106 protein-coding genes (2 of these 106 running past the window's edge) are annotated in these 115343 nt (G+C 45.6%); 41 read left to right on the top strand and 65 right to left on the bottom strand.

Features of this window, described 5'->3' with window-relative positions; all coding sequences use genetic code 11:
• Both DBX26_RS10630 and DBX26_RS10635 read right to left on the bottom strand, forming a co-directional pair.
• A protein-coding gene (locus DBX26_RS10630) for an AI-2E family transporter (protein WP_014232723.1) crosses the window boundary here: on the bottom strand, positions 1–560 show its 5' portion. Its footprint begins 514 nt before the window's first position; only the first 560 of its 1074 coding nucleotides appear in the window; its start codon is at positions 558–560; its stop codon lies off the left edge, out of view.
• A complete protein-coding gene (locus DBX26_RS10635; protein ID WP_014232724.1) occupies positions 561–797 on the bottom strand; it encodes a sulfurtransferase TusA family protein in 237 nt (78 codons plus the stop codon).
• 315 nt (positions 798–1112) lie between these two features.
• On the opposite strand from DBX26_RS10635, the gene DBX26_RS10640 reads away from it, so the two are divergent.
• The 4 genes from DBX26_RS10640 to DBX26_RS10655 are packed head-to-tail and all read left to right on the top strand — an operon-like array spanning position 1113 to position 3964.
• Positions 1113–2564: a M48 family metallopeptidase gene (locus tag DBX26_RS10640; RefSeq protein WP_118119084.1), complete on the top strand. Its 1452-nt coding sequence runs from the start codon at positions 1113–1115 to the stop codon at positions 2562–2564.
• Positions 2565–2580: 16 nt separating this feature from the next.
• Positions 2581–2931, top strand: coding sequence for an arsenate reductase (glutaredoxin) (gene arsC, locus DBX26_RS10645; RefSeq protein WP_014232726.1), 351 nt, complete (start codon positions 2581–2583; stop codon positions 2929–2931).
• Positions 2932–3501 (top strand): NAD(P)H:quinone oxidoreductase, encoded by a 570-nt coding sequence (gene wrbA / locus DBX26_RS10650; protein WP_118119086.1) that lies wholly within the window; start codon positions 2932–2934, stop codon positions 3499–3501.
• A gap of 22 nt (positions 3502–3523) precedes the next feature.
• Positions 3524–3964, top strand: a complete 441-nt coding sequence (locus DBX26_RS10655; protein ID WP_014232728.1) for a DUF2069 domain-containing protein — start codon at positions 3524–3526, stop codon at positions 3962–3964.
• Between the two features lie 69 nt (positions 3965–4033).
• Here DBX26_RS10655 and DBX26_RS10660 read toward each other — a convergent pair whose 3' ends face one another.
• Complete coding sequence (locus tag DBX26_RS10660; RefSeq protein ID WP_118119088.1) at positions 4034–5233, bottom strand: DUF2066 domain-containing protein; 1200 nt, start codon at positions 5231–5233, stop codon at positions 4034–4036.
• Positions 5234–5687: 454 nt separating this feature from the next.
• On the opposite strand from DBX26_RS10660, the gene DBX26_RS10665 reads away from it, so the two are divergent.
• Positions 5688–6941: a uracil-xanthine permease family protein gene (locus tag DBX26_RS10665; protein ID WP_014232730.1), complete on the top strand. Its 1254-nt coding sequence runs from the start codon at positions 5688–5690 to the stop codon at positions 6939–6941.
• Between the two features lie 94 nt (positions 6942–7035).
• Here DBX26_RS10665 and upp read toward each other — a convergent pair whose 3' ends face one another.
• Positions 7036–7662, bottom strand: a complete 627-nt coding sequence (gene upp, locus DBX26_RS10670; protein ID WP_014232731.1) for a uracil phosphoribosyltransferase — start codon at positions 7660–7662, stop codon at positions 7036–7038.
• Positions 7663–7842: 180 nt separating this feature from the next.
• Here upp and purM point away from each other — a divergent pair, with 180 nt between their 5' ends.
• Together purM and purN are read left to right on the top strand one after the other, a co-directional pair.
• Entirely contained in the window at positions 7843–8883 is a 1041-nt protein-coding gene (gene purM / locus DBX26_RS10675) for a phosphoribosylformylglycinamidine cyclo-ligase (protein WP_014232732.1), read from the top strand.
• Between the two features lie 175 nt (positions 8884–9058).
• The gene (purN, locus tag DBX26_RS10680; protein ID WP_118119090.1) at positions 9059–9706 is read left to right on the top strand and encodes a phosphoribosylglycinamide formyltransferase; all 648 of its coding nucleotides are present in this window, start codon (positions 9059–9061) and stop codon (positions 9704–9706) included.
• 78 nt (positions 9707–9784) lie between these two features.
• Here the strand turns inward: purN and DBX26_RS10685 are convergent, their stop codons facing one another.
• Together DBX26_RS10685 and lpcA are read right to left on the bottom strand one after the other, a co-directional pair.
• The gene (locus tag DBX26_RS10685) at positions 9785–10630 is read right to left on the bottom strand and encodes a class II glutamine amidotransferase (RefSeq protein ID WP_014232734.1); all 846 of its coding nucleotides are present in this window, start codon (positions 10628–10630) and stop codon (positions 9785–9787) included.
• 56 nt (positions 10631–10686) lie between these two features.
• Positions 10687–11262 carry a D-sedoheptulose 7-phosphate isomerase gene (gene lpcA / locus DBX26_RS10690; RefSeq protein WP_014232735.1) on the bottom strand — a complete coding sequence of 192 codons (576 nt, stop codon included), beginning with the start codon at positions 11260–11262 and terminating at the stop codon, positions 10687–10689.
• Positions 11263–11618: 356 nt separating this feature from the next.
• Between lpcA and fadE the strand changes: the two genes are divergently transcribed.
• Complete coding sequence (fadE, locus tag DBX26_RS10695) at positions 11619–14063, top strand: acyl-CoA dehydrogenase FadE (protein WP_118119092.1); 2445 nt, start codon at positions 11619–11621, stop codon at positions 14061–14063.
• 185 nt (positions 14064–14248) lie between these two features.
• Positions 14249–16012 (top strand): SulP family inorganic anion transporter, encoded by a 1764-nt coding sequence (locus DBX26_RS10700; RefSeq protein WP_020335126.1) that lies wholly within the window; start codon positions 14249–14251, stop codon positions 16010–16012.
• A 91-nt stretch (positions 16013–16103) separates the two neighbouring features.
• Here the strand turns inward: DBX26_RS10700 and DBX26_RS10705 are convergent, their stop codons facing one another.
• Together DBX26_RS10705 and dnaQ are read right to left on the bottom strand one after the other, a co-directional pair.
• Positions 16104–17354 (bottom strand): TIGR03503 family protein, encoded by a 1251-nt coding sequence (locus DBX26_RS10705; protein WP_118119094.1) that lies wholly within the window; start codon positions 17352–17354, stop codon positions 16104–16106.
• A gap of 8 nt (positions 17355–17362) precedes the next feature.
• Positions 17363–18085, bottom strand: coding sequence for a DNA polymerase III subunit epsilon (gene dnaQ, locus DBX26_RS10710; protein WP_014232739.1), 723 nt, complete (start codon positions 18083–18085; stop codon positions 17363–17365).
• A 59-nt stretch (positions 18086–18144) separates the two neighbouring features.
• Between dnaQ and rnhA the strand changes: the two genes are divergently transcribed.
• A complete protein-coding gene (rnhA, locus tag DBX26_RS10715) occupies positions 18145–18609 on the top strand; it encodes a ribonuclease HI (protein WP_020335128.1) in 465 nt (154 codons plus the stop codon).
• Here the strand turns inward: rnhA and DBX26_RS10720 are convergent.
• The gene (locus tag DBX26_RS10720; protein WP_065300063.1) at positions 18606–19361 is read right to left on the bottom strand and encodes a class I SAM-dependent methyltransferase; all 756 of its coding nucleotides are present in this window, start codon (positions 19359–19361) and stop codon (positions 18606–18608) included. The genes rnhA and DBX26_RS10720 overlap by 4 nt on opposite strands.
• A 37-nt stretch (positions 19362–19398) precedes the next feature.
• Here DBX26_RS10720 and gloB point away from each other — a divergent pair, with 37 nt between their 5' ends.
• From gloB to DBX26_RS10735, 3 genes are all read left to right on the top strand, one after another.
• Complete coding sequence (gene gloB, locus DBX26_RS10725; protein ID WP_014232742.1) at positions 19399–20157, top strand: hydroxyacylglutathione hydrolase; 759 nt, start codon at positions 19399–19401, stop codon at positions 20155–20157.
• A 252-nt stretch (positions 20158–20409) separates the two neighbouring features.
• Positions 20410–21990: a LysM peptidoglycan-binding domain-containing protein gene (locus DBX26_RS10730; protein ID WP_118119096.1), complete on the top strand. Its 1581-nt coding sequence runs from the start codon at positions 20410–20412 to the stop codon at positions 21988–21990.
• Positions 21987–22673 carry a YIP1 family protein gene (locus DBX26_RS10735; protein ID WP_118119098.1) on the top strand — a complete coding sequence of 229 codons (687 nt, stop codon included), beginning with the start codon at positions 21987–21989 and terminating at the stop codon, positions 22671–22673. The genes DBX26_RS10730 and DBX26_RS10735 overlap by 4 nt, the downstream gene beginning before the upstream one ends.
• On the opposite strand, the gene DBX26_RS10740 is transcribed toward DBX26_RS10735, so the two are convergent.
• The 21 genes from DBX26_RS10740 to rpsB form a co-directional block, all read right to left on the bottom strand.
• The gene (locus DBX26_RS10740) at positions 22670–23515 is read right to left on the bottom strand and encodes an endonuclease/exonuclease/phosphatase family protein (protein ID WP_118119100.1); all 846 of its coding nucleotides are present in this window, start codon (positions 23513–23515) and stop codon (positions 22670–22672) included. The genes DBX26_RS10735 and DBX26_RS10740 overlap by 4 nt on opposite strands.
• Before the next feature lie 106 nt (positions 23516–23621).
• Positions 23622–23960 (bottom strand): nitrogen regulatory protein P-II, encoded by a 339-nt coding sequence (gene glnB, locus DBX26_RS10745; RefSeq protein ID WP_014232746.1) that lies wholly within the window; start codon positions 23958–23960, stop codon positions 23622–23624.
• 175 nt (positions 23961–24135) lie between these two features.
• A complete protein-coding gene (locus tag DBX26_RS10750) occupies positions 24136–24447 on the bottom strand; it encodes a cytochrome c (protein WP_014232747.1) in 312 nt (103 codons plus the stop codon).
• A 59-nt stretch (positions 24448–24506) separates the two neighbouring features.
• On the bottom strand, positions 24507–25823 hold the full coding sequence (gene tilS / locus DBX26_RS10755) for a tRNA lysidine(34) synthetase TilS (RefSeq protein ID WP_118119102.1): 1317 nt from the start codon (positions 25821–25823) through the stop codon (positions 24507–24509).
• A gap of 76 nt (positions 25824–25899) precedes the next feature.
• A complete protein-coding gene (accA, locus tag DBX26_RS10760; RefSeq protein WP_020335136.1) occupies positions 25900–26859 on the bottom strand; it encodes an acetyl-CoA carboxylase carboxyl transferase subunit alpha in 960 nt (319 codons plus the stop codon).
• Between the two features lie 47 nt (positions 26860–26906).
• The gene (gene dnaE, locus DBX26_RS10765) at positions 26907–30386 is read right to left on the bottom strand and encodes a DNA polymerase III subunit alpha (RefSeq protein ID WP_014232750.1); all 3480 of its coding nucleotides are present in this window, start codon (positions 30384–30386) and stop codon (positions 26907–26909) included.
• A 79-nt stretch (positions 30387–30465) separates the two neighbouring features.
• On the bottom strand, positions 30466–31119 hold the full coding sequence (gene rnhB, locus DBX26_RS10770; protein WP_020335137.1) for a ribonuclease HII: 654 nt from the start codon (positions 31117–31119) through the stop codon (positions 30466–30468).
• Positions 31120–31127: 8 nt separating this feature from the next.
• Positions 31128–32267 carry a lipid-A-disaccharide synthase gene (gene lpxB / locus DBX26_RS10775; protein WP_118119104.1) on the bottom strand — a complete coding sequence of 380 codons (1140 nt, stop codon included), beginning with the start codon at positions 32265–32267 and terminating at the stop codon, positions 31128–31130.
• Between the two features lie 112 nt (positions 32268–32379).
• Entirely contained in the window at positions 32380–33168 is a 789-nt protein-coding gene (gene lpxA, locus DBX26_RS10780) for an acyl-ACP--UDP-N-acetylglucosamine O-acyltransferase (protein ID WP_020335139.1), read from the bottom strand.
• Position 33169: 1 nt separating this feature from the next.
• A complete protein-coding gene (gene fabZ, locus DBX26_RS10785) occupies positions 33170–33622 on the bottom strand; it encodes a 3-hydroxyacyl-ACP dehydratase FabZ (protein WP_014232754.1) in 453 nt (150 codons plus the stop codon).
• 253 nt (positions 33623–33875) lie between these two features.
• A complete protein-coding gene (gene lpxD / locus DBX26_RS10790; RefSeq protein ID WP_065300071.1) occupies positions 33876–34907 on the bottom strand; it encodes a UDP-3-O-(3-hydroxymyristoyl)glucosamine N-acyltransferase in 1032 nt (343 codons plus the stop codon).
• Between the two features lie 6 nt (positions 34908–34913).
• Entirely contained in the window at positions 34914–35423 is a 510-nt protein-coding gene (locus DBX26_RS10795; protein WP_014232756.1) for an OmpH family outer membrane protein, read from the bottom strand.
• Positions 35424–35436: 13 nt separating this feature from the next.
• Positions 35437–37851: an outer membrane protein assembly factor BamA gene (gene bamA, locus DBX26_RS10800; protein WP_065302771.1), complete on the bottom strand. Its 2415-nt coding sequence runs from the start codon at positions 37849–37851 to the stop codon at positions 35437–35439.
• A 43-nt stretch (positions 37852–37894) separates the two neighbouring features.
• Positions 37895–39253, bottom strand: a complete 1359-nt coding sequence (rseP, locus tag DBX26_RS10805) for a sigma E protease regulator RseP (protein WP_118119106.1) — start codon at positions 39251–39253, stop codon at positions 37895–37897.
• Complete coding sequence (gene ispC, locus DBX26_RS10810; RefSeq protein WP_118119108.1) at positions 39253–40458, bottom strand: 1-deoxy-D-xylulose-5-phosphate reductoisomerase; 1206 nt, start codon at positions 40456–40458, stop codon at positions 39253–39255. The genes rseP and ispC overlap by 1 nt, the downstream gene beginning before the upstream one ends.
• A 50-nt stretch (positions 40459–40508) precedes the next feature.
• Positions 40509–41351: a phosphatidate cytidylyltransferase gene (locus DBX26_RS10815; RefSeq protein ID WP_041170259.1), complete on the bottom strand. Its 843-nt coding sequence runs from the start codon at positions 41349–41351 to the stop codon at positions 40509–40511.
• A 12-nt stretch (positions 41352–41363) separates the two neighbouring features.
• Positions 41364–42119, bottom strand: a complete 756-nt coding sequence (locus tag DBX26_RS10820) for an isoprenyl transferase (protein WP_014232761.1) — start codon at positions 42117–42119, stop codon at positions 41364–41366.
• A gap of 96 nt (positions 42120–42215) precedes the next feature.
• Entirely contained in the window at positions 42216–42773 is a 558-nt protein-coding gene (gene frr, locus DBX26_RS10825) for a ribosome recycling factor (RefSeq protein WP_014232762.1), read from the bottom strand.
• Positions 42774–42868: 95 nt separating this feature from the next.
• Positions 42869–43600 carry a UMP kinase gene (gene pyrH, locus DBX26_RS10830; protein WP_005494271.1) on the bottom strand — a complete coding sequence of 244 codons (732 nt, stop codon included), beginning with the start codon at positions 43598–43600 and terminating at the stop codon, positions 42869–42871.
• Between the two features lie 147 nt (positions 43601–43747).
• The gene (tsf, locus tag DBX26_RS10835) at positions 43748–44593 is read right to left on the bottom strand and encodes a translation elongation factor Ts (RefSeq protein WP_014232763.1); all 846 of its coding nucleotides are present in this window, start codon (positions 44591–44593) and stop codon (positions 43748–43750) included.
• A gap of 131 nt (positions 44594–44724) precedes the next feature.
• Positions 44725–45453 carry a 30S ribosomal protein S2 gene (gene rpsB, locus DBX26_RS10840; protein ID WP_014232764.1) on the bottom strand — a complete coding sequence of 243 codons (729 nt, stop codon included), beginning with the start codon at positions 45451–45453 and terminating at the stop codon, positions 44725–44727.
• Positions 45454–45848: 395 nt separating this feature from the next.
• On the opposite strand from rpsB, the gene map reads away from it, so the two are divergent.
• From map to DBX26_RS10855, 3 genes are all read left to right on the top strand, one after another.
• A complete protein-coding gene (map, locus tag DBX26_RS10845) occupies positions 45849–46727 on the top strand; it encodes a type I methionyl aminopeptidase (protein WP_014232765.1) in 879 nt (292 codons plus the stop codon).
• A gap of 99 nt (positions 46728–46826) precedes the next feature.
• Positions 46827–49451 carry a bifunctional uridylyltransferase/uridylyl-removing protein GlnD gene (gene glnD / locus DBX26_RS10850; RefSeq protein WP_118119111.1) on the top strand — a complete coding sequence of 875 codons (2625 nt, stop codon included), beginning with the start codon at positions 46827–46829 and terminating at the stop codon, positions 49449–49451.
• 141 nt (positions 49452–49592) lie between these two features.
• Positions 49593–49976, top strand: coding sequence for a DUF3461 family protein (locus DBX26_RS10855; protein WP_014232767.1), 384 nt, complete (start codon positions 49593–49595; stop codon positions 49974–49976).
• An 84-nt stretch (positions 49977–50060) separates the two neighbouring features.
• Here DBX26_RS10855 and truC read toward each other — a convergent pair whose 3' ends face one another.
• Together truC and DBX26_RS10865 are read right to left on the bottom strand one after the other, a co-directional pair.
• Positions 50061–50837: a tRNA pseudouridine(65) synthase TruC gene (gene truC / locus DBX26_RS10860; RefSeq protein ID WP_118119113.1), complete on the bottom strand. Its 777-nt coding sequence runs from the start codon at positions 50835–50837 to the stop codon at positions 50061–50063.
• A gap of 5 nt (positions 50838–50842) precedes the next feature.
• The gene (locus DBX26_RS10865; protein WP_020335152.1) at positions 50843–51157 is read right to left on the bottom strand and encodes a YqcC family protein; all 315 of its coding nucleotides are present in this window, start codon (positions 51155–51157) and stop codon (positions 50843–50845) included.
• A 79-nt stretch (positions 51158–51236) separates the two neighbouring features.
• Here DBX26_RS10865 and DBX26_RS10870 point away from each other — a divergent pair, with 79 nt between their 5' ends.
• A complete protein-coding gene (locus DBX26_RS10870) occupies positions 51237–52274 on the top strand; it encodes a DUF3549 family protein (protein ID WP_118119115.1) in 1038 nt (345 codons plus the stop codon).
• A 13-nt stretch (positions 52275–52287) separates the two neighbouring features.
• Positions 52288–52587: a DUF3301 domain-containing protein gene (locus DBX26_RS10875; protein WP_081281023.1), complete on the top strand. Its 300-nt coding sequence runs from the start codon at positions 52288–52290 to the stop codon at positions 52585–52587.
• On the opposite strand, the gene DBX26_RS10880 is transcribed toward DBX26_RS10875, so the two are convergent.
• The gene (locus DBX26_RS10880; RefSeq protein WP_162889723.1) at positions 52547–53032 is read right to left on the bottom strand and encodes a GNAT family N-acetyltransferase; all 486 of its coding nucleotides are present in this window, start codon (positions 53030–53032) and stop codon (positions 52547–52549) included. The two genes, DBX26_RS10875 and DBX26_RS10880, sit on opposite strands and share 41 nt — an antisense overlap.
• Before the next feature lie 1045 nt (positions 53033–54077).
• Between DBX26_RS10880 and DBX26_RS10885 the strand changes: the two genes are divergently transcribed.
• Positions 54078–54371 (top strand): hypothetical protein, encoded by a 294-nt coding sequence (locus DBX26_RS10885; RefSeq protein WP_118119119.1) that lies wholly within the window; start codon positions 54078–54080, stop codon positions 54369–54371.
• Positions 54368–54811 carry a YaiI/YqxD family protein gene (locus DBX26_RS10890; RefSeq protein ID WP_014232775.1) on the top strand — a complete coding sequence of 148 codons (444 nt, stop codon included), beginning with the start codon at positions 54368–54370 and terminating at the stop codon, positions 54809–54811. Before DBX26_RS10885 ends, DBX26_RS10890 begins: the two co-directional genes overlap by 4 nt.
• 71 nt (positions 54812–54882) lie before the next feature.
• Here the strand turns inward: DBX26_RS10890 and DBX26_RS10895 are convergent, their stop codons facing one another.
• The 3 genes from DBX26_RS10895 to DBX26_RS10905 form a co-directional block, all read right to left on the bottom strand.
• On the bottom strand, positions 54883–56469 hold the full coding sequence (locus tag DBX26_RS10895; protein ID WP_014232776.1) for an AbgT family transporter: 1587 nt from the start codon (positions 56467–56469) through the stop codon (positions 54883–54885).
• Between the two features lie 230 nt (positions 56470–56699).
• Positions 56700–56825, bottom strand: a complete 126-nt coding sequence (gene ykgO / locus DBX26_RS10900; protein ID WP_005380299.1) for a type B 50S ribosomal protein L36 — start codon at positions 56823–56825, stop codon at positions 56700–56702.
• A gap of 10 nt (positions 56826–56835) precedes the next feature.
• Entirely contained in the window at positions 56836–57090 is a 255-nt protein-coding gene (locus DBX26_RS10905; RefSeq protein WP_020335158.1) for a type B 50S ribosomal protein L31, read from the bottom strand.
• A gap of 136 nt (positions 57091–57226) precedes the next feature.
• Here DBX26_RS10905 and tsaA point away from each other — a divergent pair, with 136 nt between their 5' ends.
• The 4 genes from tsaA (at position 57227) to DBX26_RS10925 (ending at position 60358) form a co-directional block, all read left to right on the top strand.
• On the top strand, positions 57227–57937 hold the full coding sequence (tsaA, locus tag DBX26_RS10910) for a tRNA (N6-threonylcarbamoyladenosine(37)-N6)-methyltransferase TrmO (protein WP_118119121.1): 711 nt from the start codon (positions 57227–57229) through the stop codon (positions 57935–57937).
• Positions 57938–58048: 111 nt separating this feature from the next.
• Positions 58049–59764 carry a proline--tRNA ligase gene (locus DBX26_RS10915; RefSeq protein WP_014232779.1) on the top strand — a complete coding sequence of 572 codons (1716 nt, stop codon included), beginning with the start codon at positions 58049–58051 and terminating at the stop codon, positions 59762–59764.
• A 196-nt stretch (positions 59765–59960) separates the two neighbouring features.
• Positions 59961–60167 (top strand): YaeP family protein, encoded by a 207-nt coding sequence (locus DBX26_RS10920; RefSeq protein WP_118119123.1) that lies wholly within the window; start codon positions 59961–59963, stop codon positions 60165–60167.
• Positions 60167–60358, top strand: a complete 192-nt coding sequence (locus DBX26_RS10925) for a DUF4250 domain-containing protein (protein ID WP_118119125.1) — start codon at positions 60167–60169, stop codon at positions 60356–60358. Before DBX26_RS10920 ends, DBX26_RS10925 begins: the two co-directional genes overlap by 1 nt.
• An 80-nt stretch (positions 60359–60438) precedes the next feature.
• Here the strand turns inward: DBX26_RS10925 and DBX26_RS10930 are convergent, their stop codons facing one another.
• The 3 genes from DBX26_RS10930 to DBX26_RS10940 all read right to left on the bottom strand — a co-directional run bounded on the left by DBX26_RS10930 (position 60439) and on the right by DBX26_RS10940 (position 63369).
• A complete protein-coding gene (locus DBX26_RS10930; protein ID WP_014232781.1) occupies positions 60439–61803 on the bottom strand; it encodes a sodium-dependent transporter in 1365 nt (454 codons plus the stop codon).
• Between the two features lie 281 nt (positions 61804–62084).
• On the bottom strand, positions 62085–62828 hold the full coding sequence (locus DBX26_RS10935) for a YggN family protein (RefSeq protein ID WP_118119127.1): 744 nt from the start codon (positions 62826–62828) through the stop codon (positions 62085–62087).
• A 61-nt stretch (positions 62829–62889) separates the two neighbouring features.
• Entirely contained in the window at positions 62890–63369 is a 480-nt protein-coding gene (locus DBX26_RS10940) for a GreA/GreB family elongation factor (RefSeq protein WP_162889692.1), read from the bottom strand.
• 76 nt (positions 63370–63445) lie between these two features.
• On the opposite strand from DBX26_RS10940, the gene DBX26_RS10945 reads away from it, so the two are divergent.
• Positions 63446–65371, top strand: a complete 1926-nt coding sequence (locus DBX26_RS10945; RefSeq protein WP_162889693.1) for an ATP-dependent DNA helicase RecQ — start codon at positions 63446–63448, stop codon at positions 65369–65371.
• Between the two features lie 28 nt (positions 65372–65399).
• On the opposite strand, the gene dinB is transcribed toward DBX26_RS10945, so the two are convergent.
• The 11 genes from dinB to bolA all read right to left on the bottom strand — a co-directional run bounded on the left by dinB (position 65400) and on the right by bolA (position 74974).
• A complete protein-coding gene (gene dinB / locus DBX26_RS10950; RefSeq protein WP_014232785.1) occupies positions 65400–66464 on the bottom strand; it encodes a DNA polymerase IV in 1065 nt (354 codons plus the stop codon).
• A gap of 132 nt (positions 66465–66596) precedes the next feature.
• The gene (locus DBX26_RS10955) at positions 66597–66830 is read right to left on the bottom strand and encodes a DUF2789 domain-containing protein (protein WP_014232786.1); all 234 of its coding nucleotides are present in this window, start codon (positions 66828–66830) and stop codon (positions 66597–66599) included.
• Between the two features lie 116 nt (positions 66831–66946).
• Positions 66947–67180, bottom strand: a complete 234-nt coding sequence (gene nqrM / locus DBX26_RS10960; protein ID WP_014232787.1) for a (Na+)-NQR maturation NqrM — start codon at positions 67178–67180, stop codon at positions 66947–66949.
• A gap of 22 nt (positions 67181–67202) precedes the next feature.
• Positions 67203–68207 carry an FAD:protein FMN transferase gene (locus DBX26_RS10965; RefSeq protein WP_118119131.1) on the bottom strand — a complete coding sequence of 335 codons (1005 nt, stop codon included), beginning with the start codon at positions 68205–68207 and terminating at the stop codon, positions 67203–67205.
• A gap of 143 nt (positions 68208–68350) precedes the next feature.
• Positions 68351–69574, bottom strand: coding sequence for an NADH:ubiquinone reductase (Na(+)-transporting) subunit F (gene nqrF, locus DBX26_RS10970; RefSeq protein ID WP_014232789.1), 1224 nt, complete (start codon positions 69572–69574; stop codon positions 68351–68353).
• A gap of 33 nt (positions 69575–69607) precedes the next feature.
• Positions 69608–70204 carry an NADH:ubiquinone reductase (Na(+)-transporting) subunit E gene (nqrE, locus tag DBX26_RS10975; protein ID WP_014232790.1) on the bottom strand — a complete coding sequence of 199 codons (597 nt, stop codon included), beginning with the start codon at positions 70202–70204 and terminating at the stop codon, positions 69608–69610.
• A gap of 7 nt (positions 70205–70211) precedes the next feature.
• A complete protein-coding gene (locus DBX26_RS10980) occupies positions 70212–70844 on the bottom strand; it encodes an NADH:ubiquinone reductase (Na(+)-transporting) subunit D (protein ID WP_014232791.1) in 633 nt (210 codons plus the stop codon).
• Complete coding sequence (locus DBX26_RS10985; protein ID WP_014232792.1) at positions 70844–71614, bottom strand: Na(+)-translocating NADH-quinone reductase subunit C; 771 nt, start codon at positions 71612–71614, stop codon at positions 70844–70846. The genes DBX26_RS10980 and DBX26_RS10985 overlap by 1 nt, the downstream gene beginning before the upstream one ends.
• On the bottom strand, positions 71604–72848 hold the full coding sequence (locus tag DBX26_RS10990) for an NADH:ubiquinone reductase (Na(+)-transporting) subunit B (RefSeq protein ID WP_014232793.1): 1245 nt from the start codon (positions 72846–72848) through the stop codon (positions 71604–71606). Before DBX26_RS10990 ends, DBX26_RS10985 begins: the two co-directional genes overlap by 11 nt.
• A gap of 5 nt (positions 72849–72853) precedes the next feature.
• Entirely contained in the window at positions 72854–74194 is a 1341-nt protein-coding gene (locus tag DBX26_RS10995; protein WP_014232794.1) for a Na(+)-translocating NADH-quinone reductase subunit A, read from the bottom strand.
• A 471-nt stretch (positions 74195–74665) separates the two neighbouring features.
• Positions 74666–74974, bottom strand: coding sequence for a transcriptional regulator BolA (gene bolA, locus DBX26_RS11000; RefSeq protein WP_118119133.1), 309 nt, complete (start codon positions 74972–74974; stop codon positions 74666–74668).
• 267 nt (positions 74975–75241) lie between these two features.
• Here bolA and DBX26_RS11005 point away from each other — a divergent pair, with 267 nt between their 5' ends.
• The 4 genes from DBX26_RS11005 (at position 75242) to DBX26_RS11020 (ending at position 78974) form a co-directional block, all read left to right on the top strand.
• Entirely contained in the window at positions 75242–76396 is a 1155-nt protein-coding gene (locus DBX26_RS11005; RefSeq protein ID WP_118119135.1) for a methyltransferase, read from the top strand.
• A gap of 42 nt (positions 76397–76438) precedes the next feature.
• Positions 76439–77008, top strand: coding sequence for a YajG family lipoprotein (locus DBX26_RS11010; protein ID WP_014232797.1), 570 nt, complete (start codon positions 76439–76441; stop codon positions 77006–77008).
• Positions 77008–77553: a peptidylprolyl isomerase gene (locus DBX26_RS11015; RefSeq protein ID WP_014232798.1), complete on the top strand. Its 546-nt coding sequence runs from the start codon at positions 77008–77010 to the stop codon at positions 77551–77553. Before DBX26_RS11010 ends, DBX26_RS11015 begins: the two co-directional genes overlap by 1 nt.
• A gap of 68 nt (positions 77554–77621) precedes the next feature.
• Positions 77622–78974, top strand: a complete 1353-nt coding sequence (locus DBX26_RS11020; protein WP_014232799.1) for an MFS transporter — start codon at positions 77622–77624, stop codon at positions 78972–78974.
• A 73-nt stretch (positions 78975–79047) separates the two neighbouring features.
• Here DBX26_RS11020 and DBX26_RS11025 read toward each other — a convergent pair whose 3' ends face one another.
• Genes DBX26_RS11025 through DBX26_RS11040 form a run of 4 tightly spaced genes read right to left on the bottom strand, consistent with a single transcriptional unit; the run spans position 79048 to position 82283 of the window.
• Entirely contained in the window at positions 79048–79707 is a 660-nt protein-coding gene (locus tag DBX26_RS11025) for a ChrR family anti-sigma-E factor (protein ID WP_118119137.1), read from the bottom strand.
• Positions 79704–80288: an RNA polymerase sigma factor gene (locus DBX26_RS11030; RefSeq protein WP_118119139.1), complete on the bottom strand. Its 585-nt coding sequence runs from the start codon at positions 80286–80288 to the stop codon at positions 79704–79706. Before DBX26_RS11030 ends, DBX26_RS11025 begins: the two co-directional genes overlap by 4 nt.
• 43 nt (positions 80289–80331) lie before the next feature.
• Positions 80332–81690 carry a DUF4397 domain-containing protein gene (locus DBX26_RS11035; protein WP_118119141.1) on the bottom strand — a complete coding sequence of 453 codons (1359 nt, stop codon included), beginning with the start codon at positions 81688–81690 and terminating at the stop codon, positions 80332–80334.
• Positions 81687–82283, bottom strand: coding sequence for an LON peptidase substrate-binding domain-containing protein (locus DBX26_RS11040; RefSeq protein WP_020334301.1), 597 nt, complete (start codon positions 82281–82283; stop codon positions 81687–81689). Before DBX26_RS11040 ends, DBX26_RS11035 begins: the two co-directional genes overlap by 4 nt.
• Before the next feature lie 323 nt (positions 82284–82606).
• On the opposite strand from DBX26_RS11040, the gene DBX26_RS11045 reads away from it, so the two are divergent.
• The 4 genes from DBX26_RS11045 to csdA all read left to right on the top strand — a co-directional run bounded on the left by DBX26_RS11045 (position 82607) and on the right by csdA (position 86205).
• Positions 82607–83398 (top strand): outer membrane protein OmpK, encoded by a 792-nt coding sequence (locus DBX26_RS11045; RefSeq protein WP_118119143.1) that lies wholly within the window; start codon positions 82607–82609, stop codon positions 83396–83398.
• A gap of 109 nt (positions 83399–83507) precedes the next feature.
• Positions 83508–84398: a 2-dehydropantoate 2-reductase gene (gene panE, locus DBX26_RS11050; RefSeq protein WP_118119145.1), complete on the top strand. Its 891-nt coding sequence runs from the start codon at positions 83508–83510 to the stop codon at positions 84396–84398.
• Entirely contained in the window at positions 84395–84994 is a 600-nt protein-coding gene (locus tag DBX26_RS11055) for a DJ-1 family glyoxalase III (RefSeq protein WP_014232806.1), read from the top strand. Before panE ends, DBX26_RS11055 begins: the two co-directional genes overlap by 4 nt.
• The gene (csdA, locus tag DBX26_RS11060; RefSeq protein ID WP_118119147.1) at positions 84994–86205 is read left to right on the top strand and encodes a cysteine desulfurase CsdA; all 1212 of its coding nucleotides are present in this window, start codon (positions 84994–84996) and stop codon (positions 86203–86205) included. Before DBX26_RS11055 ends, csdA begins: the two co-directional genes overlap by 1 nt.
• Positions 86206–86239: 34 nt before the next feature.
• Here the strand turns inward: csdA and DBX26_RS11065 are convergent, their stop codons facing one another.
• The 5 genes from DBX26_RS11065 to DBX26_RS11090 all read right to left on the bottom strand — a co-directional run bounded on the left by DBX26_RS11065 (position 86240) and on the right by DBX26_RS11090 (position 90516).
• Positions 86240–87157 (bottom strand): sensor domain-containing diguanylate cyclase, encoded by a 918-nt coding sequence (locus DBX26_RS11065; RefSeq protein ID WP_065297285.1) that lies wholly within the window; start codon positions 87155–87157, stop codon positions 86240–86242.
• A 299-nt stretch (positions 87158–87456) separates the two neighbouring features.
• Positions 87457–87885 carry a cysteine desulfurase sulfur acceptor subunit CsdE gene (csdE, locus tag DBX26_RS11070; protein ID WP_020334306.1) on the bottom strand — a complete coding sequence of 143 codons (429 nt, stop codon included), beginning with the start codon at positions 87883–87885 and terminating at the stop codon, positions 87457–87459.
• Between the two features lie 21 nt (positions 87886–87906).
• Positions 87907–88716, bottom strand: coding sequence for a tRNA cyclic N6-threonylcarbamoyladenosine(37) synthase TcdA (gene tcdA / locus DBX26_RS11075; protein WP_014232810.1), 810 nt, complete (start codon positions 88714–88716; stop codon positions 87907–87909).
• A 102-nt stretch (positions 88717–88818) separates the two neighbouring features.
• On the bottom strand, positions 88819–89922 hold the full coding sequence (gene mltA, locus DBX26_RS11080) for a murein transglycosylase A (protein WP_118119149.1): 1104 nt from the start codon (positions 89920–89922) through the stop codon (positions 88819–88821).
• Between the two features lie 237 nt (positions 89923–90159).
• Entirely contained in the window at positions 90160–90516 is a 357-nt protein-coding gene (locus tag DBX26_RS11090) for a DUF2850 domain-containing protein (RefSeq protein WP_118119151.1), read from the bottom strand.
• Between the two features lie 264 nt (positions 90517–90780).
• Here DBX26_RS11090 and argA point away from each other — a divergent pair, with 264 nt between their 5' ends.
• Positions 90781–92118: an amino-acid N-acetyltransferase gene (gene argA / locus DBX26_RS11095; protein ID WP_014232813.1), complete on the top strand. Its 1338-nt coding sequence runs from the start codon at positions 90781–90783 to the stop codon at positions 92116–92118.
• 39 nt (positions 92119–92157) lie between these two features.
• Here the strand turns inward: argA and recD are convergent, their stop codons facing one another.
• From recD to recC, 3 genes are all read right to left on the bottom strand, one after another.
• Positions 92158–94317, bottom strand: coding sequence for an exodeoxyribonuclease V subunit alpha (gene recD, locus DBX26_RS11100; RefSeq protein ID WP_118119153.1), 2160 nt, complete (start codon positions 94315–94317; stop codon positions 92158–92160).
• Positions 94317–97919, bottom strand: coding sequence for an exodeoxyribonuclease V subunit beta (recB, locus tag DBX26_RS11105; RefSeq protein ID WP_162889725.1), 3603 nt, complete (start codon positions 97917–97919; stop codon positions 94317–94319). The genes recD and recB overlap by 1 nt, the downstream gene beginning before the upstream one ends.
• A gap of 387 nt (positions 97920–98306) precedes the next feature.
• Positions 98307–101798 carry an exodeoxyribonuclease V subunit gamma gene (gene recC, locus DBX26_RS11115; protein WP_118119157.1) on the bottom strand — a complete coding sequence of 1164 codons (3492 nt, stop codon included), beginning with the start codon at positions 101796–101798 and terminating at the stop codon, positions 98307–98309.
• A 250-nt stretch (positions 101799–102048) separates the two neighbouring features.
• Here recC and DBX26_RS11120 point away from each other — a divergent pair, with 250 nt between their 5' ends.
• Entirely contained in the window at positions 102049–103872 is a 1824-nt protein-coding gene (locus DBX26_RS11120; protein WP_118119159.1) for a DUF3413 domain-containing protein, read from the top strand.
• A 76-nt stretch (positions 103873–103948) separates the two neighbouring features.
• On the opposite strand, the gene DBX26_RS11125 is transcribed toward DBX26_RS11120, so the two are convergent.
• Entirely contained in the window at positions 103949–104923 is a 975-nt protein-coding gene (locus tag DBX26_RS11125; RefSeq protein WP_118119161.1) for a TDT family transporter, read from the bottom strand.
• 109 nt (positions 104924–105032) lie between these two features.
• Between DBX26_RS11125 and DBX26_RS11130 the strand changes: the two genes are divergently transcribed.
• From DBX26_RS11130 to dapD, 4 genes are all read left to right on the top strand, one after another.
• On the top strand, positions 105033–105938 hold the full coding sequence (locus DBX26_RS11130) for a LysR substrate-binding domain-containing protein (protein WP_118119163.1): 906 nt from the start codon (positions 105033–105035) through the stop codon (positions 105936–105938).
• A gap of 128 nt (positions 105939–106066) precedes the next feature.
• Positions 106067–106363, top strand: a complete 297-nt coding sequence (locus tag DBX26_RS11135; RefSeq protein WP_014232820.1) for a YebG family protein — start codon at positions 106067–106069, stop codon at positions 106361–106363.
• Between the two features lie 326 nt (positions 106364–106689).
• Positions 106690–108444, top strand: coding sequence for a PKD domain-containing protein (locus DBX26_RS11140; protein ID WP_118119165.1), 1755 nt, complete (start codon positions 106690–106692; stop codon positions 108442–108444).
• 301 nt (positions 108445–108745) lie between these two features.
• Positions 108746–109777, top strand: coding sequence for a 2,3,4,5-tetrahydropyridine-2,6-dicarboxylate N-succinyltransferase (gene dapD, locus DBX26_RS11145; RefSeq protein ID WP_118119167.1), 1032 nt, complete (start codon positions 108746–108748; stop codon positions 109775–109777).
• A gap of 78 nt (positions 109778–109855) precedes the next feature.
• Here dapD and glpQ read toward each other — a convergent pair whose 3' ends face one another.
• Together glpQ and glpT are read right to left on the bottom strand one after the other, a co-directional pair.
• Positions 109856–110911 (bottom strand): glycerophosphodiester phosphodiesterase, encoded by a 1056-nt coding sequence (gene glpQ, locus DBX26_RS11150; protein ID WP_118119169.1) that lies wholly within the window; start codon positions 110909–110911, stop codon positions 109856–109858.
• Positions 110912–110967: 56 nt separating this feature from the next.
• Positions 110968–112332, bottom strand: coding sequence for a glycerol-3-phosphate transporter (gene glpT / locus DBX26_RS11155; protein WP_020334317.1), 1365 nt, complete (start codon positions 112330–112332; stop codon positions 110968–110970).
• Between the two features lie 749 nt (positions 112333–113081).
• On the opposite strand from glpT, the gene DBX26_RS11160 reads away from it, so the two are divergent.
• Together DBX26_RS11160 and glpK are read left to right on the top strand one after the other, a co-directional pair.
• On the top strand, positions 113082–113933 hold the full coding sequence (locus DBX26_RS11160; RefSeq protein WP_065297295.1) for an MIP/aquaporin family protein: 852 nt from the start codon (positions 113082–113084) through the stop codon (positions 113931–113933).
• 59 nt (positions 113934–113992) lie between these two features.
• Positions 113993–115343: the 5' portion of a glycerol kinase GlpK gene (gene glpK / locus DBX26_RS11165; RefSeq protein ID WP_014232826.1), read on the top strand. Its footprint extends 167 nt past the window's final position; only the first 1351 of its 1518 coding nucleotides appear in the window; it begins with the start codon at positions 113993–113995; its stop codon lies off the right edge, out of view.

The raw sequence follows: 115343 nt of genomic DNA on the forward strand, positions 1-115343 counted from the left end.
GCCATACCAAGCATTTCCTCTTTGTCTTTGAGCAAAAAGAAAATCAGCAAAGGCACCAGAATTAAATACACCGCTAACGTCGCGAGGCTGACTAGAGAAGCCAAAGACCCTTTGACGACGCTCTCTCCAAGCCCTAAAGCCTGGTTTTTCGCATTGGTTACGATAGTTTCTACAATTTCTAGGTTCGCCAGTTCAGGATGACGCTCTGGAAGCGTAACAATGAACTTCTGTAATCCATTGTACATATTAGGGATATCGTTGATTAAGTTACCAACCTGAGTCCAGATAGTCGGCACTAAACCAAACAACGCAATCAACATTAAACTGATGAAGATAAGCAATACAATGATGACAGCGAGTGTACGCGGCACCCCCATACGGCACATTTGCACTACCGGCCACTCCAGCAGGTAAGCGAGTACAATCGCCACCAATAGTGGAGCAATGAGATGACCGAAGAAGTAAATAGTGATAAAACCAAACAGCAAAATCGCTACCAGGCTCACTGCATGTGGATCAGAAAATCGACGTTGATACCAACGACTTACCATTTCGAACATCTAAGCGGATTCCTTATTGAAAACAGTCAATGTGTAGTGATCTGATGTTGGTTGGCAATCAACCACGTACCCTTGAGCATTTAGGTATTTCACAATATCTTGTTTAGAGCTGTTATCCGTAACTTGAATGACAAGCTTTTGATATTGCGGATTTTCTCCTTCAAATGCCTCAACAGTGTGACGCTTTGCAAGTAACAGCGCTAAGGGGCAGCGTTGCTTGCGCAAATCAAGTAGCATGGATTCCATTGTATTGCTCTGCACTTATGATAGGGTTGTATTGTAACGGCTTTTTAAGTTGGTGCTAGCACTTCTGACATGATTTAACCAGATCCTGAAATCACTCAGATATAAACAATTTACGAAACCAATTCGTTTATTCTCAGTCTTATTGCTAGCATATACCCAAATGACTTCAAGGTGCATGATACCGCGAGTTTCTCGAGGTTATTTGGGCATACTAATAACAGGATGACCGTACAGTATAGTGGTGACGTTGTGAGGTTCGCGACCTCCTACCACATGCTCAGGTATTTGGGAGAACCTTTAAAACGTATGTTAAAACGCACTCGATCGCTAGTTTGCTTATGTATTGCTGCAGCAATTAGTTCGCCAACAACCTACGCCAATAGTATCGACTTACCCGATATTGGGACAGCCGCAGGTAGCACTCTATCGATAGACCAAGAGTTGATTTATGGTGATGCCTACATGCGCATGCTCAGAGCGAGCAAGCCGCTTGTTAACGATCCTGTGATTAATGAGTATATTGATTCTCTTGGCCACCGTTTAGTGGCCAATGCAAATGACGTAAAGACACCGTTCCATTTTTTCATGATTCGTGACCGCAACATCAACGCTTTTGCGTTTTTTGGCGGTTATGTCGCTCTGCACTCCGGTCTGTTTCTGCACGCTCGCAGTGAAAGTGAACTCGCCTCAGTGGTTGCGCACGAAATCGCGCACGTTACGCAGCGACACCTTGCTCGTAGTATGGAAGAGCAAGCAAGACGTTCACCAGCCTCATTGGCGGCGTTAGCGGGAGCTCTGCTACTTTCAATTGCGGCACCAGAAGCGGGGATTGCCGCTATTACCGCGGCAACGGCGGGTAACATGCAGAGCCAAATAAACTACACGCGCGCAAACGAGAAAGAAGCCGACCGTTTTGGCATCTCTACACTGGCGAAAGCAGGATTTGACGTTCAGGCCATGCCTCGCTTCTTCGGACGCTTAGCCGACGAATATCGCTATGCGAGTAAGCCGCCTCCGATGTTGCTTACTCACCCGCTTCCAGAAGACCGAATCACAGACAGTCGACAACGCGCGCAGGCTTATCCTCCGCTGCGTATACTTCCGTCGATTGACTATCACCTCGCTCGTGCGCGTATCGTAGCCCGTTATGCAAGCATTGATTCACAAGCCGCTCTAGGCTGGTTTGAGCGTACGCAGAAGAAAGCCACAGCCGATATCATGCCGGCATTTGATTATGGGCGTGCGCTGGTTCATTTGGACAGCAAACAGTTATCGAAAGCCGAACCAATATTGAAGAAACTGTTGGCGCAAGATCCGGGAAATCCCTTTTATCTTGATGCGATGAGTGATCTGTATATCGAGAAAAAACAACCCGAAAAGGCGGCCGATATGTTGAGTAAAGCACTCGCACGTAATCCGCAAAATAAAGTTTTGACGATTAACTACGCGAATGCGCTGCTCGAAGACAATAAAGATGAGCAAGCGGTGCGTATTCTTCAACGATACACCCATGACAACCCTGAAGATACCAATGGTTGGCAACTGTTGTCGAAGGCCTACAACGAGTTAGGGCGTAACGATGAAGAGTTGGCTGCACGCGCCGAGATTTTGGCGTTGCGAGCGAATTGGAATAAAGCGATTCAATATTACAGTGAAGCAAGTAAAATGGCCAAGTTGGGCAGTTTAGAGCAAGCACGATACGATGCTCGAATTGACCAGCTCATGATCCAAAGAGATCGATTCATGGCATTACAATAACGAAATGGAGAAAACCATGTCAGTCGTGATTTATCACAACCCTCGTTGCTCAAAGAGCCGTCAAACTCTTGAGCTGCTGGAACAAAATGGTGTTACACCTGAAGTCGTAAAATATTTGGATAACCCACTTACCGTGGAAGAACTAAAAGCACTCTACGCTCAACTAGGGTTCTCAGCTGTTCGTGACATGATGCGTACAAAAGAAGCCGAGTACAAAGAATTAGGCTTGGGTGAGGCGTCTGTCAGTGATGAACAACTGTTCGAAGCAATGGCACAAAATCCAAAACTATTCGAGCGCCCTGTTGTTGTCGCAAACGGCAAAGCGAAAATCGGTCGCCCACCAGAGCAAGTGTTGGATATTCTATAAATGGATTGCCAGATCCTTATTTTGTACTTCAGCCGTCACGGCGCAACAAAACAACTGGCAAGACAGATAGCAAGAGGGGTCGAATCGACTCCTCACTGCGAAGCAATTTTGCGTACAGTTGAAGAATTGTCACCTCACTCACATACCCCTTCCGATCCAATTGTTACTCTAGAAGAACTGAAAAAATGCGATGGTCTTGCATTTGGTAGTCCCGTCTGGTTTGGCAACATGGCAGCGCCGTTAAAGCACTTCTGGGATCAAACCACACCTTTGTGGGTAAGCGGAGACTTAATCGATAAGCCAGCGTGTGTATTTACCTCATCCTCTTCGATGCATGGTGGTCAGGAAACCACACTACAAAGCATGATGACTCCATTGTTGCATCACGGGATGATGGTATTGGGAATTCCTTATGCAGAACCAGAGCTGCACTTAACTCAGTCAGGTGGTACACCGTATGGCGCGAGCAGTGTCGGCAAAGAGCCAACGCTAACCAATGATGAGGCTCGTCTGGCACAGAAGTTAGGTAAACGACTAGCAACAGCAGCACTAAAGCTGAAGAGAAGCTAGTAAATTCAAGGATAGTAAATCGATGTCTGAATCTTTTGACCAACCTGCACTAAGTGCACAAACGAAAAGCTATCGTTACTTGGCTTTGTTTGGCAACTTGGCTTTACTGGCTTGGGTAGCGATATGGCAACTCGCGCTGTCTCCTCACCCTCACTTGAGTAGTACAACGCTAGCGATTGCATGGTGTATTCCATTATTGCTTCCGTTGCCGGGCATATTGGCGGGCAAACCCTATACTCACGCTTGGGCAAACTTTGTGTTAATGCTGTATTTCCTTCATGCATTAACCATCTTATATGTTGATGGCGGAGAACGTTGGCTTGCAGCAGTCGAGCTTCTGCTAACGACGCTAGGCTTTTTTGGCAATATTCTATTTGCGAGAGCAAGAGGCAAAGAGTTGGGCCTCAAACTCAAACGCTTATCCCAAGTAGAGAAAGAAGAAAAAGCAAAGTTCAACAAGTAAGGCTAACGATGAAACAAAAAAGAGTCGCGACTTGCGACTCTTTTTTGTTATTTTCAGAACGTTAGCATTCTATGAACGTTGACTAGAAGTCCATTCATAAATAACGTCATACTGCTCTTGCACCGGCTGGATTACAACAGGCTCAGATTCTTTCACTTCTTCAACTGCGACGTCAGCGGTCACAACATCTGAAGCCAATGGTGCCTCTTCCGTTGCCAATTCAGATTGAGTTGGCTCTTGAACAGGTTGTAAAGGCGCGGCTTCTTCCACTGGCGTTACTGGCTCTTGGTAGTCACCCAGTTGCGAAATCGATGACGCTTCCTTTTCAAACGCCTCTTTAGAAGCCAATAGATGAAGTTTAAGTGTCAGTTCATTCCCCTGAACTCGCTTAACCTCAGTGCCAGCAACGGAGTTAAGTTTCTTTAACGCGCTTTCTAAGTGGAAAAAATCTTTCGCTGAATGGATGTTAACCACTTTCATCGTGATCCCATCAGAAGACTCGCCCGACACAACCACGGCACTCTTGCCTGCGTAATAGTCAGAAATAGCATCGACCACTTCTGCCATCGCATTCACCCCTGCTGCCGACCCACTACGAGGAGAACGCTGCGACACAAGGATCGCCGATGGTGATTGGTCGTATAACGTCCAGCGAATTTGATCGCCCTGAGCTTTAAGTACCATCACCGCATCAACGGGGTAACGTTGACTCGCCTTCGCGATGGGTTCTACAAATCCGCCCCATAGATCAGAGACATCAACGCCAGTCACATCATCAAAGTCACCCACTGGGACAGTAATCGGCAGGCCTCGTGTTTCCGCTGCAACGCGCAATGCAGAAACCTGCGCTGAGTCTGAATTCTCCCAAGCAATGGTGCGTTCATAAGCTTGCTCTTCAATCGCCCAGACAAGAATATTAGCGCGATGAGGCGACCACGATGGCAACTGTGCTTGAGTCAAAAGAGAATGAATCTGACCACTGTTAAAGCGCATATCCAGACTTGGTTTGCCGTCAACTTGACCGTAACCAAGTTGAGAAATGTAACGTGAGCTTGAGCTCAGCGCTTTTTGAATAACGGTATTACTTAAAGAAGATTGAGAACCAGTTGCTCGAACAATCACCTCTTTCATACCTTGTTCACGAGCCAAAGACTCACCGTTATCTTGCTCACTGTCGATAACCACTTCAGCACGATAGATATCTACCTGCGTTAATGCGTAAACGGGCAGAGACAACCAACCTATCAGTAAAAGAGCTAAATAGCGCATAGTTTTCATTTTCCTCTAAATAAGAGAAAGCATAATAAGCAACTATCAAACCTTGAGCAAGGCGAGCCACAAGAAAATAGCCTAAAATTTGAGCAACTTACGTCAATTGCGGCGCAGTATTCAGTGTCAATTAATGAGTCATCCTTATTATTATCAATCTATATGCGTATACAAAAACTGAGTTCCCCGAGCGGAATAGATAGAAGAAAACCCCATCACCAACATTAAGCCAGACCTTGTGAGTAGCAGACGATTACATCTTTTTCTTTGCAATTCATCTAACAAAATATGAACTTTAGCTCGTAAAACAGGCACTTTTGTAAGAAAACCGCTCTAAAAGCATATTTTAACCACTTAAAATCATCGAAAAGTTTGATCTGATCATTGTCGCAAACGTTTGCCGAATGGTACTATTCGCCGGATTTGTCTGCGTATCTTTAAATAGGAAATGATTATGAAAAATGCGTTACAAGGCGCTCAGATGCTCTTTGTCGCTTTTGGTGCTTTGGTACTCGTGCCACTTCTAACTGGCCTCGATCCAAACGTAGCACTCTTCGGCGCTGGTGTTGGTACCCTACTCTTCCAATTAATCACTAAACGTTCTGTCCCAATTTTCCTTGCTTCTTCTTTTGCGTTTATTGCTCCTATTATGTTCGGTATCCAAACTTGGGGTATCGGTGCAACTATGGGCGGCTTAATGGCAGCAGGTATGGTTTATATTGCCCTCGGTGCAGCGATTAAAGTTCGTGGCGTAGGCTTTATTCATAAGATTCTGCCACCTGTGGTTGTTGGTCCAGTGATCATGGTTATCGGCCTGGGCTTGGCTCCAACAGCCGTTAACATGGCGATTGGTAAAACTGGTGACGGCGCAGCTCAACTAGTCAATGGTGATGCAGCGATCATGATCTCTGCCGTTTCACTATTAACAACTATTGCACTGAGCGTGTTTGCGAAAGGCTTCTTAAAGCTAGTACCAATTGTTGGTGGTATCTTGGCAGGCTACTCCGTGTCTCTTGCCTATGGCGTTGTTGATTTTACCCCTGTCGCTCAAGCAGCTTGGCTTTCATTGCCAAACTTCACCACACCAGAATTCAATATCAACGCGATTCTGTTCATGATTCCGGTTGCGATTGCTCCTGCTGTAGAACACGTAGGTGATATGCTGGCTATTTCTAACGTGACAGGCAAAGATTACCTTAAAAAGCCAGGTCTACACCGTACTATCGCCGGTGACGGGGTAGCGACGATGGCAGCGGCAATGGTTGGCGCGCCACCAAATACGACTTACAGCGAAGTAACTGGCGCGGTAATGCTGACGAAAGCATTCAATCCGAAGATCATGACATGGGCAGCAGTGACCGCTATTGTACTGGCTTTGGTTGGCAAGCTAGGCGCTATCCTTCAGACCATTCCTGTTCCTGTAATGGGTGGCATCATGATTCTACTGTTTGGTTCTATCGCTACAGTAGGCCTGAACACGCTGATCAAAAACCACGTTGATCTACACAAGTCTCGTAACCTGGTTATCGTTGCTGTTACGCTAGTATTTGGTATTGGTGGCATGGCTTTCGGCATTGGTGAATTCAGCCTACAAGGCGTTAGCTTGTGCGGTATCGTGGCAATCATTCTGAACCTGGTTCTTCCACACGACCTAGGCGAAAACCACGTTGTAGATAACGCTCAGATCGAAGAAGACAAAGCGAACTAATTCGTAGGTTCAATTCGACACATACAAAAAAGGCTTGGTAATAACCAAGCCTTTGTTTTTTTGTTCAGAACTGAATCTGCGTTATGTTAGACGCTTATTTAGTACCGAAAATCTTATCACCCGCATCACCTAGACCAGGAACGATGTAACCTTTGTCGTTTAGTTTCTCGTCGATTGCCGCTGTGTATAGCTCAACATCTGGGTGTGCTTTTTCTAGCGCTTCGATACCTTCCGGTGCCGCTACCAAAACAAGAACTTTAATTTGGTTACAACCTTTCTCTTTCAGAAGATCGATCGTCGCGATCATAGAACCGCCAGTTGCCAACATTGGGTCAACAACCAGTGCGATACGCTCATCAATGTTAGAAGCAAGCTTGTTAAAGTATGGAACTGGCTCAAGCGTTTCTTCATCACGGTAGATACCTACCACACTGATACGTGCACTTGGCATATGCTCAAGAACACCATCCATCATACCTAGACCAGCACGTAGGATTGGCACAACCGTTACTTTCTTACCTTTAATCTGGTCAACTTCTACCGGACCGTTCCAACCTTCGATAGTAACTTTCTCTGTCTCAAAGTCTGCTGTCGCTTCGTAAGTAAGTAGGCTACCGACTTCGGTCGCTAACTCACGAAAACGTTTTGTGCTGATGTCACCTTCTCTCATTAGACCAATTTTATGTTTTACTAGAGGGTGTTTTACTTCAACAACTTTCATGTCCATCTCCGGCTATAATAGGCAATATTTAAACAAACCTTCAGATTATACACGATTTCTGCTAGGAAATCAGGATATATCACTGAAGAAAAAAACCTGCGCAAACGTTTGCTATCTGTATTTAAGCACTGGTAGAATAGCGCCGTTTTCATATCCAACTTAAATACCGAGGACTTCCCTGTGAGTGGTAATAACTCTTCTCTTAGCTATAAAGACGCTGGTGTTGATATTGATGCAGGCAACGCGCTTGTAGATCGTATTAAAGGTGCGGTAAAACGTACTCGTCGCCCTGAAGTGATGGGTGGTATCGGTGGTTTTGGCGCTTTATGCGAATTGCCGACGAAATACAAACAACCTGTATTGGTTTCTGGTACTGACGGTGTAGGTACAAAACTTCGCCTCGCACTGGATATGAACAAGCACGACACTATCGGTATCGACTTAGTTGCGATGTGTGTAAACGATCTTATCGTGCAAGGCGCAGAGCCATTGTTCTTCCTAGATTACTACGCGACAGGCAAGCTGGATGTCGATACAGCGGCTGACGTTGTATCTGGTATCGCAGACGGCTGTGTGCAAGCAGGTTGTGCCCTAATCGGTGGCGAAACTGCTGAAATGCCAGGCATGTACGAAGGTGAAGACTACGACGTTGCTGGTTTCTGTGTAGGTGTGGTAGAAAAAGAAGAAGTCATCGACGGTACGAAAGTAGCGGCAGGTGATGCTCTTATCGCAGTAGGTTCAAGCGGCCCTCACTCAAACGGTTACTCTTTGGTTCGCAAGATCCTTGAAGTATCTGGCGCAGACAAAAACGAAATGCTAGAAGGTCGCACTATCGGTGAGCATCTTCTAGAACCAACTAAGATTTACATCAAATCAGCACTTAAAATGATTGAGAAGCACGACATTCATGCAATTTCTCACATCACAGGTGGTGGTTTCTGGGAAAATATCCCACGCGTTCTACCAGAAGGCACTAAAGCAGTGATCGACGGTAACAGCTGGGAATGGCCAGTGATTTTCCAATGGCTACAAGAGAAAGGTAACGTTGAAACACACGAAATGTACCGTACATTTAACTGTGGTGTTGGTCTAATCGTTGCTCTTCCTAAAGATCAAGCAGAAGCAGCGGTTGCACTTCTGCAAGAAGAAGGCGAAAACGCATGGGTGATTGGTGAAATCGCTCAAGCGGAAGCAAATGAAGAACAAGTTGAAATCAAATAACTTGCGATTCTTGCTCAAAAAGTAAAAAGAATGAGGACGCTATGTCCTCATTTTGCTATCTGGAACTCGAAAACCATTTCAATAGTAGGTGATATCAATTCCGTAATGAGATAATCATTCTTGCTAGCATTGATATAATTTAAAAAACCTACAGTAGTAAGGCAGTCTCAACATCATGAAAAATATAGTGGTCCTAATTTCTGGTAGTGGCAGTAACCTACAAGCGATATTGGAAGCGTGTGAAGCAAATATGCCTAACGCGAAAGTCGCTGCCGTTTTCTCAAATAAAGCGGACGCTTACGGATTGGAGCGCGCGAAACAATTTAATGTTGAAGGCCATTTTGTCGACCCAAAAGCATTTGAGTCTCGTGAAGCATTTGATTCAGAATTGATGAAGCAAATCGACCAGTATCAACCAGATGTCATCGTATTGGCTGGTTACATGCGCATTCTCAGCAGCGAATTTGTGCAACACTACATGGGTAAGATGATCAATATTCACCCTTCACTGCTGCCAAAATACCCTGGGCTGCACACTCACCAACGTGCGATTGACGCGAAAGATAAAGAGCACGGCACCAGTGTTCACTTCGTGACGGAAGAGCTCGACGGTGGTCCGGTTGTTCTGCAGGCAAAAGTACCTGTATTTGAAGATGATGATGCAGCTACCCTTGCAGCTCGAGTTCAAACTCAAGAGCACACTATCTATCCAATCGTCACCAAATGGCTGGTTGAAGACAGATTAAAAATGCAAGACGGCAAAGCGTGGTTAGATGGCAAAGAGCTTGGTGCTCACGGCTATGCAGCCGCTGAAGAAGAGTAACGCTCTTAGACAAACTCAACCAAATCAAAAAAGGCAGTCGTAATGACTGCCTTTTTATTCATAGCTGGAAAGCATTGATTATTCTAACGGTTCCGTCGGAGCCTGGCTGGCTACTTTCTTTGGCGCGAATGCGACGTCTTTCAGCGCTGCTGCATTACCATCAACCAACTCACCTAAATGAAACAGACCATATTCGCCTGGCTTCATTCGCTGCCATGCTTCATTACCGGTCAGTGGCTGAGTCGCGATAACAGAAACAACGTCATTTGGTGTTGTTTCTTCCTGGAAGTTGATTTCAACATCTTCATCCAGTAATGCCGCTTTACCAAAAGGAGCTCGTCGCGTAATCCAATACAGGTGATTGGTGCAATACGTCATGACAAACTCACCGTCACTCAGCAGCATGTTAAATACGCCCTTCTCTTTCAGTTGATCACAGCACTTCGCAACATAGACAAAAACCGACGCCATATCCTCTGGAGGCTCTGGGTATCGATCTTCCATCTGCTTTAACAGCCAACAAAACGCCAGTTCACTGTCAGTTTGACCTACCGGACGGTGCCGACCTGTATGTAAGTCCTGATAATCTGACAACTGACCATTGTGAGCAAATGTCCAATACTTACCCCACAACTCACGCGTAAATGGATGCGTATTTTCCAGGTTGACTCCGCCACGATTAGCCTGTCGAATATGACTGACTACAGCGCGGCTTTTGATTGGGTAGTTCTGAACCAGTTCCGCAATTTTTGAATCGCAGCTTGGCTTCGGATCTTTAAACGTCCGAAATCCTTTACCTTCATAGAAAGTGATTCCCCACCCATCACGGTGCGGGCCAGTTCGGCCTCCACGCTGCATCAGCCCAGTAAAACTGAAACAAATATCCGTTGGAACGTTGGCGCTCATGCCGAGCAATTCACACATGGTTTAAAGAACTCCTTACCTAAAATACCAACCTTAAACAGGAACTGCCGTCCTAATTATTCCATCTCTTTTTCAATTAACTGAATGACGATGTGAATAATTTTAATATGTACTTCCTGAATGCGATCAGCGTAACCAAAATGAGGCACACGGATTTCAACGTCTGCCAAACCTGCCATTTTACCACCGTCTTTACCTGTCAGTGCAATGGTCTTCATGCCTTTTGCTTTCGCGGCTTCAATGGCTTTAAGAATATTGCCTGAGTTACCAGATGTCGATAAACCAAACAGTACATCGCCTTTACGACCGACTGCTTCAACATAGCGAGAAAAGACAAAGTCGTAACCAAAATCGTTACTTACACAAGAAAGGTGGCTTGGGTCAGAAATCGCAATACCAGCATAACCCGGACGGTTATCACGGTAACGACCTGTCAACTCTTCAGCGAAATGCATTGCATCACAGTGTGAACCACCATTACCACATGACAGCACCTTGCCTTCTTGTTTAAAAGAATCAGCAATCAATTTCGCAGCGGCTTCAATTTGAGCAATGTTATGGTCATCGCTTAAAAATTTGTTGAGCACTTCAGCAGCTTCGTTTAACTCACTTTTAATCAGATCTTGGTACATAAGACGTTCTCTTTATTATTTCGGCCCTTGGTATGCAATCACATTACCTTGGCAAATGGTTCTGTTGCCAATCTGACACCAGACATTTCGTTACAGAGAGTTTACCCACAAACGAGAATTAGTGTCGATAGCGAACCAACAGATTTGGATTGGTAGAAGTAATAAACTTAGTAACTTGCTCAAGAAAACAGCACCAAAATCGCACTTTTAGAATTTTTACTCTACTTAGATCACTTTTTACCCAAAACCAAGTTTTACATTTTGTTAATATTCTGATTACAATTACAAGAACTGGTTAGACCTCTTATCAGAATACAGACGCACAACACTTATAACGTCTGAAAAGGAAAACATATATGGACATCTTGCTTTCAATCGTTGCGATGACAATCGTCTTAGGCATTACGCTCTATCACCGAATGTCACTCGTAAAATCCGTCAGCCTTCTAACTGCTGCCATGTTAGTGCTGACCATCGCTGGTTCCGCAGGCTTTATTGGCTGGGCTATTTACATCCTTGCCATCGCCGTATTTGCTGTATCAGGTATTCGTCAATCTCTTATCAGTCGTAAGGCTTTAGCTGTTTTCAAAAAAGTCCTTCCGGCGATGTCTCAAACCGAGAAAGAAGCCTTAGATGCAGGTACGGTCTGGTGGGAAGCAGAATTATTTAAGGGTAAACCTGAATGGAAAAATCTGCATGCGATTCAGACTCCTAAGCTGAGTGCGGAAGAGCAAGCTTTCCTTGATGGTCCTGTTAATGAAGTCTGTGCCATGGTCAACGACTTTCAGGTAACGCATGAGCTTGCAGATTTGCCACCAGAAGTCTGGCAATACCTAAAAGACCACAAATTCTTTGCCATGATCATCAAGAAAAAATACGGCGGTCTGGAATTTTCTGCTTACGCACAGTCGTTAGTACTACAAAAATTGACCGGTGTTTCCGGCGTGCTTTCTTCTACCGTTGGCGTACCTAACTCTTTGGGTCCGGGCGAGCTACTGCAACATTACGGTACAGAAGTGCAAAAAGATTACTACTTACCTCGACTGGCAGAAGGTAAAGAGATCCCATGCTTTGCTTTAACCAGCCCAGAAGCAGGTTCCGATGCGGGCTCTATCCCAGACTATGGTGTGGTGTGTAAAGGTCAATGGGAAGGCAAAGAAGTACTCGGCATGCGCCTGACCTGGAATAAGCGTTACATCACGCTTGCTCCTGTGGCAACTGTGCTAGGTCTTGCATTTAAACTGCGCGATCCACAAGGTCTGCTAGGTGATAAAGAAGACTTGGGTATCACATGTGCACTCATTCCAACCAATGTTAAAGGCGTTGAAATCGGAAATCGTCACTTCCCTCTTAACGTCCCTTTCCAGAATGGCCCAACACGCGGCAAAGATATCTTCGTTCCTATCGATTTCATTATCGGTGGTGAGAAGATGGCAGGCCAAGGATGGCGAATGCTAGTTGAGTGTCTGTCGGTTGGTCGTGGTATCACACTTCCTTCAAACTCAACGGGTGGCATTAAAACAGCTGCACTGGCAACCGGCGCTTACTCGCGTATTCGTCGTCAGTTCAAACAGCCTATCGGCCACATGGAAGGCATCGAAGAGCCTTTGGCACGTATTGGTGGTAACGCCTACGTAATGGATGCTGCGAGCAACTTAACAGTTGCGGGTATCGACCTTGGCGAGAAACCGTCTGTTATTTCTGCCATCGTGAAGTACCACTGTACCCACCGTGGTCAACAGAGCATCATTGATGCCATGGACATTGTCGGTGGTAAAGGCATCTGTATTGGCCCGTCAAACTTCCTCGCTCGTGGCTACCAAGGCTCACCAATTGCCGTGACTGTAGAAGGCGCAAATATTCTGACTCGTTCAATGATCATCTTCGGTCAGGGTGCCATTCGTTGTCACCCATACGTTCTCGAAGAGATGAACGCGGCCTACTCTGATGCAAGTGATGCCGTCGAAAAGTTTGATAAGGCACTGGCAGGTCACGTGAGCTTCACCATGAGTAACCTTGTACGCAGCATTTGGTTTGGTTTGAGCGATGGTTTGGGTTCATCCGCGCCAACCAAAGACGCGACCAAACGTTACTACCAACAACTTAACCGTTACAGCGCTAACTTAGCACTTCTGTCTGATATTTCGATGGCAGTGCTTGGCGGCTCATTGAAACGTAAAGAGCGTCTATCAGCTCGTCTTGGTGACATCCTTAGCCAACTTTACTTAAGTTCAGCAGCGCTAAAACGCTTTGAACAAGATGGCCGTCCGGTTGAAGATTTGCCTTTGGTTCACTGGGCTCTGCAAGACAGCTTGAAGCAAGCAGAAACCGCCGTTGATGAGTTTTTGGCTAACTTTCCGAACAAAGCCATTGCTCGCACGCTGCGCGTATTAATCATGCCGTTTGGTCGTGTACGCAAAGCGCCAAGCGACAAACTCGACAGCAAAGTCGCACGTATTTTGCAAACACCTAGCGCAACGCGTTCGCGCATTGGTCGTGGTCAGTATCTGGCACCAACAGAACATAACCCGGCAGGTAAGATTGAATTAGCATTGTCTGTGATTCTTCAAGCCGAGCCAGTATTCGACAAAGTGTGTAAAGCACAAGGCAAACGTCGCCCGTTCTTACGTCTGGATATGATTGCGGAAGAAGGGCTAGCGCAAGGCATTATTAGTCAGGAAGAAGCGGAACTTCTCAGAGAAGCAGAGCAGCACCGTTTGGATACCATCAATGTCGATGACTTTGAGCCAGAGCAATTGGCGGCAAAGCCGAATTATCCTCACATGGACAGCGTCGCCTAAGACAATAACGCCAAAGTAATAAGCAAACCGAGAGCTAAATGGCTCTCGGTTTTTTGTTTTTTCTGGCCCTAGATTGATAGCGATATGCGGCTTGTGCGCTGATGAGTGATAAATAGCTCACGGACGCAATAACAGAACGATGTATACTTTACTGTAAATAAACCATTTTTTTAGGGGGTGCATCTGTGGCCAAAAAATTATTCTCGCAGTGGTTCCCTGGCCTCGTTCAGCTTAAGCATTATCAACGTGAATGGTTCACTAATGACTTTCGAGCCGCTTTTTCTGTCGTTGCCGTCGCCTTACCTGTCGCCATCGCTTATGCACAACTAACGGGTGTTTCTGCTGTTGTCGGCCTCTATTCATGTGTGTTGCCGATGTTGGTTTATGCCTTGATGGGGACTTCTCGACAACTCATTGTTGGCCCTGATGCCGCTACCTGTGCGGTGATTGCTGCTGTTGTCACTCCGCTTGCAGCTGGCGACCCAACCAAACACTGGCAGTTAGTGATGACCATGACAGCCATGACGGGCATTTGGTGTGTCGTGGCGAGCCGATTTAAATTAGGGATTTTTGCGGATTTTCTCTCCCGCCCTATTCTGCTTGGATTACTTAACGGTGTTGCACTGACCATCATTGTCAGCCAATTCGCTAAAGTTGTCGGCTGGAGATACGAACAGCGCTACCTATTGGAACGTTTATGGGAAGCGCCTCAACGCTTAACCGAAGTTCACTGGCCTACCGTCTCGTTAAGTATTGCCACTGTCGTCGTTTATCTGGTCACCAAACGTTTTCGCCCCGCTTGGCCAGCAGCGATGCTCGCGATATTGGTTACAACTGGCTCGGTTTGGCTACTCCATTTACAAGACATGGGTGTGTCGGTGGTGGGCATTACTCAGGGTGGGTTCCCTCAATTTCAAGCACCAAAGTTTGAACTCGGTGAAGTTCGTGAACTGGTGGTCCCTGCATTGAACCTTGCTATTGTCAGCTTTGTAAGCATGATGCTCACCGCACGTAGCTTCGCAGCGAAAAATGGCTATGATATTGATGCAAATAAAGAATTCAGAGCATTAGGATTTGCCAATATCGCTTCGGCATTTTCGCAAGGTTTTGCTATCAGTGGTGCAGACTCTCGGACGGCAGTCAACGATGCCAATGGCGGCAAATCACAGTTGGTCTCTATTATTGCTGCACTGACTATCGCGGTCATCGCGATCTTTATTTATGAGCCTTTACAGTTTATCCCTATCGCTTCACTTGGCGTAGTATTGATCATCGCTTCATTATCGTTACTCGACCTCAAAGCGATATGGACATTACGCCAGCGCGACAAAGATGCCTTCAACCTAGCAGGCATCACCTTCGTATCCGTATTGGTTATTGGGGTGATTCCGGGGATTACACTAGCGGTGCTTTTGGGGCTATTTCAATTTTTGCGGATTGTCATGCGCCCGAGCGATCAAATCCTTGGTTTGGATGAGAAAGGCACAATACGAACTGTCGATGGCACAGGTAAAGCCACTCCGATACCAGGGATGGTGATTTACCGGTTTAACTCGCCACTGACGTATTTTAACGCCCCTTATTTTAAACGCCGGGTATTGGAACAAGCAGAACATACAAAAGACGTCAGTTGCGTGGTGGTAGACGCCGTATCCAGCTTTACTCACCTTGATTTAAGCGTGATGGCAACCCTGTCAGATCTTCATGAAATGCTGAAAAAACGCGGCATACGATTGATTCTTGCTGGTCGAAAACGCCGCTTACGCCAATGGTGTGATCTAACGGGCATCAGCACCAGCGATGGCGGGATCTTACTGCGTGCCGATATGTATCTCGCCATTAAACTCAGCGGATGCTACATCAGTGCTGTTGGCGAAGGGCAAGTTCCAGCTGTGCAAAAAGAACCCGATTTGGAACAAACTCCGAAGCCGATTCCCGAAGTGGCTTAGTACTGGCGTGATTAATTCAACCCAATTAGCTTGATATCGTCAATGCTGACCATGACCAAACCAAAAGCGGAACCAATCGGTTCCGCTTATTCTAATTCTTTGGCATTTGCAGCTGCATTTCAGGAATGGCTTCTCTTTTAGCTTTTAGCTTGCGCCATATCAGCCAAACTAGGATACCGATAATTAACATCACGACGTTACCTACCGCGATCATTAGTAGACTGCGCTTACGTTCTGCTTCTCGTTCAGCAAGGATGCGCTTTTCTGTCTCGATTCGGTGCTGCTCGGCAAGTTCGGCTTCTTTGGCTTTACGCGCGGCCTCCAAATCAACGTCATCAACGACACTGAATGTCTGCTCCTGAATTGGGAAAATCAGAGGACGTTGAGTGGCAAAATCCGTCGCAAAGATAACGCCTTGCCAAGAGTATTTACCTAGCTCAGGGTCATTATCCAAATTCAATGTCGCTTTCAGACCGTCTTGAGAAACTTGACCTTGGCCATAACTCTTAAAACCATCGGGCGCACTTTTTTCCACACTTACCAGGAGTGAACCAGGCGCAATCATGCCTTGCTCGCCACTGACCACCAGCTGATGAGGTTGGTTTTGTTCACGAGATTGAATAAAGGTACGCGAAATAGGATTAGGATATACGAGTACTACCTGCTCTTCAGCACGCAAGAAGACTCCATTCCCAGAGACAATACGTGCACGATATTTTCCCGGTTGAACTTCAATTGGCAGCTGAACGGTGAATACACCGTCACCAGCTTGCTCATCCAAATCTCGGCCGTCATCCTGGAAATCACCAATCACTAATGGAACTGGTCGCTCCTCGTTAATCAGCTCATCTTCGTTTTCAACAAACTTGGTAAAGGTGACCTGTAAATTAACTCGGTCGAGAAAATCTCTTAACACCAGAGGCTTGTCGTCTGAAGTCAGTCGTGAGGTAAATTTGAGTGCTTCACCGTGATAGAGATGATTCGGAAAAGCGTCAGTGCTTAACTTCAAATGAGAAATTAAACGAATGTTGTTCTTAGGCGTGACTTTACCCACCGCTTGCCATGGACCCGGCATCGGCTGATCGATCGAGACAATATCCAGTGCAGGCTCCTGATACCAACGAATATTATCGTAGGAGCCCCAAGCATAGTATTTTTTACCGTCAGGACGAACTAAGACAACGGGTTGAGAACTTTGCTCACGATGGACCAGAAATGTGATTTGCTCGATACTAGGATCGACACGAAAGCGATTATCTAACAGAGACATCGTAGATTCACTCGCAGCACTCGCAAGACAACTCCAGATTGCCATGATAGCAACCGACAAAGCCCTGAGCATAGTTTCTCCTATTGAAGCCAAATACTGTCGTTCACCAGCTCTAACCTTTTCTGGTGCGCATCTATTTCATCGGCACTTGCTCGCAAAACCTTTAGCGCTTTTCTTCCCTCGACCCGACGAACGCTTTCTACGCCTCCTTCTTGCTTGTTGGCGTTAAACTCAAGGCTTGTTTGTCCACCAGTCATCAAGAGGTAAACGTCAGCCAGAATCTCCGCATCGAGCAAAGCCCCGTGGAGTGTACGGTGCGAGTTATCAATGCCGTAACGTTCACATAAGATATCGAGGTTATTTCGCTTGCCCGGGAAGATCTTCTTCGCCATGGCAAGGGTATCGGTTACCTTACAGAAATCATCTGTTTTACCGATATTCGGATCGAGCATTTCAAACTCGTAGTCCATAAAGCCGGTATCGAAGGGCGCATTATGGGCAACCAGCTCGGCACCTTTGATGAAGTCGATAAACTCTTGGTGCACACTGGCGTACTCAGGCTTATCAACTAAGAATTCATCGGTAATACCGTGAACCCCAACCGCTTCTGCCTGAATTTCACGATCAGGCTTTAGATAAACGTGAAAGTGACGCCCGGTCAACTTGCGGTTAATGATCTCCACGGCTCCGATCTCAATAATACGGTGCCCCATGTAGTGAGGACCGCCTTCTTGGTTCATACCCGTGGTTTCGGTATCGAGAACCACAATGCGATTATATTCAGAATTGCTGCTGGTATTCATAAGCTTATATGTGTCAGACTATGCTTTAATAAATGTTTCGGCTAATAGTACCAAAAAATATGACCAAACACGTTGAGATTTTCACTGACGGATCTTGTTTAGGTAACCCTGGACCGGGTGGTTACGGCGTCGTTCTGCGCTACAAAGACGTGGAAAAAACACTATCTAAAGGCTACACCCTAACGACCAACAACCGTATGGAAATGCTCGCTGCAGTTGTTGCGCTGCAAACGCTAAAAGAACCTTGCAAAGTCTCATTAACAACCGACAGCCAATATGTCCGTCAAGGCATTACTCAGTGGATTCATAACTGGAAAAAACGTGGTTGGAAAACAGCGGATAAAAAGCCAGTGAAGAACGCAGATTTATGGCAGGCGCTCGATAAAGAAACCGCCCGCCATGAAGTTGAATGGCATTGGGTAAAAGGTCATGCGGGCCACAGAGAAAACGAAATCTGTGATGAATTAGCCCGAACAGCAGCGGAAAACCCGACTGAAGAAGACACTGGCTATCAAGCTTCCTAACGCTTATCGCTCGACATCTTTTTCACTCCAGCACCCTCTCGATTCATAACCCCAAGTGGTGTGAGCTTTTTCTTTAAACGCCAGTGCGGCTTGATTGGCTTGAGAGGGTATGTTCGTTTACGGGCAACGATATAATACAGACTGCCCGCTGGCGATGCCCATTCCCCTAAACTGTTTTCAAACCAAGTACACATTGTGCGGTAGCGTGTCATAGGGAAAAGTGCATAGCGATCACGATGAATCACCTGATAGTTAAGCAGCCCCAGCCAGTCCTGAACACGATTCGATGAGAACATTCGGCCACTCCAAGGCAAATTGTTTTTACGCCACGGGAAAAGACTCGCCAAGCCAGTAAAGCTAAATGGATTAAAACCAGTAATGATCAGGTAGCCATCATCCATCATCACTCTGTCCACTTCTCTTAATAGACGGTGAGGATCACGTGCGTAGTCTAGCTGATGAGCCAGAATTGCCACATCAAAGCTTTTTTCCAAAAAGGGTAATTCGTAACCATCCGCAACGACATTATGCAACGGATTCTGGATATCTACGTTGACTTGGTGTTGAATGTTACAATTACTGCTGGTTAGCTCACAGCTCAACCCGCCCAGTTTGAGCATGTGGTAACCGAAAAGTTTCGGACACCACTCATCAAACCGAGTTTGGATTGACTCAAGCACCCAAGGTCCATTATTCAGATCGGACCAAGTCGACGGGTGTGGTATAGTTTTGTTGCTGAGTGCTGGTTTCATTAACCACCTAACTATAATGGGTGACGGAGAACGAATCGTGTTAGAGATCAAAAGCATACCCGCATTTAATGATAATTACATCTGGCTAATACAAAATAGCGATAAACGTTGTGCCGTTGTTGATCCGGGTGATGCAAAGCCTGTATTGGAATACTTACAAGCTAACGAGTTAACTTTAGAAGCGATTATGATTACGCACCACCACAATGATCACATTGGTGGTGTTCCAGATTTAGTCCGTGCATTTCCTGATGTTACCGTTGTTGGCCCTAAAGCAGAGCCTATCCCAACGCTAACCGCGCCAATGGAAGAAGGTGACAAACTAGAGCTGTTCGGCGAAATCTTTATGGTGATGGGTTTACCAGGTCACACGCTAGGTCATATAGGCTATGTTGGTGATGGCAAATTGTTTTGCGGTGATGTGCTATTTTCTGCAGGGTGCGGTCGTATTTTTGAAGGCACAGCAGAACAAATGTTTGATTCACTGAGCAAAATCGCTGCGCTTCCTGATGAAACCCAAGTCTATTGCGCGCATGAGTACACTGCCAGCAACGTCGCGTTCGCGCTTGCTGTCGAGCCAGACAATGAGAAGCTTCGCCAGTACCGCGATGATGTAAATCGACTACGTGCACTGAACATCCCTACCCTTCCAACCACGTTACGTCAAGAGAAATGGATCAATCCATTTTTGCGCACTAATAACCCAGAAGTCATTAAGTCTGTGACGAATCGCATAAAAAATGACGATCCATGCTCTGTTTTTACGGCATTAAGAGTGTGGAAGAACGAATTTTAACCAATTTTTACTTGTAAGTTTACAAGACCCCAGTATTATCATGGATTGATTTTTCAGAGAGGCGCTTTCGGCGCTTCTCTGCGTTTTGGGTAGAATATAAATCTAATTTTATGTCGACCCATTGCATATTCAGAGGTTTTAACCTCATTTATTAGTGTTTAAAGAAATATGTCTATTATCTTGCGATTGCCACGTAGCGCTTGCTACGCGACAGGCTGGAGAAGATAAAAAGGCCCTAAATAGGCTGAATCCATGCGTTTGAAGTACAGTTTGGCTTTGGCGTTATTGCTTTCTGGTTGTCAGATGACCTCTCCAGATTCAACAACGTCAACACCAGAGACCAACAAATCAGAGCTAGCGGCTAAACAAAAAGCAGCTAAGGAACAAGCAAAAAGTAAGCAATCTTTGACAGATGCTGTCAAAGAGACGCCAAAGGTGCTTTCTCCTCAGGAACAAGAAGATGTATGGCAACGTATTGCTATGCAGCTTGAAATGGACATCCCACACAATAAAAAGGTGGATTACTACCGTACCTGGTATCTAAAACACCCAAATCATCTTAAAACAGTGTCACAACGTGCAGAACCATTTCTGTACATGATCGCTGAACAGATTGAAAAACGAGATTTACCAATGGAACTGGCTTTGTTGCCAGTGGTTGAAAGCTCGTTCGATGCCTTTGCCTACTCACATGGTAGTGCAGCAGGCCTTTGGCAATTTGTTCCGGGTACCGGAAAAATGATGGGCCTTGAACAAAATTACTGGTATGACGGACGTCGCGATGTAGCGGCCTCGACAGAAGCAGCATTAGACTACTTAGTTCAACTGAACAAGCAATTTGATGGAAGCTGGGAACACGCTATCGCAGCCTACAACAGCGGTGGTGGTCGAGTATCCAGAGCTATTCGCAAAAACAAGAGCCTTGGTAAGCCGATTGACTTTTTCTCTTTGGATTTACCTAAAGAGACCAGCAGCTACTTGCCTAAACTCTTAGCGCTTGCTGATGTGGTCGCAAATCAGGATAAGTATGGTCTTAATATTCCTGCTATCCCTAACAAGCCGGTATTAGCACTCGTAGATCCTAAAGAGCAACTCGATCTCGCGATTGCAGCTGATTACGCAGGCATCGGTGTCAAAGAGCTGCAAAGCTACAACCCAGCTTACAACCAGTGGTCTACGTCACCAAACGGTCCACAAAAACTGCTGATCCCGATCGAAAAGAAGGATGCGTTCCTTGCTCAGGTAGCAGAGAACCGTGGCAAAGGCGTTAAAGTTGCTCGCTACAAGGTAAAATCGGGGGACTCGCTGGGCGTATTAGCACGTAAGTATGGCACAACGACGAAAGTAATTCGCCGAGCTAATGGCTTGTCGAATGATAATATCCGTATTGGCCAACACCTGCTGATCCCAACATCGACGAAAGATGACTCGAAATACGCGTTATCGGCGAGCAACCGTTTGAGCAAAACGCAATCTACAGCGCGCGGCCAGCTTAAACTGACGCACGTAGTACAGTCTGGTGAAAGCTTGTGGTCAATTGCTCGTGACAATAACGTGTCGTACAAATCTCTTGCTAAATGGAATGGCATGGGACCAAAAGACACATTAAGAAAAGGCCAAAAGATCGTCATTTGGAAGAAAGCGGCCGATGACTCAGTCATTCGTACGGTATTCTACAATGTTCGTTCTGGCGACACGATCAGTGGTATCGCAAGCAAATTTAAAGTGAAGAGTACTGACATTGTGAAATGGAATTCTCTCCAACAGAAAAAATACCTACAACCAGGTCAAAAACTTAAGCTGTACGTTGACGTCACTAAGGTAAGTGTATGAAACCATCAAGCAATCCGCTTGTGATGTTGTTGGATGTATTTCGTTCACCTACTTCATGCTTTTTGGCGTTATACCAACGTGGTGGTTGGGGTTGGCAACTCTTTATTATTTTGATGATCAGCCCGTTTCTGTTCTGGGGAGCGTACTTCTCTAACGTAGACTTTACTTGGTTGAGTGAGCAGCTCACCCCACAGCTGCAACAAATCAATCCTCAACAGATCGACTTGTTGGAGCCAAACACGCTAATGGCGAGCGCGATCATCAATGATGTGGTTAACCGATTTGCTACCCTGCTTCTGCTCGCATTTTGGTTCTTCCTTGCGACGAAAGCCAGCAAACAGCAATACGGTTATTGGAAGTGGTTCGCTGCCGCTTGTGCAATATTATTCCCAGCGGTACTTGGTGATGTTGCAAGCTACGCGAGCTTAATACTCAACCATGGCGAAGTGATGACTTACGCTGCAGATCTCAACAGCCTCAACGGCTTGTTGAAACTGCCGCTAACCAATGAGTGGTCTCACTTCGCAAGTTCACTGCCACTGCTGTTACCTTGGTACATCGTTTTAGGTTACGGTGTTGTTCTAACATGGACAGAATTTGAGCGCGGACAAGCTTTGGTTATCGCTAGCCTGCCTTGGGTGATGTTTTACGTCATTTGGGCGCTTTATATCGTCGTGAGTTAGTCGTCCAAAGTGAACGAGACCAGTAATGGATTATGATCGGAAGCGTCGCTCTGCGGCGCTTTCGCGTTTTTGAGCACAAGCCCTCGATAAAACACATGATCGAGACGCTGACCAGTAATAAACTGGGTTCGATGATCCGGTGAAAACGACACTTCTTGTAAGTTTGCCTTCTGTAACGCCTGCTTCATGGCTTCGAGACGATATTCATTCCAACTGTTAAAATCACCAGCAAACAGAATTGGTCCGGAGTGTTGCGTTAGTAATGCCTCCAAAGCCGCTATTTGAGAGTGGTATTCTTCCGTTCCAACAGTGAAATTAATCGCGTGTATATTTACGACCGCAAGCGTACTACCATTACTCAAACGATACTGACTGTAGAGTGCGGATTTTGGTAAACGAAGCCAAGGTTCTGTGGAAGTATACGCACAGGCTTTCTGAGGCAACCTTTGCGCAATATTAATCACACCAGCACCACTGCCCAAAGCTTTAAACGCACTTACTTGATTGCTCATCCAGTTTCCGTCCACCAGCCACTGTTTGAACGGCTCAGTCATGCTGGCTTCTTGAAGTAATAACAATTGCTTGTCCGTTGAAAGCGCATTAAGTGCACTTTGCCAATTGTCTTTGCTTTGCTTGTAAATATTCCAAATCAATACGTTGAGTTCCCCCTGTTCATCTAACACTTGCGAATCATTGAACTCGATGCATTGAATATCTTCAGTAATTTCATCACCGGTTTGGGTGATGATTTGTGGATGGTCAGGAACCGTGAAAATGACTTGAAAGCCAAGTACAACTGCCATGAAAAAAAAGACTACTGCAAGGACGAAACGCTTAAGCATAAAGGCGTACCTGAATGTGTTTAACCTGACTGACGGTTACAGAATAAAAAAGGAGCCGTATCAGGCTCCCTTTTAGCTTAATCAAAAATAAATTTAGAGTGAAATGTTAAATCGCGTCTTCGTCTTCTTCACCAGTACGAATGCGGATTACACGCTCAACATCAGTGACGAAAATTTTACCATCGCCAATTTTACCGGTTTGAGCGGTTTCGATGATGGTCTCAACGCATTTGTCTGCGACATCTTCAGTAACTACGATTTCAAGTTTCACTTTAGGTAGAAAGTCCACCATGTATTCTGCACCACGGTATAATTCCGTGTGACCCTTCTGACGACCAAAACCTTTGACTTCAGAAACGGTCATCCCTGTGATGCCAACTTCAGCTAACGCTTCTCGAACATCATCCAGTTTAAATGGCTTGATAATCGCTTCAATCTTCTTCATGTTCATCCCTTAAGCTTTAATCGTATGCGGATATTATCGTTTACCGTCTTACAACATTCAATCTTTGTCTCGTTTTGGTATCGTAAAATCTTGAGTTTGATGAAATTTATTAGAGCGAAAATTATAAAACCAGAACATTGCTCTGGTTTTGTTTTTAGTGAGAGCTAGGTAGCGACTATAAGCTAGAGTAGTATGCCGCTAAGTTGGCAATATCATCATCAGACAGCAGTGACGCTTGTGCCTGCATTACTGGAGCAAGCCCACCCGTGCGCTCTTTGTTTTTATAAGCTTTGATGGAGCTCATGATGTATTGAGCATTCTGCCCTTTCAGGTTTGGGTATCCGGGAATGGTTGCCATACCATCCGCGCCATGACAGGCAGCACACACTGCCGATTTTGCCTGCCCAGCCGCGACATCGCCCGCTGCGAATGCTTGCCCTGATAACATAGTTAACGCCATTACTGCGCCTATTACTGTTTTCTTCATTGCTTCACCTAATCGTTTTTATTTATAAGTACAATTTGTGTTCGATATTGTGTCACGAATTACAAAGGCTTACGCCAAATCAGCTCACAATCCTGACCACTAAATGCCTTATCAACAAACAAGTCGGCTACCGCAACCACCTGATCTTGATACATAAGAATCGGTATCTGGCGACGTAGCCAGCTCGGCACATGGTACTCTTGAAACAGTTTTTTCAATTTACGACTGTGATTACGCGTCACTGGATGCGCAGTTAACCCTTCAGGATTAAACGTGACGCTCAACAACTCCGGATGCGGCGGCAAAGCAATGGTCGCTTGTTCTGTAGTCGTACTTAACATGAGCTCGCCCAAACCTTCAGGAAGCATAAGCGCACAATCAACTTGAATGTGAACCTGCCAACCGGAAACCTCTGCTTTATCGCACACCCAGTAGAGCTTATTCTGGAATCGACGAACTTCGCCTTGTTTTAACTTAAGCTTTGGGTTGGCATCTTGTTGGGCCAACGCAACTTCTTCCCAAATCAGGCTAAGCTGTACTTGAGTTGGCATTTGAGCGTTCTGCTTAGCTAACCACATACGGATTAATCGAGCGCGGGCAAGTTCACTGTGAGAGGCTAATTCCGCAATATCCAGACTGAGATCTGCTTGCAACGCACGATAAAAAACGTCGTGAAGTAGTTCGTCTAATAACGTTTCTTGCTGAGCACAGAGAGACGCACTGCGTTGTACGGCCTGGTGAATACTCGGCCAGCGTTGAGACAATTCAGGCACCACGTGGTGACGCAGAAAGTTTCGGTCGTAGCGCGTATCCTGATTACTTTCATCTTCAACCCATTCCAGATTTAACGAGTGTGCAATTTGCTCAATCTGTTCACGTCGAGTCGTCAGTAATGGTCGAATTAAAGTGCCAGCAGAAAAAGGCGCGCTTTCTGCCATGCACGACAACCCTTTAGGGCCACTGCCACGTTTAAGTGCTAGGAGAAAGGTTTCAAGCTGGTCATCGGCGTGCTGCCCAGTGAGAAGAAGGTCGCCGCTCTCAATGTATTTTGCTAACGCTTGGTAACGCGCTTGGCGGGCAAGTAATTCAATACTTTCGCCACTGTTAATATCTAGGTGTACATACTCTGTTGAATGCGATACTCCCGCTTGCTTCGCCCACGCTTTACATTTTTTAGCCCAGTCATCCGCATTACTGCTTAATCCATGGTGAACGTATACCGTTTGGCATGGTATTGCGTGATCGCGCTGATAGCGACTCAGTAGCGCCAACAATAAACGTGAGTCCACACCTCCGCTAAACGCTAAGACAACTTTCGTCTGAGGCTGGTAATTGGCAGTCAGTAATTGTGTAAAGTGCTGATAAAGCGATTCCATAAGCAATCCGATCGATACAAAAAAGGGCTGGACTCACATCCAACCCTTTCTATTTTATCCGTTATCTAATCAGATATCAGCAGTAACCGTAGCTCATCAGACGCTGGTAACGACGCTCACGTAGCGACTCTTCGTCAAGCTGTTCTAGATCTTCCAACTGACGAAGCAGTGTTGCTTTCATGTTTGCAGCCATTTCAACGTGGTTACGGTGCGCGCCGCCTAGCGGCTCTTCGATGATCTCATCGATAAGCTCAAGCTCTTTAAGACGCGGAGCTGTCAGACCCATTGCTTCTGCTGCCTGAGGAGCTTTATCTGAATCACGCCACAGGATAGAAGCACAACCTTCAGGAGAGATAACTGAGTAAGTTGAGTACTGAAGCATGTTCACGTAGTCACCCACACCAATCGCAAGTGCACCACCTGAACCGCCTTCACCGACAACGTTACAGATTACTGGTACTTTCAGACCAGACATCACTTTCAGGTTTTTCGCGATCGCTTCAGATTGACCACGTTCTTCTGCACCAACACCTGGGTATGCGCCAGCGGTATCGATGAATGTGATGATTGGCATGTTAAAACGCTCTGCCATTTCCATTAAGCGTAATGCTTTACGGTAACCCTCAGGCTTTGGCATACCAAAGTTACGTTTCACTTTTTCTTTGGTCTCACGGCCTTTTTGGTGACCGATGATCATCACTGGTCGACCTTCCAGACGAGCAATGCCACCAACAATCGCTTTGTCATCCGCAAAAGCACGGTCACCCGCTAGTTCATCAAACTCTTCAAATGCATGCTGAATGTAGTCCAAAGTGTATGGACGTAATGGGTGACGAGCCAGTTGAGCTGTTTCCCAAGCGCCTAAGTTGCTGAATGTTTTTTTCTTCAGTTCCAGGCTTTTCTTCTCAAGCTGTTCGATTTCTTTATCCAGGTCAACCGCAGCATCACCACCGTGGCGAGATACATCGCGCAGGGCTTCAATTTTTGCTTCAAGTTCTGCAATTGGCTTTTCAAATTCAAGAAAGTTTAGGCTCATCTATGAATCCTTGTTTACTCAGCGTCTAAAATAATACGCTGAATTTTTTAGTTAAATTCAAGTTCTACCTGGTTTGTTCCAAGTAACTGTTTTAAATCGTCTATTAATGTATCACTTGGCGTTACTCGCCACTCGGTGCCCAATGTTAACCGCGCTCTGGCGTCGGCACGCTGGTAGTATACATTGACGGGTACGGTTCCGGCTTTGTGCGGTTCTAAAATACGACTGAACTGCTCAAAGAATTGATCATTGATCTGATTTGCATCAATCGATACCGACAGACCACGAGCGTATTTTTCACGCGCGCTGCCGAGATCCATAACTTCACGCGCCGACATTTTAAGGCCACCATTGAAGTCATCAAAGCTGACCTGTCCTGAAACGACCAAAATTCTGTCTTTTTCGAGAAGTTCAGCATATCGATCAAGCGCATCGGAGAATAGCATTACCTCCATTCGACCACTTCGGTCATCCAATGTCATGATACCAATACGTGTTCCACGCTTGGTTGTCATCACACGAGCGGCTATGACTAAACCAGCTACCGTCACTGATTGATCACGACGTGTTGGTGTCGCGTCTTTTAGTCGACAACTGGTGTATTTATTTAGTTCCTTCAAATACGCGTTAATCGGGTGCCCAGTCAAATATAAACCAAGAGTTTCGCGTTCACCTTCTAGCCAAACTTTTTCCGGCCAAGGCGGAACCTGGGTATATTTGTGCTCCACTTCTTCAGGTGCATCAGTCAGTACACCAAACATATCCGCCTGACCAAATGCCTCTGCCTGATGGTGTTGGCTTGCGGCTTTAACAGCATCATTGAGTGATGCCATCATCGCAGCACGATGTGGACCAAGTCTGTCTAAGGCACCTGCATAAATCAATTTTTCAATGACACGTTTGTTCACACGTTTCAGATCGATTCGAGCACAGAAATCAAACAGGTCTTTAAAGTGACCACCTTTGTTTCTCGCTTCCAAAATCGCATCAATTGGACCTTCACCCACGCCTTTTATCGCACCGATACCGTAAACAATAGCGCCGTTTTCATCAACATTAAAGCGATACAGCCCTGAGTTAATGTCCGGTGGCAGTACGGTAAGCTTCATACGGAAACATTCGTCGACCAGACCAACCACTTTCTCAGTGTTGTCCATATCGGCTGTCATTACCGCAGCCATAAATTCTGCTGGATAATGCATTTTTAGCCACAACGTTTGGTAAGAAACCAATGCGTATGCGGCAGAGTGCGATTTGTTAAAGCCGTAGCCAGCGAACTTTTCTACCAAGTCGAAGATTTTCATCGCCAACTCGCCGTCGACGCCATTCTTTACCGCGCCTTCCTCGAAGGTAGCACGCTGCTTGGCCATCTCTTCCGGCTTCTTCTTACCCATCGCACGACGAAGCATGTCCGCGCCACCAAGCGTGTAGCCAGACAGTACCTGCGCGATCTGCATTACCTGTTCCTGATACAGGATAATGCCGTAAGTCGGATCGAGAATCTCTTTTAATGACTCGTGTTGCCACTTTTCATCAGGGTAAGAGATCGCTTCCCGACCGTGTTTACGGTCAATAAAGTTATCTACCATGCCTGATTGCAATGGACCCGGACGGAAAAGTGCCACCAGTGCGATAATGTCTTCAAAACAGTCTGGCTGAAGTCGCTTGATAAGCTCTTTCATCCCACGCGATTCCAACTGGAATACGGCGGTGGTTTCTGAGTTTTGTAACAAGCGGAACGATGCCTGATCGTCGAGCGGGATAGATTCTATACGAACCGGCGCTTTACCTTCACGTTCTAAACGCGGGTTAATCAACCCAAGCGCCCAGTCAATAATGGTCAGTGTACGAAGACCAAGGAAGTCAAACTTAACCAAACCCGCAGTTTCAACGTCGTTCTTATCAAACTGTGTTACCGGGAAATGACCTTCTGAATCCGCATAAATTGGCGCGAAGTCCGTAATCGTGGTTGGTGAAATAACAACACCACCCGCGTGCTTACCTGCGTTTCGCGTACAACCTTCCAAGATGTGGCACATGTCGATGAGTTCTTTAACTTCTTCATCTGCCTCATAGAGCTCAGGAAGTGCTGGCTCAGCTTTGAATGCTTTATCCAGCGTCATACCCGGATCTGGCGGGATAAGCTTCGAGATTCGGTCGACAAAACCAAACGGATGACCTAGGACACGGCCCACATCACGAATTACCGCTTTGGCAGCCATCGTACCAAAGGTAATGATCTGAGATACCGCATCGCGACCGTACATTTCTGCTACGTGATCAATCACCTGGTCTCGTTTATCCATACAGAAGTCGACATCGAAATCGGGCATGGATACACGTTCTGGGTTCAAGAAACGTTCGAAGAGAAGATCATATTCTAGTGGGTCAAGGTCTGTGATTTTCAGTGCGTATGCCACCAGAGAGCCCGCACCCGAACCACGCCCTGGACCTACAGGAATATCATTGTCTTTCGACCACTGGATGAACTCCATTACGATCAGGAAGTATCCCGGGAAGCCCATCTGGTTGATAACATCCAGCTCGATTTGCAAACGTTCATCGTATTCAGGACGACGCTTTTTGCGTTCTTCTTCATCCGGAAACAGGAACTCCAGACGCTCTTCCAGACCTTCGCGAGACTTCATTACCAAGAATTCAGTCTCTTTCATTCCCTCAGTTGGGAACGCAGGCAGGAAGTACTCACCCAAACGAACGGTGACGTTACAACGCTTGGCTATCTCAACACTGTTTTCCAGTGCTTCAGGAATATCCGCAAACAGCTCACACATTTCCTCCTCACTGCGGAGGTATTGCTGTGGGCTGTAGTTTTTTGGTCTGCGAGGATCTTCTAATGTGTAGCCATCATGGATCGCTACGCGAATCTCATGGGCATCAAACAAATCAGAACTAAGGAAGACCACTTCGTTTGTTGCAACAACAGGCAGATCCACTTGCTCTGCCAGTTCAACGGCGAAGTGCAAGTAGGTTTCTTCATCCGGACGGCCAGTGCGGAGTAATTCTAGGTAATAACGATCTGGAAAGTGCTGTTTGTAAAATTCTACACAGCTCTGGACTAAGTTGCGGTTACCTTTTAGTAACGCTTTGCCGATATCACCATTTTTACCGCCAGAAAGAACGATTAACCCTTCTGACATCTCGGCTAACCAAGACTTATCAATCACTGGCTGATGCTGGATATGACCACGTAAATACGCTTTGGAGATAAGCAGCGTCAGGTTTTTGTAACCGACATTATCGGCTGCCAGTACTGTTAGCTGTGTCAGCTCCTCGCCGAACTCGTCAGATTGCATTTTGAAATCTGCACCGATGATCGGTTTTACACCGCAGCCATGTGCTGTGCCGTAAAACTTCACCAAACCACACAGGTTAGTGAAATCGGTCAATGCCATTGCAGGCATGCCAAGCTCGGCGACTTTCTTAACTATCGGTGGAACTTTGCTGATACCATCCACCATCGAAAAATCACTGTGAACTCGAAGGTGAATGAACTTGGGATCTGACATTAACAGGTACCGTGTAACTCTATTTTGTTTGGGATTCTAACCTAAAGGGAGTCGGGTTTATAACACCCATCCAATTAATTTAGCATTCTATGCCGAGTGCTCTCTTTACCGGCTTGAAGCTCTTGCGATGTTCATCAATCACACCATGTTGCTCTATTGCATCAAAGTGCGCTTTTGTTGGATACCCTTTGTGCTTTGCAAAGCCAAATTGAGGGTATTGTTTGTCGAGCTCTTCCATTTCTGTATCACGTACGACTTTAGCAATGATAGACGCAGCGCTAATCTCAGCGACTCGCAGGTCACCTTTGACCACCGCTTGTGCATCCATTGGCAACTCAGGACAACGGTTGCCATCAATAAGCACAAGATCTGGCTGAACATTTAAGCCAGCAATCGCACGTTGCATTGCCACCATGGTCGCTTGAAGAATATTTAACTCATCAATTTCTTGTGGCGAACAACGACCCACCGCCCAAGCGAGCGCTTTTTCTTTGATTTCTGGAAGCAAAGCTAAGCGCTTTTTCTCGCTAAGCTTTTTGGAGTCATTTAACCCTTCGATCGGGTTACTCGGATCTAAAATAACCGCGGCGGTCACGACATCCCCGACTAAAGGGCCACGCCCTACTTCGTCGACACCAGCGATAAGCTGATAGCCTTGTGGTGTTTCAAACGGTGGTAATTCGACCTTTGTTTTTGTCGTCTTGGTTTTGGTAGACTTAGCTTTCGCAACCATGTGGTTCTCTATTTCTTAATCAGTTCTAATACCGCGCTTGCGGCTTGTTGATCAGCATCTTTGCGGATCCAGTGATGCATTTCAGTAAACTTGTCGATCATTTCTCTATTATCGCTTTCCAATAGACGAGAGACTTCTTTGAACAGGTTCTCTGGCGTGCATTCATCCTGTAAATATTCTTTTACCAGTTCGTCATCAGCAAGGATGTTAGGTAATGACACATACTTGGTCTTCAGCAGACGTTTAGCTAAAAACGCTGTTAACGCATTAACACGATAACCAACCACCATAGGACGTTTTAGAAGCATGCACTCCAATGCAACGGTGCCTGATGCCAACATAACCGCATCTGAAGCGGTTATCACGTTACGCGCAGTATCATCCACCAGCGTAAAATTCAGCTCAGGCGCATGCTCTTTCCAAGCTTGCTCAAACTGCTCACGACGTTTTTGGTTGACCAGAGCCACCACAAACCCTAAATCCGGGTATTTCTGATGCAGTAATTTACAGGTTTCAATAAACGGCTGTGATAGCATTTTTAATTCACTACCACGGCTACCTGGCAATACGGCCAACCATTTTTTATCTTGATCTAAACCAAGTAACTCTCTTGCCGGTGCTTGCTCTGAGCGCAGCGGAATGGCGTCGGCCAGCGTGTGACCAATGAATTCACATGGCACATTAAACTTATCGTAAAACGCTTTTTCGAACGGAAGAAAGGCCAAAACCAGATTCGTCGCGGCTTCAATCTTAAAAATACGCTTTTGACGCCAGGCCCAAACAGAAGGGCTGACATAATGAACCGTTTTAATGCCCGCTTGTTTCAGATCCAACTCAAGTCGTAAGTTGAAATCCGGTGCATCAATACCGATAAAGACGTCTGGTGGATTTTCAGTGAAGTACTTCACTAATTCTGCTTTCACTTTTAGTAAGCGAGGCAAGCGACCTAAGACTTCAACCAAACCCATTACAGCCAACTCTTCCATATCGAAGAGGGATTCACAGCCTTGGGCAATCATTTTAGGACCACCAATACCGACAAACTCGGCGTTTGGATACTGCGCTTTCACAGCTTTAATAAAGCCTTCGCCCAGAGTGTCACCAGAAAGTTCTCCGGCAATGATGCCAATACGTAATGGTTTTTCCATATCGTTCCCGCTCTATGTACTATGGATAAGGTAATTCCCTATCCATAAAACACAAAAAGATCGCAGCCCAATTAGGGGCGCGATCTTTTCAATTTATTTGAACATCCGTGAATTAACGAATGATACCACGTTCCGTGGTTTCCAGAATGTCAGAGAATCGCTTCACTGCAGGAAACTCTTGCGCCATTTCAGCCAAAACTGGCTTCACTTCTTCCAGCGTTTTACCTGAACGGTAAATTTCTTTGTACGCCTTTTGAAGAGCACGAATTTCTGGCTTCTCGAAACCGTTACGCTTTAGCCCAACTAAGTTCAAGCCAAATGGCGTAGCGTGGTTACCTTGCGCAAGCACATACGCTGGAACGTCCTGAACAACCGCAGAACAACCACCAACATAAGCATACGCGCCGACTGTACAGAATGGGTGAATCGCAGAAAGCGCCATTACGCCAGCGTAATCATCTACCGTCACGTGGCCACCCAGAATCGAGTTGTTACCGATGTGAGTGTGATTTCCTACAACAACGTCGTGCGCAATATGAGCATTCACACACAGAAGGTTATCGTCTCCGATCACTGTGGTTGCTTTATCTTGAACAGTACCACGATGAACCTGAACCGCTTCGCGAATCACATTTCGGTCACCGATAACCACTGTTGTCTCTTCGCCGCCGTATTTCTTGTCCTGGTTTTCTTCACCAATGACAGCGTGCGGGAAAATACGGTTATCTTTACCAATTTTGGTATGACCTTTGATTACAACGTGAGACATGACTTCTGTGCCATCACCAATTTCTACCGTTGAGGTAATGTAGGTGAATGGCCCGACGGTCACATTAGCGCCAATTTTGGCACCTTCTTCTACCACCGCTGCCGGGTGGATTTTAGCGGTTTCATGAATCATATTAAAACTCTCGACGAGCACACTTCAGCTCAGCTGAACATACTACTTCGCCGTCTACTTTCGCTACACCACGAAATGCAGCAATACCACGGCGCTCTTTCAGAAATTCAACTTCAATCACCAACTGGTCACCTGGAACGACTGGTTTGCGGAATTTCGCGCCATCTACACTAGCAAAGTAGTACAGTTCATTCTCTGTTGGTGCACCAAATGATTTAAATGCCAATAGACCCGTAGCCTGAGCCATCGCTTCAAGAATCAAAACACCTGGGAATACGGGTAGTTGAGGAAAGTGACCTGTGAACTGAGGTTCGTTAACCGACACATTTTTAAGCGCGTGAAGGTATTTCTCTTCTTGGAAGTCAGTCACACGGTCGATCAATAAGAATGGGTAGCGATGAGGTAAAAGCTCTTGAATCTCAGAGATGTTCATCGTTTTCTTTTCAGTAGTCAAAGTCGTATTCCTATATAAATTCTCTATAACCAAGATGGCACGGCAGCGGCAATAGCCGCAAAAAATTAAAATGCCTGCAAAGTGTATACCAGCTTGATGTTATATCAATCGTAGTAAACAGCTGTTCATTCTAGCTTGTTAATACGCTATTTCTGACCACTTACTTACTGTGATTGATATTCAATATACTAATAGCGCGTCATTATAGAAGAAAAAGACTCGCATTTCGCGAGTCTTTGCTCAGAATATGGAACTAAGATTCTTCTTTTGGCTCTAGCAGTTTCTCAACGGCTTTCAAGCGTTTATTCATTTCATCAATACGGTGAACTCGAGTTGCGGTTTTACGCCATTCTTTGTTCGTCTGTAGTGGAATACCCGATGAATAAAGGCCTTTTTCTTCGATACTGCGCATGACCATGCTCATACCGGTGATAGCGACACCATCTGCAATGGTGATGTGGCCATTAAGAACCGACGCGCCGCCGATCTGACAGTACTTACCAATTGTAGTACTGCCCGCCACAATAGTACCACCAGGCATCACGGTACCATATCCGATGTGAACGTTGTGCGCGATTTGAAGCTGGTTATCAAGAATCACGTTGTCTTCAATAACCGTATCTTCTAATGCACCACGGTCAATTGTCGTACATGCGCCGATCTCAACACGGTTTCCGATACGCACAGATCCAAGTTGAGGGATTTTAATCCACTCGCCTTTGTCATTCGCATAACCAAAACCGTCAGAGCCGATCACTGTGCCTGATTGAACCAAACAATCATCGCCCAGAGAAACTTCATGATAGATAGTCACATTAGCCCAAAGCTTGGTGTTATTACCCAGCTTGGCATTTTTACCGATAAAGCAACCTGCACCAACAATCACGTTGTCGCCAAGTTCTACACCCGTTTCAATGACAGCGTTTGCCCCAATTGCAACGTTATCACCCATCTTGACGTCAGATGCAATCACGGCACTTGGTGCAATATCTTGTGCAGGTTGTGGGGTTGTGTCCATTGCCTGAACAACGTGCGCAAAAGCAACGTAAGGATCCGCAACAACAAGTGCATTACCTGAACATTTGTCTTTATGCTCTGCTTTTACCATCACAACCGTTGCTTGGCACTCAGATAAGTGCTTTGCATACTTTGGGTTAGACAAAAAGGTTACATCACCTTCTTGTGCTTTATCCATTGGAGCGACACGGCTAACAACAAGCGTGTCATCACCAAATAATTCGCCACCAGTAATTGTTGCCAACTCGGCTAATGTTAATGTCTTCATAACTTCTTATTTTAGAGCTTTAATTACGTCTTCAGAGATGTTGTATTCTGGCTTACCGTATTGAAGTGCAGAGATATCAATAACGAGATCGTAACCTTTGTTCTTCGCAACTTTTGTCACGGCATCTTGAATCGTTTTAAACAGCTTCGCTTTTTCTTCCGCTTCACGACGAGCACTTGCTTTATCTAGTGCTTGCGCTTTTACTTTGTACTCACTGTCTAGTTTTGCGATATCGATACGTAGCTTTTCAATTTCGTCCTGACCTAGAAGCTCGCCATCGCGCTGTAGTTTCTCAATCTTCGTTTTTGCTTGAGATTGAATTTTCTTAAGTTCGTCGGCTTTACCTTTAAAGTCTTTCTGCATTTTTTGCAAAACAACTTCACGCTGAGGAAGTGCTTGAAAAACTTGAGCGGTATTCACGTATGCAATTTTTTGTGCCGCTTCTGCCGCGTTTGCAAACATTGATGAGCTAAGTACAAGAAGGCCAATCCCAGCCGCTTTGATCATTTTATTCAAAATATTTTCCTCTTTAGAAGGTTCGACCGATAGTGAAGGTGAAGAATTCTTCATCATCGCCATCATATTTCTTAATTGGTTTCGCTAGTGAGAATACTAGAGGCCCCATTGGAGACATCCATTGCAACGCCGCACCATAAGATGAGCGGTAATTGGTTGGATCTGAGTAGTCGTAATAGTATTTATCACCATACTCCGCACCAGAGTCGCGGTAGTCAAATTCCGTATCCCAGACACTTGCCATATCGAAGAAGATACTGGTACGAATTTGATTACGAACTTCATCCGATGCGAACGGCGTTGGAACGATAAGTTCCAGGCTTGCCAATGCGACGGCGTTACCACCTACAGCATCGTCTGTTGCCGTATCAGCACCATTGTTTGAGCCCGAGTAATCACGGTATACCGCTTTAGGACCAACCGAGTTGGAGCCGAAACCACGTAGCGATGTAAAGCCACCTGCGTAGTAGTTTTCGTAGAATGGGAACAAGTTATCGTTACCATTCGTTTCACCGTAGCCATTACCATAACCTAGGCGACCACGGAACAAGAGCGTGAACTCGTGTTTTTCGGTCAAAGGCATGTATTGACGAACATCGTACTGCATTTTGAAGTACTGAACGTCAGAGCCAGGTACCGTCATTTTGTAAAACGCGCGTTGGTGATTACCTGCCGTCGGGAAGTAACCACGGTTCAGGTTATTGCGTGTCCAGGAGATATTGATGTCAAAATCGTTAGTGTTCAATGAACCATCTGAATCAATATTGTCCGCTTGCGCACGTAAGAACTGCTCTACCTGTAAGTAAGGTGATAAGTTACCGATCTTGTTGTGCGTGTAGCCAACACCAAACTCAAAGCGGTTTAGCTCATCGAATGGGAAACCCCATGTCAGGCTACCACCGTAACTTTGGTTGGTGTAGTCAACAATACCCGCTTCAGAGGCTTCAAACTCATCGTAGAAGATCTTACCGCCCAAACTTACCCCATCGAGGTTCCAGTATGGGTCGCGGTAATCTAAGCTGATGTTCTTTTGGTAATCGTTCATCATGGCATTAACACCAACGCGATTACCACTGCCTAAGAAGTTGTCCTGCTGTAGACCAACCTGGAAGCTGACACCAGATTCAGTACCGTAGCCAACACCAAAGTTGACACTACCTGAGTTCGCTTCTTTCACTGAGTAAACAAGATCTACCTGATCATCACTTCCTGGAACACGAACGGTTTGTACTTCAACGTTTTCAAAGTAGCCAAGACGGTTAAGACGAGTTTTACCCGTTTCAATCGATTTAGAATTCAACCAGCTGCCTTCCATCTGACGCATCTCACGACGAAGCACTTCATCTTTTGTCGCGTTGTTACCCGTAAAGCGGATATCACGAACGTAAATTCGGTTACCCGGGTCAACGTTTACGACCAATGAAACTTCTTTGTTTTCATCATCAAATTCAGGAATGGTATTTACCTGCGGATACGCATAACCAGACTCACCTAGAACGCGCTTAACGCCTTCTTCCATCGAAGTGACAAGCGAACCATTGTAAGTTTCGTTGCTTTCAAATGGCACCATGCTTTCGAATGCATCTTGTTCGCCTACAAGGTCACCGCGGAATTTTACGTCCTTAACGGTGTATACCTCTCCCTCTTCCAAGCCAAGAGTAATGTATACCCCTTTCTTGTCAGGAGAGATTGCTACCTGTGTTGAATCAACGTTAAATTTCAGGTAACCACGATCAAGATAGAAAGACTTCAGCGCTTCGATATCACCAGCAAGTACCTGCTTTTGGTATTTTTCATCAGCTAGGAAGTTCCACCAAGGCACGTCAACATTCAAGTTGAAACGGGACAATAGTTCTTCGTCAGAAAAGACTTCATTACCAATAAAGTTGATTTGCTGAATTTTTGCCGATACACCTTCGGTGAAGACAAACTTCAGATCGGAACGGTTACGTGGCAATGGAGTAACGACCGCTTTTACTGTCGCGTTATATTTACCCACACTGTAGTAAAAGTCTTCCAAGCCTTTTTCGATATTGCTTAGCGTTGTACGGTCAAGCGCTTCGCCTTCACGAATACCTGATGCGTTCAGGTTTTCTTGTAGCTGCTCGTCCTTGATTGCTTTGTTGCCTGAAAATGAGATGCTAGCAATGGTCGGACGCTCTTTTACTTGAACAACAAGCACCTCACCATCACGCAGTACTCTCACATCTTCAAAGTTACCAGATGCGTACAGTGCGCGGATAATTTCTGCAACATCGCCTTGGCCAATGGTATCACCGACGCGGACAGGCATTTTCAGCAACGCAGCACCTAGTGCAACACGCTGCAATCCATCGATTTCAATATCTTGAACTACGAAGTTCTCTGCTCCATTTGCAGACACACTGGTCGCCAGTAAACTTGCAAATAGAATTCGCTTAATCGCCATACTTGTTCTAATTATTCCTTGCTACTGCTTTGTCTCTGAACTCTCACAGACGAGTAAAATCATTAAATAGCGCTAACGCCATGAGCGAGAAGATGATCGCACCACCAATTCGGTATCCCATTTCCTGTATTCTTTCTGGAACTGGGCGTCGAATAACCGCTTCAATTGCAAAAAACAACAAATGACCGCCATCCAACATTGGTAAAGGTACGAGGTTAATAATACCTAGGTTAACACTAATTAGAGCGAGAAAACCTAAAAAATAGACCAGACCATAGTCTGCCGTCGCCCCTGCCCCCTTCGCAATCGAAATAGGGCCACTCAGATTATTCAGGCCAACGTCGCCGACAATCAGTTTTTTAAGCATACTGACTGTCAGCCCGACAACTTGACCCGTTTTATCAATCGCTTTGCCAATTGATTCGAATACACCAAACTGTAAATCGAAGCGATAACTTTCGGGCCATTCTGCGACTTCAGGGGCAATGCCCGCGAAGCCAATGACGTCTTTGTTAGCCAGCTCACGACTGCCCGGGGTCAACGTTAATGTCTGATGATAACCGTCACGTAGAACGGTCAACTCGATTGGTGTGTTTGGGTTAGAGCGAACTGCTTCTACCACATCATCCCAAACGGCCACCGTCTTACCAGCAATCGAAACAATTTCGTCTCCTGGCATTACTCCGGCTAGCTCCGCAGCACCACCTTCTGTAACTTGCTGGATCGTCGTATAAATCTCCGGAGTATACGGTTCAAAACCTAGTGAGTGCATCGCAGACTCTGTTTCCGGATCAAATTTCCAATCACGAAGGTCGAGCGTCTTTGTCACCTCAGAGCCGATTTCATCATTTGCTTCCACGGTAACTGTCATCAAATCATCACCAATATGAGAAATCAATCCCATATTTACTGATTCCCAGTCCGGAGTTTTGATACCAGAGATTGCTTTTAGTTCCATCCCAGATTCAATTCCTGCCTCAGCAACAATCGAATTGGGCGTAACATCACCCACTACAGGCTTAACTGCGGGTACACCAATGAGGAAAACCAGCCAATAAGCAAAGATAGCAAATAAGAAGTTAAAGATGGGGCCAGCAGCCACAATCGAGGTGCGCTTCCAAAGCGGCTTTTGATCAAAAGCTAAGTGCTTTTCATGTTGAGGAACGTCATCAACACGGCTATCCACCATTTTGACATAGCCGCCAAGAGGGATCATAGAGATGCTGTATTCGGTTCCGTCTTTGCCCATCTTTTTCCAGATTGACTTACCAAAACCGATTGAAAACTTTTCAACTTTAACGCCGCAACGACGCGCAACCCAAAAGTGACCAAACTCGTGCACAGCCACAAGAATGCCAAGTGCAACGATAAAAGAAACGAGATTCCACAAAATACCAGTCATTAGCCACGCTCGCGTATCAATTCAAGGGCGATAGTTCTAGCCATTCTATCTAGCTCTAACAAGCTTTCCAAGCTATTCACATTCTCAGCTTTGCAGCTTGCACTGATTTTATTCAACACAGCCCCATTGATGCGAGCTATGTCAGTAAAACCAAGGCGATTATTTAGAAATGCATCAACAGCTACTTCATTCGCTGCATTAAGTGCCGTCGTCGCATGTTGACCTTCGTAACACGCATCAATCGCCAGTTTCAAACATGGGTATCGCGCAAAGTCAGGCTGCAAAAATGTCAGCTCACCCACCTGAGTGAAATCCAGCGGTTTAACCCCTGCATGAACGCGAGACGGGTAAGACATGGTCAGTGCAATTGGCGTTGCCATATCTGGCTCACCCATTTGAGCCAAAACAGAACCATCGCGATACTGCACCATAGAATGAATCACTGACTGCGGATGAATAATTACTTTTAACTGCTCGCGTGATGCGTTAAATAGCCATTTCGCTTCGATGTACTCTAAGCCTTTGTTCATCATTGTCGCAGAGTCAACCGAGATTTTTGGCCCCATTGACCAATTAGGGTGTGCAATAGCCTGTGCTGGCGTGACTTTTTCTAACTCAGCAATGTCAGTATAACGGAATGGCCCACCAGAGCCTGTCAGTAAAATATGAGAAATTCCATGCTCATCTAGATGACATCGACCTAAACTGGTTTGAACTTGCTCTGGAAGACACTGGAAAATAGCATTGTGCTCGCTATCGACAGGCAACAACTCTGCGCCATACTGCTCAACCGCATCAATGAATAGCTGCCCTGACATGACCAATGCTTCTTTGTTCGCCAGTAGCACTCGTTTACCTGCTTTTACCGCGGCCATCGTAGGCAATAAACCAGCAGCTCCAACAATCGCCGCCATTACGCTATCGACTTCATCTAATGAAGCAACATGACAAAGAGCGTCAACACCACCAAGCACCTCTGTACCCGGAGCTAAAGAATCGATTTCAGACTTAAGCGCAGTGGCCGCAGACTTATCCGCCATAACAGCGTATTTAGGCTGCCATTTACGACAAAGTGCCACCATCTTTTCAACGTTAGTACCGGCTGCAAGTGCTACGACAGAAAATAGCTCTGGATTCTGTTCGACCACTTTAAGTGTGCTTGCACCTATTGAACCTGTTGCACCAAGAATCGTTAACTTTTGCATGTTGTAAGACCGTTATAAAAACTCAGGAGCGTAAAGCCGCTCCCGATAAATTAGAATACGTAGTAAAGAAGAGCAAAGACGGGAAATGCAGCGGTTAGGCTATCGATGCGATCAAGCACGCCGCCGTGTCCTGGAATTATATTACTGCTGTCTTTAATGCCTGAGACGCGTTTGAACATACTTTCAACCAAGTCGCCAAGCACGGAAATGACAACCGTGATAAGCGTGATGATCACCATATGAACTGAACTCGTGAAATGAATATCAAACCAGTCAGCGAATAACCAACCAACGAGCAGAGCAGCAATGATGCCTCCAATTAAGCCCTCGATGGTCTTATTCGGGCTAACATTTGGCGCCATTTTGCGCTTACCCATACTTTTACCAGCAAAGTAAGCTCCGCTGTCTGCAGCCCATACCAAGAAACAAACGAAAAGAACCAGCTTTGCGCCGTGGTATGGATCTACCGTGATATCGGAAGCTCTCAGGATAATGACGCTCCAAAGAAAAGGAATTAACGTCAGGAAGCCAAAAATGTGCCTTAGAACAAGGCTACTCTGCCAAGTTTTAGTGGTTTTTGGGTAGGTGATCGCCATTAAGCTGGCAATAATCCACCATACGAAACCAAGTCCAAGCATCACATAGTGCGGCGTTGATAAGTGATTGAGACTATTTGCCTCAGGTGAGATGTAAAAAAAACTGAGTCCGGTAACAATTGCTGCCGGAATAAGCGCTGCAATTCTAGAACGACTGCCTGTAAACTGGGTCCACTCCCAAAATCCTAACAAGGTTATCGCTGTCAATGCGATGATAAAACCCATCAGGGGTAACTTAAAAATGCCTAAAATAACCAGGGGAGCTAAAATTAGTGCCGTTATTATTCTCTGTTTCAAACTAATTAGTCCTTATTGAGCTGCCATCAATGCCTTTACTTGTTCACCAGTGCAGCCAAAACGGCGCTCTCGGTTAATAAACCAGGTTACTGCTTCGACCAGACTGTCTTCATCGAATTCTGGCCAGTATTCTGGTGTAAAGTACATCTCAGCATATGCCATTTGCCACAACATGAAGTTGCTAATGCGGCACTCACCACTGGTGCGGATAAGAAGATCCACCTCAGGTAAGTCTGCCATGGTCAAATGCTCGGTGATTAATTGCTCATTTATATCCTCTACACGTATTTCACCATTACGTGCTTTTTGTGCTAACGCTTTGGTTGCCTGTGTGATATCCCATTTGCCGCCATAATTGGCTGCAATGTTGATCACCATACCAGTGTTTTCTGCCGTTAGCTTTTCTGCTTCGATAATCTTCTTTTGCAGGCGCTCGCTAAACCGGCTGGTATCACCGATCACTCGCAACTGTAAGTTGTTTTTATGTAATTTTTTTACTTCACTGGACAGAACTGAGATAAACAGCTCCATCAATAGGCCAACTTCTTCCTCGGGACGACGCCAGTTTTCGCTGCTGAAAGCAAATAACGTCATGGATTTTATACCAAGCCGAGAAGCCGCTGCGACCGTCTTACGAACCGCACTTACGCCTTTTTTGTGGCCGAATACACGAGGTTTTCCTTTGGACTTAGCCCAACGACCATTACCGTCCATTATGATGGCAATATGTTTAGGAAGGGAGTCAGAGAAGGCTTGAGAATTTTGCATAAGGAGTTAATTGAGTTCCATCAGTTGGACAGACTAACATAAAAAAACGCTGAGCTGTGAGCACAGCGTTTTCCAACAGTGATGTAGGTGGGAGTATTAAACTTCCATCAACTCTTTTTCTTTTGCAGCAAGAACTTCGTCGATCTTCTTAACTGCTACGTCAGTCAGTTTTTGGATCTCGTCTTGTGCTTTACGATCTTCGTCTTCAGAGATTTCTTTGTCTTTTAGAAGCGCTTTAAGATCGTTGTTTGCGTCACGACGGATGTTACGTACTGCAACACGACCACCTTCAGCTTCACCACGAACGATCTTAACAAGGTCTTTACGACGCTCTTCTGTTAGCGGTGGAAGTGGAACGCGAATGATAGTACCAGCAGACATTGGGTTTAGACCAAGGTCAGACATCATGATCGCTTTTTCAACTTTTTGAGTTAGCTCTTTGTCGAAAACTGTGATTGCTAGAGTACGTGCGTCTTCAGCTACAACGTTCGCAATTTGGTTAAGAGGAGTAGCAGCACCGTAGTACTCAACAGAGATACCAGATAGTAGGCTTGGGTGTGCACGACCAGTACGAACTTTAGAAAGGTTGTTCTTTAGCGCTTCAACGCTTTTGTCCATGCGCTCTTGAGCGTCTTTTTTGATTTCGTTAATCACGGTTTCACCTTAAAAATGTCATCTTTCCTGAAGAAAGCTTAAAAGGGTTGAGCAAAGCGATACGCCATCCAACACTTCTTGGATGGCGTCTAGAATTATGCGTCAGAGTTGATCAGCGTGCCTTCTTCTTCACCCATCACCACGCGACGTAGTGCGCCTGGCTTGTTCATGTTAAATACGCGGATAGGCATTTTGTGGTCACGAGCAAGTGTGAACGCAGCCAAATCCATTACTTTAAGCTCTTTATCCAGAACTTCTGCGTAAGATAGCTTATCATACAGCTCTGCGTCTGGGTTTGCTACTGGGTCAGCAGTAAATACACCATCAACTTTTGTCGCTTTTAGAACTACGTCTGCTTCGATTTCGATACCACGTAAACACGCTGCTGAATCCGTTGTAAAGAATGGGTTACCTGTACCTGCAGAGAAGATAACAACACGGCCTTGACGAAGTTCACGAATCGCATCAGCCCAATTATAGTCGTCACATACGCCTTTAAGAGGAATTGCAGACATTACACGCGCGTTTACGTATGCACGGTGCAGAGCGTCACGCATTGCAAGGCCGTTCATTACTGTAGCAAGCATACCCATGTGGTCGCCCACTACACGGTTCATGCCAGCTTCTGCAAGACCAGCACCACGGAACAGGTTACCGCCACCGATAACTACACCAACCTGAACACCTAGTTCAACAAGTTCTTTAACTTCTTGCGCCATACGATCAAGGATCGCTGGATCAATACCAAAACCGTCTTCACCTTGAAGAGCTTCACCACTCAGTTTTAATAGAATACGTTGATACGCTGGTTTAGGGTTCGTAGTCATGGAGTTTACCTTCCAAAGAGAGTTGTTGATTAACATTCATGGATAGCCACAAGCTTGCTTATAGCTATTCATCACGGCAAATCGTCTACTGCTCATAAAAAGACCGCAGCCAAGGCTACGGTCTAATTTTTATGCAGTCTCTAAGGATTAACCTTTTTGAGCCGCAGCAACTTCTTCAGCAAAGCTCATTTCTGCTGCTTTCTCGATACCTTCACCTACTTCTAGGCGAACGAATGTAGCAACTGAAGCGCCTTTTTCTTTCAGAATTTCACCTACAGTTTTCTTAGGTTCCATAATGAATGCTTGACCAGTTAGAGAGATTTCGCCAGTGAATTTCTTCATGCGGCCAACAACCATCTTCTCTGCGATCTCAGCAGGCTTGCCTTCGTTCATAGCGATTTCAACTTGAACTTCTTTCTCTTTAGCTACTACGTCAGCTGGTACGTCTTCTGGGTTAACGTACTCTGGCTTAGAAGCTGCAACGTGCATTGCAACGTGCTTAAGAGTTTCTGCGTCGCCTTCACCAGCAACAACAACACCGATTTTCTCACCGTGACGGTAAGAAGCGATTGCAGCACCTTCAACGTACTGTACGCGACGGATGTTGATGTTCTCACCGATTTTAGCTACTAGAGCTACGCGAGTTTCTTCGAATTGAGCTTGTAGTTCTTCAACTGTAGCTTTTGAAGCTAGAGCTGCAGCTGCAACTTCGTCTGCGAATGCAGTGAAGTTACCGTCTTTAGCAACGAAGTCAGTTTGGCAGTTAACTTCAAGAAGAACAGCAACGCCGTTTTCTTCTTTGATGATGATTGCGCCTTCAGCAGCAACGTTACCAGCTTTCTTAGCTGCTTTCGCTGCGCCTGATTTACGCATGTTTTCAATTGCTAGTTCGATGTCTGCGTTTGCTTCTACAAGCGCTTTCTTACATTCCATCATGCCAGCGCCTGTGCGCTCGCGAAGTTCTTTAACTAGAGCAGCAGTTACAGTTGCCATTCTGTATTCCTCGTTTGATTCGAAATAAGGTAAAAAACAGGGGCCTAACATTGTTGGCCCCCATTACTAACTATAACTTAGTTTATGCTACACAAAGGTTTCACATAGACCAAGTGTGACTAGAGCCGCTATTATTCAGCTTCTACGAAACCGTCTTTTTCAGCAACTACAGCAACGTCTTTGTTACGACCTTCAGTTACTGCTGAAGCAGCAGCGTTTAGGTATAGCTGTACTGCGCGGATCGCGTCGTCGTTACCTGGGATAACGTAGTCAACGCCGTCTGGGTTAGAGTTAGTATCTACCACAGCGTATACTGGAATACCTAGGTTGTTAGCTTCTTTAATTGCAATGTGCTCGTGATCAGCGTCGATTACGAATAGAGCGTCTGGTAGGCCGCCCATATCTTTGATACCACCAAGAGATTTCTCTAGCTTCTCCATTTCACGAGTGCGCATTAGAGCTTCTTTCTTAGTTAGCTTGTCGAAAGTACCGTCTTGAGACTGAGTCTCTAGGTCTTTTAGACGCTTGATAGACTGACGAACAGTTTTGTAGTTAGTTAGCATACCGCCCAACCAACGGTTGTTCACGTAGTACTGGTTGCTTGCGATAGCAGCTTCTTTAACAGCTTCAGATGCAGCGCGCTTAGTACCTACGAAAAGAACTTTACCTTTTTTCTCGCCAACTTTAGCGATTTCAGCTAGAGCGTCGTTGAACATTGGTACAGTTTTTTCTAGGTTGATGATGTGAACGCGGTTACGAGCGCCAAAGATGAATGGCTTCATTTTTGGGTTCCAGTAACGAGTTTGGTGACCGAAGTGAACACCAGCTTTCAGCATATCGCGCATTGATACAGTTGCCATTTTAAAATCCTCTATGGGGTTAGGCCTCCACATCCCCCATAACTCCGACCAAGCTTCTGCTCAGCACCCCGGAATATGTGACGGAATGTGTGTGATTTAAAGATAAAAGTTTGTCGGATGAAACCAGCTTCGTTGCTTTAGCTTTGACTAAGCAAAGAGAACAGACCTCTATTCCGGCGCGCTTTATATCATATTTTAGCTCAAGATGGCTAGTAAAAATTGTTTCTTATACTTTTCATTTTAGGCACGATACCTCCCTACTCAGCCTTAATTCTCTTACTACACTTCAAGTAAGAATGACTCATATTCTTAACTGGCTTGGGTTCACCGCCCGATGTCTGTTAGAATGCGGCCATTCGCACGTTTACGTGCTTACGAATAAGTAGAGAAAGCCAATGTCAATCAAGATTAAAACTGCTGAAGAAATCGAACGCATGCGCATTGCGGGCAAGCTTGCCGCTGACGTTCTAGAGATGATCGAACCGCACATTAAGGTCGGCGTGACGACAGAAGAACTCAACAAAATTTGTCATGAATACGCACTAGAAAAAGGCGCGTACTCGGCACCACTTGATTACCATGGATTCCCTAAATCGATTTGTACGTCTATCAACCACATCGTCTGTCACGGCATTCCAGCCGAGCAAGATGAGGTTGGCAGCAACGGGCAACTTAAACCTGCAGTACTAAAAGATGGCGACATTATTAACGTCGACATTACGGTTATCGTTCCTAACGATGAAAACGCAGACCTGAGCGTTCGCCCTCAAGGGTACCACGGTGACACGTCGAAGATGTTCCTGGTTGGTGAAGTATCGCCTGCTAATAAACGTCTGTGCATGGTAACGCAAGAAGCGCTTTACGTGGGCATGCGTCAGGTTAAGCCAGGTGCTACGGTTGGTGATATCGGTACGGCCATCGAAAAGTACATTAAAGAAAACAATAAGAACAACCCTCGCAACAAGTTCTCTATTGTGAAGGATTTCTGTGGTCACGGCATTGGTGATGAGTTCCATGAAGAGCCACAAGTGGTTCACTACAAGAACAAAGATCGTCGTGTGCTGAAAGAAGGTATGTGTTTCACTATCGAGCCGATGATTAACGCCGGTAAGTTTGGTTGCAGTGTCGATGCACAAGACGACTGGACGGTATACACAGGTGATGGCAAAAACTCAGCGCAATACGAGCACACGATTGTGGTAACGAAAGAAGGTTGTGAAGTCCTGACACTTCGCAGCGACGATACCATTCCTCGCCTGATGAAAAACGCGTAATAATTTCACTCAATCATATCCCCGCCCTCGCGGGGATATTTTTTATCTGCATCAAATTTGTTAGATTGCTAATAGTTTTAGCTTGCACGGATAGCAAATATGTCACTTCAGTCCCCTCTTACGTTTACCGATGAACAAATCAATATCGGGGAACTAAAACAAGAGCTAGAGAGATTTGGCTCAGAACAAAAACAAGAATTTCTTAATCACCATCCTGTTACGAGCTTGGTTCTCGCCCGAGCGGAATACATGGATTTGCTTCTAAAGCGTTTGTGGCAACACTTTGGCTTCAACGATATTTACAATATCTCTTTGGTTGCCGTAGGTGGTTATGGTCGCGGAGAGCTTCATCCATTATCTGACATTGATATCCTGATTCTTTCGAATAAAAAACTACCGACTTCACTAGAAGCAAAAATCAGCGAGTTCATTACGCTTTTATGGGACCTCAAGCTGGAAGTTGGTCATTCTGTTCGAACTGTTAATGAGTGTGCGGAAATTGGTCGCCATGACCTTACTGTCGCCACCAACCTTCAGGAAGCTCGGCTGCTGTGCGGCAGCGAAGACACCTTCCAGGCGCTAAAAAAAGTTGTGTTATCCGACTCGTTTTGGCCAAGTGAAACCTTTTATCGTGCCAAAATACAAGAACAGAGAGAGCGTCACGCTCGTTATCACGACACCACTTACAACCTAGAGCCTGATATCAAGTCAACACCTGGTGGCCTGCGCGATATTCATACGCTTAGCTGGGTTGCTCGCCGACACTTTGGTGCTACCTCTTTGCTCGAGATGAGTCGTTACGGCTTTTTAACCGATGCTGAGTACCGCGAGCTGGTCGAGTGTCAGGATTTCTTGTGGCGTGTTCGTTTCGCTTTGCACTTAGAATTACGCCGCTACGACAACCGTCTGACTTTCGCTCATCAAGCTCAAGTTGCAGAGAGCCTTGGCTACGTTGGCGAGGGCAATCGTGGAGTCGAAATGATGATGAAGGAGTTTTACCGTACCCTTCGTCGCGTGGCAGAGCTGAACAAAATGTTGCTCAAGCTGTTTGACCAAGCGATCATCAATGGTGGCATCACTGAAAATGCTGAAATATTAGATGGCGATTTTCAGCGACGCGGCTCATTGATTGAAGCCCGCAAGCCAGCTTTGTTTCAGGCTCGACCAGAAACCATACTCGATATGTTCTTGCACATCGCGAATGACTCCACTATTGAAGGGGTCAGCCCCCCTACTTTACGTCAGTTGCGAACCGCTCGCCGCCGCTTGAATAAGTTCCTGCATACCATCCCCGCTGCGCGTGAAAAGTTCATCGCGTTGTGCCGCCACCCAAATGCATTGCACAAAGCGTTTAGTTTGATGCACCGACTTGGCGTCATGGCCGCTTATCTGCCGCAGTGGAGCCAAATTGTTGGCCAGATGCAGTTTGACCTTTTCCACGCTTATACCGTTGACGAGCACAGCATCCGTTTATTGAAGCACATTCATACGTTTAACGACCCAGCGAATCACGAGAAGCATCCAATTTGTTGCGATATCTACCCTCGCATGCAAAAGAAAGAGCTGCTGATCATTGCAGCAATTTTCCATGACATTGGTAAAGGACGGGGTGGCGATCACTCGGTAATTGGTGAGGGAGAAGCGTATGATTTCTGTATAGAGCATGGGCTATCGAAACCAGAAGCGAAACTCGTCAGCTGGCTGGTAAGACACCACTTGCTGATGTCCGTTACCGCTCAACGACGCGACATCTACGATCCGGACGTGATTACTGAATTCGCCAAAAAGGTTCGTGATGAAGAGTCACTGGAATATTTGGTTTGTTTGACAGTCGCGGACATCAGTGCGACCAATCCAGAACTCTGGAACGCCTGGAAACGTACCCTACTTGCGGAGCTATTTTACTCTACACAGCGTGCTCTGCGTCGAGGCTTGGAAAACCCGGTTGATGTGCGTGAACGCATTCGTCACAATCAACAAATGGCATCAGCGATGTTGCGCAAAGAAGGGTTCTCAGCGCGTGAGATAGAAGTGTTGTGGCAACGCTTCAAGGCCGATTACTTCCTGCGTCACACTCATACTCAGATTGCGTGGCACTGTGCGCACTTACTGCGTATGGACGATTTAACCAAACCATTGGTGCTGATCAGTAAAAAAGCCACTCGTGGTGGTACTGAAGTTTTCGTTTACAGCAAAGACCAACCAGCGTTATTTGCGACCGTCGTAGCAGAGCTGGACAGACGCAACTTCAACGTGCATGACGCGCAGATCATGACGAGTAAAGACGGTCATGTCATCGATACCTTCATTGTTCTTGACCAACACGGTGAAGCAATCGATGAGTCTCGCCATGCGGCGGTGATCAAACACTTAACTCATGTGTTAGAAGACGGCAGGCCAACAAAGATTAAAACCCGTCGCACCCCGCATAAACTCCAACACTTTAATGTCAAAACCAAAGTGGATTTCTTGCCGACCAGAGGTAAGAAACACACCTTAATGGAATTTGTTGCGTTAGATACCCCGGGCTTACTGGCCAAAGTCGGGCGTACTTTTGCGGATTTGAATATTAATATTCACGGCGCAAAAATTACGACTATCGGAGAACGAGCGGAAGACTTATTCATTCTCACCAGCGGTACAGGCGGAAGACTCAGTGAAGAGCAACAAAATGCGTTGCGAGAGCAGCTCATTGAGACACTTTCTGAGGCGGTCACCGATTAAGTAAAGGAACTCGAATAACGTGGGCAAGAGTGATAGCGATCTTGCCCACAAGTTGAGCAATTTAACTAATTATCAGCTATCTAGCACGTACATTGGCTGCTAAAGTAAAACTGGTATCATTTCCGTATATAGAGGTAGCCTATGTTTCCACACCTCACTGGTTTGGGCATTCAAGACCCAAAACAGATTGAACGTTATTCCCTTCGTCAAGAGGCACATAAAGATGTGCTGAAAATCTACTTCCAAAAACAAAAAGGCGAGCTCTTCGCCAAAAGTGTCAAATTTAAATACCCACGCCAAATCAAAAATGTACTTGTAGACAGTGGCAGTCATCAATACAAAGAAGTCACCGAAATCAATCGCAACCTTACTTTAGTTATTGACGAACTAAATAAAATCACTAAGCCAACCAAAGTGGCTGAAGTCGACGTCAAAGAGAAAATCTTGTCTGATCTTCGCCATTTAGAAAAAGTCGTATCAAGCAAGATCGCAGAGATCGAAGCGGATCTAGAAAAACTCAAGTAACGATTTAAATACATAAAAATAATAAAGGGGTTGGTAAGTTCACCAACCCCTTTTTCTTTCGTTTTTTAAGAATGAACGAGTCCGTTAGCTCTTTGGACTAACAAGCCCTTCATCCCATTCAAATCGAGCAAATAGCTGCTGCCATGTCTCATCGATATTCGCTTCCATCACGATCTCTTCATTGGTAAAAGGATGAACAAAACGAAGCTCTGATGCATGCAATAACAAACGGTGAGAATCAAATTCAGTTCGATACAGTTTGTTGTGCTTACCATCACCATGAGAAGTGTCACCCACTATCGGATGGCGTAAGTGGGCCATATGACGACGAAGCTGGTGCTTACGTCCCGTTTTGGGTTTCATTTCCACTAGACAATAGCGCGTGGTTGGAAACTTCCCGGTAGAGTACGGCACTTCAACTTTTGCCAGAGGTTTATAAGCCGTGACAGCTTCTTGCGCTTCTTTTTCCTGAGAAGCGAACTTGTCCGCAATTTTATCCAATTCGACTTTAAGCGCGTAATCTAAAACACCCTCTTCCTCAATCCAGCCGCGCACGATGGCATGATAGGTTTTTTCCATTTTATGCTCAGCAAACATCGGCATCACTTGAGATGCGACCTCACTGGAAAGTGCGAACACTAGTACTCCAGAGGTTGGTCGATCTAAACGGTGCAGAGGAAAAACGTGCTGACCAATTTGATCACGCAACGTTTGCATGACGAACTGGGTTTCGTGTTTGTCTAACCAACTACGATGTACCAGCATACCGGCAGGCTTGTTCACCGCTACAAAGTATTCATCTTGATAAACAATCTCCAATTCCACTGGAGAAACGGCTTGTGATGTTTCTTGTTCTGACATTGAGGTTACTTACATAGTTCGTCGATAGTTCGGATGGTGACCAATAGCTCAGCGTATTGCGGCTCTTGTTTCCACACCTCTGAAAAATAGGGTTCAATTGAAAAACCACGTGGCAAAGGCTGGTTACTTTCAACCAAAACGCGCATTCGGGCAATAAATATCCACTGTAACCATTCATGTGGATGAAGGGTATCTATCGCAAACGGCTCTACACTTTGTAATGCTTGTGGCGATGGCATCGTTTGTTGCCAAAGTTGGTGCTTGTGCAGTTGCCCTTCAAGTTGGTGAAGTAATTCCGCCAATTTTGTGCTTGTAGTCATTAACTTTTACATATCGAACCTTGAATTAGCCGAGAATGATACCATCTCTTGTGAAAAGAACGTTAGGACGTCGTATTTAATGGAAAACATTCAGACCCTCACTCAATTGCTGCACAACAGCAACTGTGATTATCAAATCTTCGACCTTGGTCGTCGCATCAAGGCCATTGAGCCACAAGTCTTTGCCGATGTGGAAAAAGGACAGTGCCCGTACCCTTTCCCGATGCAGCGCAAAGCACATCTGGCCATCGCTTACTGGAATGAGCAAAAGCAACCTTGGATTTGGTTTCTTAAGTTCGAGCTCGATGAACGCGGCCTATTGAAGCAGTCTGATATTGGTAACTTCATAAAATACGTGGTTGAAGCCATGGGAACGCGTCTGAGTGACGATATGTCTGAAGAGCAGCAACAAAAGCTGTCCAATAACCCATATACCTTTAAACCTTCTGAAGACAAAATGGCGGTATTCCATAGCTTAATTCGCTCTAGTTTGGATTTGCCCACCAGCCAGTATTACGAACATACACAGCACTATTTCTCTGGTGGTCTTGGCTGGGAAAACTGGCAGACTGTCGGTTTGCAAGGCATTACCGACATGGCAGCTCGCTTAGGCAAAGAACAAAATGCCGTAGCCCAGCGCAAAGCCATTCACCATCTACCAAACGAGCCTTTGTATGCACTGTTAGGGGCACTAGAACACGTAGACCTTCAAGAGCGTCTTGCAGAGCGTATCGCTGAAAAAGCACACAAAGAGATAGAGAGTAACGAACCCGATCTATTCTTGCTGTCTGCACTCATTCGAGCATTAGCAGGAGCGCCTAAAAACATCGCTCTTCCGGTATTAAAAGCGATTCTGCAAAGCCCTCGTCTCAGCCACCAAGAAGTACTGATTGGCATTGCAGGCCGTACTTGGCATCTACTAGCCGACGCAGAAATCGCAGAACAATTCTTACTACGTCTTGCTCAAACTGGCAATCAAACCCTGTTTAATCAACTCTTTGCTGATTTAGTTATGCTGCCAGAACTGAGAATGGTATTGCTGCCATTGCTGCATTCCAGTCCATCCGAAGAGTTGACGCGTGCGCTCGTCAATTTACAGCAAGCGACAAAGGGTTAATAAAGGATTAGGGATGATAGGAGATCTACTGGCAATATTGGGACTGTGCTTTTTCTGTTTTCTATTTTGGCAACAGCGCCGTCAATCTGAACTGGCAAAAGCAGCAATAACAAGGAAATGTGATCAGTTGGATCTCCAATTGGTGAGCATCGCTTTTGGTGCGCATAAACTAAAAACGCCAGATGGACTCTGGCGTTGGCATACTGTATATCAATTTGAGTTTTCATCCCTTGGCGATGACTGCTACCTAGGGGAATTGACTATGGTTGGTTTCAGGCCGCAGAGCTTTCACCTACCGCCTCATCGCTTGTAAAAGTCATTTCAAAGTAAGGACCGTATAAGTCCTTACTTTCACGGGTGACAACAAAACCAAGTTTTTCCAAAACAGCCAATGAAGCGTGATGGCCACTATTAACATTTGCGGTAACTTTGTGCAGGCCTAACTCTCGACAAGCTTTCGGGAAGAAAGCCTTCAGCGCTTCTGTCGCTAACCCTTTCCCCCAGTAAGCTTTATCAAAGATAAATCCTAGCTCTGGCTCAGAGTCGAGCTGAGAAATAAAGATATGCCCCATATAATCACGGTTGGAACTTTCGAGTACAGCCAGACTATAAATATTTTTATCATCCAGTATTTTTTCAAATAGCTGTTTAGCAGACGCTACAGTATGCGGACCGTTCATTTCGGCGCGATTTTTTGCGCAGCAGTTAAGCATTACAAACTCGAGTTGTAACGACTCATCGTAGGGTAGAAGAAGCATTCTTCTGGTCACTATGGCCACATCATTTCCTTGATTACAACAAACCAAAAATACCCGCATATCGCGTATTCTAAAGATACGATTCATCACCTGCGGGGCATAAAACTTTGTAGAAAAGCCAAAAGTAAACCAACTGATTGGAATGGGCACTATTCGATAATTGCTTAATTAACAACATGTTGAATTGCAATTTATTATTATATTGTTCTTATCTTATGATAATAATTTTATTAAAGTCACTAAATGCCATGTAGGAATCGTCTGACAATGTTGTCAGTTCTTAACGACTTCCTTATTTTTGGTTGTATCAGCCATTCGAGCGCAATTAATCGCCTCTTCTCACCAATGACGTCATACTGACCAGATTTAAAGCATTTACTTTAAATAAGAAAAACCCCGACACAAAAGTATCGGGGTCATGATCTTACTCGCAGCAGTCCGGCTACTAAATAATGCTCCATGCATCATCCATAATAGTGACTGAATCCATCAGTCCTGTCCTTCGTCGCCGTCCTAGCGGTGTCCTTATCGATCCTGATAGCCAACATTCCCCGTTAGCGCACTTCACTTGTTCCTTGAGCGGTGTCCGTTGCATCGTCCTGATGCTGTCCTACCTCAATCCTATGAGGGGTCCATTGTCTATCCTTAGTCATCAACATCCTATTGATGATTGTGTCCGTACAATGTCCAGTGCTCCGTGCTTGTTCACTCATCCCAAGTGACCAAATCGTCTTCCTGACGACAACCAATCCGTGGTGCTTTCCTGTTCCGTGTCTGCATCCTGCTGACAAGGTTTAATTTACTCTTTTCTTTTGCAATCACAATCATGCCCACTAACATTTTTTCAGAATCCAATTGTTAAATAAAAGTTAAAATCAAATATATCAATGCATTACAACAAGGTCTTTCTGTTTATCTGCTAAAGAAATCGTTTTCTCTCACACCGCTTGTAAGAGATCTCTCACAAGATGCGATCCAAATTGCCATTCGCTAAATGTAGCCGCTCGACGTATGATGATAACAATATCGTTGTTAAGGATTGAAAATGTTAACCCAAGACGTCACTAAAGAACTGGAAACGGTAATGGAACAGCTCCAACAAGAGGGCAAAGAACCGAGTGTGGCTCTAGTTAAAGCACGAATGAAAACGCCAGTCCCTATGCCTGCACTCATCACTGCGCTTAAGAGCTGGAAGAGCGCTAATCGTGTTCCAAAAATTGAAATCGCCGCACAAAAAACATCGGAAGAAGACCGTCTGACTACGCTTGAAAATACAATCGCACAATTGACGGCACGTATTGAAGCGCTAGAAAACAAACTAGGCGAGAAAAAATCATGAAGCTTTGGGTAGACGCAGATGCTTGCCCAAAGGTCATTCGAGAGACCATTGTTCGCGCAGCAGAACGCACTGGCGTTGAATGCACTTTTGTCGCTAACCACATTGTTCCGGTTCCGAAAAGAGCAAATATTCATTCGCTTCAAGTACCGGCCGGCTTTGATATTGCCGACAACGAAATTGTGAGACGAGTGGAAGCCAATGATTTGGTGATCACCTCCGATATCCCACTCGCCGATGAAGTGATAACCAAGGGCGCACTGGCATTGAGTTCTCGTGGAGAGCTTTACACCAAAGACACCATTAAAGCACGCCTCAACATTCGTGATTTTATGGACACCATGCGTTCTAGTGGTATCCAAACCGGTGGTCCCGCTTCACTGTCACAAACTGAACGCCGAGAATTTGCCAATCACTTAGATAGAATTCTCGCCAAGCGTTAACCAAACGTCCAAAACGAAGAAAGCCTGCGAAGTTCGCAGGCTTTTTTTGGAGCTGTGTGAGGTGCTTTTTATTACGGCGTGTAGTAAGTTGCCGCGCCTGGACCTACTGGTAGACCAAATACGAATACCCATAGGTAGAACAGCACACTCCAACCTACGATAAAGCAGATTGAGTAAGGTAGCATGGTCGCGATTAACGTACCGATACCTAGATTCTTCATGTAGCGAGTTGCAACCGCTAGAATCAAGCCAAAGTAACTCATCATTGGCGTAATGATGTTGGTTGTCGAGTCACCGATACGGTAAGCAGCCTGAATAGTTTCAGGTGCGTAACCCACTAGCATAAGCATTGGTACGAAGATTGGCGCTGTTACAGCCCACTGTGCCGATGCAGAACCGATCATCAGGTTGATGAAGCCACACATTAGAATGAATGCGAAGAACAACATTGGACCAGTCAGACCGATGCTTTGCAGGAAGTCTGCACCCGCAACTGCGAAAACCTGACCAAAGTTCGTCCATTTAAAGAAAGCAACAAACTGCGCTGCAAAGAATACCAGTACGATGTACATGCCCATAGAAGACATAGATTTAGACATCGCATCGATAACATCGCGGTCAGTTTTCATCGTGCCTACAACTTTACCGTATACAAAGCCAGGGATAGCAAAGAATACAAAGATGAAAGCAACGATACTTTTCAGGAATGGTGAACCAGCAATAGTACCTGCGTCAGAGCGTAGAACGCCGTCTTCTGGAACGATTGTCCAAGCCAATAGTGCTGATACTGCCAAAATTGCAATACCTGCCAGTTTCAGACCTTTCTTTTCTAGGTCTGTCAGGCCACCCATTTTGTCTTTAGACAGATCTTCTGAGGCTTCTTCTTCGTTGTATTTGCCAAGTTTTGGCTCAACGATTTTCTCAGTAACAAATGCACCCATGCCTGCAATAAAGAAAGTAGAGACAAACATGAAGTACCAGTTTACTTCTGGGCCTACTGTGTAGTTTGGATCGATCATTTGAGCTGCAGTTTCAGTGATACCTGAAAGCAGTGGATCGACCGTACCGATAAGTAGGTTTGCAGAGTAACCACCAGATACACCAGCAAAGGCAGCAGCAAGACCAGCAAGAGGATGACGACCTAATGAGTGGAAAAGCATTGCAGCCAGTGGAATCAGTACCACGTAGCCAAGCTCTGATGCTGTGTTAGAAATGATACCAGCAAAAACGACCGTTACTGTAACCATGCGCTGAGAAGCGCCCATTACAAGACCACGCATCGCTGCTGAAAGTAGGCCTGAGTATTCTGCAATTGCAACGCCAAGCATTGCTACAAGTACTGTACCTAACGGTGCGAAACCAACAAAGTTTTTCACTAGGTTAGTAACGATAAGTTGTAGACCATCAGCGTTAAGTAAGCTGACAACGTGAATCATACCGTCTGCGGAACGACCACTTGCACCCTCTGGACGAGGGTCCATAACTGAAACTTCGAAGTAACCAGCTATGCCCGACATCACCAAAATGGCTAAACAGAAAATGGCAAATAGTGTAATCGGGTGGGGTAAAAGGTTCCCCAAATATTCGACAGTATCCAAAAAGCGCGTAAACAGCGGCTTTTTAGGCGTGTTTTGTTTAATTGAAGCAGATGAACTCATCTGTTCCCTCCTTGTTTTTATTCCTATGCAAATGTGACAAAGTTGTCAAAAAGCGAGCGAAGGGTACTTGAGTAAAGAGTCAATTCAAAGTCAAAAACGTTACAAAGTGTAACCAATAGACAAACATTTAACCACTTAACATTAAAAATGCAGATATTTCATCCATATAAAACAGATAAATCAACACTATCAATTAAACAAAAAACATAATCAACCGAGATAATATATTGCTACTTCTGTACGGCCTTGAATCTAGGGTTCGTTTTGCAAATAACGTACAGACGCCCTCTTCGCTTCACTATCTGGCAGTCAGGATGACGGCTTTTCGCACTCTTTAATGATTTAACCACTTTCATGTCTTTCTCCTTATTCTTTAGTAAATTGCCCAAAACGACGATTGAAGTTAGCAATACGTCCTTCAGCCTGAACCACACGCTGTTTGCCCGTGTAATACGGATGAGATGCTGACGACACATCCAAAGTCATGTACGGGTACGTTTTACCGTCTTCCCATTCGATGGTTCGGTCAGTTTTAAGGGTTGAACCAACAACAAAATATTTATCTACGCTGGTGTCGTGGAATACCACTGGGCGATATTCAGGGTGGATACCTGGTTTCATCGTGTTTTCCTTTTGAGATTTAATGTTATGTTATAACATTTTAATTAATAACTATTCTCATAAAGAAATGCAAGAGAAATTTGTGGTACTTTCTGCATTAATAGTTTTTGCGTGAAGATACTTAAAGATGTCCACTATGTATTCCATTGAGCCAATTGGCATCATTGAAACTCCATATAAAGAAAAATTCGCGGTTCCTCGCCAGCCACGTTTGGTTCCCGCCGCAAAAGCAAGAGTAAAACTATTAGGCGACGCAAATAGCCCAGAAGCGGTCAGAGGATTGGAGCAGTTTTCTCATGTGTGGTTGCTGTTTCTCTTCGATCAAAATTTAGAGGCAGGCTGGAAACCGACAGTCAGACCACCACGTCTAGGCGGCAACGAAAGAGTAGGCGTGTTTGCTTCTCGATCGACTTTTCGACCAAATGGCATCGGTATGTCAGCCGTGGAAGTAAAAGGCGTGATCAAGCAGGGTGACCAAATCTACCTGGATCTTGGCAGTGTCGATTTAGTTGATGGCACACCGATTATCGACATTAAGCCCTATATCCCCTACTCGGATTCAATTCCCGATGTGCAAGGTGGTTATGCGGGAGAAGAACCAGAAAAATTGCCTGTTACTTTTTCTTCGCAAGCTCTCTCATCACAAGCGTTAGCAATGGTGAAAAAGCAATCCAATAGCGATAATGTACTGTCAGTGATCGAACAAGTCTTAGCGCAGGATCCTCGTCCGGCGTACAAGAAAAACAAGCCAGACAGCAAAGAATATGCGGTAAATTTGTTCGATTTAAACGTCAAGTTTACGGTTAAGGACAACTTAATAACAGTTACCGCGATCGAAAGCTTTTGACAAAGCCAATTGGCTGATATTATAGGCGGCTAACAAATTTCCCATTGTGGGACTTCCATACTCTCGTCAGCACTGACACGAGTAATTAACTTAAATAAACGGATAAATTTAATGCGTACCAGTAATTATCTTCTTTCTACTCTGAAGGAGACTCCAAACGACGCAGAAGTAGTGAGCCACCAGCTCATGCTACGTGCAGGTATGATCCGTAAGCTGGCTTCAGGTCTATACACCTGGCTACCTACTGGTCTACGTGTAATGCGTAAAGTCGAAAACATCGTTCGTCAAGAAATCGACAATGCAGGTGCAATCGAAACTTTGATGCCCGTTGTTCAGCCGTTTGAACTTTGGGAAGAGACAGGCCGCAGCGAGAAAATGGGTCCTGAACTGCTTCGCTTTACTGACCGCCATGAACGTCCGTTTGTTCTTAGCCCGACCGCTGAAGAAGTGATCACCAGCTTGGTACGTAACGAAGTAAGCTCATACAAGCAGCTTCCTCTGAACCTGTACCAAATCCAAACTAAATTCCGTGACGAACGACGTCCACGCTTTGGCGTAATGCGTTCTCGTGAATTTTCTATGATGGATGCCTACAGCTTCGACATCGACAAAGAAGGTCTGCAAAAGTCATACGACGCAATGCACGATGCTTACTGTAAAGCCTTTGACCGCATGGGTCTGGATTACCGTCCTGTACTTGCAGATAGCGGTGCAATTGGTGGTAGCGGCTCTCAAGAGTTCCACGTACTGGCTGAAAGTGGTGAAGACCTTATCGCCTTCTCTACTGAGTCAGACTACGCAGCGAACCTTGAAAAAGCAGAAGCTTTGGCACCTGCGGACTCAGCTCCAGCGCCAACTCAAGAAATGACACTGGTAGACACACCAGATGCGAAAACCATCGCACAGCTGGTAGAACAACACGGTCTTGCGATCGAAAAAACCATCAAGACACTATTCGTTAAAGCGTCTGATGAAGTTGATGCACCAATCATTGCCCTACTCGTACGTGGTGACCACGAACTTAACGAGGTAAAAGCAGAAAACCTTCCACAAGTTGCAGCTCCATTAGAAATGGCGACAGAAGAAGAAATTCGTGCTCTTGTTGGCGCAGGTCCAGGTTCACTTGGTCCGGTTGGCCTTAAACTGCCATTCATCGTTGATCGCAGCGTCGCGGTAATGAGTGACTTCGCTGGCGGTGCTAACATCGACGATAAACACTACTTCGGTATTAACTGGGGTCGTGACGTTGAGCTTGGCCAAGTTGAAGATCTACGTAACGTGGTTGAAGGCGACCCAAGCCCATGTGGTAAAGGTACTCTACAGCTTAAACGTGGTATCGAAGTTGGCCACATCTTCCAGCTAGGCAAGAACTACTCTGAGAAGATGAACTGTGGCGTGCTTGGTCCAGATGGTAAGAACGTTATTCTGGAGATGGGCTGTTACGGCATTGGTGTTACTCGCGTAGTTGCTGCTGCTATTGAACAGAACCACGATAAGTACGGTATCATCTGGCCAGACGCACTTGCGCCGTTCCAGGTAGCAATCGTACCAATGAACATGCACAAGTCAGAAGAAGTTAAAGAAGCGGCTGAGAAGCTGTACGCAGAACTGACCGCTATGGGTGTAGAAGTACTGTTTGATGACCGTAAAGAGCGTCCGGGCGTAATGTTCTCTGATATGGAGCTACTAGGCGTACCGCACACGATCATCATTGGCGATCGTTCAATGAAAGAAGGCAACTTCGAGTACAAGAATCGTCGTAGTGGTGAGAAAACAGCCGTAGCAATGGCTGATATTGTTGAGCACATTAAAGCCCAACTACAATAAGTTCTAAACAAATCTTGTTGTTAGAAAGGGTTGGCTTCGGTCAGCCCTTTTTTATACCTATAGCCCCCCATGAACCACCTTTGATTAATCCATGCTCAATGCGAACAACTAATTGAGGCAAGACAAGTCTCTGCTTTGAGTTTCAAATCGGCTATGTGTATATTTGAGAGCAGTTATCACTTTTAAGGATTATGCAATGCAAGTATACGGCTGTTGTGAACTAGTTCGTGAGCTTTACGCTCAAATCGGCAGTGGCGATCAAGCTTATGTGCCACAAGCAATTTCTTGTGCATTAAAAGCGTTGAATGACGTTGCTGCAAACGAGTCATTACCGCAAGAAACTCGTGAAGCTGCAGCATTTGCCGCGGCAAACTTACTGATTTCTGATTTTGAGGATAAGTAATGAATCTAGAGAATTTTGAGTCTATGGATCCTGTGATGCTGATGAGCATCGTCAACATGAAGCTACGTGATGACTTTGGCGGCGATTTGGATAAGCTAGTGGCTTTCTTTGATATTGACCGTGCAGCGCTGGAAGCAAAGCTGGCAACTGCAGGTTTTGATTTCCTTCCGGAAGCTGGTCAGTTCCGTTAATACGTTAGCTAACCGAAAGAATACAAAAAGGGCTTGATGAACAATCATCAAGCCCTTTTCTTTTATCCTGAATCAGTCGATTATCCGAATGAAGCCCAGATAACGGTAGCCACAAGCACCGGACAAACAAACTTCACGTAAGCTGGCCATACTTTACCAAACCAGCCTAGAGTAAACTCTGGGAAGCCTTGTTCAAGCTCTTTAATCTTCGAGTTACGGCTCCATACCCAGCCACCAAACAGACAGAACAGTAGCGCGGCCGTTGGTTGTAAGTACTGAGTCGCCACGGTTGCCACCAAGCCAAACATAGCGCCGAAGTTATAAACAATCACGACACTGAATAGAGCAATCAAGCCGCCAAGAACCCAGCTGGTTCCGCTGCGTTTGGTATTAAAGCGTTCACTTACCAGCGCTACCGGACACTCAAGCATAGAAATAGATGATGTCAGCGCAGCAATTGTCAGCAATAAGAAGAACACGATTGAGAATAACTGGCCAAGGAGGCCCAGGCTATCAAACATCAGCGGTAATACCGTAAATACCAGGGTATCCGAGCTGAGCAACGAGCCATCATCCGCGTAGATCTGAACGCCTTTCTGCATCGCTACAAACATCGCAGGCATGACGACCAGACCAGCAATAAATGCTACGGCGGTATCTACTAGAGTCACGTTCATCGCCATTTTAGGCAGGTTCTCTTTTTTGCTTAAGTAAGAACCGTAAATCAGCATCGAACAGCCACCAATGGTCAGTGAGAAGAAACCCTGCCCCATTGCAGCCAAGATAAGCTTTCTGTCCCAAACTTTTTCAAAGTCCGGTACCAGGTAATGCTTAAGGCCTTCCATTGCACCGTTTTGTGTCATGATGTACACAAACAGCAAGCCAAACAGCACAAACAGTGCAGGCATCAAACGCGTTGACCATTTTTCGATACCTTCTTTAACGCCACCCTGTACGATCAAAACGGTGAGAACATAAAAAGTAATCGTACCGAACAGGTTGCGCTCTACACTGAATCCTTTGAACCAAGCAGTCACTTCTACCAAGCCCATGATGTCAGTGATCGCACCAAGTAAAAAGCAGATCAACCAACCGCCAACAATGGAGTAAAACGCTAATACCGCGCTTGGTACACTCAGACCGATCCAACCAACCAGACCACCAAATTTCTTAGCGACAGGGTTATGAGTCAACGCACGCATGCTATCGACTGGGTTTGCCTGACCATGACGACCAATCGCCATTTCAACCACAAGCATCGGGAAAGCGACGATTAGAATCATCACCAAGTAAACTAACAAGAATGCACCACCACCATTGCTGGCAGCCTGCGTTGGAAAGCCCCAAATATTGCCCAGACCCACGGCCGCACCTGCTGCAGCTAAAATGAATCCGAGACGAGAGCCAAAATGCTCACGAGGCTGAGAAGAATTTTGTTGTGTCATACCACTCACACAATACATCAATGAACTAGTTGGCTAGTACATTATAGAAATATCAACTAATCAGCAAGAGCAAGTAGGTTAAATACTCGACAACAAGAACGATCAAAAGAAATTCAGTTTGTAAAATATTACGTACATCTCAAAGTTTGTCGTAGTGATGCATTTGATGATCAGAGATCACCTAGCAGAACGTTCAATAAAACGTCAGCTTCATGCGGTGGTTTAAATGCCCATATAGCAAGAGAGCGCACAATGGCGCTCTCTTTGGTTATGTTCAGAGATTAAATCGTAAAGACTCGGTAATCTTTCAGCTCTGGGATTTTCTTCAGGACGTTGTCCTCCTGAGCGGCCATATCATCGAGTGAGTCACACAACTCTTCCGCTTTCTGCTCTATACCTTGCGAGTGCTCATTGATACGTTGTTCAACTTTTGCACTCAACTCCGTCATACTTTCAGACAGCGCCGTCAGATTAAGCCCGTCTTCTTCTTGCATCTTTTTCGACAACGCTTCAAACGCACTTGCCAAAAACTCTTTGTTGAAGATTTCCTGAGCTTTAGCAAAATCGTCCGTCCAGCTTTGAGTCATCGATTCAAAACTTTCAGCAGGCAAAATAAAGTCACCATCTTTGTAGTAGCGCGATTCTACGTCTTCAAAAAATGTTTTGACCGATGCTTTTACATTATCAAAAGCGTCAGGTGCATCCAGACTCGCCGCGACATCATCGATGATGGCATTCGCCAGCTCTAAACCATCACTCGCCAATTGTTTAGCCTGAGGGATGTAAGCGTTCATTTTCTCTCGATAACCTTCAAGCGCGGCTTTCTGGTCGGAATCAAGTTCGACTTGCTCCCCTTTAATAAACAGGTTGTTATCTTCATCGACAACTGCACTATCACCAGTAGTCTGATGAATTTCCAAACTCTGTCCATCCAGGCGAACTTCATTATTGATGTCCACACGACACTGCGCTGCGTAGCCAGAAGCACTCACTACCAGCAATGAAAATGTAAGCAGTTTCTTCATGTCTTTCTCTTTAATTCAACCTTACTACTGTTAAACATAACACTGGGTTATATATCTGATGTCAGAAAACCGTCACAACATCATAACCAGTTGTTTTGTTGGCAATTTTAACATTGACATCATCGCCCTCTTCTTTCCCCATGAGTGCTCGACCTAGCGGGGACTTCGCCGTTAAGACAAAAACTTGTTTACCTTGCCACTCAACGGTTAACCCACCTGAGCAAGGGCCGATGAAAAAGCACTTTTCAGTCAAGTCATCGTCTTCCAGTAAGACGACAGCTCCGACGCCAATCGGTGCGTCTGTAAAGTCTTTAACCACTAGCGAACGGTACTGGCGCAATTCTTCTTCACTCTCCTGAACTCGCATTGCCTGACCATGAGCAAGATAGGAAGCCTCCAACGCCAAAGTGTCGTACTTGTGTTCTGGTACCGTTTCTTCATCCGTCGCGGCATCAATAGCTCTCTGAGTAGAAGCGTGTGCAACCTGAAGTTTTTCTTCCAGCTTTTGAATGATTATTTGGACTAACTCTGCTTTGTTCATACTTTTAAGACGCACTTTTAGCACAAAGATTATGGTATTGTGCCCTAGTTTATCATCAAAGGAAGGTTTACCTATTATGCAAAGTATTCCGTTGCAGCAAACACTTCAATCTGTGTTTGGTTTTGACTCATTACGCTCAGGCCAACAACCTGTCATTGAAGCAGTGATGAATGGTAACTCAGCAGCGGCAATCTTTCCGACAGGTTCCGGTAAATCACTCTGTTATCAGCTACCCGCAACTCAGCTGCCAAACCTTACTTTGGTGATCTCGCCCCTACTTGCCCTAATGAAAGACCAACTTAGTTTTTTACAAAGTAGAGGCATTGCGGCAGCATCCATCGATAGCAGCCAAAGTCGGGAAGAGTCCCAGCAAGTGATGGCGGGGGTGAAAAACGGCCAGATTAAAATTCTGATGATTTCAGTGGAGCGACTCAAGAATGAACGCTTCCGTGAGTTTATTCGTCAGATTCCCATTTCCTTAATGGTGGTAGATGAAGCACACTGTATTTCCGAATGGGGGCATAACTTTCGCCCTGATTACCTCAAGTTGCCGCAATATCAGCGAGAACTGAACATTTCCCAATCCTTGCTGCTTACCGCTACAGCAACACCCGCCGTTATTGACGATATGCAGCAGAAATTCAATATCGCCAGTGAACATATTACCGTTACGGGCTTCTATCGTCCCAACCTGGATATTTCAGTGGTGCCATGCCATGAATCAGAAAAACAGACTCAGCTAAATACTATCGTGGCCACCCAGCCTACTTTGCCAACCATTGTGTATGTGACTCAACAGCAAACAGCTGAGCAGGTGGCAAAATCGCTAATTCACATCGGCATTAACGCCCATGCTTATCATGCTGGAATGAAGAGTGACGTCCGGGAAAAAATTCAGCAGCAGTTTATGGATAGCCAAATCGACTGTATTGTCGCAACGATTGCCTTTGGTATGGGCGTGGACAAATCGGATATTCGCCGTGTGATTCACTTCGACCTGCCGAAATCAATTGAGAACTACGCACAGGAAATTGGTCGAGCCGGACGTGATGGTCAACGCTCTGAATGTATTTTACTTGGCAACACATCTGGTCTGACGGTACTGGAGAACTTTGTCTATGGTGACACCCCAGAACGTACCTCCATCAGCTATGTATTAGAGCAAGCGCGTGAACACACTCCTCAGTGGGAAGTCGTGCCACTGCGCCTGTCTCGCGACAGCAATATACGCCAGTTACCGCTAAAAACACTCTTGGTGTATCTGGAGTTAGAAAAAGTTATCGAGGCCAAATACAGCTACTTTGCTGAATATCGCTTCAAGTTTCTCCAAGATCAGCAATTTATTCTTAATCAGTTTCAAGGGGAACGGCGCCAGTTTGTAGAAGCCATTTTCACTTGCTCAACAAAAGCCAAAGTATGGTGTCAGGTAGATTTAGACGCACTCTGGATGCACTATCAATCAGAGCGAAGCCGTGTGGTTGCAGCACTGGATTACTTTCATCAAAACGGATGGATTGAACTGGAGAGCAAACAGTTAACCGATGTGTACGCGGTTCTTCCGACTCAACAACGCTCGGAGACGCTGGAACAACATCTTTACGACCTGTTTCAATCTAAAGAGCGCAAAGATATAGAGCGTATTCATACCATGCTGAACTTGTTCCAGTCGTCAAAGTGCTTAAGCTATCAACTGGCACACTACTTTGCTGATCACAACGCGCCTACAGAGTGCGGTCATTGCTCTGTTTGCCGTGGCCAAGTCGCGGTGTTTCCGGCTCAGTCAAATGAACCACCAGAACATGAACAGGTCGTATCCTGGGTGAGGGAGTTTGTACAATTGTCTCCGACCACCATCAGCAATGAGGCAGTTGCCCGGTTCCTATGTGGGATTAGCACACCGCTTATCAGCCAACTTAAAGCGACAAAAAAATCCGGATATGGCGCGATGGCCAATGTATCCTTCGATAAAGTCATCGAGCTGGTGAATGAAGCCCGTGCTTAAAGGACCCTGTTGTTAATAAAAACCGCGCTTAGAAGAAACTGAGCTGGCGAGCTTGCGTTTCCGGCTTGAGCATCACACTCAGGCCTAAGAGGCGGATTTCTCGTCCCTGCTGACGCTTGAGAATATCTTTAAGCAGAGTTTTGAAGTCATTTAACTCAAGCTGTGGATGGATGTGCTCAATCGTTGTGAGCTGAAAATCGGCGAACTTCACTTTTATGCCTTGCTTGATGATCGACTTATCAGGGCTAGCGCGCTCTAATCGTTTCTCAAGCTCGGGATAAAGTTTACTTTCTATTACCTGCCAACATTCGTCGTAAGTGGAGATATTCTGGCTAAACGTACGCTCTACACCGACAGACTTTCTCTCTCGTTCAACGACCACTTCTCTGTCATCAATTCCCTGACTCCGTTTCCATAATGACGCACCTTGGCGGCCAAACTGACGCAGCAACTCTCGGTAATCACTGTTTTTAATGTCTTCACAAAGGTAGAAACCCGCTTGATGCAGTTTTTCCAAGCTGACTTTGCCCACACCCGGAATTTTCTCCAATGGTAATTTGTCCACGACTTGCTGAACTTTGTCTGGAGGAATCACAAACTGACCGTTGGGCTTGTTCATATCTGACGCGACTTTGGCGAGAAACTTGATTGGTGCGACCCCTGCAGAAGCCGTCAAACTAAGCTCATTCCAGATATCTTTTCGAATAGCTTCAGCGATAAGTGTCGCGGAACCGTGACATGCTGTGGCATCAGTCACGTCCAAATAGGCTTCATCTAAAGATAGGGGTTCAATAATGGGGGTATAACGTTCAAAAATAGCTCTAATTTGCTGAGAAACCTGCTTGTAAACATGCATGCGTCCCGGCACAACAACCAGATTGGGACACAACTGTAACGCCCGAGCAGTCGGCATCGCACTGCGCACGCCATACTTACGTGCTTCATAGTTACAGGTGCTAATCACCCCACGCTGTTTCTCATGGCCACCGACAGCCAGTGCGACGTTTCGGTAATTTGGGTTATCTCTCATCTCTACGGCAGCATAAAAACAATCCATATCGACATGAATGATTTTTCTGATTCGCTCTGACATAAACCACATTACACTGTTTAAAAATACAGTATAGATAATTTCATAGCCGAAGAAAATGAAAGTTTAACGGGCGAATTAACCGTCAAACTCACTACGCTTGGTAAGTCATTGACAGAGCCGTTATTGCATCTGTTAGTCCCGCAACATAACGTCCAGTTGATCGACCAACTCAGCCCAATCCGCATCTTGCTCAATAGCCTGCTTCAAGAAAGCTGACTGTGAGCGTGTCCAAAAGCTCGCTTCATATATCGGCGCAGAATCACGTTTATGTCGATGGTTATTCACAAAGTCTTTAATTTCCCTTGGTGAACTACCTAAACCGAGCTGCTCAAACAATTCGGTCATTCCGTGTTGATGCATTTCCATATCTACCTCCTCAAACAGGATCACTAACCAAGAGTATATACCCTGTCAGGCAGACGATAAAAAATAACCCAGCATATAGCTGGGTTATTAATGTCTGATAATTACTCTTTACAGAGTTATGCGATTCGGTCTTTTTCCCAAGCCGCCAGCTTCTCTGCGCGGGCAGCTTCACGAGCTTCGCGCTTTTTACGAGCGTCACAAGGCTCCGGACAGTTACATACTTTTTCAATGCCTACAGCACCGAGGCCGCCGCAGCTACCTTTTACGACTTTTTTCTGGATGATATAGCCGATCGACATTGCCGCAATCACAGCGACAAACACGGCAAATGTAATTAGAAATGTACTCATAAAGACATGCTCACTTATGTAATTATTGGCTTACGTATGGCTTGTAGGCATCAGATGCCAGCTCTTTAAAGCCATCTTCGGTCTTAACAATCATTAGCACCGGAATATTGTTTTCTTGTGCTACTTGCATCCCTTTTACTTCGCCCATCACCATCAGGCCAGTCGCTAGACCGTCTGCAGTCATCGACGATTTGTCCAGTACCGTTACTGATACCACTTTGTGGTTGATCGGTTTCCCTGTTTCTGGATTAATGATGTGTGAGTAACGAATACCATCACGTTCAAAATAGTTACGGTAATCGCCAGAGGTCGCAATAGCCATCTCACCCGGCTCGATGATCTCTTGGATAGCTCGCTCTTCAACAGACGGCTTCTCAATCGCTATACGCCAAGATACACCTTCACGGTTAATACCTTTCACGCGCATCTCACCACCGACTTCCACCATGTAGTTCATGATGCCTTGAGATTGGATGTAATCTGCCACAACGTCAACGCCCCATCCTTTCGCGATGGTAGACAAGTCTACGTATAGGTTTGGAATGTCTTTCTTCAGTGTGTTGCCTGCAACTTCTAGGTGTTCGATACCTGTCATAGCGCGACGCGTCGCCAGCTCTTCATCACTCGGCACGACTTCAGGGCGAGCTTCCGGGCCAAAGCCCCATAAGTTAACCAGAGGCCCTACGGTCACATCCAGTGCACCCATCGTTAGTTTGTTCAATCGAATCGCTTCTTTTACAACTGTCGCTGTTTGAGGTGATACTTCAAATGCATCAGATTCGGTGTACTGGTTGAAACGACTTAGCTCTGAATCTTTACGGTAAGTCGACATTTGATCGTTCACTTCTTCGAGTAAACGGTCGACTTCTTTTTGTAGTTCAGCCGCAGCTGGAATACCTTCCGCTGCAATGTATTTAATGTTGTAAGTCGTCCCCATTGTAGGGCCAGTTAGATGTACTTGCTCTGCTGGCTGTTCACAACCTGCAAGAACTAAAAGAGAAGCAAAAGCAACAAGCCACTTTTTCACTTGTTTAACTCCTATGGAAAATTGAAATGGATATAGAGAATAAGTTGTGTCGATATAAACCGATTTTCTATATCAATTAATATTCAGAAAAAACAATGGCTGACCCGTAAGAGTCAGCCACAAATTTCAATTACTTAGATGGATTAACCACCGAAGTCATCTAGAAGGATGTTTTCATCTTCTACACCGAGATCTTTAAGCATGCCGATAACAGCCGCGTTCATCATCGGTGGACCACACATGTAGTATTCACAATCTTCAGGAGCTTCGTGATCCTTCAGGTAGTTTTCGTACAGTACGTTGTGGATGAAACCAGTGTAACCATCCCAGTTATCTTCTGGCATTGGATCAGATAGAGCACAGTGCCATACGAAGTTGTCGTTTTCTGCTTGTAGGCCGTCGAAATCTTCTACGTAGAACATTTCACGCTTAGAACGTGCACCGTACCAGAAAGACATCTTACGCGTAGAGTTCAGACGCTTAAGTTGGTCAAAGATGTGCGAACGCATCGGAGCCATACCAGCACCACCACCAATGAATACCATTTCAGCATCAGTGTCTTTCGCGAAGAACTCACCAAATGGACCAGAAATCGTACACTTGTCACCTGCTTTAAGAGACCAAATGTATGAAGACATGATACCAGGTGGTACGTCAGGATTATTAGGCGGCGGCGTAGCGATACGCACGTTTAGCATAATAATGCCTTCTTCTTCTGGGTAGTTAGCCATTGAGTAAGCGCGGATTGTCTCTTCGTTTACTTTAGACTCGTAGCGGAACAGGTTAAATTTGTCCCAATCTTCACGGTACTCATCTGGTACGTCGAAGTCAGCGTATTTCACGTGGTGAGCAGGCGCTTCAATCTGGATGTAACCACCAGCACGGAAAGGTACTGATTCGCCATCTGGAATTTGTAGCTTAAGCTCTTTGATGAATGTCGCTTTGTTATCGTTAGAGATAACCGTACATTCCCACTTCTTAACGCCGAAGATTTCTTCTGGAAGTTCGATGTCCATGTCTGTTTTCATTGCAACTTGACATGCTAGACGCTCACCTTCACGTGCTTCACCTTTAGTAATGTGGTCAAGCTCGGTAGGAAGGATATCACCACCACCAGATTTAATTTTTACGCGACACTGACCACATGAGCCACCGCCACCACAGGCAGAAGAAACGAAAACACCAGCGCCAGCAAGAGCGCCTAGTAGTTTACCGCCTGGTTGTGTAACGATCGCCAGATTAGGGTCGTCGTTCACAGAAATTGTAATGTCACCTGTTGGTACAAGCTTAGACTTAGCGAAAAGAATCACTAGTACTAGAGCAAGTACGATCAGAGTAAACATCACTACACCAAGAATAATGTCCATTGACTATTCCTTAATTGTTGCGGTTTACCCGACTTACAGTTGAACACCAGAGAAAGACATAAAGCCTAACGCCATTAGACCTACAGTGATGAACGTGATACCTAGACCACGTAGACCAGGAGGTACGTCAGAGTACTTCATCTTCTCACGGATACCTGCAAGAGCAACGATTGCTAGCATCCAGCCCACACCAGAACCGAAACCGTAAACAACAGATTCAGCAAAGTTGTAGTCACGTTGTACCATGAAAGATACACCACCGAAGATCGCACAGTTTACTGTGATCAACGGTAGGAAGATGCCTAGCGCGTTGTACAGAGGTGGGAAGAAACGGTCTAGAACCATTTCTAGGATCTGTACAAGTGCAGCGATTACACCGATAAAGGTGATGAAGTTTAGGAAGCTAAGATCGACACCTTCAACTAAAGCGTTTTCTCTCAATACTAGGTTGTAAACAAGGTTGTTTACTGGAACAGCGATAGTAAGTACTACTACAACCGCAACACCTAGACCAAAAGAGGTCTTAACTTTCTTAGATACCGCAAGAAACGTACACATACCTAAGAAGAAAGACAAAGCCATGTTTTCGATGAAAATCGATTTAACTAACAGACTAATGTAATGTTCCATGACGTCCTTACTCCTTCGCTTCTACTTGTTCTGGTTTCAGAATACGGATTGCCCAGATTAGGAAGCCGATTAGGAAGAATGCTGATGGCGCTAGAAGCATCAGGCCGTTTGGCTGATACCAACCACCGTTGCTCACTAGAGGTAGGATTTCCATACCAAATAGTTTGCCCGAGCCGAATAGCTCACGGAAGAAACCAACAGTGATAAGAACGAAACCGTAACCAAGACCGTTACCGATACCATCGATAAGAGATGGGATTGGCGCAGATTTCATTGCGAATGCTTCAGCACGACCCATTACGATACAGTTCGTGATGATAAGACCTACGAATACTGATAGCTGTTTAGAGATATCGTAAAGGTAAGCTTTTAGCACCTGGTCTACCACGATTACTAGCGATGCGATGATAGCCATCTGAACGATGATACGTACGCTGTTAGGAATGTGGTTACGGATTAGAGACACTGAGAAGTTAGACAAAGCAGTTACAAACGTTACTGCCAGCGTCATAACAAACGCAGTTTCTAGTTTAGTTGTTACTGCCAGAGCAGAACATACACCAAGAACCTGTAGCGCGATTGGGTTGTTGTCCAATACTGGCGCTAGAATGCTCTTTTTAACATTTTGTGCACTAGACATTAGTTCAGACCTCCGTCACGAACTTTTGCTAGGAATGGACCAAAGCCCATGTCACCTAACCAGAAGTCAAATGTGTGTTGAACACCGTTACTAGTTAGTGTCGCACCTGACAGGCCGTCAACACCGTGCTCAGAACCTGCTGGCGCACCACCTTTAACAACCTTGATAGCTGGTTTGTGGTTTTCGTCAAACAGTTTCTTGCCTACGAATTGTGCGCGCCAGCTTGGGTTCTCAACTTCACCACCAAGTCCAGGAGTTTCACCCTGCTCGTAGTAAGTGATACCAGATACTGTGTTGCCATCTGTTTCAACAGCAACAAATGCGTACATCATAGACCAAAGACCATTACCGTGAACCGGAATGATAACTTTAGATACTGCGTCGCCATCTTTCACTAGGTATACAACACCTGTGTTAGCACGACGAAGGATCTTCGCTTTGTCATCTTCAGCAGATAGTTTGATAGACTCAGCAGGATCTTTTGCAGCTTTACGCTGATCGTAAGTTGCAGCGTTACCTTCTACAAAGTCACCAGTATTAAAGTCAACCAGACGTGGTTCAATGTATTGTGCAAATAGCTCAGGTACTTTTTTACCTGAAGCATCAATGCCCGCAACTTCAACGATCTTAGATTGCTTATCTAGTACAGCGTTAGCTTTTTGCTTATCGCGTAGACCTACTGCTGCTGTTGATACGATGATTGAACAAACAAGGCTCAACCCGACAACAACACCCAGCGTCTTTTTAATGCTGTCGTTATTACTTGCCATAGCGTGCTTGTCTCCGCTTGATGTTCTTCTCAATAACTAAGTGGTCGAACAGAGGTGCAAACAGGTTCGCGAATAGAATCGCCAGCATCATACCTTCTGGGTACGCTGGGTTAACTACACGGATAAGAACACACATTACACCGATTAGAGCGCCGTACCACCATTTACCTTTGTTGGTAAATGAAGCAGATACAGGGTCTGTCGCCATAAAGAACATACCGAATGCAAAACCACCCAGAACTAGGTGCCAGTGCCATGGCATGTTGAACATAGGGTTAGTATCAGAACCGATAACGTTGAACAGCGTTGCTGTCGCGATCATACCGATCATTACACCCGCAATAATGCGCCATGAAGCGATTCGCATGTACACGATCATCGCTGCACCGATCATCAGAGCAAGAGTCGATACTTCACCAATTGAGCCAGGGATGTTACCGATGAAAGCATCCATCCAAGTGATAGGAGCACCAGAAACTGTGTTTACCAGAGCACCGTTACCACCTTGAGCCCATTGGCTAAGAGCAGTCGCACCAGAGAAACCGTCAGCAGCAGTCCACACTACGTCACCCGAGATTTGCGCAGGGTAAGCGAAGAATAGGAATGCACGGCCTGCTAGTGCAGGGTTTAGGAAGTTACGACCTGTACCACCGAAGATCTCTTTCGCAACAACAACACCGAAGGTAATACCTAGTGCAGCTTGCCATAGAGGAAGTGTTGGCGGAACGATAAGTGCGAACAGGATAGAAGTTACAAAGAAACCTTCGTTAACTTCGTGCTTACGCACCATACAGAACAGAACTTCCCAGAAACCACCAACAATAAACACTGTTGCGTAGATTGGTAGGAAGTAAGTCGCACCTAGTAGCATCTTACTGCCAACCCCTGCATCAGCGGAGATGGTTCCACCAAACATTTCGGTTAGCCAGTAATGCCAGTTGCCTGCTACTACTGTCGCTAGTTGGTCACCAGCGTGCATGTGAGTCAGTGCTGCGATAGCTTGGCCACCCGCGTTGTACATACCCCAGAACATTGCTGGGAATACCGCGAACCAAACCATGATCATGATACGTTTTAGGTCAACGCTATCACGAACGTGTGAGCTTCTCTTTGTTACAAGACCCGGAGTATAAAACAGCGTTGCTGCTGCTTCATAAAGGGCAAACCACTTCTCATGTTTACCACCAGGCTCAAAGTGATGCTCGATGTCTTCAATAAATTTTTTAAGAGACATGAAAATTACCCTTCCTTCTCGATCTTATCTAGGCATTCACGAAGTAGCTGACCGTACTCGTACTTACCAGGACAAACAAAGGTACACAATGCTACGTCTTCTTCGTCTAGCTCCAGAGCGCCAAGTGCTGCTGCACTATCTGTATCGCCTGCACATAGATCACGAAGTAGCAGAGTAGGTTCCATATCTAGTGGCATTACGCGTTCGTAGTTGCCAATTGGAACCATTGAACGGTCACTACCATTAGTCGTGGTTGTCATGTTGAACAACTGACCTTTGAATAGGTGACCAAGGAATGAGCGAGTTACAGAGAACTTGTTCTTACCAGGCATTGCCCAGCCGAACAGCTCTTTTTCATAACCTTCACGTAGAACAGACACTTGTAGGTTGTAACGACCTAGGTAAGCGTGAGGACCAGTTGCATGAGTACCTGTTAGTACCGAACCAGAAATCACACGAACTTCACCTGGCATTAACTCGTTGTCTGTCACGTCGTCTAGGCTAGCACCTAGCGTCGTACGAACTAGACGAGGGTTATTCACTACTGGACCAGCCAGAGAGATAACACGGTCAGTGTAAAGTTCACCAGTTAGGAACAACTTACCGAACGCAATAACGTCTTGGTAGTTGATGCTCCACGCCACATTTTCAGCATTTACTGGGTATAGGAAATGCATGTGGGTGCCAGCAAGACCTGCTGGGTGAGGGCCATCGAAGACGTGTTCTTCAATGTTAGACTGTGAAGAGCGTGGCAAGCTAGTGCCAGATTTACATACGTAAACCTTGCCTTCTGTCAGGGCTGAAAGAATGTCTAGACCAGCAACGAATGCTTCTTGTTGCTCGTTAATTATCAACTCAGGATTAGCCGCTAGTGGATTAGTATCCATTGCAGTTACAAAAATCGCCTTAGTTGAAGACTCGATTGCTGGAACCTTGCTAAACGGACGAGTACGTAAAGCGGTCCATAGGCCAGATTCAACCAATTGAGTCTTGATCACTTCACGATCTAGACCAGAAAGTTGAGAGGCTTCGAACTTATCGAATGTCACCTGCTCTTCACCTGCCACTTCAATCACTACTGATTGAAGGACACGTTTAGCGCCACGGTTAACTTCGATCACTTTACCGGCTGCCGGTGCAGTGAATTTCACGCCTGGGTTCTTCTTATCTTCAAAAAGAACTTGCGCTTTTTTCACTTCATCACCAACGCGGACATGCATGGTTGGACGCATGCCAACGTACTCTTCGCCAAGCAAGGCGACTTTTTTGATGGTCTTACCATCATTAATCACCTGGGATGGAGTTCCTGCGATAGGAAGATCCAAGCCCTTCTTTATTGTAATCATACGCACTTGCACTACTTTTATCGGGAAAAAGATTCTTTTGATTGCGTAACTTTTAGACACGACATTAGTGTCCGGTTTCAGTGTTGTTTTAAACACTAAAATCGCAACATCCTATTAAAAATCTCGTTACAAGAAATACTCGAGATTTCTCAGGTGCAATATTCTAGCATTTTTTAGGAACTTGATGCCATGACCAATCATAAGAATAGAGCGGATATTTAGGTAGAATAAGGTCTAAAAGGTCAAAGAATACTCATAACTTTGACCAATCGCACAAATACAATATTCCACACATACCGTATGGTAAAGCAACATTCACCGGCTGAAACAATCTTTGATTTTCATTCATTTGTTGAAACACTGTTAACGTAATTTCTTTAACCGGGATAGCTCTATTCTTTGGTGTTACGCTTGGTAAAACGAAAAAAAAGATGGTTTCCACCATCTTTCAAAAATCTATTTTTAATGGCGTTAACGACCACCACCGACACAAATTGGGCTATCAGGCGCGCCATTTTGCTCGCTCTTCCATTCCTCATCGGTGTAAGTATGAATCGCTAATGCGTGAATGTGATTATCCAACTCATCTGCGAGAATTTGATGAACCTGTCGGTGTCTGCCAATCAGTCTATGTCCAGCAAACGAGTCGCTAACTACGATGACTTTAAAGTGGCTTTCTGAACCTGGTGGTACATTATGCATATAGCTTTCATTGATCACTTTTAAGTAGCTTGGTTGTAGCTCACTATGCAGCTTTTTCTCTATGATTTCTTGGATCATATTCGTTCCTCATCGATTCGAATTTCATAAGTATATACCCAACTCACGGTAACTTGCAGTATCCAGCTCTCGCTGTTGAAGTATAAGTCTAAAAATTAAATCCTAACCTCAATCAACGCAATAGTTTAAAACTCAGAGTTGAGTCATGTCTGAGCCTCTGAATAACGTAAAAGCAAGTAAACTCAAAATTTAACAGCTTTTTGTATCTACACTTGCCATCATTTGCGACAATATTCCCTAGTTTATTGAATCAACCTACGTTTACTTATGAAAACCGAACTGAACCTTCACGGCAGAAGCCTAACGCTTCACCGCTTCCCTAAGCGCTCCAACGAAACACTGCAGGCTTGGGACGCTGGTGATGAATATTTGATTAATCATGTCGAAGAGCTGGCGCTAAACGACAATCAACATATTGTGGTTATCAATGACAGCTTTGGCGCTTTGGCTTGCTGGTTTTCTGAAAAACATCGTGTAACGTTTATGAGCGACTCTTTTATTTCTCATAAAGGTACTCAAGTAAACCTTGAAGCGAATCAATGTAAAGAGGTGACATTTCTTAGCACGATGGATGACATTCCAGCAGATGCTGACTTGGTTTTGCTGCAACTTCCAAAAAGCAATCGCCACCTGACTTGGATACTCAACCAACTCAGAAAAGCACTCCCTGAGTCATGCCCGGTTATTGGCGTTAATAAGGTCAAAGAGATCCACACTTCGACGCTCAAACTCTTTGAAAAGCATTTAGGTGAAACGAAAACGTCCCTTGCCTGGAAGAAGCACCGACTGGTTTTCTCCCAAGCCAATGCTCAGCCGATTGTCGAAGTCGACCCGATTACGGCGTGGAGTGTGGATGGCGAAAATATTCAGCTCAAAAATCTGCCAAATGTATACTCAGGCGAAAGTTTAGACTTGGGTGCCCGATTTATGTTGCAGCATATTCCTCAAGATGCTTCCATCACTCATATTGTCGACCTTGGATGCGGTAACGGCGTACTCTCAGTGAAAGCGGGGCAGTTAAACCCAAATGCTCGCCTGACTTGTGTTGATGAAAGCTTTATGGCGCTGGAGTCGGCTAAGCAGAATTTACTGGATAACTTAGGCGAAGAGCGCGAAGTACAATGCATCGCGAACAACTGCTTAGATGGTTTTGATCACGATAGCTGCTCACTTATCATGTGCAACCCACCCTTCCATCAGCAGCAAGCCATCACCGACCATATCGCATGGCAAATGTTCTGTGATTCAAAGCAGGTATTGAACAAAGGCGGTCGGTTACTTGTCATAGGAAATCGACACCTTGGCTACGACGCTAAACTCAAGCGTCTGTTTGGTGCCAACAATGTGAATCTTGTCGCGTCTAACAATAAGTTCTTGATTTTACAGGCAACAAAAAATCCTGCTAAATTAAACGCAAAATAAAAAAGCTCCTTACTGAGAAGAATGTTTACAAGGAATAATCAAATGAAAAAATTGGTAATCGCGGCTTCAGTTGCCTTGCTGGCTGCATGTTCAGCCCCACAACAGGTACAACTGAACCTGATGCCTGAAAGCACACTTAGCACCAATCCTATTGTACAAGGCAAAACATACAGCTTGATCAGTAAAGATGTACGTGCCGCTCAATACGTTGCGTTGGTGGATAATGGACGTTCTAACATTCTTCCTCTCCACGCGAAGCAGAATTTACGTATTGCTCTAGAGCAAGCGTTGGAGAAGCAGTTCTCATCCCAAGGATTCCACTCAGACCTTAACAGTAATAATGTGATTGAACTTAAAGTTCAGGAAGCGCTCGTGAACGTAAAGCATTCGGTCATGGAAAAAGAGATGAGTGCTAAGGTTGTATTAGAAATCACAGCGGAAAACCCACAAGGCCGATTAGTCAAAACGTATACGGGTAGTGCGAATCGCTCCGGTACGTTCAGCGCTTCAGACTCAGATATCGAACAGACATTAAACGATGTGGTTGATCTAACTCTGAAAGAAATCGCCAACGACCCAGAACTTCGTCAGTACATGCAGGAGCGATTCTAATGATACGCAAAGCTATTCTTTCTTTGGCGCTACTCAGTTGTAGCGTTTGGGCCGGACCTAAGGTCTCGTTTGAAACAACACTGGGCTCATTTACCGTTGAGTTAAATGAAGAGAAAGCACCAATAACGGTGGCGAACTTCCTTAAATATGTTGAGGATGGCAGCTACGAAGGCACGATTTTCCACCGTGTAATACCGGGTTTTATGGCGCAAGGTGGCGGTTTCAACCAAGAGATGCAAATGGTTGATACGTACGAGCCTATCAAAAATGAAGGTAATAACGGCTTAAATAACGACCAGGCGACTATCGCGATGGCTCGCACCAACGCGCCGGACTCGGCTACTCGCCAATTTTACATTAATTTGGTGGATAACGATTTTCTTAACTACGGCGCTCGACCACCGGGTTATGCAGTCTTTGGTCAGGTAACTGAAGGCTTTGACGTCATCCAAAACATGGCAAAACAGCCAACATCTTCATCTGGCCGAATGCGTGACGTACCAGAAACTCAAATCGTCATCACGAAAGCAACATTACTCAAATAGCCATCATAAACCCTTTGAATATTCGAAGGGTTTTCTCTTTCAACGGCGTCATTTTATTGGATTAATCTATGTCTTCATTACCTTCCATCACCTGGTTGGAAACGGTAAAAAGTTACCTCGATAAACGTTTGTTATGGGTCTTTATGCTGGGATGCTCAAGCGGCTTCCCATGGGTATTGATCGGCTCTAACATGTCTGGCTGGCTTAAAGATGCAGGCTTAACGCTTTCTGCGATTGGTTATTTTGGTAGCGTCTTTGCCGTGTATGCGATTAACTTCCTCTGGGCTCCACTGGTAGACCGGCTAAAACTCCCACTGTTGCACCGTCTTCTTGGGCAGCGACGCAGCTGGATTTTCTTTTGTCAAAGCATCGTACTTGTCGCCACCATCCTTATTGCAGATGTAAACCCGGCACAAAATCTGGCTTTTGCGTCAGTTTTAGCCCTGTGTATTGCGACGGCATCGGCAACACAAGATATCGCCATCGACGCTTTTCGTATTGATACCTTCCCCAAATCTGAAGCCTCTAAACTGCCACAAGCGTCGGCAATGGCTGTCATCGGATGGTGGACTGGCTACTCCCTGCCTGGCTATTTAGCGTTTATTAATGCTGATAGCATCGGCTGGAATGGCGTTTATTACGGAATGGCATTTATTGTTGTTGTTTTAATGGTGTTTACACTCTTAGTCGGAGAACCTAAAACTCAACGTGAGCAGTTACAGTCTGAAGCAGAACAACGTCACAAAGAAGTGGTTGGTTCTAGAATAGTTGCGTGGTTTACAGTAACCGTCGTTGAGCCTTTCCTGGATTTCTTCAACCGAAATGGGGTGCGCGTTGCGATAACCTTATTGCTCTTCGTATTCTTGTTCAAAATTGGCGAAGCCTTCTTAGGCCGGATGTCGATTGCCTTCTATAAAGATATCGGCTTTAGTAATGAGCAAATTGGCTACTACTCCAAGCTAATCGGCTGGGGCGCGACAATATTCTTTACCTTAGTAGGCAGTATGTTCAATGTGAGGTTTGGCCTGGTTCGCGGCCTGATGATCGGTGGCATTGCCATGTCGGCAAGTAATCTAATGTTTGCTTGGATTGCTTCAGTCGGTCCTAATGAACACCTGTACTTAGCCACTATCATTGTCGATAACTTTACTACAGCATTCTCAACCGTGGCGTTTGTCTCTTTCTTAACGTTATTGACCGGACAAGCGTTTTCAGCAACACAATACGCATTACTGGCGTCTTTAGGTAACTTTGGACGAACCACACTGGCCTCGTTCAGTGGCGAGTTAGTAGATTACCTCAATGACTGGAGTACCTTCTTCATTCTTACAGCGGTTATGGTGATACCAAGTTTGATCATGCTGTATTCACTACGCCACTACTTTGATGACCTGCTAGAAAAAGCACGCCATAAACACTAAATCACTGGAAACAAAAGAACCACCGCAAAACGGTGGTTCTTTTAAAAACAGCATTGTGGGAAGCTGCTGACGTTTAAGGGTAAAGCCCCTTACCAAACATATTGAAGATTCTTGCCACACCCTGAGTAAATATCATTGGCTCAGTTAAGACAGTAAGACACAAACAATCTTCCCCGGCTTTCGTATACGGGCTGTGCTTAACAGACGCATCACGAATCATCAGGTCGCCCTCTTCGTACTCACCATCCTCATCGCTAAATCCGCCATGTAAGACCAAGGTTGACTCTATTCCTTTGTGCGTATGTTGCGGAATCTGCACACCTTCACTGATATACATAAGGTTTACTCTGGCATCTTCACCTAAATCAATTTGGGCACTATATACTTTGCCGCCATAACTTCTCCAAGAGCCGACCAAATCAGAGAAACGGCTCAGAGTTTTGGGTAACTCAAAGCTTTTGCCTGCCACGGACACTTTTGCTGAGTCTCTAATAATGACACTGTCTCGCATGGGAGGGGCCGTAACAATGGCATTAAACATGTCATCAAATTCAGGCACGTAAACACAGGGAACGTCACTGACGACATTCGCTTGCTCTGCTTCTACCCGATTGACGTAGTCTCGGCACTTGGAGCATGTTTCTAAGTGCGTCGCGACCACAAGACCAGAAACCGCATCAATGCTGCCCAAAGCATAAGCTTCTAGCAATTTGTTCTCTGGATGATTGTTCATAGTTGCTCCGTATGCATTGAATGTCTTAATTTCTCTACCGCAAGTCTTAGACGAGATTTAACGGTACCAAGTGGGATATCAAACAGTTCTGCCACTTGCTGATGCGGCAACTCTTCAAGATATACCGCTTGCAACACGTCTCTTTGATTTTTCGGCAATGTATCTAAAAATTTCACCACCTGCTCTTTCAGCATGTCTTGCTCGGGAGAGTAGTGATCGACGAGATCTGGTGGATAATATTCTGAAGGCCAGATGTCATCCGCATGAATGTGTAGCTCTTTGCCCTTTTGCTTTCGTAATAAGTCAAAGCACAAGTTGCGGATGATGGTGTATATCCAAGTAGATAACGCACTCTTCTTTCCATCGTACAAGTGAGCTTTGTGCCAAACCGTGGCCATGGTTTCTTGTACCATTTCCATTGCGACTTGCTCGTTCCCTACGTGCTTATAAGCGAACTGTTTTAATTTGGGGGCATAAAATTGGAATACAAAAGCAAAGGCGTCTTGATCTCGTGCTTTGACTTTGTCCATATACGCGTTCCATTCATGCCGTCCCAGTTTTTGTTGGCTATCACTCATCATATCGGCCTTATCGTAGGGAGGAGTCTCCCCCTCCCACTCCGTCCTAGTCTGTGATGTCATTAACTAACAGGTTGAAACCACCACTATTGCCATCGTCTATCGCTACGACTTGATAGACCACACCGTTCATCAAACCCACAGGAGCAGAATCTATTGCAACAGTATTAGGCTCGCCTGCTGCAGTGACAGTGACAAAGTAGGTTCCTTCCTCAACGTAAAGTCCTTTCAGACTCTCTTTGTACGTAAAATCAGAAACGGTTGGATCACTACCGTCTATACCAGCGCTAGTAGTGAGGTAAATATCCACGTTCTCAGCAACCGGATTTGCCGCTGCATGAGTGATATTCAATGTTGCACTGGTTGCCACGGCTCTTCTCATGTCCTCAACAATCAAAGGTTCCACAGCGACCGAAGGGCTCACGACGCCAACAGCGTAGATACTGTAATCCATCCCTGCTTCCACAGATAAATCGTCAATACTGAAAATGGGGTCTGTGGTAGTACCATCAACGAAAACATCGATGTCATAAGAATGAGGATCAAGATCCAAATAGCCACGAATTTCTTTGAAGGCTAAATCAGCAAGTGGAGCGAATGGAGCATCATTTACATTCACGTCTACAGCTGGTGCACCATCCACGACATGCCCAACCCGAACTTCAGCTTGGCTGCCCATATCCTGAATTATAGAAGATCCCGAACCATCTAAAACCAACAACTTAACGGGAGAAGAGCTGCTGGAGTCGCCGGTTTTAATGGCAGCGATAGTTAAGTTAGCATTTCCCGCCAATGAAAGCGTTCCAGAATCAAACACGACATCATCCCCAACCGCCAATCTGACTTGATAATCACCAGCCTGGATATTGAGCGTGTCTGTCACCGCTTTATAAGCAAGATTAGTTAAAGGCATGACTGTCGATAAATCAGCCCCTGGATCTGTCACGTACACATCCACAGCTGGAACGCCTGAAGCAGCGTGCACAACTTGTACATCCAGAGAGCTTTCATCCGCCATCGACTCCGCGTGGCGTGTCACGATTAGTGGCTCGACAGGATTTGGGTTACCGTCGGCATCACCGACCACAAACACGGTGTACTTGAGGTCTGAATCGAGATCGAGCAACGTTCTTGGCACTACTGTTGCCACCTCACTGCCTGGCAACTGCACATCGACCTGAACTGCGTTACTGCCCTCACGAACCATCATGTACCCTGATCCAACACCATAATCGACGCCAGTTAGCGTAGCTTTGTCGTTAATCCATACATTCGCCAGTGGTGCATCTGCTGATGCATGCACTGCCTGAACATTGGAGAACTCTATTGTATCGCTGTCTGAACCACACGCAGCCAATCCCAGAGATCCCATTAAAACCAGAAACGCTTTACTTGTTAGTTTCATAACCGTGCCTCTTTGTTTTTAGGGGCTTCAAGTGCTTGGTGTAGAAAATGCAAAGCTGGAAGACAATCCTCTGCTCCTGCCAACCTATCGAACAGGTGACATTCCAACGGCAGTAGCTCAAGCCAACGCTGTGTGACCCAAGATGGGTCGTCATAAAAGCGGTGCTCATAAAGTGACCCAAGCTGAGGGAACTCCTCATAAACGTAAGCCAGCTGTTGACTTAAGTAATCAAAGCTGTACAGCCCTTTCGGAACAGCCCAGTTGTCCATCCACTCAACCTCGGCATGCCTTAAACCATCGGAGTCTGCTCTAACGCGCAGTACCTTAAAGCGTTTTTCACCAACCACTGTGATTCCAAGAAGCCCATCACTTAATGTTTCAAAATCAACAATCCGGACTAACGAACCTATCGAAGAAACGTTTCCAACTTCTTTCGGATCGCCGTCGTTACCTACCAGACAGACGCCAAAACCCATATTTTTCGAACTGCACTCTTTCACCATACGTATGTAACGAGGCTCAAAAATACGCAGATTCATCTTTCCTTCAGGGAGTACAACTGAAGTAAGTGGAAATAACATAACTTCGTTCATCAATAAGTCCTCTTTCGTTCATCGTCTAGTACGAAACTCTGTTCACTCCGATCACTAACGGTTTTTGTTGGTTAATCGACTGGCTTAAAAAGTCACGAAAATCGCCACGCAAACGATCTAAATCACATATTTATTGTAATAAAATGCAATAAATAAAAAGTTCCGTAAATAAAGATACCTTTGTGACTTTGATCACTAAAAAGGTTTTGTTTTGCACCTTTTATCACTTTCTTTTGGGATTATTATCGCTATTATTCCCGCCACTAGGAAAACGCAGCATAGATTGCTTATTCTGAAATATTACAAACATAGAGAGTCCCCTTATGCGTAAATCACTTTTAGCTCTTGGCCTTCTAGCGGCTACTTCAGCTCCAGTTATGGCGGCTGATTATTCTGACGGCGATATCCACAAAAACGATTACAAGTGGATGCAGTTCAACCTGATGGGTGCATTTAACGAACTTCCAGGTTTCCCTGATGGCTCAAACCATGACTACCTAGAAATGGAATTTGGCGGTCGCTCTGGTATTTTCGATCTTTACGGTTACGTTGACGTATTCAACCTAACTTCAGATCCAGGCAGTGATAAAGCTGGCGCAGAAAAAATGTTCATGAAGTTCGCGCCACGTATGTCTCTGGACGCACTAACTGGTAAAGATCTTTCTTTCGGCCCAGTTCAAGAGCTATACGTTGCATCTCTTATCGAGTGGGGCGGTAACTCTGGTGTAAACAATCAGAAAATCGGTCTAGGTTCTGACGTTATGGTTCCATGGCTTGGCAAAGTAGGTGTAAACCTATACGGAACCTACAGCGGCAACGATAAAGACTGGAACGGTTACCACTTTGCAACCAACTGGTTCAAACCATTCTACTTCTTCGAGAACGGTTCATTCATCTCTTACCAAGGTTACATCGACTGGCAATTTGGTATGAAAGATGAGTACGCAAGCTCTAGCTACGGCGGCGCAATGTTCAACGGCCTATACTGGCACTCAGACCGCTTTGCAGTTGGTTACGGCCTGAAAGGTTTCAAAAACATCTACGGTATCAAAGACGGCAGTGGCGTAGACTCTACTGGTTTTGGTCACTACGTAGCGGTAACTTACAAGTTCTAATATAACCAATAAGTTTCTTCAGAAATGGCGCCCATTGGCGCCATTTTTTATTTGCTTTCCTTTTTCCCCTCATTATCCTTGCAGCAAACCTTTTCAATGAGAGCGTTTGGTGAATATTGTCATCTTAGGTCCCGGAGCTATCGGCTCACTCTGGGCAATAAAATTAAAGCAAGCAGGGCATCATGTGTCTCTTTGGAGCAGAAGTTCAGAAACTCAGCTTTCGTTGCAACTTGATGACTCAGTCGGTGACACTTTCTTAAATAATCACCTGCTTTCTGTAAAAAGTGCTGACTTGATTGTGGTGACCGTCAAGGCGTGGCAAGTCGAAGAAGCCATTTCTCCTCTGCTTGGACATATCCACCCCGACACAATCGTGATGCTGATGCATAACGGCATGGGAACCGCACAACGCGTTTCAGAATCGCTTAAAAACAACCCTATCGTTTTAGCGACCACGACTCACGGAGCCTATAAACCTTGCAAACAAAAAGTGTTGCATACAGGTCATGGCAACACGCAGTTAGGCGGCTTCAATAATTTGGGCGAACAGTGTCAGTTTTTACAAGAAGTAATGCATCACGCCCTACCTGAAGTGGGATGGAACCCAAATATCAATGCAGCATTGTGGACTAAACTCGCTATCAACTGTGCAATTAATCCATTAACCGCTATCCATCAATGCAAAAATGGCGCGCTTGCACAGCAGGAGTTTCAGGATACGCTGAGAAACATTACGCGCGAATTGATTGAGGTAATGAATAAAGAAGGGCTCGATACTGAGTTCGACAATTTGTTCGGAGTTATCATGCAAGTCGTCAATGCTACCGCTGAGAATTACTCTTCGATGAGACAGGATGTTTACCACCAGCGACGCACCGAAATCGACTTTATTACTGGTTATTTATTGCAAACTGCAGAGAAACACCATATCGAGACGCCTGAGAACCTCAGTCTTTACCAACGCATTAAACAGATAGAAAAAAGCTGGACAGAACAATGAGTGTAAAAATCTTAGTACCTATCGCTCCAGGTACCGAAGAAATGGAAGCCGTGACCATTATCGATATGATGGTTCGAGCTGGATATGACGTGACGGTAGCCAGTGCAGCATTCGATGGGGCTTTAACGATGAAAGCTTCTCGTGGCGTCACGCTAACCGCAGATTGCAAACTGGTCGATATCGCCGATGACGAGTTTGATGTCATTGCACTGCCGGGTGGTGTCGGTGGTTCGGAAGTGTTTCGCGACAGCACAGTCATGATAGAAATCCTCAAACAACATATTTACGAAGGAAAACTGGTTGCGGCTATCTGTGCAGCCCCAGCGTTGGTGCTACAACATCATGATCTATTCCCTAACGCCCTAATGACCTGTCACCCAAGTTTCCAGTCACACATTCCTGAAGCAAACTGGCGTAGCAAACGCGTGACTATCGATATTAACCATAATCTGATCACCAGTCAGGGGCCGGGAACTGCGTTAGAATTTGCAATGGAAGTGATCATCAAACTCTCTGGCAAAAAACATGCGTGGACTATCGCCGAACCTATGGTGACTATTCCGACTTTGCACTATCACAAAATTGGTGAAGAGTAATGTTTGACGTCAATGCGGTTCGTAAGCAGTTTCCCGCTTTAAATCAGTCAATTAATGACACGCCTTTGGTCTACCTTGATAGTGCTGCAACCACGCAAAAGCCTCAATGTGTGATTGACGTTATCAGTCATTATTACAGTGCTCAAAATGCTAACGTGCATCGTGGCAGTCACAGCTTAACCGCCAATGCCACCAGCCAGTTCGAAGCGGCTCGAGAAACCGTCACCCGTTTTATCGGCGCGGCCAGCTCAAAAGAAATCATCTGGACACGTGGAGCGACAGAAGCGCTCAATTTGATCGCTCAGACCTATGCTCGTAGCAACTTACAAGCAGGCGATGAGATATTGATCAGCGAGATGGAGCATCACGCCAACATCGTGCCATGGCAAATTGTTGCTGAGCAGACCGGAGCAAAAGTTGTAAAAGTGCCAATGACTTCCAACTGTCAGTTTGATTTGGAAGCATTTAAGTCGCTGTTGTCTGAACGCTGTAAGATTGTGGCGTGCGCACAAATCACTAACGTCACCGGTTCACGTCAGCCCATCGAAGAAATTATCACCCTGGCGCATCAGTTTGGCGCCATTGTCGTGGTGGATGGTGCTCAAGGTATCGTGCATGAGCCGTTAAACCTTGCTGAGTTGGATATCGATTTTTACGTATTCTCAGGACATAAGCTCTATGCCCCTGCTGGGATTGGCGTGCTTTATGGCAAGTTAGCTCTACTAGAAGCGATGCCTCCATGGCATGGTGGCGGAAAAATGGTTGAGAAAGTATCGTTTGAAAAAACCACCTTTTCTGCGTTACCCGGTAAGTTCGAAGCAGGCACACCAAATGTCGCTGGGGCTATCGCACTCGCAAAAGCCATTGATTGGTATCAGGGTTTTGATCATCACGAAGTGGAAGCGCACCTGCACACTTTACAAAACAAAGCCTATCAAGCGCTTAGTCAGCTGGATGATATTCACATTCTTGGTTACCAGCCTAATGCATCGGTGCTGACATTTGTTATGGACGGCGTTCATCACCAAGACATTGCGACACTACTCGACCAGCAAGGTATTGCAGTACGCGCCGGACACCATTGTGCCCACCCGCTAATGGATGCACTGAAGGTTAAAGGAACAGTGCGTGTCTCGTTTGGAATTTACAACACCTTAGAAGACGTTGACAGGCTGATCGCCGCGGTAGAAAAAGCCGTCGATATGCTCTAACCAAACCACGAAATCGTAGTAACCGATTTGGTTGCTACGATTCGCTCTCTATCGTTATCACACAGTTTCGACCATTACGTTTTGCCGCATAGAGTGCTTTGTCTGCCCTTGCATACAATCGCTTTGTCGATTCATAACCGATGATATTCACCACGCCAACACTGACTGTCACAGGGATTTGAACGTTTTCAAACTCAAACTGATTTTTTTCAATATTTGAACGAATTTCCTCGCCGATCTCTGTTGCCGAAGACAATGATACATCAGGCAGGATAATCGCAAACTCTTCCCCTCCCACTCTCGAGAAGGTTTCATCTTTTGTTAAAAGACTAGAAACTAACTCAGCCAACGTTTCTAAGACGTAGTCACCGGCATCGTGACCTCGCTCATCATTAATAGATTTGAAGAAATCGAGATCGAAAAACAGTAAGGCGGCTTGATAACTTTGAGCTTCGCACTTGGTGATTTCTTCGGACACTTTTTCGAAGAAAACACGGCGATTATAGATGTTTGTTAAAGCGTCGATTTGGCTTTGGTGACGCAGAAGAGTTTCAACTTGATGACGGTTAGAAATATTTCGGGTAAGGATAAGAACAACTCTGCGACCTTGGTACGTTATACCAAGAGGACATACTTTCCCTTCATAATAGAGTAATCCGTTTGGTCCTGTGGTGGGATCAATACCCTGAACGTTGTCGGCGGACATCTTGTATTCTATGGTGATAATACTGTCTTCCGTCAGACAGCGATTAATCTGCTTAATAAACCAGTCTGCTTGTTCTTTTTCAAGCACACTATGCAGAGTTTCACCAATCAAACTACTGCCATCATGATAGGCGTTTCTATCTATACCACCAAAAACATCAATATAGAGACCATCTTCACTCAGTATAAAAGTGGGGTCTGGCATTCCGGATAACACGTCTTGCGCATGTTCCAAGGAGAATCGCATAAAAGAGAGGTTCCTAGTATTTGTACTAACTAACCCAATTGCCTATAAACCTTCTACAACGGGAAAATAAAAACCTCTTTAAGAATATATCTATCATCTAATGCAGACAAATTGTAACTACAAATATTGGTGTAAAACCGGACTGTGCGCTGAGAAATGAGATCAATAACGAACAATAACTCAAGCCAAAATAGCCGATGTAGTCGAATGGTTTTAAGTCCTTCTTCCATCCCCTTCGCCCAAATAAAAAAGCGCCGAGTAACTTCGCTACTCAGCGCTTTTCAGAACCAACGAAACTGTTATTTAGCGGTTTGTTTGATCTGCTCAACAATCGCTTTCAGGCCGTTCCCACGAGATGGACTTAAGTGTGCAATCAAACCAAGCTGCTCAAAATACGCATCAATGTCGAACGCTTGGATCTGCTCAGCTGTTTTTCCGTCAAACGCGGCCATCACCAGGGCGATCAAGCCACGGACAATACGCGCATCAGAATCCGCACAGAAATGCCAAACACCACCCTGCTCCTGACTAACCAACCAAACTAAGCTTTCACAGCCTGACACCGTGACTTGTTCTGATTTCAGCGCTTCGGGCATTTGAGGTAATTTCTTTCCCCACTGGATAACTTGGCGGTAGCGATCTTCCCAGCCTTTAAACTGCTGCATCGTCGCGACAATATCGTCACTTGTTATCTCAGAACCAAATGGTGAAACTGGGAAATCAGTCATGATGTGTACTTCTCTTTGTTATTACTTCTTATACTTTTGAATCAGCTTTTCTACTATGCGTGAAACCGCAACAAAGCCAAACGTTGCTGTCACAACGGTTGCCGCGCCAAATCCGCTTGCGCAGTCCATTCGCTTAGGTCCTTCTGCCGTAGACTTCACGCCACATACCGAACCGTCCGCTTGTGGGTATTTTAGCTGCTCGGTAGAGAACACGCAGTCAATGCCAAATTTACGCGCAGGATTCTTCGGAAAGTTATGATGACGACGTAAGGTGTCTTTAATTTTTTTGGCCAGTGGATCCTGAATCGTCTTGGTCAGATCCGCCACCATAATTTGTGTTGGGTCGACCTGACCACCAGCGCCACCCGTCGTGATCACTTTAATCTTGTTACTACGGCAGTAAGCCAATAGAGACGCTTTTGCTTTCACACTGTCGATCGCGTCCAACACGTAATCGAACTCTTTGCTCAAGTATTCATGCTGATTGTCTGGCGTGATGAAATCATCAATCAGATTCACCTTACATTCCGGGTTAATCAACTTAACGCGCTCGGCCATCACTTCAATTTTGCTTTGGCCAACCGTTCCAGACATAGCATGGATTTGACGGTTAATGTTCGTTACACACACATCATCCATATCAATCAGCGTCAGCTCGCCAATTCCAGTTCTCGCCAGCGCTTCTACCGCCCAGGAACCAACGCCACCGATACCAATCACACACACATGCGCAGCACGAAGAATTTCGACTTCGCTGTTACCATAAAGACGACGAGTGCCGCCAAAACGTTGATTGTAGTTGTCAGATGCCGGAGTATCGAGTTCGCGCATATTGAAATCCAGATGATCGATAGAAAAACAAAGAGTGCGATTTATACGCACTCTTTGAGAAAATGTCTAGACAAGAGGACGTTCCTCTCGCTTATCAATCCACTATTGTATCTTTTCTGGTGATAAAGCCCAAGGCGCTTGCGTTGGCGTGTTCTCTAAGCCAAGTTTCCAAACACGACCAAAGTGTTTGTAATGACCCGCTTCGATTCCCGCTCTTGCACCAATACCATGATAAAGATCCAAGTGGTTACGTTTCACTGCACCACCTGTGTCGAGTACAAGCAGAATGCGTAATTGATGTGCTCCGCTCCATGTTCCATCCGCATTAAGTAATGGTACTTCTGCCAGAACTGGCGTCCCCATTGGCAAGATTGAACGGTCACCCGCTACTGCTGCCATTGGTAACAGTGGAATGCCCGCGGCTCCGGTCACTGGCGCTTCTGACTTAGGGGCAAAGAACACGTAAGATGGGTTCTGCTCAAGCAGCTCACGAACGGTCGCTTCATCATTAGCCATCACCCAATCTTTAATCGCTTTCATCGACATTTCTTCACGCGGTACTTCACCGCGCTCAATCAAAATTCGCCCGATACTGACGTAGGCTTTGTTGTTCTTTCCTGCATAGGCAAAGTACTCCAACGTGTCATCGTCTTCGAAATGCACATAGCCACTGCCCTGTACTTCCATCATGAAAGGATCAATTCGGTTTGGGGCATAGCCAAGCACCAGACCTTTACCGTCTAAGGCACCATCGTAAATCTCGGCACGCGTCGGGCAATCAGATGCACAATTCGGCTTACCATAGACTGGGTATCTAAAGATGTTATTTGGCTGATGACGCAACTCCATCACCGGAGAGAAATATCCCGTAAACAACACATTGCCTTTCTTATCGCCCCCACCTAGTTGCGCCGCTTGAATACCGTAAGCGCTAAGCACACTGGTGTCGCCACTTTGCTGAGCCCACTCACTCAATCTGTGATACAGCGGTTGATACATCTTCGCCATAGAGGGAGATTTAATCAAAACCTGCTCAACTTGCTTGTTGAACTCGGTAAAGTCGCGAGGCTTGTTCGACTCAACTACGTCCACTTTATTGAGAATTTGAGGAAACTCACCATCGATGTATTGATGGGCAAGATCGTTTTTCTGAGCACAACCAAACAGAAGGCCTAGAGTAACAATAGGAAGAAGTTGTTTTAGCACGTGATTATTCCGTAATAAAAGATAGCAAAAGGATGGCAAACAAAGACAGGCAACGCAATTGAAAAGCCGCGTCAAAGTGTTTCAAAACTAGGTCAACTGTTAAATATGCTGTAATTCCATCCAATTAGTTTCGAATTAACAACATGATAGCAGGGGGACGAATACGCAATTGTCCAGAAAGTGTTTGAATATAAGTTATTTGAACCGTCCAAAATGGAACGGGAATGAATATCACGTTCAGCGCAGGGTGCTGTCGAAACTTCTCTCCAAACGAAAAATTGGCAAATAATGCACGTTAGCGTCTAACTTCATTTCCGTGTGTTGCTGGCCAATAAACCTAAACCGGCGAACACTCGAACCAAACTTATAAGACAAAGCCTCCCCATCGAAGTCAAAATCGGTCGCAACTGTAGAACCATTAACTGTGACACCTCTTTCGCTTAACTCAAAAACCTCACGAGCGTATGGTGCGACCTCTTGCTCTACCCATTTGCCATAAATAATTGATTTTTCAACAGGCGGGTTGATATAACGAGAAATCCAGTCACTGTACAGCATACCAGCGATAATTGTACCAACAACTGCGAAAAGCATCAGAAAGCGCTCTACGCCTTTTCGAAATTGGGATTTTTTGGATGAGTCAGATTGGGGCTGAGTAGTAATCGTAGCATTCCTCTCTGGGGCTGAAGATGTGATGACCACTGATAGCGGAAAGATTGAGGCATTTTATCCTTCATCCTATTATTCCCCAAAGGACCACTCTTCATATATTTGTCCTTTATTCCAAAAAATTCACCTTGCCATTAGATGAATAAAAAGACATTATTTAAGCATAAATAAACACAAGGAATGGCTGTAGTGAAAATTCGTAGTACCGCACTCGTTAAAGGGTTCCGCCAATCAACCCCCTATGTAAATGCACACCGTGGCAAAACCATGGTGATCATGCTCGGTGGAGAAGCGGTCGCCCACAACAACTTTGGAAACATTATCAATGACATTGCATTAATGCATAGCCTTGGCATTAAAGTGGTGGTGGTTTATGGCGCTCGTCCGCAAATCAACCAATTATTGGTAAAACAAAACCTTACTACGCCATACCATAAAGACATCCGAATTACTGATGAAGAAGCCTTATCAGTAGTTATGCAAGCCGCAGGTCAACTACAGCTGGCGATAACTGCACGCCTATCCATGAGCCTGAACAATACACCAATGGCTGGGACAGAGCTAAGCGTTGTATCCGGGAACTATATTATTGCTCAACCTCTGGGTGTGGATGATGGTGTCGACTACTGTCACAGCGGACGGATTCGCCGCATCGATACTGACGCGATTAATCGCACTCTGGACCAAGGTTCGATTGTTCTGCTTGGTCCAATTGCCAGCTCCGTCACGGGTGAGTGTTTCAACTTACTTTCTGAAGAGGTCGCCACCCAGCTTGCGATTAAACTAGGCGCGGACAAACTGATCGGTTTCTGTTCAGAACAAGGTGTCATTGATGACAACGGCAATGCGGTCGCTGAGCTGCTTCCTATCGAGGCAGAGCATGTTATCAAAACCCTGACAGAAAAAAGCTCACCAGATTCAGACTACTACACCGGTACACTACGTTTCTTGAAAGGCTCGATTGCCGCTTGTCGTGCGGGCGTACCACGCAGCCATTTGATCAGTTATAAAGTCGACGGTGCCTTAATTCAGGAACTGTTCTCTTTCGATGGTATTGGTACGCAAGTGGTCATGGCCAGTGCTGAGCAAGTCCGTCAAGCCAACATCGACGACATCGGCGGTATTTTAGACTTAATCCGTCCTCTGGAGGAACAAGGTATATTGGTAAGACGCTCACGCGAGCAATTGGAACAAGAAATTGGCAAATTCACCATCATCGAAAAAGATGGGCTCATCATTGGTTGCGCTGCGTTGTACCCATACGCCGAAGAGCGCAAAGCGGAGATGGCTTGCGTAGCGATTCATCCAGATTACCGCGATGGTAACCGTGGATTGTTATTACTGAATTACATGAAGCACCGCTCAAAGTCAGAAAACATTAATCAGATCTTTGTGCTCACGACCCACAGCCTGCACTGGTTCAGAGAGCAAGGCTTTTACGAAGTGGGCGTGGATTATTTACCGGGAGCAAAGCAAGGTTTATACAACTTCCAGCGCAAATCAAAAATCTTAGCTTTGGATTTATAAAGATTAAAAAGACCGAGTGCATACTCGGTCTTTTAGTTTCTAGTTGGCTAGTCGCTGCACCAATCCACTAGCTCGCGTTGTTTTCACCTTTATTCCTCGTTTAAGCACATTCAGCTCCGCGTAAAGCGCTAAACGTTTCTTCGCTCGGGTGATGCCTGTGTAAATCAGCTCACGGGTTAATATCGGGCTAAAATCTGGCGGCAGAATCATTAAGGTGTAATCAAACTCACTGCCCTGCGATTTATGAATTGTCATGGCGTAGGCCGTTTCATGTTCTGGCACTCGGCTTGGCAGTACCGACTTAACACTACCATCAGGGAGTTCGAAAAAGACTTTCAAACGCTGCTCTTCTTCGCTGTCATCCCGCATACAAATACCAATATCACCGTTATACAAACCTAAACCGTGATCATTGCGCGTAACCATCACAGGTCTGCCGTGATACCAAATCTCATCCTGCACCTTAATCAGCTTACGCGCTGCAAGTGCTTTCTCTATGCGCTGGTTTAACCCAGCCACACCAAAGTCACCTTCGCGGATCGCACAAAGCAGTCTGCACTGGTTAAATGTGTCTAACACCGCTTTGGCTTTTCGGGTTAACGTTTCAGGTTCTCCAGTATTTGGATCCTGCTCTTGCTGCCCAATACGCTTCAGATAACGACCGTATTCTTGTACTAACGTCTGCATCATCTGATTGTAGTTTTGGCTACTCAGAGCAAAATGTTCGATATCTGAAAAGTCTCGCGCCCAGACATTGTCCACACTGGCCGCAGAACCTAAGTTCACCGCTTTCGCTAATTGGCCAATCCCCGAGCGAGCATCAAATCGGTAACTCTTTTGCAGCATACACAAACTATCAGCAATGCTGGATGCACTATTGCTACTGTGAGCCAAGGTGTCAAAACCGGTCAGCTTTGCGATGGCCGAAGCCTGCTCTTTGCCATAACCCAAAGCATGGAACGAGCAAATATCACCCAGCACTGCCCCCGCTTCTACCGAGGCGAGCTGATCTTTATCACCAAGCAGGATCAGTCGTGCATGCTTAGGCAATGCATCGACCACTTTGTACATCATGGGTAAATCGACCATCGACGCTTCATCAATGACTAAGATATCCAGATGCAGCGGATTCTGTTTGTTATGACGGAACTCTGCGCTATTAGGGATCGCGCCCAACAAACGGTGCAAGGTGCTCGATTCAGTCGGGATTTTGGCTTTTAACTCAGGAGAAACCGGTAACTCTTGCACTGCTTTGCCAATTGACTCGGTTAATCGTGCAGCTGCTTTACCCGTCGGAGCCACCAGCTTGATGGTTAGATTCTTCTCTTGTGCGGCCTGCTCTATCAGCGCGGCAAGCAATTTGGTTACCGTAGTCGTTTTACCGGTTCCCGGTCCACCAGAAATCACCGCAAAGCGACGGGTTAGCGCGACTGCGGCCGCGACTTTTTGCCAGTTTACACAAGCAGAAAGTGGCACGAGGCCATCCAGAGGTTGTAAGTCCTGAACTTTATTGGCGTGGCTTAAAAGTGCATCAATCGCAGGCCAATCCAATGCATCGCTTGCGACCACATCAAGGTGGTCACACACCAATTGCTGACGCAGAACTTGGGTGCTACTCCCAGCTTCAGTGGCTTTGGCAATCGTGTTAAAAAGAAAGTGATATTGACGCGCAAACAGATGGTTAAGCAGCTCAGATAATCGCGTAAACTCTTGCGGCTGCAAACTAACCGCCGCGCCCAGTTGATTGAGCTTTTCCGCCAGTGTCACTTCATAGTACCAGTAACGATGTAAATACAAACGCTCACCATCGAACATTAGCGGCAGCGCTTCTCCCTGTGCGCCAACTAAACTGGAATTTTCCAATAATTGTTGCCAATTAATACCTTGCAGTTGAGTATTGAGCGTTAACGCTGCCTCACCAAACAGCCCCAACTTACTGGCCAAATCAGTCGGCTGACCTTGCGCATCGAAGAGAGGCAAACAGATATGTCCTTTACCAAGCTCACTACTGACGACACCAGCGATAAACGCCAGTGCCTGACCGTCTGATTGTGATTCACTCTGCGCATCATCAGTTTGAGCGTAAAGAAAACGTGCGAATTGGTAGTCGAGCTGACGAATCGCACCTTTGTGTGCTAACCGTTCAAGTGTTGCCAGCAGGCTCTCTTGGTGCGATGGAAGATTGTTATTGGTCGTCATTACAGTAGCTCCATCTGCCCAGCCTGAGTCGATCGTGTTTCCAGTGTTTGACCATCAATCAAACGATCCATCTCTTGTAAAAATTCTAACGTTGGCTTGGCGGCAAAAATACCGTGATCACTTTGCCCATCCATGCCGCGTAGGAACAAATAATACACTCCACCAAAATGCTGATCGTATTGATAATTAGCCAGCCGACTACGCAAAAAGCGATGCAGTGCTAAAGCATAAATCTGATACTGCAAATCGTAACGGTGATCCGCCATCGCAGATTTTAGTGCTTCACCATGGTAGTGAGTCACCTCGTCGCCAAGGTGATTCGATTTCCAGTCCAGCACGTAGTACTTGCCTTGATGCTCAAACACCAAGTCGATAAAGCCTTTGAGCATGCCTTGAACCGTTTGGAAACCTAAATCTCCCGCTTTGGCAGACAATGGGTCATGTCGTTGAATCACACGGTTCAGCGCCGGAGCGGACAACACTTCAATTGGCAGAAGAAACTCCATCTCCACCAAACGCTGCGATGGCGCTTTTTGATTAAGCAGCAATGACTTTCCGTCTAATGGTGTGGCAAGCACAGTATCAATCAGCTGTTGTAAAATGGGCAACCACTCTTCATCCAACTGCTCACTTTCCATCAAACCGAGAATGATTTGGGTATTCTCTTCCGTCGTGGCTGGCTGAGTAAACTCAATTTCCTCGAATAAGCTGTGAAGGAACGTCCCCGGACGCGCGCCTCTTGGGAAGGTGAAAATAGAACGCTCAGGCTCAACCAAATCCTCTTCGTCTTGCTCGTCAGAAGAGTCAATATCAAAGCCAGTAATCTCAATGGTGGCGTCGTGTTCAGTCTGATGAGAGCCCTGCTTGACCAAACCAGAATAACTGGTGATACGCCAGTTTCTGTCGATAGGATTTTGTAGTTCTTTAGCTGTGAGGTCACACACTTCTTCTTGTGGCGCTACATACATCTCTTCGAGCTGCTGTGGCGGCTCACCTAAAGCGACGCAATCAAGCTTATCTTGCTGCTGTTTTAAACCTTGGTACAAATCGTTGATTCCGCCTTCTTGGCCATTTTGCACTAAATAGCCGATTGCGCTGCAGTGAACACCAGTTGGTTCTTTGGTTGAGCGTCCGTTACGCAAAGGCGAAGCACCAATAAAGCAAGCATACACGGCGCGCGTTAACGCTACGTATATCAGACGCAGGTCTTCCGCTAAACGCTCTTTGTCCGCTTGCTGCATTGATGCATCGTTACCGGTGATATCCAGAACAGTGCGATCATTGGCGGCGTCGTAGTATTTGGCCTCGCTGGCTTCTCGATAGCTGAACAAAAATGGCAGAAACACAAGCTCATATTCCAGACCTTTTGATTTGTGAATAGTGACGATCTGTACCAAATTACGCTCAGATTCCAAACGTTGGATTTGGTCATCACTGCCACCCAACCCATTTTCCGCATCACTGATAGACTGAGCTAACCAGCGCAGCAGCCCATGATCACTATCTAATTCGTTGCTGGCTTGCTGAAGGAGTTCACCAATGTGCATTAAATCGGTAAGTACTCGCTCACCATTTTCTCCTTGTGAGCTTGCGCCTTCTTCTAACAATCGTTCGGCAATATGGCGCTTGCTGATCACCGCGCGCAGCATGGGTAATACCCCACGTTGAATCCAAAGTTTGCGATATTCTTTGAATTCATTAACTGCATTTTCCCACACGATTTCATCGTTATTGAGTGCGTCCAAGCTGGCGGCGTCCAATGCAAACAGTTCAGAGGCGAGACTCGCACGCAGCGCTCTGTCATTTTCCGGTGTCAGTACCGCTTGCAGAAGACGCTGCAGATCTTGAGCAACCGAGCTGGTAAACACACTGTCTCGGTTAGACAGATATACGCTGGCAATGCCTTGATCTGCCAACGCCTGTTTAATCATTCGGCCTTCGCTACCAGTACGAACCAGTACTGCGATATCGCCAGCTTGAACGGTTTTCTCTTTTTCACCGTTCACCAGACACGCTTGCCCCAGCTGAGCCTGAGTCAAAATCGTTTGGATTTGGCTCGCGGTTGCCTCCGCCATTCGAGTTAAATATTCGCCTTTTGGCAGCGGTTTTTCTTCAGCGTTTTGCAACCAATAAGTCAGTGCTGGTTGCTTTTGACCACCCATAATCCAAATGCGTTTATCGGCATTTGGACTGTAGTTTACGGGTAAGAAAGGAATGTCCGAATCATAGATAAATGGGCTGTCTGGCAAGGCAAACACTTGGTTAACTGCCTGCACCATATCCGCACTTGAACGCCAGTTCGTTCCTAGCGTGTAGTGGGCACTTACTTGGTTACGAGCTTTAATATAAGTGAAAATGTCTGCGCCACGGAAACCATAAATCGCCTGTTTCGGGTCACCGATCATAAACAAACCGCATTCTGGATTGTTCAGATAGATACGACTAAAAATACTGTATTGCAACGGGTCGGTATCTTGGAATTCATCAATCATCGCGACCGGATACAAAGTGCGAATTCGCTCAGCCAGTAGCTCGCTTTCATCGGTATCGATAGAAGCAGAAAGTTGAGTCAGTAAATCGTCGAAAGATAGCCATTGCTTCTGATTTTTCGCGCTGGCTAACATCACGCGACAGTGTTCAATCGCATGGGCAAGCAGTGGCGCTTTTAAGCTAATAGGATTGGCAAGAAAAGCCTCAATCGCTTCAAAAACGGCGTGCTGCGGCGCACTACCTTTAGGTGTTTTTTCCGACAGGATATTTTGCGCAAACTTCTCCAGCTTGTCAGGATAGTCATAACCTGTGGTTTCTGTTGCTGCCCAAGCATTCACTGCCTCTAACCAGGTCGGCAGAGACTTTTTGGTGTAGCTGCGTTTGTTGATGTCTGAATCCGAAATCAGCGCTAAAAAGTCATCCTGGCTACCTCGCCATTGTGCTTTCAGCTCATCGATTTTTTTCAGATTCTCAGTATGAACATCGGCCAAACTGCCTTTCATCGCAGGTACAGAAAGGCTTAACGGTGCGCCTGTTAAGTAATTGCTGATGTCAGACAACAGTGCAGATGGAGAACCCCACAACTGACGAACCTCTCCCGCCAAAGTAAACGGCAATGGGTAGAAGTTACGACGCCAGTAGTCGGCGACCACCTGAGCTTTGAGGTGGCTTTCGTCCGTCACGAACTCGTTATTAAATCGGCTGCCGGATTCAAAAGCATTTTGTGTCAGCATGCGCTGGCAAAAACCGTGAATGGTGTAGACCGCAGCCTCATCCATTTGACGCTCCGCCTGGAGAAGAATTTCCGCCGCTTGCTTGTGATCGTCGAACTCGTTTAGCAAAGGCTGGATGACTGGATCGAAGCTGTGTCCGCGAGCAAAAGCGATACGCGCATCATGGATTCGCGCCCTGATACGATCGCGCAACTCCGCTGTCGCCGCTTCGGTAAAGGTCACAACCAGAATTTGATCAACGGTAAGCGGGACGCGATGTTTGGTCTCTGCACTGCCGTGACCAAGCAAAAGGCGCAGGTATAAACCCGCAATAGTGAAGGTTTTGCCCGTACCCGCGGATGCCTCAATTAACCTCGCACCATGTAAAGGAAACGTCATCGCTTCTAGTGGGGTTGGCTGCGGTTGCCCAGTGGCTTCTAAATCATGGTTAGGTAGCTCTGCACCTGACATTTGATCCATAACGCTGAATCTCTCCGGATTATCAACTGATAGAAGTGTGATCTATCGTTAAAAATTCTATTTATATGTTTACCAAGTTGGATAATTTAGGGCTTTGTGGGATCTTTCTCACGGTTATCCATCTGTTGCACCGTTAGTATGCGCCTCACGAGATAAGCCAAGCCTTTCAGGCGGCAACACTCAAATGAATTAAGCAAAAGTATCATGGTCCCTCTGACCTTGTGGCCGTACAGCGAACGCCCTACAAAAAATAATGATTTTCTGGCGGCCACCCTACTCTCCCTTTACTCTATCTAACTGTCCTTGCTACGCTTTTATATCGTCCGCATCTTGAACCGCTAAACGCGCACCTTGCAGCACCAACGCCGTCAATAAGCGTACTTCTTTCGCCAAATCATCATTCCAAGCTGGCCAAATACGTGCAATATACGCATTGTTTCCTTCGCCTGAACTCATGTAGCCATCGTTGAATGTATCTGCCATTTTCTTCAAAGATTTTTCTTCGTCGTCAGCCCAGTGTCCACGAGTAAATCCAGCTTCAACGCATGCTAACGCCGTTTGCGGGAAATAAGGCAAAGGCTTAGTCATGCCTTCAAAAAACAGACGAACCAATTCCGTAAGTAATTGCTTGGCATACGATGCATCGGCAATTTCCGGGTAGATTAAATGAACCGCACCTTCTTTACGGTCATAGCCAATAATATGGGTTTTCTTGGCATGGCCAGACGCTGACATGGCAAGATGATCAATCCAAGCGGCCAGATAATCCTGTGAACGAACTCTACCACTTCGGTAGCGAATCAACCCGGATTGGTAACACTGAGTAAGCCAGCCTGTCAGGCGAACTTTTTTCTCATCGCCTTCATTGCCTTCGAATAACGAGTCAAAGGTCAGGTCGATTTCTAAATCGTCTTGCGGTGCGCCAGATAGAAACGCCAGTTTGTCCACCAGCTCTTCAGCCTGAACTCGGTTAGTTTCAAACTCGATATCACCAAACGCACCGACTGGTAACTTACCTTGTGCACGTTGTTGACTCATAAAGTGCTTAAGCACATCTGTTTTCTTCTCTGGCTGTGTCAACGTGGTTTCGAGCAAGGTTTCTAACAGCTCATCACGCATTTGATAGCTTTCCAGCCCACCGAGTACAAATGGCTCATCATCTTCCATGACTGGCAATGGTGGCTCAAATACCACTTTTAAGCGGCGATTAAAAAAGTACTGTACTGGTAAGCGCCAGAAACGTTGCAGCTCGACTAAATCGAGCTCTAGTGGGAACGTGGCTCCCAACAGATAATCGTCCAATGCGCGATTAAAGTCATGACGAACGTAGCCTTGAGATTGGCTACTTTGGGTTAACGCCGCCGGAATCCACTCTTTGGCGTAGCTGGAATGCATCCCCTGAAAAGCACTTGGGCTAAATGGCACCATGGCGTGCGTATTGACCAACGCTTTCAATAAGTTGTCGCCAGACTCATCAACCGGTAAACCTTCATCACCGCCTAAACAGTAATTTTGGTGACAGTATTCCATCAACTCAGAAACCAGCACTGACGGTACGCGCTCGGTGTTGTCTTGAATCGAACGACCGACATAACTGATGTACAGCGTTTGCTGAGCGGACAACATTGCTTCTAAGAACAGGTAACGGTCATCATCTCGGCGAGAACGGTCACCCGGCTTAGTTCTGCCCGTCATCAAGTCAAAACCTTCCGGCGGCATGGAACGCGGATACACGCCATCATTCATTCCAAGCAGACATACGGTTCTGAATGGAATGGAACGCATTGGCATCAGGGTACAGAAGTTCACTTGCCCGGCAAGGAAACGCTGGCTGACTCGCGTACCGGACAGTTTATCTTGCAAATATTGGCTGATGATTGCTGGTGACAATGTCTCTTCGAATGCGGCATCGGCGAGCTGTTCTTTCAGTTGGCTAAGCGTATCGCGGATGGATTTGAGCGCCATTTCGCCTTCCAACTCGACTGAGAAGAAGTCATCCAGCAGCATAACTAAAGTTTCTCGCCAGCCATCAATCGTCTGAACATGAGAGAGTTTGCGGCGATAAGTACTGATTTGTTGGATAAAGTGCGCTAACTTGCCCGCAAGCTCTGCGCCCATACCTTGCACTTCATTATAGGGAGATAAACTGCCTTGCTCAGTTTCAAACAAACCTGCCGACTCTGGCATCGCATAACCTAGTAGCATTCGCTGAATGCCAAACTGCCAAGTGTTTTGACGCGTTTCCGGCAGCTCAAACTCGCGTCCGGTATTGGCATCCAATCCCCAACGAATACCCGATGCTTCAACCCACTGTTTGGCTTGTAAGAAATCGTCTTCACTGAGCTCAAAACGCTTTAAGATCGCCGGCGTTTCCAGCAGTTCAAGTAATTCCGATGCCAAGCAGCGCGTGTTCGGTAGGTTTACCAACTGCATAAATGCCGCAAGAATCGGGCTCTCCTGATCCGCCGTTCGGTCTGAAATCGAATATGGAATAAAACGCTCACCCGGCGCATTACCAAATACTGCTTGAATTGCGGGACTGTAGGCATTGATGTCCGCGACCATGACGATAATATCGCGCGGTTTTAACGTTGGGTCAGCATCGAACATCGCCAGAAGTTGATCATGAAGCACTTCGACTTCACGCATTGGACTGTGACAAGCGTGTAGACTTAGCGATTTGTCGCCCAGACTAACCACTTGCTTGTGGCCACTATGCTCAATCTGCTGGTCGTCCTGGTGTTCTTCAAGGTTTAAAATATCTGCTTGCAGTTGATGGAGCAGACTATCACGCTCGACATCAACAAACGCTTCAATCTCATGGGACTCCAGCTGAGATAGCAGATACATGTTATCGCGGCCAAGTTTCCCCATCGAAGCCAATAGACTGTTTCCGACCACATCAGTGTGCAGTTCGTCGAGCACATTGTCTTCTACAGACCCTTTCAACTGCTCGGTTTCACCTTGCACTTCAGAGTGATCATCCTGCCAAACTACATGCTGACGATGTTTCGCTGCCAAGCGAGCCAGGTACTTGCGATCTCGAACCTCGCCCCAGTAATAACGACATGGATTGGTGAACATCAAATGCACATCGATGTGTTCGCCAATCGCTTTTAGCGCATCCATGTAACGTGGTGGTAAAGAGGAGATACCAAAAACAAACAAACGCTTGGGCAAATGGTCGAAGTTGCCGTTAAAGTTCTCTAACGTGTCGATAAAGTGCTCATAAAGGTTGGCACGATGATAAGGAGATTGCCCCAGCGAGACCGTGTGATCGTACAATGCTTGCCATAAAATTGGCTGCCACGGATGTTCGTCTTCCAGCTCAGGCACACTCTGACCCGCTTCCCAGTTTGCGATCCATTCCGGACGGTATACCAGGTAGCCATCAAATATATCGGCAATTTTTTCTGCCAGCTGATACAGCTTGGAGTTATCACTGTCGTCTTTGAGATATTGCGCCAGCGGTGAAAACGTCTCTTGGTTTAGAAGCCCTGGCAACAGGTGCATCAACTTCCACGTCATGGCTTCTTTGTTAAATGCACTACGTTTTGGCACATCAGGCAATACCTGAGTGAACATTTCCCAAATGAAGGTCGCAGGGAGCGGAAAATCGATGTTCGCCGCCACTCCAAACTCTTTGGCCAGTTCCATTTTTAACCACTGAGACATACCGGGGCTTTGAACTAGTATTTGTTCTTTTTCGAACGGGTTTTCCAGCGGACTGATGCGAATCAGTTCAACTAGAAGTGATTTGAGAACGTCAACTTGGTTGGAGTGATAAACAGTAAACAAATTGGGAACACCGAGTGCCGATTGAAACTGTTAGCTAGCTTAGCACAGCGCTATTTAAACCCGCAGTGTTCTCTTTGCTTGGAATAACAAAAGGCTAGATATCGCGCAGTTTGAGCATAAAACACCACTTTTCAATGACGTAATAAGCTCCGATTAAACCCACACATAACGTGACATTCTTCACATCCATTCCAAAATAAAAAACACTGTTTTATAATCTAACCACCTATAATTTATAAATATGAAAAATATGATTCGCAAACCGTCGTCCAACAGCGCTTGGCTGATTGCTTTTTTTGCTTGCTTTGCAGTGTATCTGTCTTTCACTTGCTATCCGTTCGTGTTGTCTAGCAATCAGAATGAACCGCTAACCTTATTGCAAGGTTATTACTTAGCTTCTACTCAATTTGGGTGGCTAGGTTTGATTGTTCTTCCATTTATGTTGTTGAGTTTATTGCTCTCTTTTCTACCGACTCGTTTGTTCAAAGGCATCGTTATCGCTATCTCTATCTGCCTCCTGATCATATTCAAAGTCGATATCCTCGTTTTTCAACAATATAAATTTCACATCAATGCTCTATTAATTCGCATGTTTTTTGAGGGTGGTAGCGATGTGTTTGATATTTCCTGGATGAGCTGGCTCATTTTCGGCAGTGAAGTCACCGTGCTAGTACTAGGACTTGCATGTACCGTTTGGCTGAGTAATAAGCTCGCAGAAAGCCGAGCAAAGTTCTTGTTGATCAGTGTGTGGTTTGCCATGTTGCTTAGCACACAAATGATCCATGCGTACAAAAACGCACTTTACGATGATGAAGTCAGTCAGTATTCGAACAACTGGCCGCTTTACTATCCGCTTACTGCTCGTAAATTTATCTACAAACACAACCTTGTTGATGAAAGTATCGCGTCGAAGAACCGGGTGGAGTTATCCAATGTTGAAAGTAGCTCTCTAAACTACCCGCTTGAACCTGTTCAAGTACAAAGTAAAAAGACACTCCCAAACGTTTTGTTTATTTTGGTGGATGCTTGGCGCTACAGTGATGCAACCCCTGAAGTCATGCCAAACGTCAGTGAGTTCGCTAAACAATCAGTGAGTTTTACTCAACATATGAGCGGTGGTAACTCGACTCAAGCTGGCATCTTTAGCCTATTTTATAGTTTACCTGCCACCTATTGGGAAAGCTTTTACGCGAGCCAACGCTCCCCACTATTTATGGATACACTGCAACAAGAAGGCTACCGCATGGGTATTTTTGGCTCTGCGCCATTGACCAGCCCACCGCTTTCTCGCACGGTATTCAAAAAAGTACCCGACTTAACCCTGAAACAGACAGGTGAAACGGCAGTAGAACGAGATCAACAGATCACGGATAAGTTCATCGAGTTCCAAAAGCAGGACAGTGAACAGCCATACTTTGGGTTTCTGTTCTATGATTCTGCCCACGGCACATTGTTCCCAGAACCTGAGTTCGCTAAATTCAAACCATACTGGGAACGCGTCGATCACATTCTTTTAAACAACGATTTTGATGCTTCGCTTTATCACAACCGCTACAAAAACTCGTTGTATTACATTGATAGTTTGATTGGTGAAGTACTGAAGAGCGTCGATTTAGACAACACTATCGTGGTGCTTTCTTCTGACCATGGCGAGGAGTTTAACGATCACAAGATAAACTACTGGGGCCATACGGGGAACTACAGTGACGTTCAGGTGCATGTTCCTCTTTACGTATCCATACCCAATCATCAACCTGAGAAAATTGATTACCGTACTACGCATTTTGACGTCGTACCAACCTTGATGAATATGCTGTTTGATGTACAGGGTAAAACAAGCGCCTACAGCGTGGGCCACAACTTACTGGATAGCTCTGCCCCTCGTGATTGGTACATCGCGGGCAGCTACTATAACTATGCTTTGGTTGGAAAAGATTTGATGCTGGTGGTAAATCCAGGCGGTCATTCTCTGCAACTGGACAACCAGTTAAACGTCGAAAAAGAACACAATATTCCGGTTAATATTATTCGTCATTTTCTCGACGAGATGTCGCGTTTTTATAAAAAAGGCTGAGTCCATATTCGCTTCCCCTTAAAAGTAAAAAAGCCTCTAGGCGGTAACACCAAGAGGCTTTTTCATATCTTGCTAATTAGGCGTGATGCGCATGTATTAAGCGAGGCTGAATCAACAAGTTGTTGATATATTGTAATGCCACATAAGAGACAACAAATGTCGCCACAATCAGTTCAAGACCCGCTAAGCCTCGCACTTGTTGAACATAATCCGATGCTAAACCTTGTGCCTCCATCCAGTTCGCCATTTTAAACAGTGCTGTCGCACCTATCACCATTGGGAAAGTGAACGCTGCATAGCCTGGACTAAATGGCAGTCTGAGTAATTTAAAGAATGCTAGGTAGATGATCGCTGTCATCAATACCGCGATACCAAATAGCATAGCGATGATCACTGGCGATGGCGTCGCAGTGACGGTTAGGTAACCCGCCAAAGACAGGCTCGCTGGCGCAGCCATGATTGCCATCGTTGGTTTCGCTGCATCTGGAATTTCATGGGTAAACATGAAACGGTAAATCATCATCGGTAACATGATCGCATACGCTACCATGCCAAACATCAACGCGCCTTGAGCCACTGGTGCTAAAACCGGATTACCCGAGAACGACACATCTGCAACGATGATGCCTACAGGTGGTACAAACCAGCTTGGAACCATGTGGTGCAATTCAAACTCTTTTGCTCGATGGTAAACAAAACTCACTAAAAACACGATGTGCAGAACAACCGCGACCAGCCAGAGTGCGTCACCCGCAAGCGGTAACCACTGACCTAATGAGTTAGAAACCACCATCGTTCCCATTGCAAATGTTGGTACAACGCTTCCCACGACTGGGTGCGCAAGGTCCTGCCTTAACAATTGATGATGTAGAATGAATTTAATCGCCAAAATGGTCAGCAATACACTGGCAATGCCTGCACTCACCCACTGTCCATAGCCATGTAATTCAGCGAAGTTTTCCCAACTCCAACCCAAACTCGCAATACCAAGTGCTAACCCCGCCATCGGAGTCGGTGCGTCGATTAGTTTTGCTTTTGTTTTCTGAATCATCACAATCTCTATCAGAGCCAGTCTCGATGTGGCTAATAATACGCTTGCACTTCGTTCCAAACTATCTAATTATTTAGAACATACGTTCAGGTTTACTAAACATAACTCTATGGCAAGTCATATTTCTCTTAAACAGCTCAAGGTATTTACCACCATCACTCAGCACAAAACGCTGACGTCCGCCTCTGAAAGCCTCTTCCTTTCTAAAGCGGCGGTAAGTATGGCGCTGTCTGAACTGGAAAAGCAGATCGGTCATCACCTGTTTGATCGGGTCAATAACCGATTGATTCTCAATCAAGAAGGGCAAAAGTTGCTGCCCTTAGCGGATGAGTTATTAAACCGTGCCAAAGATATTGAGAGCATTTTTGAAGGTGATCACGCCCTAACCGGGCAGTTACGAATTGGAGCGAGTGATACCATCGGCAATCAAGTCGCTCCTTTTCTCTTAAGCGCATTTCGTCAGCACACCAACCACCGTTCTCAAAGCCTGTTTATCTCAAACTCGGCGCAAATATGTGACAAATTGACCGACTACGAGCTGGATATCGCCCTGATCGAAGGCAAAACACTGCACCCCGAGCTTCAGTCGTCACAATTTAGTGAAGATGAGATGTGCGTGATCTGCTCGCCAGAATATCCCGCAGCGCACGAGGGTATGATGAATCTGGCTGAGCTGGAAAACAGCGAATGGATATTGCGCGAGGCAGGTTCTGGGTCACGTGAGTTCTTTTTGCGTGTCATCGCACCTCGTCTAGAGCACTGGCACGAGGCATTTCAGCTCAATACCACTGAAGCACTCATCAACTCCGTATCTGCAGGTTTAGGGCTTGGCTGTTTGTCACGTTTATCAGCCGATCCGGCAATTCGCGAAGGCCGCGTAAAGGTTCTTGAAATGCCGCTGGATATGAAACGTCGGTTCTGGCTATTAGTGCACAAAGAAAAATATCAAAGTCCCCTGCTAAAAACCTTTATCGAGTTTTGCCAGAGTTGGCAGTCTCCCGTAAATAATAAATAGTTCAATAGCTGGTCAGTTAGCTCTACTCGCTTCGCATTCTTAACTCACCAGGCTTTACTGCTCTAGACTTAGCTGGTTAAAAACTGTATAAAAAGCCAGTATCAATTCACCAAATTAGGGGACTAACCATGGCTGTAATAGTCAAGTACGTGGTAGAACGCAATGGAGAAGAGAAAATGACTTTTACCTCTAAAGCGGAAGCTGACGCATATGACAAAATGCTGGATATGGCGGACGAGCTATTCTCTCTGCTAGGTAAGAGTGAACTTCTTGAAGAGGAAGATAAGCAGGAAGATCTTGCCATGTTCCTTGCGCAAAACAAAGAAGAAGTGCTTTATGCTTTAGGTGCAAAACGTAGACCTGCACCAAAGAAAGCGAAGAAACTTGAAGCTGTTGAAGAAGACAAAAACGAAGACGCCGCATAAGATTGCCAAGCTTTTCAAAAAACGCTGCATATTGTGGCGTTTTTTTATGCCTTCTGATCACAGATAAAATATTTAAACAAGATCTCACTTGCTCTAAATTAAAATATTCAATACGCATTTAGTTTAGTAAAAAACCACCTAAAACTTCTTTCCTAGGCTGAAATCATCCCTTTTAGTTGAGTAACTGCACTCCAAAATTGTGACATCCTGCCCATTTATTGATATGACTCGAAATTCGCACCCACAACCTCCAATGGCGATAAGTAATTGTTGTTGCTAATTAATTAGCGATACAAAATATCGGCACTTTTCAGAGAGGTGAAATTATGTACAAATTTAATTCTTTGGTTATTGCGTTATTTTTGGTCGGCTGCGGAGGTGGTGGCAGTGGTGGTGATAGCAGCGGTAATATTCGCGTGTTCAGCCCACAGCCGACGGTCGATATTGTCGGTCATACGATGTTGCCATTAACCGCACATATCGCATTTGATTCAAAAGGAGTGACCGCACAACAGATCCATGTGGGTGTTGCTTCAGAAAGTCCTCTGGTGAAAAACGCTGAGATTGTGTTTACTTCTGAAACTGGCGGGATACTAAAGATTGACTTAGAGCCTGGCTACAAAGCAGGTAATGGCACAACCCAACATCAGATTTCTATGCTGGCCTGCTTTGATGAGTATTGTAATGAGCACGTTCCTGGCTCACCAATTAACGCAACGATTAACTATAGTGTCGAGCTTAACGAACAAGCGATCCTGTTAGAAAACGAGACGATCTACTATCACGCGGCAACCAACTCTCTCGTGGATAATAATCTCAAGCAGCGCACCATCCGTCTTCGCGGTAACCATGGTGATCAGCTCAAGCTATCACGTTCAGACGGTGAAGTGCGGGTCAACCAGCTATCTCTGACACCAAAATCCTATGATGAATACGCTGCTTTAATTGACTTAAAGTTGCCACATAACCTCGCTGTTGGCGATTATAGTGGCGATTTAGAACTCAATGTATGTTACGACGAGCAGTGTGACTACCCTGTATCAGGTAGCCCACTTCAGGTGCCAATGGACTTTGTGATTGAAGCACCAACACAAGCCTTAAGTAACGCGCTAGCGGTAAACGAACGCTTGAAGTTCGGGTATGAAGTGTTACAAGCGGCTTACGTTCCAGGCTTAAATCTGTTAGTAATGACTTCAAAATCACCAGCTAGTCAGCTGCATGTATATGATTTAGCAACGGGAAAGACACACAGCTTTAGCCTTTCTAACCAGCCTGTTTCTCTAACTGTTGATACTCTTGCCAAGCAAGGTCGCGTTGTTGTCGCGACAGAATATCAAGCTGAAGTATTTGATTTTAATTCAGCGGATCTAGCGACACCAACCCGCCAACAGATCTCTACGAGTTATAATTCTCCAAGCATTGCAGTGCGTCGTGATGATCTATTTGCTGCGGGTTCAAACCTCGAGAAAATCGATATTTCTACGAAAGTCAGTGAGATATCTGAAGGAGTCGATTGGTATTCCCCCGATATTAAACTGGGTAGTAACGGGGACGTATTGTTAGGATTGGTGGCTAACCTCTCGCCACAAAGTTTTACTGGCGTATTCGTTGAGTCAGGGCAATGGAACTTGCAGAATACCGAAGATGAGTATCATGGAAACTATTCACACGGAGGGGTATTCTGGTTTGATAAAGCAGGTGACCATTATATCGATGGCGACGGCAACTACTATACGCTAAAGGATGGCAACCGCTTAGATTTGCAGTGGGCAGGTCGACTTCCCCTATCTAACTGGAGTGACACTTACAAACCATCAATCACTGCATTTATTGATACTGGCAGTGAGTATGTGATTGCTGAAGGCGAGCAAAGTCGCCAGCTCCGTGTGATTGACAAAGTTAGCAGCACCGTCTCAAAAAGTTTTGCGGCAACCAATCGTGAAGGTTCATGGGGGACAGGTGAAGAGCATATTCAGTTTGCCTTTGTCGCTGATGGCGGAGAAATCTACATGATTAAATCACTGAATGACTACACGACTAGTTGGGAATATGCGCAACCTGAACTGGTCAGGGTTAAGTAATTCCCATCTTCTGGATGGATAATATCCGAGTAATTTGTTAGTTCACGAAGCCAAGTCTTTTTGACTTGGCTTGTTTCATTTCAGAGCCTTGGACTTCTTATTGTTCAAGCGACATGCTGGGTTTAGGTCACATTTCTCATCAGACAGACATATCTCTTAAAAGACAAAAGGTATCCATCTACGGACTTTCTGTATTTCACCTCTTTAAACTCCCCAACAGTGTCTTTATGATGACTATCAACTTATTTAGATTCTTGTCAGTGAACAGGCGAGACCAAGACTCAACAGATGGAGATTAACTATGGCTTTCTTTTCTCTAGCCTTTGGTACGGCAACTAAAAACCGTGACGGTAAAATCATCGAAGCGTTTTTTCCTAACCCAGTTCTTAACCCAAGCGACGAGCTAGTAAACGCGCTAGCGGCAGTAGCAGGATACGAGCAAGGCAACCAAGCTATCGAGATCTCTGCAGCACAAAGCGCAGAACTTGCAGCAGCTTTCGAAGCAAACGGCGATGCTGCAAACGCATCTTTCGCAACTAAAGCAGCAGAATCTGCACAACCACTTGTTTTGGTTATCCTAGCTTCTGACGAGCAGCCACAATCTGTTGCTGAAGGTTTCCTAAAGCTACAACTTATCTCTAACCGTCTGGTTAAGCCACACGGCACCGTTCTGGATGGCATCTTCGGTCTGCTACACAACATCGCATGGACAAACGAAGGCCCAATCGACCTGCCTGAACTGGCAGATCGTCAAATCGATGCTCGTCTGGCTGGCCGCACGCTAAGCGTAGACTGTGTCGACAAGTTCCCTAAAATGGTCGACTACGTGGTACCAACTGGTATTCGTATCGCTGACACATCTCGTGTACGTCTTGGCGCACACGTGGGCGAAGGTACAACGGTTATGCACGAAGGTTTCATCAACTTCAACGCAGGTACAACAGGTGTGAGCATGGTTGAAGGCCGTATTTCTGCTGGTGTTGTGGTTGGTAACGGTTCAGATATCGGTGGTGGTGCTTCTATCATGGGTACACTATCAGGTGGCGGTACTGTGGTTGTTTCTATCGGTGAAAACTCACTACTAGGCGCGAACGCGGGTCTTGGCTTCCCACTGGGCGACCGTTGTACTCTTGAGTCAGGCCTGTACGTAACTGCTGGTACTAAAGTTCGTATGCTGGATAAAGAAGGCAACGAAGTAGAAATCGTTAAAGCTCGCGACCTTGCTGGCGTATCTGACTTGCTATTCCGTCGTAACTCTCAAACAGGTCAGGTTGAGTGCCTTGCGAACAAGAGCGCGGTTGAACTGAACAGCGAACTGCACTCAAACAACTAATTTTTTTGAATTAGAATAAAAAATCCCCCAGCTGGAAACAGTTGGGGGATTTTTGTTTCTGTTACTTTGCGATATCCGTTACTTATTCAAGAAACTTACCGCTTTGTCTGGGAAATCTGTAAACAAACCATCGACTTTCACCTGACTGTAGAAGACATCCATCATGCCTTCGAAGCTATCGGTGTAAGCAGGAATACGACCCGGATCGGCACGGAAAGTATAAGGGTGCACCTGTAAACCGGCATCTTTTGCTGCTTTCATCAGTGGTTTGATAATGATGTTATCTTGGGTTGATTTATCATCCACCAGCATCGGTTTCCAAGGGCCAATCCCCTCTGCATAATCGGCGACTTTCTTCATACCACCCACCTCGAACATCCAATCGTAGTCATATGGTGTTGCAGTATCGCCCTTGTAGACCATAGTTTCATTCCAGTCGGTGTAAGCCATCAACTGAACAAGCTTTAGATCCATGCCCATTTCTGGCATCAACTCGCTGTTGATACGTTGAAGTTCGTTGGCGTCAAAACACTGCAGATACACGCTGTCGTCTTGCGAATCATAGCCATACTGTTTCAATACTTTCAGAACCGCTTTTGAAATGTCTTTCCCTTCATGACGGTGGAACCAAGGTGCTTTGATTTCCGGGTAGATACCGATATCGTAACCCAGAGTTTTATTTAGCCCCTGAATTAACTCGATTTCTTCAGCAAACGTAGGGACAGTAAAATCAGATTTCCACATAGGGAATCGAGTTGGATACCCTGCAACCTTATTACCGTTGTCATCGATATTGAACCCTTCTGTCACTCGCAACGATTTTATTTCTGCCAGAGTAAAGTCAATCGCGTAGTAACGGCCATCTTTACGTGCGCGATCGGGAAAACGCTCTGCAACATCGGTAACTCGGTCTAGGTAATGGTCATGCAATACCACCAACTGATCATCTTTGGTCATCACGACATCTTGTTCGATGTAATCTGGTTTCATGGCATAAGCAAGCGCTTTGGCTTCTAACGTATGCTCTGGTAGATAACCGGAGGCGCCTCGGTGAGCAATAACTAGTGGTTTGGCAATCGCTCCGGCTGATAAGCTCAGAGCTAAGAATGTTAGACATACTGACGTTGTTTTCATTGATATTTCCTTGATAAAGCGAAGAGGCAGTATTCCACTGCCTCTTTAAATAAATATTACGCTACTGCTTCCTTTTCGCGCGCTTTCTGATCGTGATGTGCTCGTTCGCCTAAAAATGCATAGGTCAAACACACAATAGAAGTGATACATGAGCCGATTAGGATGATAAAACCGCCATCCCAACCAAAGTGGTCAACCGTGTAACCAAGAATGGCGTTTGCTGCCACGGCACCACCTAAGTAACCGAACAATCCTGTCAGACCCGCCGCTGTGCCTGCTGCTTTCTTCGGCGCTAACTCAAGAGCGTACAAACCAATCAACATGACAGGGCCATAAATCAAGAAGCCAATCGCAATCAGAGCCAGCATGTCTACCGTCGGATTGCCTGCTGGATTAAACCAGTAAACCAGAACCGCAACAGTCACAAGAGCCATAAACAGAATACCCGCAGGAGCACGACGACCTTTGAATATCTTGTCAGAAATCCAACCACACAATAGCGTGCCAGGGATACCCGCCCACTCATACAGGAAGTAAGCCCACGACGATTTATCGACCGAGAAATCCTTCGCTTCTTTTAGGTATACCGGTGCCCAGTCCAACACGCCGTAGCGAATCAAATAAACAAACGCGTTGGCAATCGCAATCGACCATAACAGCTTGTTGTTGAACACATACTTGAAGAATATTTCCTTCGCCGTCATTTCCTGTTCGTGAGATTTATCGTAATCATCAGGGTAGTCATCTTTGTACTCTTCAATCGAAGGAAGACCACAAGATTGAGGAGTATCTCGAACCGTCATCCAGATAAAGACCGCGACCAACGTGGCAAAAAAAGCAGGAACGTAAAATGCGGTACGCCAGTCGTCGTTAAAAGCCCAAAGACCAAGGATAAATAGTGGCCCGATCAAACCGCCACCCACGTTATGGGCAACGTTCCAAACCGAAACAATCTCACCACGCTCTTTGCGTGACCACCAGTGAACCATGGTTCGCCCACAAGCTGGCCATCCCATACCTTGGAACCAACCGTTTAAAAACAGCAGAATAAACATCGCGGTTACACTGCCCGTCGCCCACGGCATAAAACCAAAGCAGAACATGACAAGCGCAGACATCAACAAACCGCCACTGAGGAAGTAACGAGGGTTAGAACGGTCAGAAACACTGCCCATCAGGAACTTAGACAGTCCATATGCGATAGATACGGCCGCAAGCGCAACCCCGAGATCACCACGGCTAAAGCCCTGTTCAATTAGGTACGGCATCGCCAAACTAAAGTTTTTTCGGACCAGATAATAGCCCGCATAGCCGACAAAAATACCAATGAAAAGTTGCCAACGTAGACGAGAGTAGGTGCTATCAATACTGTCCGGGGATAGACGATCGATGTGCGCCTTAGGTTTGAATATTCCAAACATAGGAACCTCATTATTTATAATGCGATGGTAAGAAACCCAAAAACAAAAACGAAACAAAACAAACATTCGTTCGAAACTCATCGCATTGTATGAAGTTAAAACTCTATTTCTGTGACAAATGTTGCATAAGAATTAAATTGCAGTAAATACAGTTAATTAGAATTCATTAGTTAGAACTTCGTTCAACTTTACGCATATTTCGTTAATGTTGTGGATGTTTGAAAAAGAGCATTCTCTCACCAAATCGCGAAACTTATCCGACGAACACAAAGTGACTAACGTGATAGCACCTCCCCAATGGCGCAGCATAAATTAGACGCGAGTTTAGACAAAACAGGGCTTGTGCGAGCACGTATCCCGGTCTAAAACGGGAATGTCACTTACTCCCCCCCCTTTAATAGAGCCCGTATAACTCCTTATAAGATCTAACTATTTAGGGTTACTTATTATGCTAAACCAGTGCAACAAATCACCTTTCACGCAGCAGCCTCACAAAACTCCTCTTACCAGTTTCCCATTCCTGTACGCATCGGTAACATGAATGAAGCATCACACCTTAAACTTCAAAAAATGATGATCGGTAAGTTTCTTTTATGATTAAAAGATGCGCTATTTAACAAAAATTAAGAGTTTGATTAACATTTTTATGCTCAAACGCTCAAATTCAACGCTCGTTTGTTTTCGAAAGATTGTTTATATGCACAATACTACCGTGCTAGATAAGCAAAATTAACTAAAGGACTCTTACCATGACAACCAACAAACACCCTTCTCTGTTCGGAGAATGTTTGGCCGAATTTATCGGTACAGGATTACTTATATTCTTCGGCGTTGGCTGCGTCGCAGCCCTAGTGTTAACTGGCGCATCTTTTGGACAGTGGGAAATCAGCATAGTATGGGGCTTAGGTGTGACCATCGCTATTTACTGTACAGCCGGCGTTTCAGGTGCTCACATTAACCCAGCGGTGACCATTGCTCTTGCCATGTTCCATGGCTTCGATAAAGCAAAAGTATTGCCATACATCATCGCTCAATTACTTGGCGCGTTTTGTTCCGCAGCTTTGGTCTACAGCTTGTACGCCAACCTCTTTACTGATTATGAAATCGCACACAATTTCGTTCGTAGTAGCCAAGAGGCCTTAGCAACAGCGGGAATTTTCTCTACCTACCCAAATGCTTCTCTTTCTTTCATGGGAGCTTTTGCTGTCGAATTCGTTATTACTGCGGTATTAATGTTTGCGATTCTTGCTCTGGGTGATGAAAGCAACGGTGCGTCTCGCGGCGCAATGAACCCACTATTGATTGGTATTCTTATTGCTGTTATTGGTGGTTCACTTGGCCCACTAACCGGCTTTGCGATGAACCCAGCTCGTGACTTTGGACCAAAACTGTTCGCCTACTTTGCTGGCTGGGATTATGCACTGACTGGCGCGAAAGATATCCCTTACTTTATTGTCCCAATTCTCGCCCCAATCGCAGGTGCTTGCTTTGGTGGTTGGCTATATCCAAAAGCGATTGCAGCTTATCTTCCACAACAAGGTCACGGCTGTACGATCCCGAATCAGTGTGACACAGAAGAAACAGAACAAGCTCGCGCTTAAAACCGACTTAACCCGAACATTTACTAAAATATAAATAACGAAATAAAAGGATTCTTACCATGACTGAGCAAAAATACATTGTTGCCCTAGACCAAGGTACGACAAGCTCTCGCGCAGTAATTCTTGATCACGACGCGAATATCGTCAGCGTCGCTCAGCGCGAATTTACTCAGATTTATCCGCAAGCAGGTTGGGTTGAGCACGATCCAATGGAAATCTGGGCAACACAAAGTTCAACCTTAGTTGAAGCTTTAGCTAAGTCAGGCATCCGAAGCGATCAATTAGCGGCTATTGGCATCACAAACCAACGTGAAACAACGATCGTCTGGAACAAAGAAACAGGCAAACCGGTTTACAACGCTATCGTCTGGCAATGTCGACGCACCGCAGAAATTTGCGAAGACTTAAAACGCCGCGGCTTAGAAGACTACGTACGTGATAACACAGGCTTAGTGCTTGACCCTTACTTCTCTGGTACCAAAGTGAAGTGGATTCTTGATAACGTCGAAGGTGCCCGCGAAGATGCCGAAGCAGGAAAACTGTTATTTGGTACGGTTGATACCTGGCTGGTGTGGAAAATGACACAAGGCCGCGTACACGTAACTGATTACACCAACGCTTCACGTACGATGCTATTTAATATCAATGACCTATGCTGGGACCAAAAGCTGTTGGATGAGTTGGGTATTCCTGCGTCAATGATGCCTGAAGTAAAACGTTCATCTGAAATCTATGGCAAAACCAACATTGGTGGTAAAGGTGGTACGCGTATTCCTATTGCTGGTATTGCTGGTGACCAACAAGCTGCGCTATACGGCCAGATGTGTGTTGAAGCGGGTCAGGCAAAGAACACCTACGGTACAGGTTGCTTCTTGTTGATGAATACTGGTCAGGAAAAAGTGACCTCTACACACGGCCTGCTGACAACACTGGCATGTGGCCCGAAAGGTGAACCGGCATACGCACTCGAAGGCGCGGTGTTCATGGGCGGAGCGTCTATTCAGTGGCTACGTGACGAGCTTAAGATTCTTAATGGCGCAGAAGACTCTGAATACTTCGCAACAAAAGTAGACACATCCAATGGTGTGTACGTCGTACCAGCCTTTACTGGCCTTGGCGCACCATACTGGGATGCGTACGCACGAGGAACCATTGTTGGCTTAACTCGAGGCGTTAACTCAAACCATATTATTCGTGCAACTTTGGAAGGCATCGCTTACCAAACCCGTGACGTATTGGATGCAATGCAAGCCGACTCTGGAATCCAGTTGGCTAACCTAAGAGTTGACGGCGGCGCAGTAGCAAACAACTTCTTGATGCAATTCCAGTCTGACGTGCTAAATACGCAAGTACTTCGCCCTGAAGTCACTGAAGTAACCGCTCTGGGTGCAGCTTACCTGGCAGGCTTGG

Origin of the sequence: Vibrio sp. dhg, assembly GCF_003443775.1 — a bacterium.
Taxonomy (GTDB): domain Bacteria; phylum Pseudomonadota; class Gammaproteobacteria; order Enterobacterales; family Vibrionaceae; genus Vibrio; species Vibrio natriegens.

Coding starts and splice junctions, on each gene's coding strand:
- DBX26_RS10635 (WP_014232724.1), bottom strand. CDS start 797: ATGCTACTTGATTTGCGCAAGCAACGCTGCCCCTTAGCGCTGTTACTT.
- DBX26_RS10640 (WP_118119084.1), top strand. CDS start 1,113: ATGTTAAAACGCACTCGATCGCTAGTTTGCTTATGTATTGCTGCAGCA.
- arsC (WP_014232726.1), top strand. CDS start 2,581: ATGTCAGTCGTGATTTATCACAACCCTCGTTGCTCAAAGAGCCGTCAA.
- wrbA (WP_118119086.1), top strand. CDS start 2,932: ATGGATTGCCAGATCCTTATTTTGTACTTCAGCCGTCACGGCGCAACA.
- DBX26_RS10655 (WP_014232728.1), top strand. CDS start 3,524: ATGTCTGAATCTTTTGACCAACCTGCACTAAGTGCACAAACGAAAAGC.
- DBX26_RS10660 (WP_118119088.1), bottom strand. CDS start 5,233: ATGCGCTATTTAGCTCTTTTACTGATAGGTTGGTTGTCTCTGCCCGTT.
- DBX26_RS10665 (WP_014232730.1), top strand. CDS start 5,688: ATGAAAAATGCGTTACAAGGCGCTCAGATGCTCTTTGTCGCTTTTGGT.
- upp (WP_014232731.1), bottom strand. CDS start 7,662: ATGAAAGTTGTTGAAGTAAAACACCCTCTAGTAAAACATAAAATTGGT.
- purN (WP_118119090.1), top strand. CDS start 9,059: ATGAAAAATATAGTGGTCCTAATTTCTGGTAGTGGCAGTAACCTACAA.
- DBX26_RS10685 (WP_014232734.1), bottom strand. CDS start 10,630: ATGTGTGAATTGCTCGGCATGAGCGCCAACGTTCCAACGGATATTTGT.
- lpcA (WP_014232735.1), bottom strand. CDS start 11,262: ATGTACCAAGATCTGATTAAAAGTGAGTTAAACGAAGCTGCTGAAGTG.
- fadE (WP_118119092.1), top strand. CDS start 11,619: ATGGACATCTTGCTTTCAATCGTTGCGATGACAATCGTCTTAGGCATT.
- DBX26_RS10705 (WP_118119094.1), bottom strand. CDS start 17,354: ATGCTCAGGGCTTTGTCGGTTGCTATCATGGCAATCTGGAGTTGTCTT.
- dnaQ (WP_014232739.1), bottom strand. CDS start 18,085: ATGAATACCAGCAGCAATTCTGAATATAATCGCATTGTGGTTCTCGAT.
- rnhA (WP_020335128.1), top strand. CDS start 18,145: ATGACCAAACACGTTGAGATTTTCACTGACGGATCTTGTTTAGGTAAC.
- DBX26_RS10720 (WP_065300063.1), bottom strand. CDS start 19,361: ATGAAACCAGCACTCAGCAACAAAACTATACCACACCCGTCGACTTGG.
- DBX26_RS10730 (WP_118119096.1), top strand. CDS start 20,410: ATGCGTTTGAAGTACAGTTTGGCTTTGGCGTTATTGCTTTCTGGTTGT.
- DBX26_RS10735 (WP_118119098.1), top strand. CDS start 21,987: ATGAAACCATCAAGCAATCCGCTTGTGATGTTGTTGGATGTATTTCGT.
- DBX26_RS10740 (WP_118119100.1), bottom strand. CDS start 23,515: ATGCTTAAGCGTTTCGTCCTTGCAGTAGTCTTTTTTTTCATGGCAGTT.
- glnB (WP_014232746.1), bottom strand. CDS start 23,960: ATGAAGAAGATTGAAGCGATTATCAAGCCATTTAAACTGGATGATGTT.
- DBX26_RS10750 (WP_014232747.1), bottom strand. CDS start 24,447: ATGAAGAAAACAGTAATAGGCGCAGTAATGGCGTTAACTATGTTATCA.
- tilS (WP_118119102.1), bottom strand. CDS start 25,823: ATGGAATCGCTTTATCAGCACTTTACACAATTACTGACTGCCAATTAC.
- accA (WP_020335136.1), bottom strand. CDS start 26,859: ATGAGCCTAAACTTTCTTGAATTTGAAAAGCCAATTGCAGAACTTGAA.
- dnaE (WP_014232750.1), bottom strand. CDS start 30,386: ATGTCAGATCCCAAGTTCATTCACCTTCGAGTTCACAGTGATTTTTCG.
- rnhB (WP_020335137.1), bottom strand. CDS start 31,119: ATGGTTGCGAAAGCTAAGTCTACCAAAACCAAGACGACAAAAACAAAG.
- lpxB (WP_118119104.1), bottom strand. CDS start 32,267: ATGGAAAAACCATTACGTATTGGCATCATTGCCGGAGAACTTTCTGGT.
- lpxA (WP_020335139.1), bottom strand. CDS start 33,168: ATGATTCATGAAACCGCTAAAATCCACCCGGCAGCGGTGGTAGAAGAA.
- lpxD (WP_065300071.1), bottom strand. CDS start 34,907: ATGAAGACATTAACATTAGCCGAGTTGGCAACAATTACTGGTGGCGAA.
- bamA (WP_065302771.1), bottom strand. CDS start 37,851: ATGGCGATTAAGCGAATTCTATTTGCAAGTTTACTGGCGACCAGTGTG.
- rseP (WP_118119106.1), bottom strand. CDS start 39,253: ATGACTGGTATTTTGTGGAATCTCGTTTCTTTTATCGTTGCACTTGGC.
- ispC (WP_118119108.1), bottom strand. CDS start 40,458: ATGCAAAAGTTAACGATTCTTGGTGCAACAGGTTCAATAGGTGCAAGC.
- DBX26_RS10820 (WP_014232761.1), bottom strand. CDS start 42,119: ATGCAAAATTCTCAAGCCTTCTCTGACTCCCTTCCTAAACATATTGCC.
- pyrH (WP_005494271.1), bottom strand. CDS start 43,600: ATGACTACGAACCCTAAACCAGCGTATCAACGTATTCTATTAAAACTG.
- tsf (WP_014232763.1), bottom strand. CDS start 44,593: ATGGCAACTGTAACTGCTGCTCTAGTTAAAGAACTTCGCGAGCGCACA.
- rpsB (WP_014232764.1), bottom strand. CDS start 45,453: ATGGCAACTGTATCAATGCGCGATATGCTGAAAGCTGGTGTTCACTTC.
- map (WP_014232765.1), top strand. CDS start 45,849: ATGTCAATCAAGATTAAAACTGCTGAAGAAATCGAACGCATGCGCATT.
- glnD (WP_118119111.1), top strand. CDS start 46,827: ATGTCACTTCAGTCCCCTCTTACGTTTACCGATGAACAAATCAATATC.
- DBX26_RS10855 (WP_014232767.1), top strand. CDS start 49,593: ATGTTTCCACACCTCACTGGTTTGGGCATTCAAGACCCAAAACAGATT.
- truC (WP_118119113.1), bottom strand. CDS start 50,837: ATGTCAGAACAAGAAACATCACAAGCCGTTTCTCCAGTGGAATTGGAG.
- DBX26_RS10865 (WP_020335152.1), bottom strand. CDS start 51,157: ATGACTACAAGCACAAAATTGGCGGAATTACTTCACCAACTTGAAGGG.
- DBX26_RS10870 (WP_118119115.1), top strand. CDS start 51,237: ATGGAAAACATTCAGACCCTCACTCAATTGCTGCACAACAGCAACTGT.
- DBX26_RS10875 (WP_081281023.1), top strand. CDS start 52,288: ATGATAGGAGATCTACTGGCAATATTGGGACTGTGCTTTTTCTGTTTT.
- DBX26_RS10880 (WP_162889723.1), bottom strand. CDS start 53,032: ATGCTTCTTCTACCCTACGATGAGTCGTTACAACTCGAGTTTGTAATG.
- DBX26_RS10885 (WP_118119119.1), top strand. CDS start 54,078: ATGTTAACCCAAGACGTCACTAAAGAACTGGAAACGGTAATGGAACAG.
- DBX26_RS10890 (WP_014232775.1), top strand. CDS start 54,368: ATGAAGCTTTGGGTAGACGCAGATGCTTGCCCAAAGGTCATTCGAGAG.
- DBX26_RS10895 (WP_014232776.1), bottom strand. CDS start 56,469: ATGAGTTCATCTGCTTCAATTAAACAAAACACGCCTAAAAAGCCGCTG.
- ykgO (WP_005380299.1), bottom strand. CDS start 56,825: ATGAAAGTGGTTAAATCATTAAAGAGTGCGAAAAGCCGTCATCCTGAC.
- DBX26_RS10905 (WP_020335158.1), bottom strand. CDS start 57,090: ATGAAACCAGGTATCCACCCTGAATATCGCCCAGTGGTATTCCACGAC.
- tsaA (WP_118119121.1), top strand. CDS start 57,227: ATGTATTCCATTGAGCCAATTGGCATCATTGAAACTCCATATAAAGAA.
- DBX26_RS10915 (WP_014232779.1), top strand. CDS start 58,049: ATGCGTACCAGTAATTATCTTCTTTCTACTCTGAAGGAGACTCCAAAC.
- DBX26_RS10920 (WP_118119123.1), top strand. CDS start 59,961: ATGCAAGTATACGGCTGTTGTGAACTAGTTCGTGAGCTTTACGCTCAA.
- DBX26_RS10925 (WP_118119125.1), top strand. CDS start 60,167: ATGAATCTAGAGAATTTTGAGTCTATGGATCCTGTGATGCTGATGAGC.
- DBX26_RS10930 (WP_014232781.1), bottom strand. CDS start 61,803: ATGACACAACAAAATTCTTCTCAGCCTCGTGAGCATTTTGGCTCTCGT.
- DBX26_RS10935 (WP_118119127.1), bottom strand. CDS start 62,828: ATGAAGAAACTGCTTACATTTTCATTGCTGGTAGTGAGTGCTTCTGGC.
- DBX26_RS10940 (WP_162889692.1), bottom strand. CDS start 63,369: ATGAACAAAGCAGAGTTAGTCCAAATAATCATTCAAAAGCTGGAAGAA.
- DBX26_RS10945 (WP_162889693.1), top strand. CDS start 63,446: ATGCAAAGTATTCCGTTGCAGCAAACACTTCAATCTGTGTTTGGTTTT.
- dinB (WP_014232785.1), bottom strand. CDS start 66,464: ATGTCAGAGCGAATCAGAAAAATCATTCATGTCGATATGGATTGTTTT.
- DBX26_RS10955 (WP_014232786.1), bottom strand. CDS start 66,830: ATGGAAATGCATCAACACGGAATGACCGAATTGTTTGAGCAGCTCGGT.
- nqrM (WP_014232787.1), bottom strand. CDS start 67,180: ATGAGTACATTTCTAATTACATTTGCCGTGTTTGTCGCTGTGATTGCG.
- nqrF (WP_014232789.1), bottom strand. CDS start 69,574: ATGGACATTATTCTTGGTGTAGTGATGTTTACTCTGATCGTACTTGCT.
- nqrE (WP_014232790.1), bottom strand. CDS start 70,204: ATGGAACATTACATTAGTCTGTTAGTTAAATCGATTTTCATCGAAAAC.
- DBX26_RS10980 (WP_014232791.1), bottom strand. CDS start 70,844: ATGTCTAGTGCACAAAATGTTAAAAAGAGCATTCTAGCGCCAGTATTG.
- DBX26_RS10985 (WP_014232792.1), bottom strand. CDS start 71,614: ATGGCAAGTAATAACGACAGCATTAAAAAGACGCTGGGTGTTGTTGTC.
- DBX26_RS10990 (WP_014232793.1), bottom strand. CDS start 72,848: ATGTCTCTTAAAAAATTTATTGAAGACATCGAGCATCACTTTGAGCCT.
- DBX26_RS10995 (WP_014232794.1), bottom strand. CDS start 74,194: ATGATTACAATAAAGAAGGGCTTGGATCTTCCTATCGCAGGAACTCCA.
- bolA (WP_118119133.1), bottom strand. CDS start 74,974: ATGATCCAAGAAATCATAGAGAAAAAGCTGCATAGTGAGCTACAACCA.
- DBX26_RS11005 (WP_118119135.1), top strand. CDS start 75,242: ATGAAAACCGAACTGAACCTTCACGGCAGAAGCCTAACGCTTCACCGC.
- DBX26_RS11010 (WP_014232797.1), top strand. CDS start 76,439: ATGAAAAAATTGGTAATCGCGGCTTCAGTTGCCTTGCTGGCTGCATGT.
- DBX26_RS11015 (WP_014232798.1), top strand. CDS start 77,008: ATGATACGCAAAGCTATTCTTTCTTTGGCGCTACTCAGTTGTAGCGTT.
- DBX26_RS11020 (WP_014232799.1), top strand. CDS start 77,622: ATGTCTTCATTACCTTCCATCACCTGGTTGGAAACGGTAAAAAGTTAC.
- DBX26_RS11025 (WP_118119137.1), bottom strand. CDS start 79,707: ATGAACAATCATCCAGAGAACAAATTGCTAGAAGCTTATGCTTTGGGC.
- DBX26_RS11030 (WP_118119139.1), bottom strand. CDS start 80,288: ATGATGAGTGATAGCCAACAAAAACTGGGACGGCATGAATGGAACGCG.
- DBX26_RS11035 (WP_118119141.1), bottom strand. CDS start 81,690: ATGAAACTAACAAGTAAAGCGTTTCTGGTTTTAATGGGATCTCTGGGA.
- DBX26_RS11040 (WP_020334301.1), bottom strand. CDS start 82,283: ATGAACGAAGTTATGTTATTTCCACTTACTTCAGTTGTACTCCCTGAA.
- DBX26_RS11045 (WP_118119143.1), top strand. CDS start 82,607: ATGCGTAAATCACTTTTAGCTCTTGGCCTTCTAGCGGCTACTTCAGCT.
- DBX26_RS11055 (WP_014232806.1), top strand. CDS start 84,395: ATGAGTGTAAAAATCTTAGTACCTATCGCTCCAGGTACCGAAGAAATG.
- csdA (WP_118119147.1), top strand. CDS start 84,994: ATGTTTGACGTCAATGCGGTTCGTAAGCAGTTTCCCGCTTTAAATCAG.
- DBX26_RS11065 (WP_065297285.1), bottom strand. CDS start 87,157: ATGCGATTCTCCTTGGAACATGCGCAAGACGTGTTATCCGGAATGCCA.
- csdE (WP_020334306.1), bottom strand. CDS start 87,885: ATGACTGATTTCCCAGTTTCACCATTTGGTTCTGAGATAACAAGTGAC.
- tcdA (WP_014232810.1), bottom strand. CDS start 88,716: ATGCGCGAACTCGATACTCCGGCATCTGACAACTACAATCAACGTTTT.
- DBX26_RS11090 (WP_118119151.1), bottom strand. CDS start 90,516: ATGCTTTTCGCAGTTGTTGGTACAATTATCGCTGGTATGCTGTACAGT.
- recD (WP_118119153.1), bottom strand. CDS start 94,317: ATGACGACCAATAACAATCTTCCATCGCACCAAGAGAGCCTGCTGGCA.
- recB (WP_162889725.1), bottom strand. CDS start 97,919: ATGACGTTTCCTTTACATGGTGCGAGGTTAATTGAGGCATCCGCGGGT.
- DBX26_RS11120 (WP_118119159.1), top strand. CDS start 102,049: ATGATTCGCAAACCGTCGTCCAACAGCGCTTGGCTGATTGCTTTTTTT.
- DBX26_RS11125 (WP_118119161.1), bottom strand. CDS start 104,923: ATGATTCAGAAAACAAAAGCAAAACTAATCGACGCACCGACTCCGATG.
- DBX26_RS11130 (WP_118119163.1), top strand. CDS start 105,033: ATGGCAAGTCATATTTCTCTTAAACAGCTCAAGGTATTTACCACCATC.
- DBX26_RS11135 (WP_014232820.1), top strand. CDS start 106,067: ATGGCTGTAATAGTCAAGTACGTGGTAGAACGCAATGGAGAAGAGAAA.
- DBX26_RS11140 (WP_118119165.1), top strand. CDS start 106,690: ATGTACAAATTTAATTCTTTGGTTATTGCGTTATTTTTGGTCGGCTGC.
- dapD (WP_118119167.1), top strand. CDS start 108,746: ATGGCTTTCTTTTCTCTAGCCTTTGGTACGGCAACTAAAAACCGTGAC.
- glpQ (WP_118119169.1), bottom strand. CDS start 110,911: ATGAAAACAACGTCAGTATGTCTAACATTCTTAGCTCTGAGCTTATCA.
- glpT (WP_020334317.1), bottom strand. CDS start 112,332: ATGTTTGGAATATTCAAACCTAAGGCGCACATCGATCGTCTATCCCCG.
- DBX26_RS11160 (WP_065297295.1), top strand. CDS start 113,082: ATGACAACCAACAAACACCCTTCTCTGTTCGGAGAATGTTTGGCCGAA.